The sequence below is a fragment of the Paenibacillus enshidis genome, assembly GCF_042136365.1.
Lineage (GTDB): Bacteria > Bacillota > Bacilli > Paenibacillales > Paenibacillaceae > Paenibacillus > Paenibacillus enshidis.
On record NZ_JBHHMI010000012.1, the window covers coordinates 1 to 115,343 of the forward strand.

At 51.4% G+C, this 115,343-nt stretch carries 92 protein-coding genes, 1 tRNA gene, 1 pseudogene and 2 riboswitches (1 of these 96 running past the window's edge); of the genes and pseudogenes, 80 read left to right on the forward strand and 14 right to left on the reverse strand.

Annotation, left to right across the window (positions count from 1 at the left end):
* The 10 genes and pseudogenes from ACE41H_RS14675 (at position 1) to yajC (ending at position 8,258) form a co-directional block, all read left to right on the forward strand.
* A tRNA-Pro gene (locus ACE41H_RS14675) sits at positions 1–73 on the forward strand.
* 191 nt (positions 74–264) lie between these two features.
* Positions 265–435, forward strand: a pseudogene (locus ACE41H_RS25290) (zinc ribbon domain-containing protein); the annotation flags it as partial.
* Between the two features lie 61 nt (positions 436–496).
* Positions 497–1,192 (forward strand): BofC C-terminal domain-containing protein, encoded by a 696-nt coding sequence (locus ACE41H_RS14685; protein WP_375356081.1) that lies wholly within the window; start codon positions 497–499, stop codon positions 1,190–1,192.
* A 148-nt stretch (positions 1,193–1,340) separates the two neighbouring features.
* Positions 1,341–1,844, forward strand: coding sequence for a crossover junction endodeoxyribonuclease RuvC (ruvC, locus tag ACE41H_RS14690; protein WP_375356082.1), 504 nt, complete (start codon positions 1,341–1,343; stop codon positions 1,842–1,844).
* Positions 1,841–2,458 carry a Holliday junction branch migration protein RuvA gene (gene ruvA, locus ACE41H_RS14695; RefSeq protein ID WP_375356083.1) on the forward strand — a complete coding sequence of 206 codons (618 nt, stop codon included), beginning with the start codon at positions 1,841–1,843 and terminating at the stop codon, positions 2,456–2,458. Before ruvC ends, ruvA begins: the two co-directional genes overlap by 4 nt.
* Before the next feature lie 36 nt (positions 2,459–2,494).
* Complete coding sequence (gene ruvB, locus ACE41H_RS14700; protein WP_375356085.1) at positions 2,495–3,499, forward strand: Holliday junction branch migration DNA helicase RuvB; 1,005 nt, start codon at positions 2,495–2,497, stop codon at positions 3,497–3,499.
* A 98-nt stretch (positions 3,500–3,597) separates the two neighbouring features.
* The gene (locus ACE41H_RS14705) at positions 3,598–5,682 is read left to right on the forward strand and encodes a SpoIID/LytB domain-containing protein (protein ID WP_375356219.1); all 2,085 of its coding nucleotides are present in this window, start codon (positions 3,598–3,600) and stop codon (positions 5,680–5,682) included.
* 8 nt (positions 5,683–5,690) lie between these two features.
* On the forward strand, positions 5,691–6,719 hold the full coding sequence (queA, locus tag ACE41H_RS14710) for a tRNA preQ1(34) S-adenosylmethionine ribosyltransferase-isomerase QueA (RefSeq protein ID WP_375356086.1): 1,029 nt from the start codon (positions 5,691–5,693) through the stop codon (positions 6,717–6,719).
* Positions 6,720–6,743: 24 nt separating this feature from the next.
* Positions 6,744–7,883: a tRNA guanosine(34) transglycosylase Tgt gene (gene tgt, locus ACE41H_RS14715; protein ID WP_375356087.1), complete on the forward strand. Its 1,140-nt coding sequence runs from the start codon at positions 6,744–6,746 to the stop codon at positions 7,881–7,883.
* A gap of 48 nt (positions 7,884–7,931) precedes the next feature.
* Entirely contained in the window at positions 7,932–8,258 is a 327-nt protein-coding gene (gene yajC / locus ACE41H_RS14720; protein WP_375356088.1) for a preprotein translocase subunit YajC, read from the forward strand.
* 69 nt (positions 8,259–8,327) lie between these two features.
* Here the strand turns inward: yajC and ACE41H_RS14725 are convergent, their stop codons facing one another.
* Positions 8,328–8,720, reverse strand: coding sequence for a TIGR04086 family membrane protein (locus ACE41H_RS14725; RefSeq protein WP_375356089.1), 393 nt, complete (start codon positions 8,718–8,720; stop codon positions 8,328–8,330).
* A 200-nt stretch (positions 8,721–8,920) separates the two neighbouring features.
* On the opposite strand from ACE41H_RS14725, the gene ACE41H_RS14730 reads away from it, so the two are divergent.
* Entirely contained in the window at positions 8,921–9,667 is a 747-nt protein-coding gene (locus ACE41H_RS14730) for a YetF domain-containing protein (protein ID WP_375356090.1), read from the forward strand.
* Between the two features lie 23 nt (positions 9,668–9,690).
* Here the strand turns inward: ACE41H_RS14730 and spoVB are convergent, their stop codons facing one another.
* Positions 9,691–11,250, reverse strand: coding sequence for a stage V sporulation protein B (gene spoVB / locus ACE41H_RS14735; RefSeq protein WP_375356092.1), 1,560 nt, complete (start codon positions 11,248–11,250; stop codon positions 9,691–9,693).
* A gap of 246 nt (positions 11,251–11,496) precedes the next feature.
* Between spoVB and ACE41H_RS14740 the strand changes: the two genes are divergently transcribed.
* The 6 genes from ACE41H_RS14740 (at position 11,497) to ACE41H_RS14765 (ending at position 18,087) form a co-directional block, all read left to right on the forward strand.
* The gene (locus ACE41H_RS14740; protein WP_375356094.1) at positions 11,497–11,754 is read left to right on the forward strand and encodes a post-transcriptional regulator; all 258 of its coding nucleotides are present in this window, start codon (positions 11,497–11,499) and stop codon (positions 11,752–11,754) included.
* Positions 11,755–11,844: 90 nt separating this feature from the next.
* A complete protein-coding gene (secD, locus tag ACE41H_RS14745; RefSeq protein WP_375356096.1) occupies positions 11,845–13,095 on the forward strand; it encodes a protein translocase subunit SecD in 1,251 nt (416 codons plus the stop codon).
* A complete protein-coding gene (secF, locus tag ACE41H_RS14750; protein WP_375356098.1) occupies positions 13,085–13,996 on the forward strand; it encodes a protein translocase subunit SecF in 912 nt (303 codons plus the stop codon). The genes secD and secF overlap by 11 nt, the downstream gene beginning before the upstream one ends.
* Positions 13,997–14,090: 94 nt before the next feature.
* Positions 14,091–15,044 (forward strand): cation diffusion facilitator family transporter, encoded by a 954-nt coding sequence (locus ACE41H_RS14755; protein WP_375356100.1) that lies wholly within the window; start codon positions 14,091–14,093, stop codon positions 15,042–15,044.
* A 36-nt stretch (positions 15,045–15,080) separates the two neighbouring features.
* Positions 15,081–17,480: a single-stranded-DNA-specific exonuclease RecJ gene (gene recJ / locus ACE41H_RS14760; RefSeq protein ID WP_375356102.1), complete on the forward strand. Its 2,400-nt coding sequence runs from the start codon at positions 15,081–15,083 to the stop codon at positions 17,478–17,480.
* Between the two features lie 94 nt (positions 17,481–17,574).
* On the forward strand, positions 17,575–18,087 hold the full coding sequence (locus ACE41H_RS14765) for an adenine phosphoribosyltransferase (protein ID WP_375356104.1): 513 nt from the start codon (positions 17,575–17,577) through the stop codon (positions 18,085–18,087).
* Between the two features lie 141 nt (positions 18,088–18,228).
* Here ACE41H_RS14765 and uraA read toward each other — a convergent pair whose 3' ends face one another.
* Positions 18,229–19,536, reverse strand: a complete 1,308-nt coding sequence (uraA, locus tag ACE41H_RS14770; RefSeq protein ID WP_375356106.1) for a uracil permease — start codon at positions 19,534–19,536, stop codon at positions 18,229–18,231.
* Between the two features lie 289 nt (positions 19,537–19,825).
* On the opposite strand from uraA, the gene ACE41H_RS14775 reads away from it, so the two are divergent.
* The 14 genes from ACE41H_RS14775 (at position 19,826) to crcB (ACE41H_RS14840) (ending at position 36,435) form a co-directional block, all read left to right on the forward strand.
* A complete protein-coding gene (locus tag ACE41H_RS14775) occupies positions 19,826–22,009 on the forward strand; it encodes a RelA/SpoT family protein (RefSeq protein WP_375356108.1) in 2,184 nt (727 codons plus the stop codon).
* 33 nt (positions 22,010–22,042) lie between these two features.
* The gene (gene dtd, locus ACE41H_RS14780) at positions 22,043–22,489 is read left to right on the forward strand and encodes a D-aminoacyl-tRNA deacylase (protein ID WP_375356110.1); all 447 of its coding nucleotides are present in this window, start codon (positions 22,043–22,045) and stop codon (positions 22,487–22,489) included.
* Positions 22,490–22,636: 147 nt separating this feature from the next.
* Positions 22,637–22,813 carry a hypothetical protein gene (locus tag ACE41H_RS14785; protein WP_375356112.1) on the forward strand — a complete coding sequence of 59 codons (177 nt, stop codon included), beginning with the start codon at positions 22,637–22,639 and terminating at the stop codon, positions 22,811–22,813.
* An 85-nt stretch (positions 22,814–22,898) separates the two neighbouring features.
* Entirely contained in the window at positions 22,899–23,417 is a 519-nt protein-coding gene (locus tag ACE41H_RS14790; RefSeq protein ID WP_375356114.1) for a type 1 glutamine amidotransferase domain-containing protein, read from the forward strand.
* Between the two features lie 41 nt (positions 23,418–23,458).
* Positions 23,459–23,824 (forward strand): hypothetical protein, encoded by a 366-nt coding sequence (locus ACE41H_RS14795; RefSeq protein ID WP_375356116.1) that lies wholly within the window; start codon positions 23,459–23,461, stop codon positions 23,822–23,824.
* Positions 23,825–24,468: 644 nt separating this feature from the next.
* The gene (gene hisS, locus ACE41H_RS14800; protein WP_375356221.1) at positions 24,469–25,722 is read left to right on the forward strand and encodes a histidine--tRNA ligase; all 1,254 of its coding nucleotides are present in this window, start codon (positions 24,469–24,471) and stop codon (positions 25,720–25,722) included.
* A gap of 45 nt (positions 25,723–25,767) precedes the next feature.
* A complete protein-coding gene (gene aspS, locus ACE41H_RS14805; protein WP_375356118.1) occupies positions 25,768–27,546 on the forward strand; it encodes an aspartate--tRNA ligase in 1,779 nt (592 codons plus the stop codon).
* 39 nt (positions 27,547–27,585) lie between these two features.
* On the forward strand, positions 27,586–28,332 hold the full coding sequence (locus tag ACE41H_RS14810; protein WP_375356120.1) for a tRNA threonylcarbamoyladenosine dehydratase: 747 nt from the start codon (positions 27,586–27,588) through the stop codon (positions 28,330–28,332).
* A gap of 195 nt (positions 28,333–28,527) precedes the next feature.
* Positions 28,528–29,826: an NCS2 family permease gene (locus tag ACE41H_RS14815; RefSeq protein WP_375356122.1), complete on the forward strand. Its 1,299-nt coding sequence runs from the start codon at positions 28,528–28,530 to the stop codon at positions 29,824–29,826.
* A 57-nt stretch (positions 29,827–29,883) separates the two neighbouring features.
* Entirely contained in the window at positions 29,884–31,653 is a 1,770-nt protein-coding gene (locus tag ACE41H_RS14820; protein WP_375356124.1) for an ABC transporter ATP-binding protein, read from the forward strand.
* 144 nt (positions 31,654–31,797) lie between these two features.
* The gene (locus ACE41H_RS14825; protein WP_375356126.1) at positions 31,798–33,924 is read left to right on the forward strand and encodes a HelD family protein; all 2,127 of its coding nucleotides are present in this window, start codon (positions 31,798–31,800) and stop codon (positions 33,922–33,924) included.
* A gap of 368 nt (positions 33,925–34,292) precedes the next feature.
* A complete protein-coding gene (locus tag ACE41H_RS14830; RefSeq protein WP_375356128.1) occupies positions 34,293–35,603 on the forward strand; it encodes a replication-associated recombination protein A in 1,311 nt (436 codons plus the stop codon).
* 62 nt (positions 35,604–35,665) lie between these two features.
* A complete protein-coding gene (gene crcB / locus ACE41H_RS14835) occupies positions 35,666–36,067 on the forward strand; it encodes a fluoride efflux transporter CrcB (RefSeq protein WP_375356223.1) in 402 nt (133 codons plus the stop codon).
* Complete coding sequence (crcB, locus tag ACE41H_RS14840; RefSeq protein WP_375356130.1) at positions 36,064–36,435, forward strand: fluoride efflux transporter CrcB; 372 nt, start codon at positions 36,064–36,066, stop codon at positions 36,433–36,435. Before crcB (ACE41H_RS14835) ends, crcB (ACE41H_RS14840) begins: the two co-directional genes overlap by 4 nt.
* Positions 36,436–36,587: 152 nt before the next feature.
* Here the strand turns inward: crcB (ACE41H_RS14840) and mnmA are convergent, their stop codons facing one another.
* Complete coding sequence (gene mnmA, locus ACE41H_RS14845) at positions 36,588–37,712, reverse strand: tRNA 2-thiouridine(34) synthase MnmA (protein WP_375356132.1); 1,125 nt, start codon at positions 37,710–37,712, stop codon at positions 36,588–36,590.
* Between the two features lie 260 nt (positions 37,713–37,972).
* Between mnmA and cymR the strand changes: the two genes are divergently transcribed.
* The 15 genes from cymR (at position 37,973) to ACE41H_RS14920 (ending at position 53,956) form a co-directional block, all read left to right on the forward strand.
* Complete coding sequence (gene cymR / locus ACE41H_RS14850) at positions 37,973–38,392, forward strand: cysteine metabolism transcriptional regulator CymR (protein ID WP_375356134.1); 420 nt, start codon at positions 37,973–37,975, stop codon at positions 38,390–38,392.
* A gap of 15 nt (positions 38,393–38,407) precedes the next feature.
* A complete protein-coding gene (locus tag ACE41H_RS14855) occupies positions 38,408–39,559 on the forward strand; it encodes a cysteine desulfurase family protein (protein WP_375356136.1) in 1,152 nt (383 codons plus the stop codon).
* A 129-nt stretch (positions 39,560–39,688) separates the two neighbouring features.
* The gene (locus ACE41H_RS14860; RefSeq protein ID WP_375356137.1) at positions 39,689–40,210 is read left to right on the forward strand and encodes a PRC-barrel domain-containing protein; all 522 of its coding nucleotides are present in this window, start codon (positions 39,689–39,691) and stop codon (positions 40,208–40,210) included.
* Between the two features lie 8 nt (positions 40,211–40,218).
* Entirely contained in the window at positions 40,219–40,428 is a 210-nt protein-coding gene (locus ACE41H_RS14865) for a YrzR-like zinc ribbon domain (RefSeq protein WP_355320540.1), read from the forward strand.
* Positions 40,429–40,633: 205 nt separating this feature from the next.
* On the forward strand, positions 40,634–41,701 hold the full coding sequence (locus tag ACE41H_RS14870) for an AI-2E family transporter (protein ID WP_375356139.1): 1,068 nt from the start codon (positions 40,634–40,636) through the stop codon (positions 41,699–41,701).
* 349 nt (positions 41,702–42,050) lie between these two features.
* The gene (alaS, locus tag ACE41H_RS14875; RefSeq protein WP_375356141.1) at positions 42,051–44,684 is read left to right on the forward strand and encodes an alanine--tRNA ligase; all 2,634 of its coding nucleotides are present in this window, start codon (positions 42,051–42,053) and stop codon (positions 44,682–44,684) included.
* 147 nt (positions 44,685–44,831) lie between these two features.
* The gene (locus tag ACE41H_RS14880) at positions 44,832–45,107 is read left to right on the forward strand and encodes an IreB family regulatory phosphoprotein (protein ID WP_355320537.1); all 276 of its coding nucleotides are present in this window, start codon (positions 44,832–44,834) and stop codon (positions 45,105–45,107) included.
* On the forward strand, positions 45,104–45,520 hold the full coding sequence (ruvX, locus tag ACE41H_RS14885) for a Holliday junction resolvase RuvX (RefSeq protein ID WP_375356142.1): 417 nt from the start codon (positions 45,104–45,106) through the stop codon (positions 45,518–45,520). The genes ACE41H_RS14880 and ruvX overlap by 4 nt, the downstream gene beginning before the upstream one ends.
* A gap of 14 nt (positions 45,521–45,534) precedes the next feature.
* Positions 45,535–45,840, forward strand: a complete 306-nt coding sequence (locus ACE41H_RS14890; RefSeq protein ID WP_355320535.1) for a DUF1292 domain-containing protein — start codon at positions 45,535–45,537, stop codon at positions 45,838–45,840.
* Positions 45,837–46,133 carry a DUF1292 domain-containing protein gene (locus ACE41H_RS14895; protein WP_375356143.1) on the forward strand — a complete coding sequence of 99 codons (297 nt, stop codon included), beginning with the start codon at positions 45,837–45,839 and terminating at the stop codon, positions 46,131–46,133. Before ACE41H_RS14890 ends, ACE41H_RS14895 begins: the two co-directional genes overlap by 4 nt.
* An 89-nt stretch (positions 46,134–46,222) precedes the next feature.
* The gene (gene mltG, locus ACE41H_RS14900; RefSeq protein WP_375356144.1) at positions 46,223–47,269 is read left to right on the forward strand and encodes an endolytic transglycosylase MltG; all 1,047 of its coding nucleotides are present in this window, start codon (positions 46,223–46,225) and stop codon (positions 47,267–47,269) included.
* Positions 47,270–47,280: 11 nt separating this feature from the next.
* Positions 47,281–48,210 (forward strand): peptidase U32 family protein, encoded by a 930-nt coding sequence (locus tag ACE41H_RS14905; RefSeq protein ID WP_375356145.1) that lies wholly within the window; start codon positions 47,281–47,283, stop codon positions 48,208–48,210.
* A gap of 23 nt (positions 48,211–48,233) precedes the next feature.
* A complete protein-coding gene (locus ACE41H_RS14910) occupies positions 48,234–49,562 on the forward strand; it encodes a peptidase U32 family protein (RefSeq protein WP_375356147.1) in 1,329 nt (442 codons plus the stop codon).
* A gap of 171 nt (positions 49,563–49,733) precedes the next feature.
* The gene (locus tag ACE41H_RS14915; protein ID WP_375356148.1) at positions 49,734–52,007 is read left to right on the forward strand and encodes a methyl-accepting chemotaxis protein; all 2,274 of its coding nucleotides are present in this window, start codon (positions 49,734–49,736) and stop codon (positions 52,005–52,007) included.
* Between the two features lie 170 nt (positions 52,008–52,177).
* Complete coding sequence (locus ACE41H_RS14920; RefSeq protein ID WP_375356149.1) at positions 52,178–53,956, forward strand: peptidoglycan D,D-transpeptidase FtsI family protein; 1,779 nt, start codon at positions 52,178–52,180, stop codon at positions 53,954–53,956.
* On the opposite strand, the gene ytvI is transcribed toward ACE41H_RS14920, so the two are convergent.
* Positions 53,905–55,065: a sporulation integral membrane protein YtvI gene (ytvI, locus tag ACE41H_RS14925; RefSeq protein ID WP_375356151.1), complete on the reverse strand. Its 1,161-nt coding sequence runs from the start codon at positions 55,063–55,065 to the stop codon at positions 53,905–53,907. The genes ACE41H_RS14920 and ytvI overlap by 52 nt on opposite strands.
* Before the next feature lie 206 nt (positions 55,066–55,271).
* On the opposite strand from ytvI, the gene ACE41H_RS14930 reads away from it, so the two are divergent.
* On the forward strand, positions 55,272–56,684 hold the full coding sequence (locus tag ACE41H_RS14930) for a polysaccharide deacetylase family protein (RefSeq protein ID WP_375356225.1): 1,413 nt from the start codon (positions 55,272–55,274) through the stop codon (positions 56,682–56,684).
* A gap of 72 nt (positions 56,685–56,756) precedes the next feature.
* Here ACE41H_RS14930 and ilvD read toward each other — a convergent pair whose 3' ends face one another.
* Together ilvD and ACE41H_RS14940 are read right to left on the reverse strand one after the other, a co-directional pair.
* On the reverse strand, positions 56,757–58,448 hold the full coding sequence (gene ilvD / locus ACE41H_RS14935; RefSeq protein ID WP_375356153.1) for a dihydroxy-acid dehydratase: 1,692 nt from the start codon (positions 58,446–58,448) through the stop codon (positions 56,757–56,759).
* A 315-nt stretch (positions 58,449–58,763) separates the two neighbouring features.
* Entirely contained in the window at positions 58,764–59,837 is a 1,074-nt protein-coding gene (locus ACE41H_RS14940; protein WP_375356154.1) for an acyltransferase family protein, read from the reverse strand.
* 238 nt (positions 59,838–60,075) lie between these two features.
* Here ACE41H_RS14940 and ACE41H_RS14945 point away from each other — a divergent pair, with 238 nt between their 5' ends.
* From ACE41H_RS14945 to mgrA, 3 genes are all read left to right on the forward strand, one after another.
* Complete coding sequence (locus ACE41H_RS14945) at positions 60,076–60,843, forward strand: HAD family hydrolase (protein WP_375356155.1); 768 nt, start codon at positions 60,076–60,078, stop codon at positions 60,841–60,843.
* Between the two features lie 31 nt (positions 60,844–60,874).
* On the forward strand, positions 60,875–61,627 hold the full coding sequence (locus ACE41H_RS14950; RefSeq protein ID WP_375356156.1) for an NAD-dependent protein deacylase: 753 nt from the start codon (positions 60,875–60,877) through the stop codon (positions 61,625–61,627).
* A gap of 110 nt (positions 61,628–61,737) precedes the next feature.
* Positions 61,738–62,754, forward strand: a complete 1,017-nt coding sequence (gene mgrA / locus ACE41H_RS14955) for an L-glyceraldehyde 3-phosphate reductase (protein WP_375356157.1) — start codon at positions 61,738–61,740, stop codon at positions 62,752–62,754.
* An 80-nt stretch (positions 62,755–62,834) separates the two neighbouring features.
* Here mgrA and ACE41H_RS14960 read toward each other — a convergent pair whose 3' ends face one another.
* Positions 62,835–63,689, reverse strand: coding sequence for an AraC family transcriptional regulator (locus tag ACE41H_RS14960; protein ID WP_375356159.1), 855 nt, complete (start codon positions 63,687–63,689; stop codon positions 62,835–62,837).
* Between the two features lie 244 nt (positions 63,690–63,933).
* Here ACE41H_RS14960 and ACE41H_RS14965 point away from each other — a divergent pair, with 244 nt between their 5' ends.
* The 8 genes from ACE41H_RS14965 (at position 63,934) to ptsP (ending at position 74,514) form a co-directional block, all read left to right on the forward strand.
* The gene (locus ACE41H_RS14965) at positions 63,934–65,112 is read left to right on the forward strand and encodes a galactokinase (protein WP_375356160.1); all 1,179 of its coding nucleotides are present in this window, start codon (positions 63,934–63,936) and stop codon (positions 65,110–65,112) included.
* Positions 65,113–65,114: 2 nt separating this feature from the next.
* The gene (gene galE, locus ACE41H_RS14970; protein WP_375356161.1) at positions 65,115–66,104 is read left to right on the forward strand and encodes a UDP-glucose 4-epimerase GalE; all 990 of its coding nucleotides are present in this window, start codon (positions 65,115–65,117) and stop codon (positions 66,102–66,104) included.
* A 14-nt stretch (positions 66,105–66,118) separates the two neighbouring features.
* A complete protein-coding gene (locus ACE41H_RS14975) occupies positions 66,119–67,720 on the forward strand; it encodes a UDP-glucose--hexose-1-phosphate uridylyltransferase (protein WP_375356162.1) in 1,602 nt (533 codons plus the stop codon).
* 200 nt (positions 67,721–67,920) lie between these two features.
* Positions 67,921–69,084, forward strand: coding sequence for an iron-containing alcohol dehydrogenase (locus ACE41H_RS14980; protein ID WP_375356164.1), 1,164 nt, complete (start codon positions 67,921–67,923; stop codon positions 69,082–69,084).
* 158 nt (positions 69,085–69,242) lie between these two features.
* On the forward strand, positions 69,243–70,091 hold the full coding sequence (gene glcT / locus ACE41H_RS14985; protein ID WP_375356166.1) for a glucose PTS transporter transcription antiterminator GlcT: 849 nt from the start codon (positions 69,243–69,245) through the stop codon (positions 70,089–70,091).
* Positions 70,092–70,352: 261 nt separating this feature from the next.
* On the forward strand, positions 70,353–72,398 hold the full coding sequence (gene ptsG / locus ACE41H_RS14990) for a glucose-specific PTS transporter subunit IIBC (protein WP_375356167.1): 2,046 nt from the start codon (positions 70,353–70,355) through the stop codon (positions 72,396–72,398).
* Positions 72,399–72,533: 135 nt separating this feature from the next.
* Positions 72,534–72,809 carry an HPr family phosphocarrier protein gene (locus ACE41H_RS14995; protein WP_355320510.1) on the forward strand — a complete coding sequence of 92 codons (276 nt, stop codon included), beginning with the start codon at positions 72,534–72,536 and terminating at the stop codon, positions 72,807–72,809.
* Complete coding sequence (gene ptsP / locus ACE41H_RS15000) at positions 72,802–74,514, forward strand: phosphoenolpyruvate--protein phosphotransferase (protein WP_375356168.1); 1,713 nt, start codon at positions 72,802–72,804, stop codon at positions 74,512–74,514. Before ACE41H_RS14995 ends, ptsP begins: the two co-directional genes overlap by 8 nt.
* A gap of 493 nt (positions 74,515–75,007) precedes the next feature.
* Here ptsP and ACE41H_RS15005 read toward each other — a convergent pair whose 3' ends face one another.
* From ACE41H_RS15005 to gcvT, 5 genes are all read right to left on the reverse strand, one after another.
* The gene (locus tag ACE41H_RS15005) at positions 75,008–75,283 is read right to left on the reverse strand and encodes a hypothetical protein (RefSeq protein WP_375356169.1); all 276 of its coding nucleotides are present in this window, start codon (positions 75,281–75,283) and stop codon (positions 75,008–75,010) included.
* Positions 75,264–76,007 carry a hypothetical protein gene (locus ACE41H_RS15010; protein WP_305752890.1) on the reverse strand — a complete coding sequence of 248 codons (744 nt, stop codon included), beginning with the start codon at positions 76,005–76,007 and terminating at the stop codon, positions 75,264–75,266. The genes ACE41H_RS15005 and ACE41H_RS15010 overlap by 20 nt, the downstream gene beginning before the upstream one ends.
* 558 nt (positions 76,008–76,565) lie before the next feature.
* Positions 76,566–78,032, reverse strand: a complete 1,467-nt coding sequence (gene gcvPB, locus ACE41H_RS15015; RefSeq protein WP_375356170.1) for an aminomethyl-transferring glycine dehydrogenase subunit GcvPB — start codon at positions 78,030–78,032, stop codon at positions 76,566–76,568.
* Complete coding sequence (gene gcvPA, locus ACE41H_RS15020) at positions 78,029–79,384, reverse strand: aminomethyl-transferring glycine dehydrogenase subunit GcvPA (RefSeq protein ID WP_375356172.1); 1,356 nt, start codon at positions 79,382–79,384, stop codon at positions 78,029–78,031. The genes gcvPB and gcvPA overlap by 4 nt, the downstream gene beginning before the upstream one ends.
* A 40-nt stretch (positions 79,385–79,424) precedes the next feature.
* On the reverse strand, positions 79,425–80,525 hold the full coding sequence (gcvT, locus tag ACE41H_RS15025) for a glycine cleavage system aminomethyltransferase GcvT (protein ID WP_375356173.1): 1,101 nt from the start codon (positions 80,523–80,525) through the stop codon (positions 79,425–79,427).
* Between the two features lie 92 nt (positions 80,526–80,617).
* A riboswitch (glycine riboswitch) is annotated at positions 80,618–80,711 on the reverse strand.
* A riboswitch (glycine riboswitch) is annotated at positions 80,712–80,831 on the reverse strand. It lies immediately after the preceding riboswitch.
* 352 nt (positions 80,832–81,183) lie between these two features.
* Between gcvT and gcvH the strand changes: the two genes are divergently transcribed.
* From gcvH to pruA, 10 genes are all read left to right on the forward strand, one after another.
* Complete coding sequence (gene gcvH / locus ACE41H_RS15030) at positions 81,184–81,579, forward strand: glycine cleavage system protein GcvH (protein WP_375356175.1); 396 nt, start codon at positions 81,184–81,186, stop codon at positions 81,577–81,579.
* Positions 81,580–82,130: 551 nt separating this feature from the next.
* Positions 82,131–83,588 carry a PTS mannitol transporter subunit IIBC gene (locus ACE41H_RS15035; protein ID WP_375356177.1) on the forward strand — a complete coding sequence of 486 codons (1,458 nt, stop codon included), beginning with the start codon at positions 82,131–82,133 and terminating at the stop codon, positions 83,586–83,588.
* A gap of 79 nt (positions 83,589–83,667) precedes the next feature.
* The gene (locus ACE41H_RS15040) at positions 83,668–85,746 is read left to right on the forward strand and encodes a BglG family transcription antiterminator (protein ID WP_375356178.1); all 2,079 of its coding nucleotides are present in this window, start codon (positions 83,668–83,670) and stop codon (positions 85,744–85,746) included.
* The gene (locus ACE41H_RS15045) at positions 85,743–86,177 is read left to right on the forward strand and encodes a PTS mannitol transporter subunit IIA (protein ID WP_375356180.1); all 435 of its coding nucleotides are present in this window, start codon (positions 85,743–85,745) and stop codon (positions 86,175–86,177) included. The genes ACE41H_RS15040 and ACE41H_RS15045 overlap by 4 nt, the downstream gene beginning before the upstream one ends.
* Entirely contained in the window at positions 86,174–87,319 is a 1,146-nt protein-coding gene (locus ACE41H_RS15050) for a mannitol-1-phosphate 5-dehydrogenase (protein WP_375356182.1), read from the forward strand. Before ACE41H_RS15045 ends, ACE41H_RS15050 begins: the two co-directional genes overlap by 4 nt.
* A 361-nt stretch (positions 87,320–87,680) precedes the next feature.
* Positions 87,681–90,080 (forward strand): type I pullulanase, encoded by a 2,400-nt coding sequence (gene pulA, locus ACE41H_RS15055; protein WP_375356184.1) that lies wholly within the window; start codon positions 87,681–87,683, stop codon positions 90,078–90,080.
* 199 nt (positions 90,081–90,279) lie between these two features.
* Positions 90,280–90,918, forward strand: coding sequence for a 50S ribosomal protein L25 (locus tag ACE41H_RS15060; RefSeq protein WP_375356185.1), 639 nt, complete (start codon positions 90,280–90,282; stop codon positions 90,916–90,918).
* Between the two features lie 163 nt (positions 90,919–91,081).
* Complete coding sequence (gene msrA / locus ACE41H_RS15065) at positions 91,082–91,603, forward strand: peptide-methionine (S)-S-oxide reductase MsrA (RefSeq protein ID WP_375356187.1); 522 nt, start codon at positions 91,082–91,084, stop codon at positions 91,601–91,603.
* A gap of 469 nt (positions 91,604–92,072) precedes the next feature.
* The gene (locus tag ACE41H_RS15070; protein ID WP_375356189.1) at positions 92,073–92,993 is read left to right on the forward strand and encodes a proline dehydrogenase family protein; all 921 of its coding nucleotides are present in this window, start codon (positions 92,073–92,075) and stop codon (positions 92,991–92,993) included.
* Positions 92,994–93,086: 93 nt separating this feature from the next.
* The gene (pruA, locus tag ACE41H_RS15075) at positions 93,087–94,637 is read left to right on the forward strand and encodes an L-glutamate gamma-semialdehyde dehydrogenase (RefSeq protein ID WP_375356226.1); all 1,551 of its coding nucleotides are present in this window, start codon (positions 93,087–93,089) and stop codon (positions 94,635–94,637) included.
* Between the two features lie 342 nt (positions 94,638–94,979).
* Here pruA and ACE41H_RS15080 read toward each other — a convergent pair whose 3' ends face one another.
* Positions 94,980–96,551, reverse strand: a complete 1,572-nt coding sequence (locus ACE41H_RS15080) for a choice-of-anchor I domain-containing protein (RefSeq protein WP_375356191.1) — start codon at positions 96,549–96,551, stop codon at positions 94,980–94,982.
* 346 nt (positions 96,552–96,897) lie between these two features.
* On the opposite strand from ACE41H_RS15080, the gene ACE41H_RS15085 reads away from it, so the two are divergent.
* The 12 genes from ACE41H_RS15085 to ACE41H_RS15140 form a co-directional block, all read left to right on the forward strand.
* Positions 96,898–98,010: an SAF domain-containing protein gene (locus tag ACE41H_RS15085; protein ID WP_375356193.1), complete on the forward strand. Its 1,113-nt coding sequence runs from the start codon at positions 96,898–96,900 to the stop codon at positions 98,008–98,010.
* Positions 98,011–98,022: 12 nt separating this feature from the next.
* Positions 98,023–98,781 carry a hypothetical protein gene (locus ACE41H_RS15090; RefSeq protein WP_375356195.1) on the forward strand — a complete coding sequence of 253 codons (759 nt, stop codon included), beginning with the start codon at positions 98,023–98,025 and terminating at the stop codon, positions 98,779–98,781.
* 3 nt (positions 98,782–98,784) lie between these two features.
* Positions 98,785–99,624, forward strand: a complete 840-nt coding sequence (locus ACE41H_RS15095; RefSeq protein ID WP_375356196.1) for a hypothetical protein — start codon at positions 98,785–98,787, stop codon at positions 99,622–99,624.
* Positions 99,624–101,495: a P-loop NTPase family protein gene (locus ACE41H_RS15100; RefSeq protein WP_375356198.1), complete on the forward strand. Its 1,872-nt coding sequence runs from the start codon at positions 99,624–99,626 to the stop codon at positions 101,493–101,495. Before ACE41H_RS15095 ends, ACE41H_RS15100 begins: the two co-directional genes overlap by 1 nt.
* Positions 101,492–103,561 (forward strand): hypothetical protein, encoded by a 2,070-nt coding sequence (locus tag ACE41H_RS15105; protein ID WP_375356200.1) that lies wholly within the window; start codon positions 101,492–101,494, stop codon positions 103,559–103,561. The genes ACE41H_RS15100 and ACE41H_RS15105 overlap by 4 nt, the downstream gene beginning before the upstream one ends.
* A gap of 44 nt (positions 103,562–103,605) precedes the next feature.
* Positions 103,606–104,022 carry an ABC transporter permease gene (locus tag ACE41H_RS15110; protein ID WP_375356202.1) on the forward strand — a complete coding sequence of 139 codons (417 nt, stop codon included), beginning with the start codon at positions 103,606–103,608 and terminating at the stop codon, positions 104,020–104,022.
* Positions 104,023–104,040: 18 nt separating this feature from the next.
* Entirely contained in the window at positions 104,041–104,427 is a 387-nt protein-coding gene (locus tag ACE41H_RS15115) for a hypothetical protein (protein ID WP_375356204.1), read from the forward strand.
* Positions 104,428–104,443: 16 nt separating this feature from the next.
* On the forward strand, positions 104,444–104,995 hold the full coding sequence (locus ACE41H_RS15120) for a hypothetical protein (RefSeq protein ID WP_375356206.1): 552 nt from the start codon (positions 104,444–104,446) through the stop codon (positions 104,993–104,995).
* Positions 104,982–105,968, forward strand: a complete 987-nt coding sequence (locus ACE41H_RS15125; protein ID WP_375356208.1) for a hypothetical protein — start codon at positions 104,982–104,984, stop codon at positions 105,966–105,968. The genes ACE41H_RS15120 and ACE41H_RS15125 overlap by 14 nt, the downstream gene beginning before the upstream one ends.
* Before the next feature lie 192 nt (positions 105,969–106,160).
* Positions 106,161–107,405, forward strand: coding sequence for an S-layer homology domain-containing protein (locus ACE41H_RS15130; RefSeq protein ID WP_375356210.1), 1,245 nt, complete (start codon positions 106,161–106,163; stop codon positions 107,403–107,405).
* 775 nt (positions 107,406–108,180) lie between these two features.
* Positions 108,181–110,820, forward strand: coding sequence for a DUF5704 domain-containing protein (locus ACE41H_RS15135; protein ID WP_375356212.1), 2,640 nt, complete (start codon positions 108,181–108,183; stop codon positions 110,818–110,820).
* Positions 110,821–110,841: 21 nt separating this feature from the next.
* Positions 110,842–115,343 carry the 5' portion of an OmpL47-type beta-barrel domain-containing protein gene (locus ACE41H_RS15140; RefSeq protein WP_375356213.1) on the forward strand. 2,701 nt of this gene lie beyond the right edge of the window, so 4,502 of the gene's 7,203 nt are visible here — the first part of the coding sequence; the start codon lies at positions 110,842–110,844; the stop codon falls past the right edge of the window.

The window sequence follows — 115,343 nt, forward strand, 5'->3', positions numbered from 1 at the left end:
GGGACGTAGCTCAGCTTGGTAGAGCACCTGGTTTGGGACCAGGGGGTCGCATGTTCAAATCGTGTCGTCCCGATACTAATAAAAAGGAATCCGTTAGATGCTCTAGCGGGTTTCTTTTTATTTCTGGCCACCACCTACGACAGTCAAAGCCGGACGACATTTTATCCTGGACGAACGGTGAAACACAAACGAGGCCAGTATATGGTCTTACGCAAGCAACTTCAGATGAGACAAACCCCATCCGCTCGTAAACGCCTCAAGGAATATACTTCCCAAACCTGCCCAAAGTGTGGGTATATTGAACGAGCCAATCGAAACAAAAAGACGCGTAGCTTTGAATGCCGAACCTGTCACTATCGTTCGAACGATGACCGAATCGGTGCCATGAATCTGTACCGCAAAGACTTGAGTCATGAGTTGTTGACTAGCAATTAAACGTATAAAGTCAGGTTCCCTCGGTCACACTAACACAAAAAGTGGGATAGAAGGGATTCATGTGAACCGACTCAAACTGAAAAAACAGTTCAGACGCCGTTGGAGACAATGGAGAAGGGCATTGTGGTCCTTCTTTATGGCGGGCGCTGCAGCTTTTGCTTTTTATACGGTTATGCTGTCTGATCATCTTGAGGATCTTCTGACAGGTGAGGAGCCTGCGACGATGGAGGCCATGGGACAAGTCGAAGAAGGGAACTTGAAGGATCAGCTTTCGCAGCAGCAGAGGAAGTTTATTGAATCAGTGCGGAATACCGAATTAAGCAGAGAAGTCCATTTGCTTACCAACTATGTCTGCGGGACTGAAACCTCGCTGCTTGGCATCTATCAGGCTGATGACCTGGCTTCTTTGCTGACACAGCATCCGGAGTGGAGCGGCCGCTTGAACCCGAAGGGAGAGGTGTGGCTTGAACGGGAAGTTGCAGATCTTTCCCCGGTATGTAAAAAAAATTCGTATATGGGAATCGGCTCCGAAGGGCAGCTGACTCTGTTTGAAGGTCCACCGCAAAAGAAAAAGGTGATTCGTACCTTTTTTCAGCTTGATATAGGCAGCATGGAAACATCGTTGCCGGAGGGTGTTTTTCAGCAGTTGCGGGATGGAATTCGAATTCAGGATATAGAGGAGTATAACAGTGTGATCTCGACCTTCAGCGATTATGCGGTGGAACAGACACGTAAAGTGATGGGACAGGAATATTAAAAAGATTACAGGCAGGAGGGACGCGCAAAACGCGTCTCTTTTTGTCATGTCATTTAAAAGAAAGTTTTTCGACTCTAGGCATCAAACATTTGTTATAATGGAGTGAACAATACATATGTTCGCTTTTGTACACAGGGGAGAGATGGTTTTGCGCATTTTGGGAATCGATCCGGGGATAGCGATTGTAGGCTTCGGATTTGTCGATAAACAGGGCAGCAAGGTGATCCCGGTTCAGTACGGATGTATCCAGACGGAAGCCCATACACCAGAGGAAGAACGTTTGCTGCATGTCTATGAAGGCATGAAGCAACTGATTGAGAAATACAAACCTGATGCTGTCGCATTGGAAAAGCTTTTTTTCAACCGGAATGTCACCACCGCAATGACTGTCAGCCAAGCACGGGGGGTGCTTGTACTTGCTGCTGTTCAGAGCGGTCTCCCGGTTGCCGAATACACACCAATGCAGGTCAAACAGGCCATCGTAGGTTATGGCAAAGCTGAGAAGCAGCAGGTGCAGGAGATGGTCCGGATGTTCCTGAAGCTGCAAGCTGTGCCCAAGCCGGATGATGTGGCTGATGCTTTGGCTGTGGCAATATGTCACGCCCATTCTTATACTTTAAATTCCAAACTGAATGAGGTATTGCGGAGATGATTGACTTTTTACGGGGACAGGTTGCCCATTTGGAAAATGACTATATTGTACTTGATGTGCAGGGGGTTGGATACCGTGTATTTTGTCCCAACCCCTACGCTTTTGCCAAATCCGAACGAGCTGTAACAGTTTATACCCATCATCACGTGAGGGAAGATGCGATCCTGCTGTTCGGCTTTTCTACCCGCGAAGAACAGCAGCTGTTCCGGAAGCTGATCGAGGTATCGGGGATCGGGCCGAAGGTTGCTTTGGGTATTTTGGGAGGTGGAACGCCTGCACATGTCGTATCCGCCATTTATCAGGAGAATATTACTTTTCTGACGAAACTGCCGGGAATCGGTAAAAAGACGGCCCAGCGCATGATTCTGGATTTGAAGGACAAGCTGGACGGCATCGGTTCGGCTGCGATGGACACGGGATTGTTTGCGCCTCCACAGGCCGTCGAGGAAGGAGAGGTTTCGTATTGGAGCGAGGCCCGCGAGGCCCTGAAAGCGCTAGGTTATACGGATGCCGAATTGGACAAAGCATGGGCCAAGATGAAGAAAGATACTTCGCCGGACGACTCTGTAGATATCCTGATGAAACGGGCGCTGCAGATGCTGTTCGCAGGTTAGTCGGAAGGACTGACAGCAGAATAGGAGCGATGCCATATGGAAGACCGGATTATTTCGGCGAACTTAATGATGGAAGACCAGGCGGTGGAGCTGAGTTTGCGCCCCCGCTTTTTGAATGAATATATCGGACAGAACAAGGTTAAGGAAAATCTGAAAATTTATATCGAAGCGGCCAAAATGCGTAATGAGGCGCTTGATCATGTGCTTTTATATGGTCCGCCGGGACTGGGGAAAACGACGTTGGCCAACATTATTGCCAATGAATTGGGTGTGAATTTGCGGACGACATCAGGACCTGCCATCGAGCGTCCGGGCGACCTGGCTGCCCTGCTCACCAACCTACAGGAAGGGGACGTTCTCTTTATCGACGAAATTCACCGGCTGCATCGTACCGTTGAAGAGGTGATGTACCCGGCGATGGAGGATTTTGCTCTGGATATTATGATCGGCAAAGGCCCCAGCGCACGTTCCGTCAGACTGGATTTGCCTCCTTTCACCCTCATAGGAGCAACGACGAGGGCAGGCCTGTTGTCGGCCCCGCTGCGCGACCGGTTCGGAGTGATCAGCCGTCTGGAGTTTTATACGACAGATGAGCTTGCTTTTATTGTGTCACGTGGAGCCGATATTCTCGGGATCAAAATTGTTGGCAATGCGGCCGAAGAAATCGCGCTGCGGTCGCGCGGAACACCACGGATTGCCAACAGGCTGCTGAAGCGGGTCAGAGATTTTGCCCAGGTGCAGGGAGACGGGATGATTACCCAGGCTGTCGCTGAGGAAGCGCTCCAGCGTCTGCAGATTGATCCGCGCGGGATGGACGAAATTGACCATAAAATGCTGAAAGCGATGATTCAGAATTTTCGAGGGGGGCCAGTCGGGCTGGATACCATTGCAGCGACAATAGGTGAGGAAGGCCAGACGATTGAAGATGTATACGAGCCGTATCTGCTGCAGATCGGCATGCTGCAAAGAACACCTCGAGGAAGGATTGCTACGCCTGCCGCCTACGCTCACTTGGGCCTGCCCATGCCTGAAGGGAACTGAGGGCATTTTTGGACAATAGAGGATAAAAGTATGATGGCTCATAAGGACGAAGCTGATAAAAAAGCGGTATGCACTATGGGGGAAGGAATACAGTGGGAATGAAAAAAGGTTACAAATGGATGCGTTATATTATGCTGGGTGCGGCCTTATTTATATCCACTGGCAGCTTGTATAATCCGGCATATGGTGATGATGCACAGGATTCCATCCGGGTGGTAATGTTCGCTGATCTCGGAAGCACCTATAAATCAACTGTTCCTGCCGTTACATTGAAATCGGATGGCGACTGGAGCGTGGGAGAAGGACCAGACGCCGATCACCGGACCTGGGCTTCCCTTCCGTCCGGACAATCAGTTCGATTCAGCGTTGACGGCTTTCGGGTAAAGGTTATGGAAACAGGGGATTATCAGGCAGCGTCCGCTGCCGCCAAAATCCTGCAGGGTACGAGTGACAAGCCGATTCTGTTTACCGATTCGAAAAACGGAAGAACGGTCTATCAGCTCTACACCGGCATGTATGCCAGTGCCGAGGCGGCTCGGACGGCTGCAACCAGAGTTGCCGCGTCCGCTGCTTCCCAGTTGGGCGGACAGACGCCGGCGGCAGTCGGCAATCTCCACTTGACTGCAGGCACGTTCGCTGGAGAGCAGGAGGCGGGCAGGGTCAGAAACGATATCCAGTCTGCCGGATTTGACGCATATACGGTGCTGCTCTCCAGCGGAGAGTATGCCGTATGGGTCGGTGAGGCTGTATCAAGCAGTCAGTTGGCTGGTATCCGTGAAGCAGTAACCGGAGCGTTACCGGAAATCACCTTGTCGGAGGCGTACTTGTCGGAGCCTGCTCTTATCATCCGGCAGGATGCGGGGACGGCGGGAGGCAGTCCTCAAAATCTGAGGCACTATATGCTAAGTGGTCCGGATAACGGAAATGTCATGATTCATGGGGATGGAGCGGGGATACAGGTTATCGAGAGATCCCAACGTACATACCGCGGCGATTTTGAAATCAGCAAACTGTCCGGTCAACTGGCACTGGTGAATGAGCTGCCTGTAGATCAATATTTGTATTCCGTAGTAGGGGCGGAGGTCTATGCCTCCTGGCCGGTGGAAGCCTTGAAGGCTCAGGCAGTGGCCGCACGCAGCTACGCGCTGTTTCAAAGCAATAAATTTAAAATAGCTGATGTGGTGGATACGACGCTCAGTCAGGCTTATAACGGGCTGGCCAGCGAGAATGGGAAAGTTAGTGACGCTGTGGATGCCACCTCCGGAGAAGTATTAATGAGCGGAGGCGAAGTGATTGAAGCCGTCTTTTCCGCCAACGCCGGCGGCACTACTGCCGATCCGTCGGAAGTATGGAACGGGGGAGGCACGGTGTTTGCAAGTGTGGACAGCCCTGGGGATGCGAGTGCGCAGGAAGGGACCAAGATGTGGTACTATGTGCTGCTGGACAATGGCAAAACAGGTTATGTCAGGGAAGACAACGTGAGGGAGAGTAAGGTTATGACTGGTGCAGGTCTGGCCGAAATGACCGTTACGTCAGACGGCACCAATGTGCGGCCGATCCCGCAAATCCAGTCGGATGTAGCGGTTGTAGCCCAGATGAATCCGGGGGATGAGGCAGTTGTTCTTGCCAAAGTGCCGGAGTCCGGAAGCTACACTTGGGTCAGAGGGCCGTTTACGTCGGACCAGCTTCTCAAATCCATGCAAGGGAAAATTACCGGAACGCTTCCCGAAACGATCCTGCATATGGACGTAACGGATCGGGGGCCATCCGGTAGAGTCGTGGAAGTGGAAGCGAACGGACAGCCTCTGAGTGTAAAATATCCGGATATGTACCGCTCGGTAATGGGCAGTCTGCCAAGCACGAAGTTTGATATTAGCGGAACAGGCAGTTATACTGTATTAGGCGCTGACGGGGAAACGAGCCATATTAGCGGCGCAGCAGGGGCTGAGCTGATTTCCGGCAGCGGAGAGGGCACATGGTCCGGCAGCGGCATGGTTGTAATGAACGGGTCCCATGAAGCTCGTGTGATTGACAAGGAGCAGCGCTTCATCTTTACCGGCCAGGGCAACGGGCATGGTCTCGGCCTGTCCCAATGGGGGGCCAAGGGTATGGCGGATGAAGGGTATGATTATAAGGAAATTTTGCAACACTATTACCAGAATGTTTCTATAGTTAAGGAATGAAGACATAAATGGATGTAAACTTATATGATTTTCATCTGCCGGAGGAGCTGATTGCGCAGACACCGCTTAAGGAGCGGAGCTCCTCCAGGCTGCTGACGTTAAACAAACAAAGCGGTGAAATCGGGCATCATACGTTCAAGGATATCGTGAACTTTCTGAATCCGGGAGATACCCTGGTGTTGAATGATACGAGGGTTATACCTGCCCGCCTTTTTGGAGTCAAGGAGGACACAGGCGCGAAGGCTGAAGTGCTGCTGCTCAAAAATCTGGAGGGCGACCGGTGGGAAGCTCTCGTGAAGCCGGGCAAAAAGCTGAGGAAGGGCACTGTGATCCTTTTTGGTGATGAATTGAAAGCGCGGATCGATGAAGAAGGCGACATGGGCGCGAGAATCATTACTTTTTCTTATCAAGGCGTGTTTCAGGAGATTCTGGACCGGCTTGGGCAAATGCCCCTGCCGCCGTATATCCGCGAGAAGCTGGATGACAAGGAACGCTATCAGACCGTATACGCGAAGCATGAAGGATCTGCCGCCGCACCGACTGCGGGGCTGCATTTTACCGAGGAGCTGCTGGACGAGATTCGTAGCCACGGGGTGTCCATCGCGTTTGTTACGCTTCATGTCGGTTTGGGAACCTTCCGGCCCGTGTCGGTTGAGGTGATCGAAGAGCATGAAATGCATGAGGAATATTATTCCTTGTCCAGGGAGACGGCCGAGCTGTTGAATGATACGAAGGCACGAGGCGGCCGGATCGTAGCGGTCGGAACGACCAGTTGCAGAACGCTTGAGACGGTGGGGAGCGCATGCGCGGGTGGTCCACTTAAAGAAATGAGCGGTTGGACCCAAATTTTCATGTACCCGGGCTATGAATTTAAAGTGGTGGATGCGCTGATCACCAACTTTCATTTGCCCAAGTCAACACTCGTGATGCTGGTCAGCGCCCTTGCCGGCCACGAGCATATCATGACAGCCTACCAGGAGGCGATTGACCGTAAATACCGGTTTTTCAGCTTCGGGGATGCCATGTTTATTTATTAATGATTAACCTAAGGAGTATAGATCATGTCACCTGCAATTACTTATGAACATATCAAAACATGCAAGCAGTCCGGAGCACGGCTTGGAAGAGTGCATACGCCGCACGGTGTGATCGAGACTCCTGCCTTTATGCCGGTAGGGACACAGGCCACTGTCAAAACGATGAGTCCCGAAGAGCTGAAAGAGATGGATGCCCACATTATCCTGAGCAATACGTACCATCTCTTCCTTCGTCCGGGCCATGACATTGTCAGGGAAGCTGGCGGACTGCATAAATTCATGAACTGGGACCGCCCGATCCTGACAGACAGCGGGGGCTTTCAGGTGTTCTCGTTAAGCGAAATGCGCAAAATTACCGAGGAAGGTGTTGAATTCCGTTCCCATCTGAACGGGGATAAGAAGTTTCTCTCCCCCGAAGTGGCCATGGAAATTCAAAATGCGCTCGGGTCGGATATTATGATGGCATTTGATGAATGTCCTCCATATCCTGCGGAGTATGAGTATGTAAAAAAATCGCTGGAACGTACAAGCCGGTGGGCGGAGCGCTGCCTCCAAAGCCATGCCCGTCCACATGATCAAGGGCTGTTTGCGATTGTTCAGGGCGGCATGCATGCAGACCTGAGAAAGCAAAGTGCGGCCGATTTGACTTCCATGGATTTCCCGGGGTATGCTATTGGTGGACTGAGCGTAGGTGAACCGAAGCATATGATGTATGAAATGCTGGAGTCTACTGTGCCACTGCTTCCTTCGGGCAAGCCCCGCTATCTGATGGGGGTGGGTTCGCCTGACGCACTGATTGAAGGCGCTATCCGTGGTGTCGATATGTTCGATTGTGTGCTTCCAACCCGTATTGCGCGTAACGGCACAACAATGACAAGCCAGGGACGTCTGGTTGTCCGCAATGCCCAATATATGCGTGACTTCGGCCCGTTGGATCCCGCTTGCGATTGCTACACATGCAGAAACTATTCGCGCGCTTATTTACGTCATTTGATCAAGGCTGACGAAACATTCGGCCTCCGGCTGACAACTTATCATAACCTGTACTTCCTGCTTAACCTGATGCGCAATGTAAGACAGGCCATCATGGAGGACAGGTTGCTGGACTTCAGGGACGAATTTTTCGAGCAGTACGGTCTTCATGATAATGAAAAAGGATTCTAAACAAGACATGTAATGATGCTTTAAGCCTTGAAAGGGGGGAAATATAATATGTTGAATTTTGCAGCAGCGGCTGCCGGTGGTGGCACCAATAACCTCTTGGGTATGGTATTGCCGTTCATTCTGATGTTTGCTATTTTCTACTTCCTGCTCATCCGACCACAGCAAAAGAAACAGAAGCAGCGCAACTCCATGCTGGGTGCTCTGAAAAAAGGGGATAAGGTCGTCACCATCGGGGGACTTCATGGAACCATTGCAGAGATTACAGATGATATTGTAGTTCTGCGTGTGAACGACGTTACCAAGCTGACGTTTGATCGCAGTGCGATCAGTACCGCTACGGTCGTGAATGAGAAAGCTGGCGAAGCAAGCAAATAACCAGACCATCTAAAAAACCGAGCTCTTTTTGGAGAGTCCGGTTTTTTTCTTGTATCAAGAAAGTTCCATTCAGGATGTTTTACTCAGGTTGATTCCCAGCATTCCTCCAAAAGCGCCAAGAATGAAGGCCGCAGACAAGTGCAAAAGATCCTGCATATTTACACGTGAATCCAAGGCCAAAAAGCCGATCACCAGAACGGCTATCCCGTAAACCACCCCCGTTAGTCCCCCTTGATACCAGCCTTTTTTTTCCGATCTTCTGCCTGATACAAAACCGCCTGCCAGCATGGAAATGCCATGAATAATGTAAGTGAAAAGGGATAAGTCCTGCTCCTGCATGCCTGTGAGCCATAGCAGCAAGGACAGTATAAGCGCCCCGATCATCATCCACACAAAAGCATAGAACAGACCGGATAAAAGGGGGCTGGATACACGATTGGACCAACGGCGGATCAAATCCATCTTACTGACCTCCTCCGAAAATATCATATATCCCATTCTATGGCCGCGCGGCCGCGGATAGTACAAGCTATCCTCTTCCATCGCTACTTTTTCCATTAATTAAAAGTCAATTTTTCCGTATGCGACGACCTGGTCAGGGCGAGAATACCAATACGCGTTCTGATCTCCCGAGTGGGGTACACAGGAGGATGAGATTTGCTATGGTTGACCATATAGGAATGCATATCTTTCGTACGGTGTTGATGTATGTGGTGCTGTATGTGATTATGCGGATCATGGGCAAACGGGAAATTGGCAAGCTGTCTCTCTTTGATCTGATTATTTCTATCATGATGGCCGAAATTGCCGTTTTTTCGCTGGAGGATGTCAAGCGGCCTCTTTATGATGCGTTTGTGCCTCTGGCAACGCTGCTGATTCTTCAGATCAGCATAGCTTATATTAGTCTCAAAAACCGCGGCTTACGGCTTTGGTTTGACGGAAAGCCTGCAGTGATTATTGCCGGAGGCGAACTGGATCGCGAAATCATGGCCAAGCAGCGATACAATCTGGATGACTTGATGCTCCAGTTGAGGGAGCAAAGTATAGCCAGTATATCGGAAGTGGATTATGCGATTCTGGAGACGAGCGGCAAACCTACGGTGATCCCGAAAATAAACGGCCTTGAAAACACGAACAATTCAGAGAATGCAGCCTCTCCATCTGCTGAGGGGGGCGTGTCCTCTCCCATCAGGAAGGAGCTTGAAAAGTTCAAGTATGAAGGGCTGCCCATTCCGCTCATTATGGACGGTAAAGTGCAGGACGCCAATCTTGAGAAGTTAAACAAGACCAGATTCTGGCTGAAAAATCAAATTCAGCTTCAAGGTCATAACGATTTCAAGGATATTTTTCTGTGTACATTGGACCACAACGGCAAGCTGTATGTCAGTGCGGGGGACAGGAGGCAATAAGCACTTTTTTCCGGATATTCCTCTCAAGTTCTGAACCACCTCCGCACAAAGGGAATGCGGTGCAACTGATCCCATACGATCATGCCTGTACAAGTCATAAACACCAGATACAGCACCATTCCGCTCAAAGACGAACTGATAAACTGCAGCCAAAGCGAGTCGCTGAAAGGAAGATGGCGGTAGGCATAAAACACGGCCCCGCCCATCAAAAGCATCCCGGCAACCGTTTTGAACCAATCCCCCGGCTTCATCTGATAGCCAAGCAGTCTGCTTACACTGTATCCGTGCAGCAGGGTCACAGCCATGCTGTTTACACATATGGCGGTTACGCCACCGTAAATGCCATATTCGGGCCGGGATGCCAGGGCGATGATCAGCGTGATTTTAATAATAGCGCCTGCTGCGGTATTCATGAGCGCCTGGCCTGGACGATTTAACGCCTGCAGGGCAGCCTGCAGGGGGGCTTGAATATAAATGAACAGGGCAAATGGAGCCATAAGCTTCAGCATCGCTGCGGCCTCCGTGTTGTTGTACAGCAGCATACATACCGGCTCAGCGAGCACGTACATTAGTACGGCAAACGGAGCGCCGGTAACCAGAGAGAGCCGCAGAGACTGGTTCAGCCTGTTGTGAACAACCGTCCAGTTCCCTCCTGCAGCAGCTTCGGACAGGGAAGGAACGAGCGAGATAGCCAGAGAAGTGGTCAAGGCGCCCGGCAGAAGCAGCACCGGGATGATCATGCCTTGCAGCACTCCGTACTGGGCGGTTGCTACGGCGGTTGCAATTCCTGCAGCTGCAAGGCTGCGCATCAGCACGATTGATTCAAGCAGGTAGGAAATTGAACCGACCAGTCTGCTGGCGGTTACCGGTATGGATAGGGACAGCAGGGGCCCGAGTATTTTCGCTTTCCCGGAAACGCTCCTTTTCGGTTGAATATCCTTAGGAGGATCCTTATGGTGCCTGGCGTACTGCCACAGCAATACGAACATGCCGATCAGTTCGCCAACCATGGCTCCAAGCATAGCGCCAGCGGCAGCAAATTCGATTCCCTTGGGCAGCAGCAGATACGAAAACCAAATGACACAAATAATGCGGATGACGGTTTCGGCTATAGAAGATGCCGCAGACGGAATCATGTTTTGCTTCCCTTGAAAGTAGCCGCGGTACACCGATGATACCGCCACGATAACAATCATGGGCGTCATACTGACAAAAGTGTGGTACACACGGTTGTCTGTAAGAATATGGTTAGTAATCCAGGGAGCAAAGACAAGGCAGAGAATCAGAAATATCATACCCAGGGTAACCGTGAATTCGAGTGAAGCATACAGGATACGCCTGGAACGCTCCGGGCGCCCCTCCGTCTCGGCTTCAGCGACCAGTTTGGCGACAGCTAAAGGGATTCCTCCGGTGATGAGTGTGATGATGACGATGAAAAACGGATACCCCTGCTGGTATAATCCGACGCCTTCAGGGCCGATGATACGGGGAAGCATAATGCGCGGAACGAAGCCTAGCAGCCGGTTGATGATACCTGCGGCAAGCAGTATGATGGCTCCTTGAATAAAGGTTTGTTTTCTCAACCGCAACTCCCTCTTCCGTCAGATTTGGGCTGGACCTGCTTACAGCATGTAGTAAATGGATATGCCTAACCTGTCCCCTTTCATGACAAGCCTGTGAATAACCTGAATGGTAAATTAAGAAAGGCGGGATATTGTAGTTGACGGAAGGACGGATTACATATATTGTTTGCATGTACGGTTTATGTTTGCTGGACGGCTAAGAGCGCGTAGAATCCTTTTAATAGCACGGTTCAGGAGGTTGAAGTCATGGGCATGGAAGAGCTGGATGAACATTATCTGGAAGAGGCTGTTGAGATGCTGTGCCGCAGCAAAGCTGAAGAGCTTAGACTGGTAGGCTATGAGCATGTGACCAGCAAGGATGTCTGGGACTGTGTGAGCAGTCGATATGAGCAAGAAGGAATTCCCCCGCTGCATAAGCTTGTGAACGATATTCTTTCGCTGAAAGCGACCAGCTTCATGAACTTTTTAACAATGTCCGCACTCCGGGGATCCACTTTCGAATAGGGAGGGGATCTTTTTTGTGGTCAAATTGACTGCATTTGCTGAGGTGCTATAATAGGAATATTGAGAATTGAAAGGGGATCATGGGACGGCATGAAGAGAGTGGTAAGTTTCATCCTGGTCGTGCTCATAACCGCTGGAGTTATGATCGGGACCAGCCCGGCCTTATTGCAAAGCTTAAAATTGGGCCTCGACTTAAAGGGAGGCTTTGAAGTTTTATACGAAGCTCAGCCCATGCAGGGAGGACAAGCAGTAACCAGAGAATCGCTGATACAGACTGCCAAAAGCCTTGAGGCGAGAATTAATGCCATGGGGACTAGCGAACCTGAAGTAACCACGGAAGGGAGCAACCGTATCCGTGTACGGATTGCTGGTGTGACGAATGAAGCGGAAATGCGTGCCATGCTGAAGAAACCGGCTCAATTGACCTTCCGCAGTGCGGCTGAGGGAGATAAGCCGGGAACTTACAGCAAAATTGAGCTGCGCGGTGAGGATTTTGTAGAAAATGGAGCTTCAGTTTATAGCAATCAGTTGAACCAGCCTGAAATCAGCATTAAGGTGAAGGACAGCGCCAAATTTGCCGACATTACAAAGCGCTTGATCGGTAAAGAGCTTGCGATTTATCTGGACGAAGAGCGGTTGTCGGCTCCAACCGTGCAACAGCAACTGACAGACGGTACTGCGTCGATTACCGGTAGTTATACCCGCGAAGAAGCAACCCGCATTGCCGATACTATCAATTTGGGCGCCCTGCCGCTTAGCCTTACAGAGAAATATTCGCAGAGCGTCGGCGCCACATTGGGGCAATTATCCTTACATCAGACGATTGTTGCGGGTCTGATCGCATCGGTTATTATTTTGCTGTTCATGATTCTGATGTATCGTGTTCCGGGCCTGATTGCCAGCTTCTGTCTGATTCTGCATACATGGCTGGTGCTTGCCATCTTCTATTTCGGTGATTTCGTGCTGACACTGCCGGGAATCGCGGCCTTCGTGCTCGGGATCGGCATGGCGGTCGACGCGAATATCATTACTTATGAACGGATCAAAGAGGAGATTCTTAGTGGCAAGTCCATCCGCTCTTCTATGGTTGCCGGAGGCAAGAATTCCTTCCGTACCGTAATGGACGCCAATATCACAACAATTATTGCAGGGCTTGTCATGTTTGCACTGGGTACGGGTTCCGTTAAAGGCTTTGCCCTGGTGCTAATCGTGGACATTGTCGTAAGTATTCTTACCAACGTGTTCTTCTCACGTTTCCTGCTCAATCTCCTGATCAAGGCTGATGTGATTAAGAAGCCTAAGTATTTCGGTGTAAAGGAGAGTGAGATTCGTGCGCTTTAATTGGAATTGGAATTATATGAAGGCCAGCAAATATTTTTACGGATTCTCGATTGCGCTGGCTATCGTAGGGATTATATGCGTGTCCATCTTCGGACTTAATTATGGCGTCGATTTCCGTTCAGGGTCCAATATAGACGTGAATTTGACGAAACCGGTTACTCAGGCCCAGATTCAATCCTTGCTGGATTCACAGGGAATTGGAGAAGATGTCGATTACACGCCTGGGAATGACCGCTTCGGCATTCGCTTCTCCAAAGTACTGAACGATCAGCAGGTCAATGAATTGAAATCTGCCTTTAACTCGAAGCTGGATCAAGGAGCTTCCTTCGAAGTCAATACCGTAGATACGGAAATGGCCAAGGAATTGGAGCGCAACGCGATTTACGCGGTTTTGATTGCCTGTGTGGCGATCGCGATTTTCGTATCCATCCGTTTCGAATGGCGCTTTGCCATTGCGGCGATTGTATCGCTGTTGCATGACGCGATTCTGGTCATCGCCATATTTGCCATTTTCCGGCTGGAGATCGACCTGACCTTTATTACCGCGATTTTGACCATCGTCGGTTTCTCGATTAACGATACGATTGTTATATTTGACCGTATCCGTGAAAATCTGCGCTTTGCAAAGAAAAAGTCCAAGACAGATCTGGCGCAGGTAGTTAACCACAGCATTGCCCAAACGATGACTCGCTCGCTGGCCACTGTCTTTACCGTTTTCATTGCATCGGCATGTCTGCTGATCTTCGGCGGTGCTTCCATCCGAATGTTCTCGCTCTCTATGGTTATTGGTCTGCTCTTTGGGGCCTACTCCTCCATCTTTATTGCGGCGCCGCTGTGGCTTGGCTTAAAATCCAAGCAGAAGCCGCCTGCAGCCAAAGCGGCAAAACCGGCCAATCCATAAATGAAACTGAGCACAGGAAGCCGCGTCTGACAGGGCGCGGCTTTCTAGTCCGTTCGTTTGTCCAAGGCATGTACAGGAATGAGGGGGAACTGTTGTGAAAAGCGAACGTAGCCGGTCATCGGAGACGGCGGCGTGGACAGGAATCGCCGGTGACCTGATAATAGCTCTGTTAAAAGGCGGTGCAGGATATATCTCGGGCAGCAAGGCATTGATGGGAGACGGGCTGTACGCCGCGTCGGATGCGGCGGCAGGTCTGGCCCGGCGCCTGACTGCCGGGAAGCCCGGAGACCGGGTGGAAAGACGAAGCCATCACGATAATCCAAAGGCACGTCCTGCTGTCCCTGTACTGTTTGCGATTCTGTTATTAATGACCGGATTGGAGCTGGCAGGCACGGCTATACGATCTCTGGTTGCGGGTGAGCCTTCTGTGCCGGGAATCTATGCTTTGATTACCGCATTTGCCGCATTAGCTCTAAAGGAAGCCTTTTTTCAATTCCAATACAGATTCATCAAGAAAAAAGGTGGAGCGGAAGTAAATACTCACATTAATGAACATCGTTTCTCGCTATATTCATCTTTAACAGCACTTCTCGGGATGAGTGGAGCGATGGCAGGCCAGGCATTCGACCTGAGTTTGCTTCTTTATCTGGATCCGGTTGCGGGCCTGCTCATCGCCTGCCTTGTGCTTCGCAAAGGCTATTTACTGATTGTGCAATCTGTTTACGGTCCCCTTGTCGAGGAGCTTCGGGAAGAGGATGTCCGTTCATATATGGAGACGGTTCAGAGAGTGCGTGGTGTAGTTACCATTGTAAGTCTGAAGGCAGTGGAGTTTAACGATACCGTAACCATTGATACTCTTATCAGCGTAAGTCCCCGCATCACGGTGCAGGAGGCGCAGGAAATTGCGGACCGTGCCAGGACGCTGCTGATGACCCGTTTTGCCAGGGTGACAGATGTCAAAATACAGTTTAGCCCGTATCAGTCTCTTTACCCGTACAAGACGAATCATGAACTGCCAGAGAATGATGTTTCGCCGCTAATCCAATGAGTGAAGCGGACGGCACGGAAAGTAAGGTGAAATCTATTGCTTCAATCGCAGTACCGCTGGAAAATCGCGGAGCCGTACCCTGCTGTCAGAGACGAACTGGCCCGTGAACTGCAAATTTCTCCTCTGCTGGCTTCATTGCTGGCAAACAGGGGGATAGACACGTCCGAGTCGGCACACCGCTTTTTGCATGGACGGGATGAATCGCTGTATGACCCGTATCTGCTGCTGGGCATGGACCGGGCGATCCCGCGTATACGGGTGGCGCTTGAGCGTAATGAACATATATTAATTTACGGGGATTACGATGCTGACGGTGTATCCAGCACAGCGCTTATGATTCATTTGATGAGACGTTTGGGGGCTTCTTATGACATTTATATCCCTCATCGCTCCAATGAAGGCTATGGCCTGCATAATCATGCCATGGATTGGGCTCACCAGCAGGGTGTTAGCTTGGTCATTACGGTAGATACCGGAATCAGCGCGGTGGAGCAAATTGCTTATGCCGCGGCACTCGGGATGGATGTGATCGTGACAGATCACCACGAGCCGCCGGCTGTTCTGCCGGAAGCCTATGCCCTTATTAATCCGAAGATTCCCGGATGTCCCTATCCGTTTAAAGGGCTTGCCGGAGTAGGAGTGGCCCTCAAGCTGGCGCAGGCTCTGCTGGGCGAAGTTCCTGCCCATTGGTTCGAGATTGCCGCGATTGGAACGGTAGCGGATCTGATGCCGCTGCATGATGAGAACAGGGTCATCGTCCGCCGGGGAATCGAAGCGATGAGAGCCTCCGCCTTCCCGGGCATAGAGGCACTGCTGCAGATAAGCGGGGTAGACATGGCCGCTGTAAGCTCTGTCAATATTGCCTTTGCGCTGGCGCCACGCATCAATGCCAGCGGACGGCTGGATCACGCCGGAAGGGCGGTGGCGCTTCTGACCACCGAGGATGCCGATGAAGCGGACAAGCTTGCCCACGAGCTGGATCTGCTGAACAAGGAACGCCAGCAGGTGGTTAACGATATCGTAGGCCAAGCCATTGAAATGCTGGAAGACAAAATTAGCGGCTCCGGTCTGCCTCCGGTCATTGTCATTGCGGGAGAAGGCTGGAATGTAGGGGTTGTCGGCATTGTGGCATCCAAGCTGCTGGAGCGTTATTATCGTCCGACGATTATTTTGGGTATAGACCCGGAAACCGGGAATTGCAAAGGCTCAGCCCGCTCTATCCCTGGTCTTGATATTTATGAAGCTCTGACGGATTGCAAAGAGCTGATGGATCACTTTGGCGGGCATCCTTCAGCCGCAGGGATGAGTTTGCATCGTGACAGGCTGGAGCAGTTTGAGCAAAGGCTTCATCATTTTGCGGATGCCCGTTTGTTGCCTGAGCATTTCGTTCCGGTTGCCGAGGTTGATGCGGAATGCAGATTGGGTGAGCTGAACGTGAATGTTGCTGAGCAACTGGAGCTGCTGCAGCCGTTTGGCATGGCCAATCCGTCTCCGCGTCTGGTGTTGCGTAAGCTGCGGCTTCGTGAGGCCCGGAAAATGGGCAAGGAAAAAACGCATCTGAAGCTGGTCATGGAGCAGGACGGCTCCATGCTGGATGTGGTTGCCTTCGGGCGCGGAGAGCTTGCGGATTTTCTGCAGCCAGGTTCATTAGTGGATGTGCTGGGGGAATTATCCATCAACGAGTGGAACGGCAAGCGTTCACTACAGCTTATGCTGCAGGATATCCAGGTAACGGCGTCACAGGTATTTGATTTCCGTGGAGAAGCGGACCCGGTAGGACTTATGGAACGCTGTACACGCATCTTCCATCAGGACAGTGCAGACCGCGCGCCTGTGGCTGCCGTTGTCGGCCCCCATTCACCTTTTCGAAAGACAAGCTCATTGAATGATGACCGGATTTGGGTATATGATAAGAATACTGGCATCCTGCCGGAGAACGAATCAGCAGATCTGGCGGTTAAGGACACTGTGCGGACTTTGTTTTTGCTTGATCTTCCGGGAACCATAGAACAGTTTAATGCCTTGTGGACGATATTTCCCAAGGTGGAGAATATCGTTGTCATGCATTCCAAGAATGGCTACCATGGCCGGCTGGAAACGCCCGACCGTGAGCAATTCAAGCGCATTTACGTGCTTCTGAGAAAGCTGGGAACGGGCCCGCTTGATGAAAAAACGATTCTTCCCGCATTAAGCCGGCAATGCTCGATTTCTGTAAGAATGATGTCCAGGGTGCTGGAAGTATTTGAAGAGCTCGGTTTTGTACATAGAGAGGACGGGATATTAAGCTGTGTCCCTAATCCACCGAAAAAAGAGCTGACCTCTTCGCACCGGTTTCATGAACTGAATGAAGCCGCCGAGATGGAACGTTATCTGCTTGATGCCGGAACACCCCAGCTGGCCAGCTGGATGATGTCCAGGCTGGAAGGGGTTTCCTGAACCGAAACGCTTCATCTCATCTCATAAATCATGACATTCCTGCATGCTTCAGATTTACTTTATAAGATTTCTATTTCAGGTAGGAGGATCCATTTTGGACTATAAACAGTATATTCGTGTTATTCCTGATTTCCCGCAGCCGGGCATCAGCTTCAAAGACATTACGACATTGTTGAACCGGGGAGATATTTACCGCCAGGCGATTGACGAACTGAGGGTCATGGTATCAGATTTAAAAATCGATTTGATTGCCGGACCTGAAGCGAGAGGTTTTGTGATAGGTGCTCCTTTGGCTTATGCCTTGGGCGTGGGTTTTGTTCCCATTCGTAAAAGTGGCAAGCTGCCAGGCGAAACGGTTGAAGCCGGTTATGACCTGGAATACGGATCAGACAAGCTGGCCATGCATAATGATGCCGTCAAGCCGGGGCAAAATGTGCTGATTGCGGATGATCTGCTGGCTACAGGCGGTACCATCTCCACCTCCGTCAATTTGGTCCGCCAACTCGGCGGCAATGTGGCAGGGGCTGCCTTCCTGATCGAGCTGGCTGAACTGAACGGGCGCGCCAAGCTGCCTGATGTGAATGTATTTTCACTGATGACCTATTAAAAAATGAAATAGCTCTTCATGGTGAGGAGCCATGTACATCTCCCGCTTTTCCCGGGAAATATACAGCTGTGTTAAATAACGAAAAAACCCCCGGTTTTCTCTTCGAGGAAACCGGGGGTTTTTTGCATGTAATGGATCGGATCAATCCGATGTTTTCTCTACAAAGGGTTTAGCGGTTTTGTCGTTGGACAAGCCCATGACGTCAAACAACTTGAACAGCAGGCTGAGCAGGATGCCCACTACTGTTGCCAAAGCCATACCTTTAAGCTCGACAGTTCCCAGCGTCAATTTGACGCCGCTGATGCCGACAACAAGCACTAGTGTGGCGAGAAGCATATTGGTCGCTTTGGAGAAATCGACCTTCTGCTCCACGAAGATACGCAATCCGGACGCGGCAATGACACCGAACAGCAGCAAGGATACGCCGCCCATGACCGGAGTGGGGATGTTGGCGACGACCGCCGAGAACGTCCCGGAGAAAGAGAGCAAAATTGCAATAATGGCCGCACCTCCGATGACCCATACGGAATATACTCTGGTAAGAGCCATGACCCCGATATTTTCCCCATAGGTCGTATTGGGTGTGGAGCCTACAAAGCCGGACAGAATGGTTGAAATTCCGTTGCCAAGCAGGGAGCGGTGCAGGCCGGGATCCTTGGATAAATCCTTGCCAACGATATTACCGGTTACCAGCAGGTGGCCGATATGCTCTACGATGACAACGAGAGACACCGGCAAAATGGTCAAAATAGCTGTCATATTCCAGGTAGGCGTCGTAACGGTCGGGAAATCCAGGAAATGTGCTGCGGCAATGCTGCCTGTATTCACCATCCCCATCGTATAAGCGAGTAAATAACCGACAATAATGCCAAGCAGGATGTGAATGATTTTGGCAAAGCCGCGGAACAGGACGGCTCCCAGTACAGTGACCGCCATAGTTACCAGGGCAAGTGTGATGCTCTTTGGATCGGGCGTCCACGCTTGTGTCGGGTCTGTATTGATAAAACCGGCCATGCCGGCCGCAACCGGAACGAGCTCAAGGCCGATCAATGCCACAATGGCTCCCATGACAGCCGGAGGGAATACAACATCGAGCCATGTAGTGCCGGCAACCTTCACAATGAGGGCAACAATGCAAAACACCATACCGGTAACAATAAATGCACTTAGCGCCATGGAATAGCCCGACTCCGGGTTGGCGGCCAGCACGATTCCCACCGGGGAGAGAAAAGCAAAGCTGGAACCAAGATAGGCCGGGATTTTGCCGCGGCAGAGAAAAATGTAAAACAGGGTGCCGATGCCATTCATGAGCAGAATCATGCCTGGATCGACACCGAATATGTTCGGCACGAGCACGGTGCTGCCGAACATCGCAAAGAGGTGCTGAAGGCTCAAGAGAAATCCGGGGCCCAGCGGAAGTTTTTCTTGTACTTGAATTTCGCGCTGCAAAGCATTCACTCCTTAAGTGAAATGTTGAAAGTGTAAAAAGACGCAGCTTTCATCCCGCCTTTAGTCATTCTTATTTACATTAAAGACTTTCAGCAAATTTTTCAATAACAAATATTCCGTTCATTCATTGTTTTTCGTCATATATTACCTTACTTAATCTTCACGCTCCGACAGTTGACGTTCCGGGCTGCAACCGTCATAATTATAGGAAATCACTTTGGGGAACCTGCACGAGCTTCGCAAACCGTCGGGTTCCATTTTGTATAGAAAGGACACGGATAAGAGCAGAATGGGCATAGAGCAATTACTTGAAAAGGCTGGAGCCTATATCCGGGAACCCGATCTTCTCCGCATCCGGGAAGCCTATGACTTCGCAGAGCAGGCTCATCATGGCCAGACCCGTAAATCGGGTGAGCCTTATATCCTTCACCCGCTGGCTGTAGCTGATATTGTCGTTAACATGCAGATGGATACTCTCTCCGTCATTGCGGCTCTTCTGCATGATGTAGTGGAGGATACGACGGTATCGCTGGAAGAGATCCGCGAACATTTTGGCGATACATGCGCGATGCTGGTGGACGGACTCACGAAGCTCGAACGCATCCAGTTCCGCTCGAAGGAAGAGCAGCAGAATGAAAATTATCGCAAAATGTTTATTGCAATGGCGCAGGATATTCGGGTCATTGTCATTAAGCTTGCGGATCGTCTGCACAATATGCGAACGCTGAAATATCAGTCAGAAGAGAGTCAGCGCCGGATTTCTTATGAAACTTTGGAGATCTTCTGTCCGGTGGCGAACCGCCTGGGTATATCGGCCATTAAATGGGAAATGGAAGACATCGCGCTCCGGTATTTGAACCCGCAGCAGTATTACCGTATTGCCAACCTGATGCACAAAAAGCGGGCGGAACGGGAGCAATTTATAGAGAATGTAATTGCTAAAATAAGGGAAAAACTGGATGAAATGAGTATACATGCTGATTTATCCGGGCGCCCCAAGCATATATACAGTGTTTTTAAGAAAATGACGACCAAGAACAAGCAGTTCAACGAAATCTATGACCTGCTTGCTATTCGTATTATTGTCGACAACATCAAGGACTGCTATGCGACACTGGGCATTATCCATACGCTCTGGAAGCCGATGCCCGGGCGCTTTAAGGACTATATCGCCATGCCGAAGGCGAATATGTACCAGTCGCTGCATACCACCGTGGTAGGGCCGAACGGAGAGCCCACAGAGGTGCAAATACGCACGACGGAGATGCACCGGACGGCAGAGTACGGGATCGCCGCACACTGGGCATATAAAGAAGGCAGTAACGGAAATGTTAATCCAGAGGATACCATCACCTTCTTTCGTGAGATTCTGGAGCTGCAGAATGAAGCCAAGGACGCCTCGGAGTTTGTGGAATCGCTCAAAATGGACTTTTTCTCCGATCTGGTGTTTGTATTTACGCCTAAAGGTGAGGTCATTGAGCTGCCTGCCGGTTCGGTGCCGCTTGATTTTGCTTTTCGTATTCATACGGAGGTTGGCAACCGGACGATTGGCTCCAAGGTCAACGGAAGGATCGTGCCTCTCGATTACCGGCTGAAAACCGGGGATATTGTCGAAATCATGACCTCCAAGCATTCCTATGGTCCAAGTCAGGACTGGCTGAAAATTGTGCAGTCGTCCCATGCCCGCAGCAAGATCAAGCAATGGTTCAAGAAGGAGAAACGGGAAGAGAATGTGGAAAAGGGCCGGGAGAGCCTTGAGCGCGAGCTGAAGCGCCTCGGCATCGACCCGTCCGCCTGGATGACCGACGACAAGCTGCAGGAGGTCGCCAACAAATTCGCGTTCCACGACACGGAGGACATGCTCTCGGCCATCGGCTTTGGCGGCATTACGGCCGCGCAGATATGTACGCGGCTGACGGAAAAGCTGCGTAAAGAAAGAGAATTGGAAGAAGCGAAGCAGCTTGAACTGACGTCCGAGATGAAGGAGATCAAGCCGAACACGGAACGGAGAGGACGCCCCACCAACGGAGTTCGGGTGGAAGGCATCGATAACTTGCTCGTTCGTTTTGCCCGCTGTTGCAACCCCGTGCCCGGAGACGATATCGTCGGATATATAACAAGAGGACGGGGAGTATCCGTGCATCGCAGCGATTGTCCCAACATTCCGGGCAGTAGCGACGGGGAAGAGCAGGCAAGGGTCATCGACGTTGAATGGGAAGAAGCGGTTGAGGCCAATTACAGTGTTGATATCGAAGTTACGGGCCATGACCGCAATGGGCTGATGAATGAAGTGCTGCAGGCCATTTCGGAGAGCAAGACGAATCTTGCCGCGATCACAGGCCGCTCTGACAAGAACAAGATGGCGATGATGCACATTACCATTCTGATACGCAATACTGAGCATTTGCATTCTGTCGTGGAACGGATTAAACGGGTGAAAGACGTGTACACCGTACACCGGATCATGCAGTAACAGACTATTAGTGCAAGGAACGGAGAATAAGGAATGAGAATCGTTATACAACGCTGCAAGCAGGCGGAGGTTACCGTTGGGGGCGCTGTTGCGGGCCGGATTGCTGAAGGTCTAATGATTCTTGTGGGTGTCACGCATGAGGATACGGAGAAGGATGCGGTGTATCTGGCTGATAAGGCAGCTGATCTCCGTATTTTTGAGGACAAAGCGGGGAAAATGAATCACAGTGTGCTGGAGGCCGGGGGTGCTGTGCTTTCTGTGTCCCAATTTACGCTGTACGGGGATAGTCGTAAAGGCAGAAGGCCAAATTTTATGGCTGCTGCCAAGCCGGAGATCGCTGAAGGCCTCTATGAAGCTTTTAACCGCCGTTTGCGGGAGCGGGGGCTGACGGTGGAGACGGGCAGGTTCGGTGCGATGATGGACGTGTCCCTGACCAATTGGGGGCCTGTAACGATGATCGTGGACAGCCGCTCCGAATAACAACTTCCAGCAACAAAATAAGCGGAGAAACGTCTGCGAATCTGATCAAAGGGATCGGGTTTGCGGACGTTTTTGCATTTCATAAGCTTATGCCGTTAGGGAAATGCTAATAGCTGTCAATGATCAGCAGGCAGGAGGGTGAAATCCATGCGGCAAGCTCCCAAGGAAGCGGGCGCTGTAACCACCACAGTTTGTTTTCCCGGAAGCAGGAGAGAGGCGGTGGCTATCACGGCGGCTGATGAGAGGTCGTCAGAATTCTGCGCTTTGGGCAAAGGGAGAGGGCTTGAAGGGAATCTGCCGCCAAGGCAGGCACAGATGTATTAAGTAACTCAGGGCGCGTGTTAGATATAAGGAAATTTCGGGTAATAACAGAATGTGAATATCTTACCGGAAAGGAGTTCTGAGCAATATGAGTAAAGTAGCTTTTCTGCTGGCAAATGGATTTGAGGATTCGGAAATGCAGGTGCCTTATGATGAGGTGAAGAAGGCGGGACATGAAGCGGACATTATCGGGCTTCAGCAGGGAGAGACACTCTCCGGCAAAAAAGGAAAGGAGCAATATACAGCCGACAAGGCGATAGCTGACATTAAGGCCAGCGACTATGACGCTGTTGTCATACCGGGAGGCTCCTCCCCGGAAAACCTGCGGCTTGATGCCAATATTCTGAAATTTGTGACCGAGATGAACGCGGCCAAGAAGCCTGTCGCTGCGATCTGCCATGGTCCGCAAATTCTGATCAGCGCCAAGCTGCTCCAGGGCCGCAAGATCACCTCTTACCCTCCGCTCAAGGATGATATGATCAACGCGGGCGCAAATTTTGAGGATAAAGAGGTCGTGGTGGACGGGAATTTCATCACTTCACGCACACCCAAGGATGAGCCTGCATTTGTGCGTGAAATTCTCAATTCGCTCCTGGTGAAGCGTTGAGTCTGCCGAGCCGGACAAAATCCTGAGGGAGGGTTTTGGACATGCCTACGCAAATTCAAGCTTATTTCAAGACTGAGGACGAGGCGGAGGGCGCAAGAACCTCTCTGCAAGCCTATCGGACAGAGCATCTGGAAGTCGGGCAACTGGGTGGAACGCTGGGACGGGACAAACGTTTATTGATTCCATTTGTTCCATATAATACAGTCGGTTCTATGAATACGGGAGGCGCCCGCAGACAAGATTTGCAGGATACACCCGGTTTGCTGGATGCAATGGGTGTGTTCTCATCTGAGGACAACGACAAGCTCCGATATGTCTTGTCTGCGCAGGTGAACAATGCGGATTATGAGGAAATTGTGCGTAAGCTGCGCGCCAACCATGCTTATGTCGACCGCTTCGACGAATAAGGTCAGCTTCCGCCCAGCCTGCACAAATATCGTCAAAAACCTACTGTAATGTAATTGTAACATTCGCAAAACAATCCCTTAATATTGCTTGTATATAATAACAGCATGACCCCCTTTAATATATCCTTTATGAACCCTGCGGACCGTTTTCGCAGGTTTTTTTTTGCCCAAATTATGCTTTTTTCTTACATCAGATGATACATCATCTTGACTTTGCCACGCTAGTTCATTAAAATCAGGAAATAATAATCTGCATAATGATTTGATGACGGGACCGAGTACTCCGACCCCACATGCACAGAGAGGAGCTTCCAGGCTGTAAAAGCTCCCTTGATGAGCGGACGAATGACTTCCCCGAGAACAGACGGCGAACCTCCACGGCAGTTTGATGAATTATGGTGGTCAGTAGCTGTGCTGCGCGGCACGGGCGTTATACGTTGAGCGGATATGAGCGTGAACTTTTTAAGTCAGGCGGCATATTCCGGAATGTGGGTGGTACCACGGGTGATTTTATAAATGGCAATCTCTCGTCCCTGTTTTGTGAACAGGGCGGGAGATTTTTTGTTTTGTTCACGGATTGCCAAGAAGACGGGCTGCTGCCTAAGGACAGGCAGATTGGCACAATAGACGGAGGGATGATGGACATGGCTTTTCAAAAACCGACCGGCACGCAGGATCTGCTGCCAGGTGTTGTGGAAAAGTGGCAGTTTGTCGAAGAAAAAGCGCGGGAACTATGCCGCCGTTTTAACTACCGTGAAATCCGCACCCCGCTGTTCGAGCAGACTGAGCTGTTCGTTCGCGGCGTAGGCGAGACGACGGATGTTGTGGAGAAGGAAATGTACACGTTCAGGGACAAGGGTGACCGCAGCATGACGCTGCGCCCGGAAGGAACAGCCGGTGTTGTGCGGTCTTTTGTGGAAAATAAGCTGTATGGCGAGCCTGACGTAACCAAACTGTATTATATCGGGCCGATGTTCCGTTATGAGCGGCCTCAGGCCGGGCGCCAGCGCCAGTTTCACCAATTCGGTGTGGAGGCGTTTGGAGCTACTGATCCGGCCATTGATGCGGAGGTTATCGCGCTAGGCTATCAGTTCTGCCTGGATCTGGGACTGAAGGGGGTACAGGTGGAGCTGAATTCCGTCGGCAATCCGGCCAGCCGGGCGGCCTACCGCCAGCGCCTGCTGGATTTCCTGAATCCGCTGCGTGATACGCTGTGTAAGGACTGCCAGTCCCGGATGGATCGCAACCCGCTGCGCGTGCTGGACTGCAAGGTGGATCAGGACAAGTTTATAGACGCACCGTCCATTCTCGACAGTCTGGATGAGGAGTGCACCGTGCATTTTCAGAAGGTGCAGCAGTATTTGACGGATATGGGTGTCGAGTACAAGCTGAACCACCGGCTCGTGCGCGGTCTTGATTACTACACGATGACAGCCTTCGAGCTTAAAGCCGAAGGGATTGGCGCCATTGACACCATTGGCGGCGGTGGCAGATACAACGGGCTTGTGGGTGAACTCGGAGGGCCGGATCAGCCGGGTATCGGCTTTGGCATCGGGCTGGAGCGTATTCAGCTGATTCTGGAACACCAATCGATCGGGCTTGATGCTGTCAAACCGCTGGATGTATATCTGGTGGCTCTTGGCGAAGCTGCCAGCCGTGAAGTGACGAAGCAGCTGTTCAAGCTCCGCCGAGCGGGCTATTCCGCCGAGCGCGACTATCTGGGCCGTAAGATGAAGGCACAGATGAAATCGGCCGACCGGTTCCATGCCCGTTATACCGCGATCCTCGGTGATGATGAGCTGGAACGCGGCGAGATTGCGCTCAAGGCGATGGACAGCGGAGAGCAGCGGACAGTCCGTCTCGATGATCTTGTTAATGAGTTAAAACCACAGGCTTAACCTTCCTAACAATTTAAAATTCAAAATGATAAAGGGGATGCAAGCATGAAAAGGACTCACCATTGTGGAGAGCTAACTACAGCCAACATCGGAGAAACCGTCGTCCTGAACGGATGGGTGCAGACGCGCCGCGACCTTGGGGGCGTGCTGTTTATCGATCTTCGCGACCGTAGCGGGATCGTGCAAATCGTATTTAATCCTGCTTATTCGGGAGATGCGCTGCAAATTGCAGACCGTGTCCGCACGGAATATGTGCTTGAGGTCAAAGGGGAAGTTGTGCAGCGTGACGCTGAAACGGTAAACCCGAATTTGCCTACAGGTCAGATTGAGGTCCGCATTACCGAGATCGAGGTGCTGAACGCGGCCAAAACACCTCCGTTCTTCATTGAGGACGGTATTGAAGTCGACGAATCGCTCCGTCTGAAATATCGTTATCTGGACTTGCGCCGTCCTGAGATGCACCAGACACTGAAGTTGCGTTCCAAAGCAGCCAAGGTATTCCGTGATTTCCTGGACGGTGAGGATTTTATCGAGGTAGAGACACCCATATTAACGAAAAGCAGCCCGGAAGGGGCACGGGACTATCTGGTGCCAAGCCGTGTGCATGATGGCGAGTTTTTCGCGCTGCCGCAGTCGCCGCAAATTTACAAACAACTGCTGATGGTGGGCGGGCTTGAGCGCTACTATCAGATTGCCCGCTGCTTCCGCGACGAGGATCTGCGCGCAGACCGTCAGCCGGAATTTACACAGGTCGACATCGAAACCTCCTTTATGCAGCAGGACGATCTGTTGGGAATGATGGAGCAGCTGATGGTAAAGCTGTTCCGTGAGACGATCGGCGTCGAGCTGGAGACACCGTTCCAGCGTATCACCCATGCGGAAGCGATGAGCAAGTATGGTTCTGACAAGCCGGATCTGCGCTTCGGTCTGGAGCTGATCGAGATGAACGATCTGCTGGCGAACAGCGGTGTGAAGGTATTCTCCTCCGTCATCGAGAAAGGCGGAGAAGTGAAGGTGCTGAACGCCAAAGGCTGCGGCACCTGGACACGCAAGGAGATTGACGATCTCGGACCTTATGCCGCACGTTACGGCGCGAAGGGTCTGGCCTGGATTCAGGTGAAAGACGGTGAGTTCAAGGGACCGATCGTGAAGTTCTTTACTCCTGAAGAGATTGAAGCGGTAAGAGAACGCACGGGAGCGGAGGAGGGAGATCTGCTGCTCTTCTCGGCGGATAATAAAAAAGTCGTCGCAGACGTTCTTGGCGCGCTTCGCCTCAAGATCGGCCGCCAGCTCGGTCTCATCGATGACAGCAAGTTCAAGTTTGTGTGGGTGGTGGACTTCCCGCTGCTTGGATATGATGAAGAGCAAAAACGCTATGTAGCGGAGCATCATCCGTTCACACGTCCGAAGGATGAAGACCTTGCCTTGTTCGACACCGATCCTGGCAAAATCCGCGCACAGGCTTATGATATCGTCCTGAACGGGTATGAAGTAGGCGGCGGCTCTATGCGGATCTATAAGCGGGACGTGCAAGAGAAAATGTTCAACGCGATCGGTTTGTCTGCTGAAGAAGCCAAGGATAAATTCGGCTACCTGCTGGATGCCTTTGAATACGGTACACCACCACATGGCGGCATTGCCTTCGGCTTCGACCGTCTGGTCATGCTGCTCTCGGGACGCACGAATCTGCGTGAGACAATTGCATTCCCGAAAACGGCAAGCGCAACCGACTTGCTGATGAACGCGCCCTCTGCGGTCGATGCCAGTCAACTGGAGCAGCTGCATATTCGTCTCGCACCGAAGCCTGCAAGCGCGAAGGCTTAATGCTCATTTCCTGAATATGGTTAAAAGGAGGTATCCGGTATGCTGCACCAATTTTCCCGTACCGAATTGGCGATCGGCCCTGAAGGTCTCGAAAAGATGAAAAACAGCACGGTGGCTGTGCTCGGCATCGGCGGTGTCGGTTCCATTGCCGTTGAGGCCTTGGCGCGTACGGGCATCGGCCGCATCATTCTGATTGACAAGGATGTTGTGGATATCACGAATATTAACCGGCAGATTCACGCTCTGACGACAACCATTGGACAGAAGAAAGCGGATCTGATGGTGGAACGGGTGAAGCTGATCAATCCGGAGTGTGAAGCGATTGCGCTAAATATGTTTTACACGGAAGAGACATACGAAGAGCTGTTCAAATACGAGCTTGATTATGTCATCGACGCTTCCGATACAATCATATACAAGATTCATTTGATCAAGGAATGCCTGAAACGTAATATCCCGATCATTTCAAGCATGGGGGCGGCCAATAAAATGGACCCGACCAAATTCCAGGTTGCGGACATATCCAAAACGTCCATGGACCCGATTGCAAGAGTGATTCGCACCAAGCTGCGCAAAGACGGAATCAAAAAGGGCGTGAAAGTCGTATTCTCCACCGAGGAGCCGATGAAGCCGCGCCAGGATGTAACCCAGCGGATTGTGCCGGACAATGCGCCCGAGATCCGCAAAGCCAAGCAGCCGCCTGCCAGCAATGCCTTTGTTCCGCCAGTGGCCGGACTGATCATGGTGAGCGTTGTGGTTAAAGAGATGCTTGCTGTGGAAAAATAGGACTCCAGGCAGCGGAGTCATTATGAACATGACGAAAGGCCTGCGAAGCCTCCGAATAGGCTCGCAGGTCTTTTGCCCATGTTTGCGGCATGGGATAGAGCTTACATCGCTTGTAAAAGAGAAGCCGGGCGATGTATGATGAGAATGTTTGCTTGTCCAACAAGATTACCCAGAAGATGTGGAGGCAGTACGTTTATGAATAAGGGTTTTCTATCCCGCAGCCTCGGGCTGAGGCCCGGGGATTTATGGAAAAAGGAAATCGCGGCAGGACTGATTTCTTATTTTTCGGTTGTATATATTGTGCTTGTGAATGCGGCGATCCTTTCCGATGCGGGGATGCCGCTGCAGGGAGCCATGCTGGCCACGCTGCTTACTTCCGCTGCCGGCTGCCTGCTGATGGCATTTGGCGGCAAGTCGCCGATTGTCGTTGTGCCTGGCATGGGAATCAATGCGTTTTTCACCTATACGTTGGTGCATTCCATGAAACTGAGCTGGCAGGAAGCGCTGACTGTAGTTTCGATTACCGGCGTTCTCTTTGCCTTCGTCGCGTTTACGTCCCTGTACCGGACGATCAGTGAGGCGATTCCACACAACCTGCAGCATGGCATTACCGTAGGGATCGGACTGTTCCTGACCTTTATTGGTCTGCAAAAGAGCGGCATTGTGATCGCTCACCAGACTACATTCGTTGCAATTGGGCATTTTAATGATCCGGGAGTGATCACAGCCTGCGTGACGCTGATGCTGGCGCTTGTCCTTTTTATCCGCAAAGTGCAGGGGGGACTGCTGATCAGCATGTTGGCAGGAACGGCGCTCGGTTATGTATTGGGAGCGGTGCACCCGGACGGCATGACGAAGAGCGAGGACACGGTGCAGCAGTTCGGGGAGCTATTCGCACATCTTACGCTGTCCGGCTTTGCCACGCTTGCCTTCTGGATTGCCGTGTTCCTGCTGCTGCTGATTGTGGTATTTGAAAACATTGGGCTCATCGCCGGCCAGACGGGAATGATCGGCAGACCTGAGACCTTCAAAGGCAGCCTGCGGGCATTGGCAGTCAGCAACATTCTGGCCGGCCTGTTCGGTAGCAGTCCGACTGTAGCCGCAGCGGAGTCTACCGCAGGCATTGCCGCCGGCGGCAGGACCGGCATGACCCCGTTGGTTACCGCGCTAATGTTCGGGCTGACCTTTTTCTTCATCCCCATGCTGACGTATATCCCTGACAGTGCGATCGCGCCAGTGCTCATTATCATCGGCGGGCTTATGGTGCAAAATGTGCGCGAAATGGATTTTTCAGGCTTTACGGACGCGTTCCCGGCTTTTCTGATCATGGTGATGATCCCATTTACCTATAGCATCGTGGACGGGATGGCCTTTGGTTTTATCGCTTATCCCCTTGCCAAGCTGGCTGCGGGAAAAGGCAGGGAAGTTCCGCGTGTATTGTATGTGATATCCCTGCTGTTCATTGCCAATTTTGTGCTGAACGCCAATTTGTAAGAGAGATGAAATACGATCAGCAGTTCCCGAGATCCTATACAAAAGGAGGGAGCTATAATGGAAACGACCACTTCAAGCGCCCCGAGACCGGATACGGCCGGACTGCGCCGATTTGCGCGGCTCATCAGGGACTCCAATCCGCCTCGTGTCGTATTGGCAGTGGCGCTGCTGCTTACACTCATCCAGACTGCAGCGGGGCTGATTGTCCCTTTGATGACCAAAGGACTGATTGACGGACTTACCGCTGATTCACTCAGCAGAAATGTGATGATCGGGCTTGCCGCTGCATTTATATTGCAGGCAGCCGCTTCGGCGGTGTCGATCTATATGCTGAACTATGCGGGACAGCGGATTATGGCCAATCTGCGCACCCGCCTCTGGAATAAGGTGCTGGCGCTGCCGATCCCGTTTTTCGACCGCAACCGTACCGGAGACACGATGAGCAGGGTAACCAATGATACGAGCCTGATCATGAACCTGATTACCGAATATCTGGTCAGCTTTGTATCCAATATTATCGCTGTTGTCGGCGGTATTGCGCTGCTGTTTTATCTGGACTGGGTGATGACGCTGATCATCCTGGCCGTGGTGCCAGTAACAGCTCTGATATTAATGCCGGTAGGGCGAAAAATGTACCGCATTTCCAAAAAGCAGCAGGATGAAATGGCTGATCTGACCTCAGTGCTGGGGCAGGTGATCGGAGAGATTCGGCTTGTTAAGGCTTACGGCACAGAGAAGAGAGAAGCCCGTTCCGGAGAGGACCGAATCCGCCGCATGTTCAAATTCGGATTGCAGGAGGCGAGAATTCTGGCCCTGATCGGACCGCTTTCCACGTTTGCCATGACGGCTGTGCTCGTCCTTATTCTTGGCGTCGGCGGAATTCGTGTAGCATCGGGGCTGTTAACAGCAGGGGATCTGGTTGCATTTATTTTATTGCTTTTTCAGGTCATTACACCTATGGCACAGTTCACAACCCTGTATTCCAGAATCCAGAAGGTGCTGGGGGCGACAGAGCGGATTCAATCCATCCTTGCTCACGAAGAGGAGCCGCAGGATAGCCGCAAGGAGGCGTCTCCCGAAGGTGAAAGCATCGAATTAAGAAATGTAAGCTTTGCCTATAACACAGGGGAAGAGGTGCTGCGGAATATCAATCTGGTGATTCCCGCACGTCAGACGACCGCTATCGTTGGTCCGAGCGGAAGCGGCAAGTCGACGTTATTCTCCCTGCTGGAAAGGTTTTATGTGCCTGCGGAAGGGGAAATCAGGTACGGGCAGGACCGGATAGATGACTATACACTCTCAAGCTGGCGGGCCAAGATCGGTTATGTGTCCCAGGAAAGCCCTATGATGGCCGGAACGATTCTTGAAAATATTACGTACGGAATTTCACATGAGGTAACCATGGATGAAATTCAGCGGGCGGCAGAGCTGGCGTATGCGGCTCCTTTTATCGACAAATTGCCGCAGCAATACAAAACCGAGGTGGGTGAACGGGGCATCAAACTGTCAGGGGGACAAAGGCAGCGCATCGCCATTGCCCGCGCATTTCTGCGCAGCCCGGATATTCTGATGCTGGACGAGGCGACCTCGGCGCTGGATAGCTCCTCCGAGCATGAGGTGCAAAAGGCGCTCGCCAACTTGATGGAAGGCCGCACCACAATCGTCATCGCTCACCGTTTATCAACGGTCGTTCATTCGGACCAGATCGTAGTGCTTGAAAACGGAAAGGTAACCGGATCGGGAACCCACGCGGAACTGATCCAGTCTCATGAGGTGTACCGTAAGCTGGCGGAAAAACAGTTTGTTGAGGCAGGATTGTTCCTGTGAGTTTTAAAAGCCATAAGTTATGCAGGTCATTAGGCCAGTGATAATTTATGGCTTTTTTTTGTTCGGTATGATATGATTTAGCTTCCTTTTTTTGAAAAAGTGGATAGGGCTCACAAAAAAATCTCTCTTAGGAGGTAACTGAAAGTGGAACAAGATTTTCAAAGTGCCTATCAAGAAGAACAGCAAAGGCTGACGCAGGTGATGGAGGAAATCGACCGCAGACTGCAAAAGCTGCAATCGGTTCCGGTGTATACTGGCCATGACTTTACGGAGCAGGTGCTCGAGGCGGGTCGGGAAGAAAGGCGTATGGCTTTGGGCAAAAGTCTGCAGGAGCCTTATTTCGGAAGACTGGATTTTGAGGAGAAGGGGAAGGGAGAGCGAAAGCCCCTTTATATCGGCAAAATTGGCGTGGATCGTGAAGAGGTGAGGGAGTATCCGCTTGTGATCGATTGGCGCGCCCCTGTGGCCAGCCTGTTCTACTCCTTTACAGGTGGGGAGGACCTTGCTTCCTATGAAGCGCCGGAAGGCCTGATTGAAGGGCTGGTCTATTTGAAGCGAAATGTCGTGATCCGGAAGCAAATCCTGGAAAGGGTTGCCGATACCTTCAACCGGGAGAGCGATGATCCCGCCGTATCAGATGAATTTCTCGTCTATCGGCTCGGAGAGAATAAAGATAACCGCCTGCGTGATATCGTTTCGACCATCCAGGCGGAGCAGGACCAGATTATCCGTGCCGAACGCGGCAAAGCGCTGGTCATCCAGGGCGTAGCGGGGAGCGGAAAGACTACCGTGGCGCTGCATCGTCTTGCGTTTCTGCTATACCAGTACAAGGAGCAGGTATCGGCCGAAAAAATGATCATTTTTGCGCCAAACCATATGTTCCTCGATTATATATCCGACGTGCTTCCCGAGCTTGGCGTCGGCAGTATACAACAGCGCACCTTCAATGATTGGGCTCTCGGCATGCTGGATACGGACCTCCAGCTCGCACCGGCAGAGGATGCGCTGCAGACCTGGTTTGAGTCCGGGGCAGCCAGACCGGAGGTAAATGAGGCCACCCCTGGCCGATTTAAGGGATCACTTGTTTTTATGCGGTTGCTTGAAAAGGTTGTGCAGCAGCTTGAGCCCCTGTCGGTGCCCGAAGGCGACTTCAGTCCGTGGGACGGAGCGGTCCTGTCCAGAAATGAAATCCTGCATTGGTTCAATGAAGAGTACAAGCCTTATCCCCTTGCCAAGCGTACCGAGCGTGTGCTGGCGAGAATCCACCGTTGGGTTGAAATGGAGCTGAAAAAAACGGCATCTGCCGCTGTATTGAAGGAACGGAAGAAGAAAGCGGCACAGCGGGAAAAGGCCTATGCCAAGAAATGGCCGCAGTATGAAGCGGTAAAGATGTACAAACAGCTTTTTCAGGCGGTTAAAGGTCCTGCTCTCCCTTCATCCATCTTGGAAGAAATTCCTGTCCAAGTGCTGAAGGGGACGGCGGCGGATTTGAAAAAAAATGTGCTGCGCGAGGAGGATCTTCCTGCGCTTGTATATCTGCACATTTTGACGCATGACATCGATTCGGGCAGCCGGTTCGATCATGTGGTGATCGATGAAGCCCAGGATTTTTCACCATTTCATATGGCGCTGCTGGATCTGTTTGTGAAAGGACATTCGTTTACGATTCTGGGGGACCTGTCCCAGGGCATTCACGCCTATAAAGGTGTTCAAAGCTGGGATGAGGTCAGCTCCCTGTTTGATAGCGGGGACACGGGGTATTTTGCGTTGACGCGGAGCTACCGGTCGACCCTGGAGATCATTGAGTTTGCCAATGTCATTCTGAAAAAGGGCGTGCGCAGCGGCATCACAGCCGTACCGGTATTCCGCAGCGGTGATCCGGTTCGTGTGCTCCCTTACGGCCCGCAGGGGCGAAAGCAGCATCTGCTGTCCGCGCTGCGGGAGCTGTCTGCTAAAGAATACCGCACCGTATCTGTGCTTACCCGCACTTTGAAGGAGGCTAAGGAGCTTCATGCCTACTTCACTGAGAAGGGGATCGATATTCACCTGATTGACGGCTCCATGAAGCAGTATGAGGGCGGGCTGTCGGTGCTGCCTGTCTACCTTTCCAAAGGGCTGGAGTTTGATGGTGTTATCGTGGCTGATGCGGACGAACAGCACTATGCTGCGGATGCCATGGACGCGAGGCTGCTGTATGTTGGGTGTACGCGTGCACTGCATGAGCTGTGGCTTATGTATGCGGAGCAGTTGCCGGAGTATGTCGAAGGATAGATGAAGGGGCGGGGCTGTTCTGAGGCGCTCCAAGAACGAAGCATTCCTCCAATCGCTGTTGACCCTCTGGGCCAAAGGCGAACGCTCCGCTTTTTCGGAATTGCTTCGTCCTTTCCGCTGCTGCGTGCGTCCTTCTACCATCAATACCAGACATAAATCGCCAATCTCCGGCGATTTATGGGTGGTAATAAAGTCGAGAACAGGAACGAGTTTCTCCCTGTTCTCGGCTTTTTGTGCTTTATGCGACGTTCGGTATGTATGTGCCCCAACCACTTACTACTCGTTTAACTGCAGTGTGACCGGCGGTATGTTAAAATAGAAGACGGTGTTAACGAACGGGTTATGCAAACTTTCAAGGATGTGAACATATGGATTTGTTTTCTTTTTCCCAGGAATCGACCCCGGGCAGCCGTCTGCTTGCGGACCGGATGAGGCCGGTAAGCCTGGATGAATATATTGGACAGGAGCATATTGTAGGCCCGGGAAAGCTGCTGCGGCGGGCAATTGAAGCCGACCAGGTGAGTTCCATTCTGCTGTATGGCCCGCCGGGATGCGGCAAGACGACGTTGGCTCATATTATTTCGAATCATACGCAGGGGAACTTTGTGCGTCTGAACGCGGTCGATGCCTCGGTAAAGGATGTCCGTGAGGTGATCGACCAGGCGCAGAGTAATAAGGCGATGTACGGCACAAAAACGATCCTGTTCCTTGATGAGGTGCATCGTTTCAACAGCTCCAGACAGGACGCCTTGCTGCCAGCAGTAGAGAAGGGGACGATCATCTTCATTGGGGCCACGACGGAAAATCCGTTTCACTACGTTAACGGGGCCCTGCTGAGCCGGTCCACTCTGTTTCAGCTGGAGGCCCTTACAAGGGAGCACTCGCTGGCCGCCATGCGCCGTGCCCTCGGTGATGAGGAAAAAGGACTTGGTTTCATGCAGCTGAAGGTCGATGAAGAGGCGCTGGATCATATCGCTACTATGGCGAACGGGGATATCCGGCGAGCTCTGAACGCCCTTGAGCTGGCTGCGCTGACGACCTCTCCGCAGGCGGACGGTACGGTCCATATCACGCTTGAGGTGGCGGAAGAGTCCATCCGCAGGCCGATTGTTAAAGCGGATGAATCCACACAGTATGATGTTCTGTCTGCCTTTCACAAGAGCATTCGCGGCTCCAGTGATGCGGCCCTGTTCTGGTTTCTGTATGCGGTGGAAAAGCTGGGCATGGACCCGATGACGTTCATTCGCCGCCTGATCGCTGCCAGCAGCGAGGATATCGGGCTGGCGAATCCGCAGGCGATGGTGCAGGCCGTCAGCGCGCTGGAGGCGTACCGCAATAACGGCTGGCCGGAAGCCAAGCTGAATATTGCCCAGGCGATTCTGTTTGCAGTGGAAAGTCCGAAATCCAACGCGGTAATTATGGCGATCTCAAATGCGATGTCCACAATGGAGGAGATCAAGTCGGCCGAGGTTCCCCTGCATCTGCGGGACGCCCATTATAAAGGTGCAGAGAAGCTGGGGCATGTCGGCTACAAGTATCCGCATAATTTCCCCAATCATTTTGTCAGACAGCAGTATTTGCCGGATGAGATTGCAGATCTGACCTTTTACAAGGCGACAGATCAGGGCAATGAGAGCAAGATCCGGCAGAATCAGCAATGGCGGGAATCTCAGAAATAAAAAGAACATAACTTTGTGCCACCAAAGTTTGGTTCGTCGCCATAGGAGAGTTGGAACCGATGATAAAAGATTTAATCTATGTAGGCGCTGGCGGGCTGCTTGGGACGCTTTGCAGGTATGGTGTACAGAAGTGGGTTCCGACGGCGGCCGGTGGGTTTCCGCTGGCGGTGCTGCTCATTAACCTGTCCGGCTGCCTGTTCCTGGGCTGGTTTTTTACGGTCACTCCCGGAGCATGGCGGATTCCGCCGCGCTTGCGCCTCGCCATTGGCACAGGTTTTACCGGGGGATTTACTACGTTCTCGACTTTTACCGTTGACGCGCTGCGGTTATGGAGCGAAGGCAAGGCTGCAGTATCCTTGCTGTATATTCTGGCGAGTCTTCTCGGAGGGCTTCTAATGTCCCTGGCCGGAATAAGACTGGGCCAATATATGGCTTCCCGCTCCGGAGGAGGCACAGCCGTATGATCTGGTTGATTGGCATCGGCGGTATTGCTGGCACGGTGCTGCGCTTCGGATTGGGCAAGGCGGTGTCTGCCCGCTTGGGTACTGCTTACCCGTGGGGGACATGGCTCATTAACATTTCAGGCTCATTGCTGCTTGGGGCTCTTTATCAGCTGTATTTAGCTGGGAGCCTGTCTCCCGCCCTGTGGGGGATGCTTGGCGTCGGCTTTTGTGGGGCTTATACGACCTTTTCGACCTTCGGTTATGAGACGCTTCAACTGATCGACAGCGGCCGCAGCGGCCGGGCAGCACTCTATGTGCTGTCTTCTGCGCTGCTCGGCATAGCGGGAGCAGCGCTCGGAATGGCGATTGCCTCCTGGTTCATAGCTTAAACTTCACAAAAAGATCCGGAAGCCCTGTAGCTTCCCTTCATCGTGGAAATGTCATGAAGCAGCGGAACGGGGGATATCATCCATACAACGAAATAGCCATCCTTCCCGGGGGGAAGAATGGCTATTTGCAGTATTGCCGTTTCATGCTTTTATCAGGCTTGAGGCTGCAGCTGCAGCTTCTCGATCTTGTCGATAGTGCCGCCGCCAAGGCAGACGTCACCGTTATAGAACACAACCGCCTGCCCGGGAGTGATCGCCTTCTGATGCTGGTCGAAAGCGACATGTACGGAGCCGTCTTCGCGCCAGGTCATTGTCACGCCCTGGTCGGGCTGGCGGTAACGGAACTTGGCTGTACAGCGCAGCGGCTGTGACGGAATCGCGTCTGCACCGGCAATCCAGTTCACACCCTCGGCAATAAGGCTTGTGGAATACAGGCTCGGATGCTTGTCCCCTTGCACAACGTACAAAATGTTGCGTTCCAGATCCTTGTCGGCTACAAACCAAGGCTCGCCGGTTCCTGATCCACCGATGCCCAGCCCCTGGCGCTGCCCGAGCGTATAATACATCAGGCCGTCGTGGCGGCCTTTGACCTCGCCGGTCACGATATCGACCATATCGCCGCCTTTGGCAGGCAGGTAGTTGCTGAGGAACTCCTTGAAGTTGCGCTCGCCGATGAAGCATACGCCTGTGCTGTCTTTTTTCTTGGCTGTGTACAGTCCCGCTTCTTCAGCAATCCGCCGCACCTCCGGCTTGGGGATATGCCCGATGGGGAACATCGCCTTTGACAGCTGCTTCTGGCTGAGCGCGTTCAGAAAGTAGGTTTGATCCTTGTTGCTGTCCACGCCGCGCAAAAGTGTATAGACACCGTCATTTTCCACAACCCTTGCATAATGGCCTGTAGCCACATAGTCGGCCCCCAAATCCAGCGCTTTATTCAGAAATTCGCCGAATTTGATCTCACGGTTGCACAAGACATCCGGATTTGGTGTACGGCCGGACTTATATTCATCAAGAAAATAGGAGAATACTTTATCATAATATTCTTTTTCGAAATTGACGGTATAGTAAGGAATATCGATTTGCTCACAGACACGGCGCACATCTTCCGCATCCTCTTCGGCCGTACAACGGCCGAACTCATCCGTGTCATCCCAGTTTTTCATGAAGATGCCGATTACGTCATAGCCTTGCTGCTTCAGCAGAAGGGCCGTTACGGAGGAATCGACGCCTCCCGACATCCCGACGACGACACGGGTATCTTTATTGGCTTTTGCCATCGTCATCACCGAACTTTCGTTGGATTGGTCAAGGATATGAATCCTTAACCCTCATATTGTAACACAATTTGTTGCAAGTAAAAACATGCAAGTAAAAACAGTTTGACAATCGGGAAAGGAAAGGTTACCATAAACGGTCTGGATATGATACCATAAGAGCTATGATCGGAATAGAATGTTTTTTTAACTTGCATTATGCAGCTTTGTCTTAACATAGATTTTGCATCATGCAGCAATTTATTTATGAAGAGGTGGCACCTTTGAAAATATCGACTAAAGGACGTTACGGATTGACGATCATGATGGAGCTTGCTGCAAAATACGGAGAAGGGCCGACTTCTTTAAAAAGTATTGCCGAGAGAAACCAGCTGTCCGAGCACTATCTGGAGCAGCTGATTGCGCCGCTCCGCAATGCGGGACTGGTCAAAAGCATCCGTGGGGCATACGGCGGATACATCCTGTCGAACGATCCGGCCGGAGTCACTGCAGGAGATATTATCCGCGTGCTTGAGGGGCCGATTTCCCCCGTCGATTTTACGGAAGAAGACGATCCGGCGAAGCGGGATTTGTGGCTCCGCATTCGGGACAGCATTGCCGGCGTGCTGGATTCGACAACCCTTAAGGACTTGATCACTTATCAGGAAAAGGATCAGACAGACAACTACATGTTTTACATTTAAACGAGGTGGCTTGCGATGAAACGGATTTATCTGGACCATGCCGCCTCGACTCCTGTACATCCTGAGGTTGCGCAGACCATGATGAACATCATGACTGGTCAATTTGGCAACGCTTCAAGCGTGCACGCTTTTGGCCGTGCCTCCAAACGCACGGTCAGCGAAGCACGCGACATCGTTGCGGCTTCTTTAGGATGCCTGCCGGAGGAAGTGATTTTTACGTCAGGCGGTACGGAAAGCGACAACCTGGCCCTCTTCGGAGCAGCGTTCGCCAAAGGGCGCAGGACCGGTCATATCATTACAACAGCAATAGAGCATCATGCGGTTCTTCACAGCTGTGCCGAGCTGGAACGACTAGGATATGAAGTAACTTATGTGCCTGTGGATCACACTGGGCGTGTGCTTCCGGAGGAGGTAGAGGCCGCTATTCGGCCGGATACGTTCCTGATCAGCATGATGTATGCCAACAATGAAGTCGGAACAGTTCAGCCTGTCATTGAAGTGGGGGAGCTGGCGCGCACCCGGGGCATTCTGTTTCATGTCGATGCTGTACAAGCCTTCGGAGCGCTGCCGATTTCATGCCGCGATCTGCCGGTAGACCTGCTGAGCGTGTCTGCCCATAAAATCAACGGGCCGCAGGGGATTGGAGCATTGTATGTGCGCCGCGGCACAGCCCTTCAGCCCCGGCAGTACGGCGGATTGCAGGAGAAGCAACGGCGGGCAGGTACGGAAAATATAGCAGGCATCACCGGCTTTGCGAAGGCTGCTGCCATTGCAACCGCTGTGGTTCATGAACGGAGAGAGCATGATCTTTCGCTCCGCGAAAAGCTGTTGAGCAGTCTGGAGAAGCGGCTCGGTAGCGATGGATTTACGTTGAACGGCAGCAGTGAGCATTTCCTGCCTCACATTGTGAATCTCAGCTTTCCCGGCTGCGGCACGGAGACGATGCTTATGAATCTGGATATGGAAGGAATTGCGGCGGCAAGCGGCTCTGCATGCACCTCCGGCTCCATTGAGCTGTCTCATGTTCTGCAAGCCATGAATCTTCCCGAAGATATTCTGCGTTCCGCGATTCGTTTTAGCTTCGGTTTGGGTAATACTACGAAAGAAATGGAATACACGGCTGAAAAAATTGCAACCATATCGCAAAGGCTGCGTAATAGGCATTAGGGGAAGCTCCGTACATTGAAAGGAGGGTAGCGCTGTTTTCCATTTCATCAGCCGAACGGCAAGACTGCTGCGTGCAAGAGCAAGACTTTACCGCATGTTCGGAATATGAATGATGAGGAGGCACCCGACATGAAGCTTCAGGAAATGATCGGTCTTGCTGTGTTTGATGTGGAAGACGGCAAGCAGATTGGCAAAATACACGATTTTATACTTACGGCGGACTGGACCATTAAAGGGATTGAACTGGAAGGGAAAAGTCTCTTTTCCTCCCACGTCAAGACCATTGATTGGGAAGACATCGTAGCGTACGGGGAAGATGCCGTAATGATTCGCAATCAGCAGGCTGTCCGCAAGACGGAAGCCGACGACATACATTATACTTATCTTCTTGGCGGCAGCAAGCTCAAGGATCTGTCCGTTCTGACGGAGGAGGGACTTATGCTTGGACATGTCACCGATGTTTATTTTGAGCAGGAATTGGGAAACAAGGTAAAAGGGATTGAAATCAGCGAGGGTTTCGTTTCGGACTTGATCGAAGGTCGGAAATGGCTGCCCTGCACCAACGGCATGTCCATCGGGGAGAATGCGATTATGGTTCCCCCGCTGAGCGAGCAGCGATTGGAGAAGGCTATACATTCTGTTAACGGATAGGTGAATTTATGAAATGTCCAAATTGTAATTCCAAAGATATAGGCAAAATCGGTTCTCACCAGTTTTACTGCTGGGGCTGTTACATTGAACTGCAGGTTATCGGAGATAAAATGTCCGTCTACCAGGTCGAAGAAGACGGAACGCTCAGTTCACTGGACGATCTGTTCTTCGGAGAGGAATATACTCAGGAATTCCCGCAGGCGCACGCATCCTCTTGAGAGGTAGTTCAAAAAGTCATTGAACACGCACTTAAATGATTTCGGTTGCCTGTTTTTTATTGCTGTAGTTTAACACGCGCTTGTTCTTCCGGATAACGGAAGATCAGGCGCGTTTTTTTTGGAAAGGGGAATGCGGGTTAATCCGGTCTGCTTCGGCATATACTGAATCGGAAGGCAAGTCCCAGAAAAGAAGGTGAAGCAGAAGATGGAGCATTTATCCAAAAACAGGTTTTTCCGTAATGGTGTGCTGCTGCTGCTCGGTCTGATGATTTTATACTTCCTGTGGCTCCTGCGTCCGCTGTTTTTCACTACATACGGTTTTTTAAAAACGATCATCGCGCCCTTCGCCGTGGCCATGATTATTTCCTATGTTCTTAACCCTGTCGTGAATATGCTTAGCAGCAGGAAGATGCCAAGGGGAGTGGCGGTGCTGCTCATTTATGCCTTTTTCCTGACCTGCCTTGGCGTCGTGTTGATGAACATCATCCCTATGCTGATTGAGCAACTGGAAGAATTAAATGAGCATTTGCCTGAAATTACAATGCATGCGCAGGGACTTCTGTCCGATTTGGACAATCAAATGATGCCTGGTGGCGTCCGCAGCGGAATGAATCAATGGGTTTTTCAGCTGGAAAACCGTATTTCCACGGCTATTACGGGCATTATGGATAACATCGGCGGCATGATTAATACGCTGCTCAATATTTTCATTGTGCCGTTTCTGATCTTCTATATTCTCAAGGATTTTGACGTGTTTGAGCGGGCGGTGGTATCAATTCTTCCTGGCGCTCACCGCAAGGGCATTGTTGTCATGCTGAAGGAAATCGATACGGCGCTCGGGCACTATATCCGGGGACAATTTCTCGTATGCGTCATTATCGGGGCGCTGTCTTATGCGGGATATATGATTGCGGGAATGCCCTATGCCCTGCTTCTTGCCAGCATCGTGGCGCTCTTTAACATCATTCCGTATCTGGGGCCTTTTCTCGGAGCCGCACCTGCAGTGATTATGGCTTCAACGATCTCAATGAAAATGGTGGTCATGGTCGTTATCGTGAATATTGTGTGTCAGATTCTGGAGACCAATGTGGTGTCACCGCAGGTGGTGGGCCGGACACTGCATCTGCACCCGCTTGCAATTATTTTTGCGCTTCTGGTGGGCGGAGAGATTGCAGGCATTCCGGGCCTGATTTTGGCCGTGCCAGTAATGGCTGTGCTCAAAGTAGTCGTACAGCGGCTTTTCGCCTACTATATCAAACGAAAAACGGTTTAGATTTTATTGACAGGTCCTATACCCGCAAGTATAATCAAGTATGAATGTTTACAGGATAAAACGTTGATGAAATCAAGTACGCCGGGTTCCTTTCCCAGAGAGCGGGCTTCTTCACAGGTTCTCCCGTGAAGGCTGCAAGAGCCTGTGTCAGATAACGGCGGAAAGCTCATTTCGGAGTGCGGCTCATCCCCGCCGGCAGGGACCCCGTTACCGGTCTGTATAAGGAGATCACTTGTTTATGCACGCCAGACAGTGATAACCAGGGTGGTACCGCGATATTTTCGTCCCTGATTTTTTCAGGGGCGTTTTTCTGTTTTTACCTAAATTTAAACCGATGGAGGTATGTGTTATGAAAGCCAGTGAAATCCGCTCCAAATGGCTGGAGTTTTTTAAGGAAAAGGGACATGCGATTGAACCGAGCGCTTCGCTTGTACCGCACAACGACCCGACTTTGCTGTGGATCAATGCCGGGATGGCGCCTTTAAAGCCCTATTTCGACGGACGTGTCAAACCTGAAAATCCGCGTATCGCGAATTCCCAGAAATGTATCCGCACCAATGACATTGAAAATGTCGGCAAAACGCGCAGACATCATACTTTTTTCGAAATGCTGGGCAACTTCTCCATCGGGGATTATTTTAAAGAAGAAGTAATTACCTGGGCCTGGGAGTTCCTGACGAGTCCGAAATGGATCGGCTTTGATCCTGAGCGGCTGTCGGTCACAGTTTACCCGGAGGATGAAGAGGCTTACAGATACTGGAATGAAAAAATCGGCCTGCCTGCGGAACGGATTATCAAGCTGGAAGACAACTTCTGGGACATTGGCGAGGGGCCATGCGGTCCTTGTACCGAGATTTTCTATGATCGCGGCGAAGCTTACGGCAGTGATATGTCGGACCCGGAAATGTATCCGGGCGGCGAGAACGAGCGCTATCTGGAAGTGTGGAACCTCGTGTTCTCCCAGTTCAACCATAACAAGGATGGCAGCTATACGCCGCTTCCGAACAAAAATATCGATACAGGCGCAGGCCTGGAGCGTCTGGCCTCCATCCTCCAGGATGTGAACTCCAATTTTGATACAGACCTGTTCCAGCCGATGATTCAGAAGACGGCTGCCATTGCCGGTGTTAAATACAATGAGGATCCTGAGAAGGATGTAGCCCTCAAGGTTATTGCGGATCATATTCGTACAGTAACTTTCGCTGTGGGCGACGGGGTGCTGCCTTCCAACGAAGGCCGGGGTTACGTTATCCGCCGCCTGCTGCGCCGTGCGGTTCGTTTCGGCAAAAAGCTGGGGCTGGACCGGCCGTTTATGTACCAGCTGGTGGAGACCGTCGGCGACGTCATGGGCGTATACTATCCGGAGGTCGTGGATAAGCGCGATTTCATCATCAAGGTGATTAAAACGGAAGAGGAGCGCTTCCACGAAACGCTGAGCGACGGCCTTGCCATTCTGTCCGAGATCAGCGAGCAGGCAAAAGCGGCGGGGCAGACGGTCATCAGCGGTACTGACGCCTTCAAGCTGTACGATACCTATGGATTTCCCTTTGACCTTACGGAGGATTATGCCAGTGAGCACGGCTTGACTGTTGACCGCGAAGGCTTTGACCAGGCGATGCAGGAGCAGCGTGACCGCGCCCGCGCCGCACGCCAGGACAGCGGCAGCATGAAGGTACAGGGCGGGGCGCTGTCCGAGCTGACGGTTAAAAGTGATTTTGTTGGATATAATGACCTCGTGACCGAATCCAAGGTACTGGCTATTATTTATGAGGATGTATTGGTCGATAATATAAGTGAAGGCCAGGAAGCGCAGATTGTCCTGGATATGACTCCGTTTTATGCGGAAAGCGGCGGACAGGTGAGCGACCGCGGGGTGCTGCATGGCGCAGCGGTAACCGCAAAGGTTCAGGGTATGAGCAAAGCACCGCAGGGCCAGCATGTCCATCAGATTCTGGTGCAGGCGGGCGAGCTGCGCGTGGGCGATACCGTACGGGCGGAAGTAGATGCTGAAGCCCGCCAGGATATTGAGAAAAACCATACTGCCACACACCTTCTTCATAAAGCGCTGAAAGAGGTGCTGGGCGAGCATGTGAATCAGGCCGGCTCCCTGGTGGAAGCTTCGCGCCTGCGTTTCGACTTCTCGCATTTTGGCAGCATTTCGGCCGAAGAGCTCGCGGATATTGAGCGCAGAGTCAACAGCCATATTTGGAGCCAGGACAAGGTCACCATTGATCTGATGCCAATTGATGAAGCCAAGGCGCTGGGAGCGATGGCTCTCTTCGGTGAAAAGTACGGGGACATCGTGCGGGTCGTCAAAGCGGGAGACTACAGCATTGAGTTGTGCGGGGGCTGTCATGTGGGCAACACCTCGCAAATCGGGCTCTTCAAGCTGGTGAGCGAGAGTGGCATCGGGTCCGGCGTACGCAGAATCGAGGCGGTGACTGGGCGCAGCGCGTACGAATATTCGGAAGGCCAGCTTGAGCTGCTGAAGTCGGCAGCCATGCTTCTGAAATCGAACGTTAATGAAGTGCCGAAACGGATTGAGGGGCTGCATCAGCAGATCAAGGAGCTCAGCCGCGAGAACGAATCGCTGCAGGGCAAGCTGAGCGCCATCGAGGCCGGCCAGTTGACCGACAAGGTTGTACAGGCGGGAGCCACGCAGCTGCTGGCCGTTCGCGTACAGGCATCTACAATGGATAATCTCCGTGCAATTGCCGATGAGCTGAAAGGCAAGCTGCCGTCCGCTGTGCTTGTGCTTGGAGCAGCGATGGAGGATAAAGTAAACTTTGTCGTAGCAGTGCCTGCCGAGCAGGTAAAAGCGGGTCTCCATGCCGGCAAGCTGGTGAAAGAAATCGCGGCCGTCTGCGGCGGTGGCGGCGGCGGCCGTCCGGATATGGCACAGGCGGGAGGACGGGACGCCTCCAAGCTTGACGAAGCGCTTGCCCGAGCAGTCGAGCTGGTGACTGCGGCTTCCGGCAGTTGAATAAATCAGCCGTAATTCTGAAAAATATACAGAAATCTGGGAAATTGGGGCCGTTAATTTCCTTGCAGGCACCAGGTTATGATATGATATAGAGGAATAGCTGGCATAAACATGTGTGTCATGTTTTTGTGGAAGCGAGGTGTCTACATGGATTCCATGGATAAGACGGTGAAGTTTAACGTCAAGGCCGACGAGAAGGAAGCGTCGGCGCAGGAAATATTGCTGACGGTATACGATGCTCTGGTCGAGAAGGAATACAATCCGATCAATCAGATCGTCGGTTACCTGCTGTCGGGGGATCCGGCTTATATTCCCCGACACAACAACGCCAGAAGTCTGGTGCGCAAGAAAGAACGTGATGAGCTGATCGAAGAACTGGTCCGTTCTTATTTGGCCAGCCATCGTCAGGGGAAGACGGAATGAAAGTGATGGGTCTGGATTACGGGGACCGCAGGATTGGCGTCGCCATGAGCGATGCCTTCGGCTGGACCGCCCAGGGATTAGAAGTTATCGAACGGCGTAAGGACGAGAGCGAGTATGGCAAGATTGCCGAGCTGGTGCGGGGCAACGAGGTTTCCGAAATTGTTGTCGGTCTGCCCAAGAACATGAACGGAACCGTTGGCCCACGGGGCGAAATTGCAATGGCTTTTGCCGAAAGATTACGCGAGTTACTGAACATCCCCGTTCACCTTTGGGATGAGCGGCTAACAACCGTCGCCGCAGAGCGGACGCTGCTGGAAGCGGACGTCAGCCGGAAGAAGCGCAAGCAGGTTGTCGACAAACTAGCCGCAAGCTTGATTTTGCAAAATTATTTGGATGCTAACATTAAAAGGTGAGGGGGATTTCGCTGATGGCAGATAATCGATTGGACCTGGAAGAAGAGCAGCCGGAAATTATTTATATCGACGACGAAGAGGGTAACGAAGAAGAATTCGAGGTCATCATGAAATTCGAAGTGGATGGCTCTGATGCCAAATATATGATGGTTGCACCGGTCGAACCCGAAGAAGATGAAACCGATGTATACGCCTTCCGGTATGAGGAAGACGGTGACGATATTAAATTGTACCCGATTACGGATGATGCCGAATGGGAAATTGTTGAAGAAACATTCAATACCTTTGTAGAAGCAGATGACGAGGATTTTGAGAAATGACGATGTATTCCCGTGAGGATTTGACCTGGACGACCGGATTGAAGGAAGCCTTCGGTTCACAAGTGGAGCTTGAAGACGGGGAAGGACATTCTGTTCCTTACACGCTGGAGGCCGAATTTGAGGTAGGCGGACAGGCATATGCGGTTCTGTGCGGACAGAAGGCGGCTGCGGGGGAGTATGAGCTTTTCAGGGTGGTATGGAAAGGCGATAAGCCCGAGCTGACGGTCATCGAAGATGATGACGAATGGGAGGATATTGCGGAGCTGTACGATGAGTGCACGTTCCCGGAATAACCTGCAGTTTGGAAACGACTTTAGATTGAATGATATCCCGGAAAGGGCGGACTTGTCCGCTCTTTTTGGTTGTGAAGGGGTTGGATATTTTGAAGCGCAAAGCTAGGACCGGGGTGCTGCTGCTCGTCTTATTACTTGTCGTGGCAGGAGTGGCGCTCTATCTTTGGCAAATGATGCAGCCTGTCCAACAGCAAGCGGGAACCGTTGCGTTTACCGTGGAGCAGGGAATGAGAACATCCCAGATTGCAGATTTGCTTGAGCAGAAAGAACTTATTCGAAATTCTACTGTTTTTAAAACTTACTTAAAGCTAACGGAGCAAGGCAGCAACTTTCAGGCCGGCAATTATGAAGCACAGCCGGGCATCACCTATGAGCAATTGATTGCCAAGCTGTCCAGTGGAGATGTTGTGCCTGAGGAGATGATCCAGTTTACCATTCCCGAAGGATTTACGGTGCTGCAAATCGCCGATAGACTGCAGCAGGAAGGCATTGCTGACAAGGAAGAGTTTCTGAAGCTTGCGAATGACCCGGCACAATTTGACATGCCCCTGCTGGCGCATATTCCGGAGGACAAGCAGCTGAGGTATAAGCTGGAAGGCTATCTGTTTCCGGAAACCTACGAACTGCCCAAGGGCAGCTCGGTGAAAGAAATTATGGCGGCCATGCTGGAGCAGACTCAGAAAGAGCTGGACAGTATTCCGAATCTGGAGCAAGAGCTTGAGGAGCGCCACGAAACGCTTCATGAACTGCTTTCTGTCGCTTCTCTGGTGGAGCGTGAGGTGGTTGTGGATCAGGAGCGCCCAATTGTCGCCGGGATTATCTATAACCGGCTGGAGAAAGGGCAAAAGCTTGAAATTGACGCAACTGTTCAATATATGCTGAATAAGCAGAAGGAACGGCTGCTGTTTAAAGATCTGGAAGTAGATTCGCCTTATAATACGTATACGAATGAGGGTCTGCCGGCAGGCCCGATTGCCAGCCCGAGCTTAAGCTCCATTCAAGCGGCGCTTGAGCCGGCCAAGACGGATTATTTTTTCTATGTTACCAAAAAAGATGGCTCACAGGAGCACTTATTCGCCAAGACATATCAGGAACATTTAAACAATATCCAACAAAGTCAAAGTGTGACACAATAGGAGGTAACCCAGTGGCTGATAAACCCGAACTGCTCGTAACGGCAGCTTCACCGGGGGAAGCTGTACAGATGCTGGATGCAGGCGCGGATGCGCTGCTGATCGGAGAAGACCGGTTCGGCATGCGTCTGGCGGGCAGCTTTACACCCGACGAAATCAAAGATACGGTAGAGATTGCGCATGCGCGCGGCGCCAAAGTATATGTTTCCATGAATAACCTGATGACCAATGATCTGCTCCGCGAAATTCCGGATTATGTGCAGATGCTCGGTTCCATAGGGGTGGATGCGGTCGAGTTCAATGATCCGTCCGTGCTTGCAGCCGTGAAGGAGTATGCTCCCCATATCGCGCTGTTCTGGAATGCGGAAATGACCTCAACCAACTATTCCACCGCCAATTATTGGGGAGAAAAGGGAGCATCCCGTGTTGTGCTGGCACGGGAGCTCAATATGGATGAGATAACGGGAATGATCCCCGATCTGAAGATTGAAGCCCAGGTACAGGTGCACGGGATGACGAATATTTACCACTCCAAGCGGCGTCTGGTGGCCAGCTACATGCAGCATCAGGGCAGACCGGTGGAGGGTGATCTCGGGAAGGACCGTCATTTATTCCTGATCGAGGCTGAGCGCAGGGAAGAGAAGTTTCCGATCTATGAAGATATCAACGGAACTCATATTATGAGCTCAGATGATATATGCATTATCGAAGACCTCCATTTACTGATGGCAGCAGGAGTGCACAGCTTCAAAATCGAGGGCCTTCTCAAGCCGACAGCCTATAACGAGGCGGTGGTTAAAGCTTACCGTACGGCTATCGACAGCTTCTTTAATAATTCGGAAGACTATGCCTATGATGAAGCATGGCTGGATGAAGTGCGCAGACTGCAGGACCCGGAAAGGGAGCTTTCCTTCGGGTTTTTCTATAAAGAACAGGTTTATTAAAAAATATAGGGGTGAACGAAACGGTGGGGACTTTAACCAAGCGTAAATATACGGGCACACGTTACCGTCTGGATAAACCGGAACTGCTCGCTCCGGCCGGCAATCTGGAAAAACTGAAATTTGCCATTCATTATGGCGCTGATGCCGTTTACATTGGCGGCCAGCATTATGGCCTGCGCTCCAACGCCGACAATTTCAGTTTTGAGGAGATGAAGGAAGGCGTCGAGTTTGCCAAAAAGTATGGCGCCAAGGTGTTCGTGGCTACGAATATTTATGCCCACAATGAAGATGTTGAAGGCATTGAAGCGTATTTGCGCAAGCTGCATGAGGCGGGGATTTCTGCTATCATTGCGGCCGATCCGGCCATTATCCAAGTGGCTCGCAAAGCCGTGCCTGAGCTGGAGGTGCATCTGAGCACACAGCAATCGACGCTGAACTGGCAAGCTGTGAAGTTTTGGAAAGAGGAAGGTCTGCCGCGTGTCGTACTGGGCCGGGAGACGAGCATGGATGAAATCGCGGAAATTAAGGAGCATGTGGATATCGAGATTGAAGCGTTCATTCACGGTGCGATGTGCTCTTCCTTCTCCGGCCGCTGCGTGCTGTCCAATCACTTTACAGACCGGGACTCCAATCGTGGGGGCTGCTGCCAGTCCTGCCGCTGGAAGTATGATTTATTTGAAGACGCTCGTTCATCCGCGGTTTGGGTATCTGAGGAAGAAGCCAGAGATAACCGGGTACTGGAACAGTTTCGTCTTGGAGTGAACCAGCTCCCGCTTTATGATGAGCAGGATAACCCGTTCAGTATGGGCTCCAAGGACCTGTGCATGATCGAGCATATTCCTGATCTGATTGATGCCGGTGTGGACAGCTTCAAAGTGGAAGGACGGATGAAATCCATCCATTATGTAGCGACGGTGATCAATGTATACCGCCAGGCGATTGATTCGTACATGGCTGATCCGGACAACTACGTGCTGAAGCCGGAGTGGATCGAGGAAATGAATAAAGCGGCCAACCGTCCGCTGAACACCGGCTTTTTCTATGATACGCCGGATCATGAGGATCATATTTACGAGCCGGAAGAAAAGGCCGTACCGTATGACTTCGCTGGACTGGTGCTTAATTACGATCCGGAGACACGCATGGCGACAATTCAGCAGCGCAACCATTTCAAACCGGGGCAGCAGGTTGAATTTTTCGGGCCTGGAGGAACGTTCTTCAAGCAAACGGTAGGCAAGCTATGGGATGAAGATGGCAACGAACTAGACGCTGCCCGTCATCCGCTGCAGCCGGTGAAGATGATTGTAGACCAGCCAGTTTCCTATTTTGATATGATGCGCAAGCGGAAATAAAAGAAGCATTTTCTGGAAATATGTGTTTGAGGTTCTCCTATATCGGTCGGGAGGCCTCTTTTTTTTATAGTTTTATAGGAAAAAAGTTTCAGTTTATTTTGGCAATTAAGGCTGACAAGACCAACTTTTGTCGTATAATATCGTTAAATACATAAAGAGAAGGTTAGGGTAATGTGGGGGATGAATAACTTCCGGCAGGTGAGAAAAATGGGCGTGAAGCCAACAAGAGAGAAAAAAACTGAAAAGAAAGAGGGACAAGTGCCAAGCCTGAAGAACAAGCTGAAATTGCCTTCATTGAAGATGAACTGGAAGGTTCGCGAGCGGGTAAAAGGCTTGGTCAATGGTGGGGAGAAAGACCCGGGAAAAAGAAAAGGAAGCAGCACGGATTACGAAAAATCACCCAAGGATTACATATCCTTGATCAAACAAGCAAATCCTGTGAAGTCTGTGGGGATGAAGCTATTCCTGATTTTCTTTATTACGATTATGATCGCAGTGGTCAGCCTGGGGACGATATCTTATGCAACCGCTCGCAATACAATCGAGCAGAATGCTGCACTGGCTTATCAGCAGACCGTAAATCAGACATCCGAAAAGCTGGACATCATTTTGGAGCGTTTTCTGGATACTTCAACCCAAATCTTCTTCGATACGGAAATTGCCGATCTGCTGCGGACGATAAGCAATCCGGATATCTCTTCTTATGATGCATTCATGGCGATCGATTCGGTGACCAAGAAGCTGACCAACGTGGCGTTTAACAATAAAGCGATCGAGTCCATTTATTTGTATCCGGAAGACCCGAATGGGGTCATCATGGGAACCGGCAATAAAAAGGATGTAAGATCAGAGCCATGGTTCGCAGAAATGCTGCAAAATACGGGGGTCCGCTGGCTGCCGACGGAAGTCAGCAGCTCCGGCATCAAGACCTACCGTCTGGTCCGTTCGATGAATGATCTGTCCGTGCTCGGCGCCAAGTATGTGCTGGTGATGGACCTCAAGCTGAGCTCTCTTGAAGAGCAGCTGGAGGGGCTGAATCTGGGAGATGGCGGAGCCATTCACCTGGTAACCAAGGATGGCATCCCGGTGGCGTCAAACCAGCAGGATATGGTGGGAAGCGGAAAGACTCTGGATTATGTGAAAGAGTTGAAAGAACCTCAGGGCAGCGATACGGTTAGTGTGGATTTGAATGGCAAGGGCCAGGAAGTGCTGTCCGTTCATACGACGCTTGGCACATCCCAATGGATTCTGAACGGAATCGTGCCCGTATCCGCACTGCTGCAAAGCACCAAAGGCATTCTGATTCTTACCTGGGTGTTTGTGATTGCGGCTGCAATCGTAGCTGTACTGCTTGGCTGGTTGATGATGCGCATGATCGGCCGTCCGCTGAAGCGGATGAAGGATCTCATGAACGAAGGCGCCAAAGGCAACCTGGGCGTCCGCACTGATTACCGGTCCAGGGACGAAATCGGTCAGCTCTCCACAAGCTTTAATGAAATGATGGAGCAAATTACGGAACTGGTGCAGCAGACCAATTCAACGGCCAAGGACGTTCTGCTGACAGCCTCCGAACTGAGCGATGCTTCCAAAAAGACAGCCATCTCAGCAAGGGAAATTGCCGTAGCGACCGAGGAAATTGCGAACGGCGCCTCCAGTCTCGCTACGGAGGCGGAGCGTGGCAATACACTGACCGACAATATTACGCGCCAGATGGAGAGTGTTATCGCTTCCAATTTGCAAATGGGAGAAGCAGCGCGGGAGGTGGGTCGCTCCAGTGAAACAGGCAGCGAGCAGCTCAAGCAATTGATGGGTAAGACCAAGGTAACGGAAGAAACGACACGCTCGCTTGTCGCCAAAATGGACAAGCTGAAGGGAACCACTTCCACAGTGTTCAAGATGCTGGATGCGATGCAGAACATTACGAAGCAGACGAATATCCTGTCCTTGAATGCGACCATCGAAGCGGCACGGGCGGGCGCAGCCGGACGCGGGTTCATGGTGGTGGCGGATGAAATCCGGCAGCTGGCCGATCAATCCCGGCAGGCCATTATTATGGCTAGCGGCATCATTAATAACATCGTTACCGAAATGAATGAGACGGTGAAGGCGTTAACAGACGCGTATCCTTTGTTCAGACAGCAAATTGAAGCGGTTGAAGAGACCTCGGAAATATTCCAGTCTGTACAGCAGCAGATGGAGGACTTCATCAGCAGTCTGACTGCGGTGACCGGGTCGATTGAAGAACTTAACCAATCTCAGGAGGTATTGTCCGATGCCATGGGCAATGTCAGCGCTGTAGCAGAGCAATCCTCCGCCACCTCGGAGGAGGTCGCCTCGCTCAGCAGTGAGCAGGAAAATGTCGCCAGCCAGCTCGTAAAGCTATCCGAGAAGCTTGAAAACGTATCTGGCAGCCTGCAGCAAACGTTGTCCAACTTCAGAATATAAGCAAAGCAACGCATTCGTATGATGTGTATAAGGGAGCAGCCTGCAAGCAGATTTTCTGTTGCAGGCTGCTCCTTTCCGTGTTCAGTGACCTTTCGGGAAGGCGGGTGTTTGACAGCAACGGCACGGGGACATACTATTCCCAAGATCAGCATACAGGAGGCGGACCGAGATTGCAGCACCAGACGAACAGGAACGAACGGCATCAGCGAATCCAATATGTAACGGTTGTGCTTTCTGTGCTCATAGTTATCCTTATCATCCGTTTAGGATGGATTCAGACCTTTTTTGTGCGCAGTATTGTCCCTAACGGAAACAGAACCGTAAGGGAGCAGGCCGTTATTCAGCGGCAGGAGGGGATTGTGGTGGATACTGGCCGGGGAGACTTTACGGACAGATCCGGGCGCAGCATAACAGGCACCTGGGTCCGGGTGCCTGTGCTGTTTCCCGGAGGGCCTGTGAAGCAGGATGGCAGGCTCAGACAACTGGCCCGGATTCTGAATACCGATCCTGCCGAGCTTCTCCGCCGCTGGAAAGGTCTCGGTTCGCCCCTGATCTGGAAAGACAGTAGCGGCAAGCCTCTGGAGTTGACGGACCAGGAAGCCGCCTACATTGCCCGGTTTGCTCCCGGGGCGGCAGAAGCGCTGCCATACAGGAGAAGATACGAGAGGGCGCAGAACGGCATGCAGTGGCTTGGTTTTCTATACGAGCGTCCTGAGGATTCATACCGTACATCGTCAGGAGCAGCCGGTCTGGAGAAAACACTGCAGCCGCTGCTGAAGGGAGAAGGAGAGACCTTTATATCCCATTTGGTAGATGCTGAGCGTCATACGCTTCCCGATACGGGGCTGCACATGAACAAGCCTTCCAACAGCTATTATCCGCTGCAGGTGCAAACGACGATCGATCTTGCCCTGCAGCGCAAGATCGAAAGCTTGACAGAGCACAGCTTGATGAAGGAAGGAGCAGTGGTTGTGCTAGACGCTGGCAACGCCGATGTGCTTGCGATGGTATCGCGTCCTTTTTACGACCCCCGTCATGTCAATCCGCAGGGCTCCGACTGGTCCAACCGCGCTGTGAAGGCGGTCGTACCTGGCTCCATTTTCAAAATTGTTACGGCTGCAGCCGCCTTGGAGGCCGGAGCTGCCAAGGAGGGGGAAACCTTTCACTGCCACGGAGACTATGGTGCCTACGGCTTGGCCTGCTGGAAGGAAAAGGGCCACGGGACACTATCCCTTGAGCAAGGTTTTGCCGAGTCCTGCAACACCGTATTTGCCAAGCTGGCGGAACGATTGAGCTCCAGGCAGCTTGTACAAATGGCCGAGGCTCTTGGACTGGGGCGGCAGGTTGGCTGGGAGGGAGTGAATCTGGCCGGAATGAAGCAGTTTCGCCTGTTCGATGGCGAGGAGGCTGGCCGCGTATTCGACAGCCGGACCCAGGCGGAGGATACAGGAGCACGCGTACAGACGGCCATCGGGCAAAGGGATGTGAGAATGACTCCATTACAGGCGGCGAATCTTGTTGTCACCCTGCTGCATAACGGAGAAGTGCGTTCGCCGCGGCTGGTGCGCCGCATTCAATATGCGAACGGAGGAACCCTTCTTGAGCTGCCCGCTCATGCTCTGCCTGCGGCTACAGGAAAAATACACCCGCACACAGCGCATACCCTGCTGCACTGGATGGAGAAGGTCGTACAGGAGGGGACCGGCAAAGGCTTGGCCTCCGCCAAGTGGAAGCTTGCCGGGAAATCAGGAACCGCCCAAACCGGACAGGCCGGCAGGGCGGTTAACAATCAATGGTTTATCGGATATGGTCCGGTGGAAAAGCCGCGCTATGCGGTGGCTGTCCTTGTACAGAATGCTCCGGCGAATACGCCGAACCAGGCTACAAAGCTGTTTGGTCAAGTCATGGACTTTCTTGCTTCTTCGGAAGGAGGCGTTTCCTCCTCCTGAAGCTTGGCCAGAAATGGCGGTTCTTCGAATTCTTCTTTCGGGAAACGAATCCATTTCTGCAGATAGCCCTGCTGCCACAGCTCCTTGATCAGTATGAGCAGAATCGGGGAGAGGATCAGACCGGCCACCCCAAAAATCGAAAGCGAGATAAACATGAACGACAGCATCAGATAGGCCGAGGTAACGCCTATGGAATTGCCTGCAATCTTCGGCTCGGCCAGCTGGCGAACGAGCATGGCAACCGCCAAAAGCACCAACAGTCCGATGGCAAGACCGGTATTGCCGATGATGAACAGATAGACGGCCCACGGGATCAGGATGACCGGCACGCCCAGCAACGGGAGAATATCAAAAACGGCTGCTATGAGTGCAATTGCAAAGGCATTGCCTGTGCCGAGAATCAGCAGTCCGAGAAAAATAATAACAAACGTGATCGATACAAGAATAGCCTGGGCTTTTATATACGATCCGATCGCTTTCAAAACATGGTTTCTGAAAAAGCTAAATGCGGTTTTCAGCGTATGTGGTGTCTTTTTACGCACAATGACCTTCCACAGATCAATCTCCATGCTGAGAAAAAAAGCCAGGATGATGGCAATCCCAAAGTTGGTCATGAAGGTAGAGAACGTGCCGAGAAAGGCAACGACGTGCTGCAGGGCACTGGTGCCCCAGTTTGTGGCCAGCTTCGTGGCTGTTGTAAAATAATCGTTGATGTTTTGCGTGATCGACGGCGGCAAACTGGCGGCTTTACCCTGTAAAAAAGCGGTCAGATTCACAAACGCCTGCTGCACAATGGAGGTATATTGCGGAAGATCGTCGGCAAGCCGCATGAGCTGTGTCACCACGATCAGTCCCAGCCCGAAAAATAAAGCAAGCAGGATGACAATAAACAGCAGCACGGAAATAGCGGAAGCAAACGGCTTGCGCATCCCCTTTTTGTGAAGGTAACGGGCCAGCGGTTCAATGCACAAGAATACGACGAAAGAAAGAAACACCGGCGCTGCGATATGGTATAAGCGGCTGGATACGAATAAAATCAGATAGACGGTCAGCGCAATCAGTGCTATATCAAAAGCGGTGCGCCAATACTTTTTATAAAGAGGCAGCATAAAATACAACGACTCCTTTTTTCGGGTAAGATCAATTTTGTTATATTGTACACTATTTATATAAAGTCAGCCTTATTTTCTAACCTTTTATGTTAAAATAAAGTTAGTGAGTCTTCCTCAGGTCGCCCCTTACACAGGAGCGTGGATTGAAAAAAATAGGCAAACGGCACGCTATGTCAAAATAGAGAAGTGGGGAATAAGACGTGCTGCAGAATGTACTGCTATGGCTTTTTTACATTACATCATTTTACGCTTTTATCCCCGGGATTATAAGCCGCTTGTTCGGCTTCCGGGTATTCCGGCGGGGAAAGAAGGAGGAGCAAGCCTTCGCCCTTACTTTTGACGACGGGCCTGACCCCGTCTATACCCCTCAGTTGCTGGATTTGCTGCAGCGTTTCAATGCCAAAGCGACGTTTTTTGTCGTGGGCGCAAATGCAGAGCAGCACCCGGCTATATTGCGGAGAATCCATGAAGAGGGTCATTTGATCGGTATTCACAATTATGTGCATAAATCCAACTGGTTCATGCGTCCGGCAACCGTGCGCAAGCAGATTTTATGCACAGAGCAAATCATCCATGAAGTCACCGGCGAACGTACGGCCTATTACCGGCCCCCTTGGGGCATTGTGAATCTGTTCGACTTCGCCAAATCGAATGGACGCCGCATCGTTCTCTGGTCTTCCATGTTCGGGGATTGGCGCATCAAGACGGGGGCGGACCGGTTGACCCGAAGAATGTTGCAAAAGCTGCGTGGAGGGGAAGTTATGCTGCTGCACGATTGTGGCAGAACGCTCGGCGCCAATGCTGACGCTCCCCAAAATATGCTGATTGCGCTGGAGCGTGTGCTGATTGAGGCTGGCCGCAGGGGCCTGCGCAGTGTACGGATAGACGAGTTGGCAGGAGGTGCAGTGGAAATGAGCACAAAGCATTCTGCAGGCTGGTTCAGAAAAGTCATAGTCCGTGGCTGGCTGCTGTATGAACGTGCGTTTCACGCCCTGTTCCGGCTTGAGCCTGCAAACCCGCAGGAGCCATTTCTGCATTTCAGACAGCGCAAATACAAGGGAAGTCCTGTAGATTTTGCCGATGGTTCCTCACTTGTTCAAGGTGATGAGGTGCTTGAGCTGCATTTTGATAATGAAAGGCTGTACCAGATCGGCTCTACTGCCAAGACACCAATGCATGTAGCGATCCAAATGATCCGTTCCGTAGAGAAGCAGCTTCCATATCTGGCGGCAAAAGTTGCTAATGATCCAAGGCTTGCAGGAGTCAAAGCCATTTACGGTGTCAGCATGATCAACCGTGGTGCGGAGAAGCTCGGTTTTATCATCCGGGACCTTCCAGCAGGCTTGTTCGCGGCTTCATCCACGCTGTATCTGCGGCTGCTGTTGAGCGTCATCCATCCATCCGGGCAGGAAAGGCTGAAGCATCGCTCAGATCTGCTCGTGCCGAAGCTCATCGTCATGCCGGCCTCTGTGTTAATGGGCCGTTTCTTGAAGAATGATTCTGCAAGGACCGGTATGACCCTGAAAGATCATCCGCTATCCGAGCCTGCGGAAGAGATGGGCATGGGTGCCGCTTCCGCCCAGACGGTGAACAGCACGACAAGCACGATTGCATGAAAAAGGGTGTTATATCCAGAAAAAATTCCTGCTCCCCATGAAGGATGGGGGCAGGAATTTTGTGTTTTACGGTTAGATTTTCATGATACCGCCGTTGCTGGCATTCGTAACAAGCTTGGAATATCTGGCCAGATAGCCTGTTTTTACTTTCGGCTCGAAACCTTTCCAATTGGCACGGCGGTGGTCAAATTCCTCGTCGCTGATCTCAAGCTGAATCGTGCGGTTGTTAAGATCCAACTCGATGAAGTCGCCGTCTTGCACGAAAGCGATTGGTCCGCCTTCAGCCGCCTCCGGAGAGATATGGCCGATGGAGATGCCGCGGGAAGCGCCGGAGAAGCGTCCGTCTGTGATCAGGCCAACCTTGGCGCCAAGGCCCATGCCAACGATCTGGGAGGTAGGAGCGAGCATTTCCGGCATGCCTGGTCCGCCTTTCGGCCCCTCATAGCGGATAACAACCACATGCCCTTCCTTGACTTTACCGTTGGCGATGCCAGCCAGAGCATCTTCCTGAGAATCAAAGCAGATGGCAGGGCCTCTATGGTATCCGCCAACGGATGGATCCACGGCACCGACCTTGATAATGGAGCCTTCCGGAGCGAGATTGCCGAACAGTACGGCAAGTCCGCCGCGCTCGGAATAAGGGTTGTCAAGACGGTGGATAACATTCTCATCCAGTATTGGCTGATCCTGCACGTTCTCGCGCAGCGTTTTACCGGTAACGGTAATACAGTCCGCATGAAGAGCGCCGGGCTTTTTCAACAGCTCATTCAGCACGGCGCTCACGCCGCCGGCATTGTGAACGTCCTCGATGTGATAATCGGAAGCAGGAGCCAGCTTGGACAGATGCGGTACACGGTTGGCAACTTCATTAATGCGTTCGATTGGATAGTCGACCTCCGCCTCATTAGCCAGCGCAAGAGTATGCAGCACCGTATTCGTGGAGCCACCCATGGCCATATCGAGCGCGAAGGCGTTGTCGATCGCTTCTTTAGTCACGATGTCACGCGGCTTCAGATCCATTTTGATCAGTTCCATGAGCTGCTCTGCAGAGCGCTTAACAAATTCTTTGCGTTCAGGAGCAACAGCCAGAATGGTTCCGTTGCCCGGAAGCGCGAGACCCAATGCTTCAGCAAGACAGTTCATGGAGTTGGCCGTGAACATGCCCGAGCAGGAGCCGCAGGTCGGACAGCCGTATTGTTCAAGCTCTAGCAGACTTTGATCATCAATTTTGCCAGCCTGATAAGCGCCTACGCCTTCAAATACGGAAGTCAGGGAGATGGAGCGGCCATTCTTGTCTTTACCGGCTTTCATCGGTCCGCCGCTGACGAAGATGGTTGGAATGTTGACGCGCAGGGCGCCCATCATCATGCCGGGCGTGATTTTGTCACAGTTGGGAATACAGACCATGCCATCGAACCAGTGGGCAGAGACAACCGTTTCGAGGGAGTCGGCAATAATTTCACGGCTTGGCAGGGAATAACGCATGCCGATATGTCCCATCGCAATGCCATCGTCCACACCGATGGTATTGAATTCGAAAGGCACACCACCTGCCTCGCGAATGGCTTCTTTAACGATTTTGCCGAATTCCTGCAAATGAACATGTCCGGGAACAATATCGATGTATGAGTTGCACACGGCGATGAACGGCTTGTCAAAATCTTCTTCCTTTACTCCCGCCGCCCGCAGCAGGCTGCGGTGAGGCGCACGGTCAAAGCCTTTTTTGATCATATCTGATCGCATTTTCTTCTTGTTAGCTGTCATGAAGTCTGTCCTCCCAGGTTCCTATATTGATTTAGCGCTGCAAATCAACGCTTGAAAGCAGTGAATGGTTTCTAGAAAGTCTACCATAACTGTGGCCTTTTTTCTATATATATTACAGAAGATGAAAGAGCTTTGCACAAAAAAAGGAGCCTGTCACCGCTGCTGCGGGACAAGCTTCCGGGGATAAACGGGCGCGGTCAGTTTTGACCGCCCTTGCGTCCGATTTTTTATAAAACTCTTTATCATGGGATTCGGCTGTCGCTTCTCTTAGAAGAATGACTGAGCAATTCCGGAAAGGAAGGCGTATGGCTAATTTCAGGATTTCGACTGCATGCGGTTTGGCACGCCTCGGCTTTTTGGGAAATGCTCAGCAATTCTGTTTGCGTATATGAACAACCAACCCACATTCGGCTCAATTAACGGATGCACAGCACGCTTGACGGCAGGCAGGGCGAGCAGGACGGTCAGCAGGCAGGCTACGATCATGACGCATAGGGTGCCAAAGGTTGTATGGATATAAGCATATATTCCCGATGAGGCCGCCCCGCGAATAATAAATCCGTGCAGCAGGAACACATACAAAGTCCGGCTTCCCATCCGGGACAGCCAGCCGGCAGCAAAAGGCACGAATCCAAGGAAGGCAGCCGACGCTGCGAGCTGCAGCAGGTAGATGCCGATCCGGATTAAACCCGCGTACCATTCTCCGTGTCCCAGCCCGGTGTAAGTCATGCTTCCGTACAGCCAGCCTGTTTGCAGATGGGCAGATGTCCAGACCGCTGCAGCGAGCATCAGCAGGGACCCCGCAATAGCGGCAGCTCTGAAGCGTGGGGTCAGGAGAAATGATATTTTTTCATAAGTCATATGATAACCAAGCACAAAAAAAGGCAGAAACACAAAGGTTCTGGATATGCTCAGCCACGTCCCTTCAAAGGGCAGGTATCCGGCAAGCGTCCCCAGCAAAATGGAAGTAGTCAGTTGTACGGCCAGCGACACCCGCCGCATAGCCAGCATGAGTAATCTCCAGCAGAAATGGCTGGCGAGGAACCATAGCAGCAGATAAGGGGCAAAAAAGGAATGATGTACCCCCTGAACGTGGAAGAAAGCGGTATCGAGCAGGGAGTACAGGCTCTGAAAAATAATGTATTGAACCATAATCTGCAGCAGCGCTTTAGCGCCCGCTTCACCCTTCAGGTTCTTACGCGCAAAATAACCGGTTACCCACACAAACAGCGGCATATGAAACATAAAGATCCAGGTATACCAACGGTTTGCCAGGCTGCTGGCATCTATTAAAGGTTCAAGCGCATTGGCAGCAAACACACACACGATCAATAAAAATCTTAAATTCAGAAAAAAAGAATCTCTGCTTTGGTCCGACCTTCCGCTCATATCTACCCCTCCATACGGTCGGCACAACCGCCGTATTTTCTGAAAATCTTATATTCAAAACATACGATATTTCGGCAGTATTTATTGTGATAAAATTCACAATAGCAAACGCTCACATTTTCCTGATTTGTGTCGGTTGTTATGAAGGATGCGGGCAAGTGTTCCATAAGTTATAATTGGAAAGAATCGTCCAGAGTGGGAATCGTGAACAGGGATACCGCCGCAAGGGAGGAAGAGCATGCCAGAGTTGCAGATGGGGACACGTCTTGAGCCCTGCCGGGCGATCCTGTTTGATAAAGACGGGACACTGTTGCATTTCCTGCAGATGTGGGGACCATGGGCGGGCTCTGTCCTGAATATGATGGAACAGCAGCTGGCTGTCATCGGGGCCGAAATTATCGGTGGCAAGGAGCGGCTTCTGGGAACCGTGCTTGACCGTCAGGGGTGTGTTACCGGCTACGACCTGCGCGGACCGCTTGCTATGGGCACGGTTGAAGAAACGACCGGTCTGCTGGCATGGCAGCTTTACGCAGCCGGGGTGCCATGGGATGAGGCGGTGATGCAGGTCAGGCATTTCAGCAAAACAGCCATGGCCGATCTTCGCGACCGCCGTCCCGCTCAGGCTTTTCCGGGACTGTCCGCATTTCTTGAACAATGCCGGGCAGCCGGACTGAAACTGGGGGTCGTCACTTCGGACGCCGGGAAGGAAGCGGAGGAACATCTGCGCTGGCTCGGTTTCCGACGACATTTTGGTGCGGTGGTCGGTTATGATGATGTCAGGGAAGGGAAACCTTCACCGGATATGGTGCTGAGAGCCTGTGAAGAACTGGATGTAGCCCCGGCCGATACGGTGATCATCGGGGACAGCAACGGGGATATGAAGATGGGAAAGCATGCCGGTGTGAGGCTGAAGCTGGGCTTTGCCCCCGACCCGAAGCTGACGGAGCATCTGGCGGATGCGGATATCATTTTTCACAGCTACGAGGATTTGCAGGTCAGGTTTTGAACGAGTTCAACGTCATGGAGGCGGATAAAGGATGAAGCCGGAGGAAAGGCTGGCACAATGGATCGGCGAAAGCCGCAATATTGTATTTTTCGGAGGAGCGGGAACATCGACGGAAAGCGGTATCCCTGATTTCAGGTCTGCCGCAGGGCTTTACCGGCAGGAAGAGCAGCTGCCCTATCCGCCGGAAGTGATGCTGAGCAGAACATTTTTTATGGAGCATCCGGACGTTTTTTTCGATTTTTACCGCAGTAAAATGCTGCACCCTGACGCTGAGCCGAACGGCTGTCACCGACTGTTGGCCGGCCTTGAAAAGGAGGGCAGGCTGCAGGCGGTCATCACACAGAACATTGACGGGCTCCACCAGAAGGCGGGCAGCAGCCGGGTGCTGGAGCTTCATGGCTCCGTGCACCGGAATTACTGCATGAAATGCGCACGCTTTTACAGTCTGGAGGAAGTTATGACGGCAGAGGATGCGGTTCCACGCTGTCAGCATGACGGTGCGATCATCAAGCCGGATGTCGTTTTATATGAGGAGGAGCTGAACCAGGAGACGCTTTACGATTCCGTCGAAGCCATTTCCCGGGCGGATCTGCTGATCATCGGGGGAACCTCGTTGACGGTTCAGCCGGCAGCGTCGCTGGTTACTTATTTTAGAGGGGCGAGAACCGTGCTTATGAATGCCGATCCGACTCCTTACGATGCAAAGGCGAATCTGCTGATTACCGATCCGATCGGACAGGTGATGGAGCGGGTCGCGGTAATATTGTCCGCAGGCCAAGCTTGATGCAGGAAGACTGTAATCGGTTTCTTGTCAAAGGCCGGCTAAAAGAGCTATGATGAATTCTGGAAGCATTTATCAGTTACTATTTCAGAGTCAGAGAGGCAGGGATGGGTATGGTTTACTTGGCTAGCGATGACCGCTATGAAGGCATGAAATACAACCGTACCGGAAAATCCGGGCTGAAGCTGCCGGTCATTTCATTGGGATTATGGCATAATTTCGGCAGGATCAACAATGCCGAGAACGGACGCAACATGATTACCCGGGCGTTTGACTTAGGCATTACCCACTTTGACCTGGCGAATAACTACGGACCTCCGCCCGGCTCGGCGGAGCAATTCTTCGGACAGGTGATTGCCGGCGATCTGAAGCCTTACCGTGACGAGCTGGTTATCTCCACAAAGGCCGGTTATTATATGTGGCCTGGCCCTTACGGCGAGTGGGGATCACGCAAATATTTGATCTCCAGCCTGGATCAGAGCCTGAAACGAATGGGACTGGACTATGTGGACATCTTCTATTCCCACCGTTTTGACCCCGAGACTCCGCTGGAGGAGACGATGATGGCGCTGGACCATATCGTCCGGTCAGGCAAGGCGCTGTATGTGGGTGTGTCGAATTACAATGCCGAACAGACCGCAGAAGCGAGCCGCATTCTGAAGGAATTGGGCACGCCCCTGCTGATCCATCAGCCGAAGTATTCGCTGCTGGACCGCTGGGTTGAAAACGGGCTGCAGGATGTGCTGGATGAAAACGGCATTGGAAGCATCGCCTTTTGCCCTCTTGCCCAGGGAATGCTGACGAACAAATATTTGAATGGGATACCAGAGGATTCGCGGGCGGCAGGCACGTCGGTCTTTTTGAATAAAGAGCAAATTACCCCGGAAGCGATCCGTAAAGTGCGGGCCCTGAATCAGATGGCCGTTGCGCGCGGGCAGAGCCTTGCGCAGTTTGCCCTGGCCTGGGTGCTGCGCGGCGGGCGTGTGACCTCGGCTCTGATCGGCGCAAGCCGGGTGTCGCAGATTGAAGAGAACGTTGCGGCTCTTTCGAACCTGGAATTTACGCATGACGAACTGGAAAGAATTGATTCCATCCTTCAGCCCGCCGGGGGCCAGGAAGGCCATAAATAAACGGTATAATAGGACGGCGCGTCGGAAGCCGTTCGCAAAGCAGCCCGCCAATAAGAGCGGGCTGCTGCCTTATCCGGGCTTTATTTGCCGACCGTTATCCGGTATTCTGTCGGGGACTGCCCGTAGAAGCGCCGGAATTGGCGGGAAAAATAAAGTGCGTCCGGCAGCCCCACCGAGGCGGCGACCTGCTCAATGGACAGCTCCGGCCGTTCGCGCAGCAGCAGCCGCGACTTATCGATCCGCAGTTTGAGCAGATAGGTCACCGGTGACAGGCCGGTTTCCTTTTTAAAAATACGGGACAAGTAGGCCCGGTTATAACCGAGGCTGACGGCCATCTGTTCGATGGACACCGGGTGGGCATACTGTGTAGACATGTACTGAATCATTTGTTTGACCGTGATTCTGACTTGCGAGTCAGGCCCTGGCAGTTTGGCAGCTTCCGTCAGATGCTCTCCCGCCTCGGCGAGGATCAGGTACAGATAGCCGACGGAAGCAGGATGGGAGCTTGCTTTTCTGCCGTAAAAGGTCTGTTGCATGGCGTGAATCCTTTGCGGAATCCGGCTGTCTCCGAAAGCTTTGAATACCGGTGCATCCGTTCCGAAACCGGCTTCCTCGATAAGGCGGCCAGCTTCGCTGCCGGTAAAGGCGGACCATCTGTACCGCCAGGGGTCATCGGTATCGGATACATAGCTGACCAGTTGGCCCGGATGGATCAGAAAGCAGTCTCCTGCGCTCAGGTGATATGTCCGCTGCTCCGTCCGGAACCAGCCGTGACCGGATTCCACGAAATGGAGCAGATAATAATCATACAGCTTGGGACCAAGCGCATGCCCCGGTTTCGTCTGGCTTTCTCCGGCGAACAGCACATGAAGCGGGCTGTGCTCGTAATACACCGGATTGGAAGCTACGGAATAAGTGTGTGCCGAATGATCCATAATGCCTTCTCCTTTCCAAAGCAGAGTCTGGGACTCCGGTCGCGTTTATCTTCATTTTACTGTCCAAGGTCACATTTATCCATATGTATAACACATGGCTGCATTACATCGGGAGCGTTTTTCAATTATACTGTCTACATAAAGCAGGATCATCAAATGCTGCTGTAACGGCACAGTCGGCTGCCTGGTTATGCCGAAGCCGCATATGATCAAGAACTGACTATTGCAGTGGGGTGGATAATAAGTGAATACACATGAGCTGACAGAACAATTTAAGCAAAAATACGGGGACGGAGCCCAGCCTGTGCGCCTGTTTCAGGCGCCGGGCAGGGTCAACCTGATTGGGGAGCATATCGACTATAACGGCGGATATGTGCTGCCTGCGGCACTAGAATTCGGAACGACACTGGTGGTACGGGCAAGGGATGATGACGAGTTGCATTTTGCTTCCACCAATTTTGAATATGAGATGGTCATACCCGTCAAAGACGCCGGCAAACAGAAAACAGGCGAATGGGTGGATTACCCGGTCGGCGTGATCGTTGAACTGAAGGAAAAAGGCATTGAGCTCTCCAGCGGATACGATTTGCTGTTCCACGGAGAGATTCCAAACGGTGCGGGATTGTCTTCTTCGGCATCGATTGAGGTGGTTACGGGTTACACGCTGCTGTCCCTTGAGGGACAGGCAACGGACACCGTTGAAATCGCCCTGCTCTCCCAGCGGGCCGAGAACCGTTATGTCGGCGTGAACTGCGGCATCATGGACCAGTTTGCTGTGGCCAACGGCGCCAAGGATCATGCGATCCTGCTGATGTGTGACACTCTGGAATATAAGAAGGTACCGTTTAAGACGGGCAATTATAAATTGATCATCGGCAATACGAACAAACGGCGGGGGTTGGTGGACTCCGCTTATAATGAGCGCCGCACCCAATGCGTCGAAGCGCTGGATATTTTGCGCAAGGAGATGCCCTCGCTGGAATATCTGGCACAGCTCACTGAGGAGCAGTTCAAGGTGCTGGAGAACCGGATCGAAGATGAGACGGTCAGAAGACGGGCCCGGCACGTGGTTGAAGAAAACGCCCGTGTGCTGGCCTCGGTCGAGGCACTGGGCAAAAACGACCTGGTCACATTCGGACAGCTAATGAATGCGTCCCATGATTCCCTGCGCGACCTCTATGAGGTCAGTTGCACGGAGCTGGATGTGATGGTGGAGGAAGCACGGCGCATTCCTGGAACGCTCGGGGCACGTATGACAGGCGCGGGTTTTGGAGGCTGTACAGTTTCCCTGGTGCATGAAGGGGATGTGGATCAGTTTGTAAAGCAGGTCGGTGAGGCGTATAAGACGCGTACCGGACTTGAAGGCAGCTTTTACGTTTGCGGAGTAGGCGACGGAGTTAAAGAACTGAAAGGAGACATGTGACGATGACGATTTTGGTGACAGGTGGAGCCGGGTATATTGGTTCTCATACAGTTGCGGCTCTGCTGGACAGAGGCGAAAATGTTGTAGTTGTGGATAACTTGCAGACTGGTCATCGAGGTTCGCTGCTTGGCGGCAAGCTGTATGAGGGAGATCTGCGCGACAAGGAACTGCTTGCCAAAGTGTTCAAGGAAAATGAGATTGATGCAGTCATTCACTTTGCGGCAAATTCACTCGTTGGAGAAAGCATGCAGAACCCGGGTAAGTACTATGACAACAACGTATTCGGGACGCTCTGCCTGCTTGAGGCGATGAAGGAGGCGGGTGTTTCCAAAATCGTATTCTCTTCCACGGCTGCGACCTACGGCGAGCCTGAGAAGGTGCCGATTGAAGAAGGGGACCGGACAGAGCCTACCAACGTCTATGGTGAAACCAAGCTCATGATGGAGCGCATGATGGCCTGGTTTGATAAAGTGCTGGGCATCAAGTACGTGTCTCTCCGTTATTTCAACGCGGCCGGGGCGCATGAGAGTGGTAAAATCGGTGAGGATCACCGTCCGGAGAGCCATCTGATTCCGCTTGTGCTGCAGGCGGCCCTGAAGCAGCGGCCACATATCTCGGTGTTCGGGGAAGACTATGATACCCCTGATGGCACCTGCATCCGTGACTATATTCATGTCAGCGATCTGGCTGACGCCCATCTGCGTGCTGTAGATTACCTGCGTAAAGGCAATAACAGCGATATTTTCAACCTGGGCAACGGTCAGGGCTTCTCGGTCAAACAGGTCATTGAAACGGCCAAACAGGTGACAGGATTGGATATACCGGTCGTTATGGAAGCGCGGCGTGCCGGTGATCCGGCGGTGCTGGTGGCTTCCTCGGATAAAGCCCGCAGCGTGCTGGGCTGGACACCAAGCCGTACGAAGCTTGAGGACATCATCCAGGGCGCGTGGAACTGGCATCAGTCCCGCCCAAATGGATATGGTGACAACTAGGGAGGAGCTACACCATGACTGACGAAGTGAAGACTTCTGTGTCTGAGGAGCAGTCCGGATTGCGGGAGGCGGCACTTGAGGCCATCGAGCGCCTGACCGCCTTTGCGACATCCCGCGGATTGATTGAAGAGGCTGATATCGATTACAGTCGTAATTTGCTGCTTGAACGGTTCGGCTTTGACGAGCCCTTTGCCGGGGAGGCGGGTGCCGCCGTGCTTGACAGTCCGCAGTCGGCGCTGGACGTTTTGATTGATTATGGCTATGAGATCGGTCTGATTCCAGAAAACACCGATACGTACCGGGATCTGCTGGATGCCAAAATTATGGGCATGCTGATGGCCAGACCGTCGGAAGTGGTACGGTCATTTCGGGAGAAGGCGGCGGAAGCAGGTATTGAAGCGGCGACGGATTGGTTTTACCGCTTGTCCATTGATTCCAACTACATCCGGATGGATCGTGTGAACAAAAATGTATACTGGAAGCAGCCGACGTCATATGGGGATATGGAAATTACGATCAACCTGTCCAAGCCGGAGAAGAGCCCGGAGGAAATTGCCATGGCCAAGCTGCTGCCGCCGCCTGTATACCCAAAATGCCAGCTTTGCAGGGAAAATGTCGGTTATGCGGGACGGCTGAACCATCCAGCACGGCAAAATCTGCGCATTATTCCGCTGGATATGAATGGAGAGCCGTGGTTCTTCCAATACTCACCGTATGTATACTACAACGAGCACTGCATCGTATTTCATCATGATCATGTACCTATGAAATTGACACGTGATACGCTGCGGCGTCTGCTGTCGTTCACCGATGCTTTCCCGCACTATTTTATCGGCTCGAATGCGGACCTGCCTATCGTGGGCGGATCGATACTGACCCATGATCACTTCCAGGGAGGACGGCATACGTTTGCGATTCAAAATGCGGAAAAAGAACAGGTATTCACGCATCCTTCCTATCCGGCTGTGCAGGCGGCTGTTGTGAAATGGCCGATGTCGGTGGTGCGCTTCACGTCTGCCGATCCGGAGCAATTGCTGGAAGCAGGCGATGCTTTGTATGAAGCGTGGAAACAGTACAGCGATCCGTCGGTAGATGTGCTGGCTTTCTCCGCAGCCGATGGGGAACAGGTGCCGCATAATACGGTGACACCAATTGTACGACGTGGGCTGGACGGCAGCTATGAAATGGATCTTGTGTTGCGGAACAACCGGACCAGCGAACAACATCCGGAAGGGATATTTCATCCACACCGGGAGATGCATCATCTGAAGAAAGAAAACATCGGTCTGATCGAGGTCATGGGCCTTGCCATTCTCCCGGGCCGGTTGAAGGAAGAGCTGGACGCAATCGCGGATATTCTGTCCGGAGATGTGGCGCTTGCGGAGGCGGCAGCACAGGATGACCATCTGCTGCACAAGCATGCTGGCTGGATCGACGAATTAATCGGCAGATTTGGACGGAGTATGGAGAAGGAAGAAGCCGTGCGTCTGCTGCAAAATGAGGTCGGATTGAAATTTAGCACGATTCTGGAGCATGCTGGTGTATTCAAAAGAAACGATGAAGGACAGGCTGCCTTCCACCGTTTTCTCACCAGTCTTGGTTATCTTCCGGTCTGACAATAAAAAGAAAAAAACGGAAAGTCGCAGTTGTATGGGGAAATCCCATGTACAATACGGCTTTCTTTTTTTGGTAGAAACATTTGTAGATATTAAATTGTCGGAAATATAACGTTGTACTTTGTTTATTGTGCCTGAGAGGAATATAATAATAAAGTGGAGATAGAAACTATACTAAATATTGGAGGCGAACTTTTACGATGAAAGCTTTTGATTTTCGCAATCCGACCCGTTTAATCTTCGGCAAGGGCCAGCTTGAACTGCTCAAACGTGAGGTTCCGAAATACGGCAAACGTGTGCTTCTTGTATACGGAGGCGGCAGCATTAAACGCAGCGGCCTGTATGATCAGGTGATTGGTTTGCTTCGTGAAAGCGATGCAGAAGTAACGGAACTTGCAGGCGTTGAGCCAAATCCGCGTCTTTCGACGGTACATAAAGGTGTGGAATTGTGCAAGACCAATCACATCGAGCTGATTTTGGCGGTTGGCGGGGGCAGTGTGCTTGACTGTGCGAAGGCGATTGCCGTCGGTGCCAAATATGACGGGGATATGTGGGATTTTGTGGAGCGTAAAGCTGTTCCCCAGGATGCGCTTCCGCTTGGTACGGTGCTGACGATGGCGGCGACCGGCTCAGAGATGAACGGCGGCTCGGTAATTACGAATGAAGCCACCCAGGAAAAAATGGGCTGGGGCAGTCCGCTCGCTTACCCGGCGTTTTCCATTCTTGATCCTGCGTTTACTTTCACGCTGCCTAAGGATCAAACGATATACGGTATGGTTGATATGATGACCCATGTGTTGGAGCATTATTTCCATCTGGAAACCAATACTCATGTACAGTTGGGCTGGTGTGAAACCGTTTTGCGGACTGTCATTGAAACGGCACCGAAGCTTGTGGAGGATCTCGAAAACTACGAGCTGCGCGAGACGATTATGTACTGCGGCACCATGGCGCTGAACGGATTCCTGAACATGGGGCTGGCGGGTGATTGGGCAACCCATAATATTGAGCACGCCGTATCGGCTGTATACGATATTCCGCACGGCGGAGGACTCGCGATTATCTTCCCGAACTGGATGACATATAGCCTGCATGTGAAGCCGGAACGCTTCAAGCGGCTTGCGGTCAATGTGTTCAATGTGAATCCGGAAGGCAAGAGCGATGAGCAAGTTGGCGAAGAAGGCATTCAGGCGTTGCGTGACTTCTGGACCTCCATTGGTGCCCCAAGCCGTCTGGCTGACTACGATATCGGCGATAAGGATATCGAACTGATGGCAGATAAAGCGGTGCGTTTCGGGCCTTTCGGCGGCTTCAACAAGCTGCAGCGTGAGGATGTTGTAGCTATTTATAAGGCATCTCTGTAGTTTTCAGATGTGCAGGAAAGGCTGCTCTCAGTCATTTATTGGCTGAGGTCGGCCTTTTTTTGTCACTAAAGGCATTGCTAAAGCACTTCTATTTGACCTGCAGCGTATTATTTGTTACTTTTAGCTGACAGAAGTGGGTATAAAAATGAGGTGCGAATGTGAGCAGCCTACAAGTGTCCAAAGTACTCAATAATAACGTCATCATAGGCATACATCCGGATTATCAGGAAGTTGTCGTCATTGGAAAAGGAATCGGCTTCAACCGTAAATCCAGAGATCAGATTTCACTGGACGCTGTTGAGAAAATGTTTATCCTGACCAATCAGGATGAGCAGGAGCAGTACAAGCAGCTCCTTCCGCAGGTGGATGAGAAGCTGATCGAAATTATCGGCGAAGTCATTCATGATATTGAAGGCCAGGTTAACGCTCCTTTGAACCAGCATATCCATATTGCTTTAACGGACCATATTGCCTTCGCCATGAAACGTAAAGAGCAGGGAATTACGATTCATAATCCGTTCTTGTACGAGACGAAGGAAATCTACCCGGAGGAATATAAACTGGCTGAATCTGCGGTCCGAAAAATCCGTGACAAGCTGAACATTGATTTGGGTAGTGACGAAATCGGTTTCATCGCGCTCCATATTTACAGCGCTTTGACCAACCAGCATATTTCCCAGGTCAAGGAGCATTCACAGCTTATTTCGGATCTGGTACAGGTCGTGGAGCAGACGCTTGATTATAAAATCCCTACAGATTCCTTGGATTATTCCCGGCTGTTGACCCATCTGAGATTTGCACTGGAGAGAATCCGGCGCGGGGAGAAGGTTCAGGAAATGCATAAGCTCGACAAGTTACTGAACGCAGAGTACCCGGAAATGTATATGCTGGCATGGAAGCTGACGAAAATTATGGAAAACCGGCTTCATCAGCCTGTCTACCCGGCGGAGGTCAGCTATTTGACGATGCACCTTCAGCGGCTGCAGCAGCGGAAGGAAGAAAGCTGAAAAATTTGTGATGAAAAGGGTTGCATATTTCGACAAGTGGTGCTACAATGACTCTCGTCAATAAGCAAAACAACAATTGAAGATGAAAACGTGTTACTGATTCGATCAGGCATGAGTTGATTAAAGTATGATTGGAGACAGCCTTTCAGGGGAAAGCTACATCCCAAGGTTGTAAACTTTATGCTTTTATTAGCTCATGCTTTTTTTGCGTTCTTTTCGGTTGTTGTTTTGAGATGAATATTATCGAAGGATGTGGGTTTTATGTTTAAAAAGCTTTTCGGCGTTTTGCAGCGTGTCGGTAAAGCTTTGATGCTTCCCGTGGCCATCCTGCCTGCGGCGGGTTTGCTGCTGGGGATCGGCAACGCGCTGATTAACCCGGATTTGGTTCAGTACATGCCTTTCCTGGGTGCTGGCTGGGTCGAATCCGTTGCGACCATCATGATGAATGCCGGACAAATTGTCTTTGACAATCTGGCGCTGTTGTTCGCGGTTGGTGTTGCCGTCGGTTTGGCCAACGGCGAGGGTGTTGCGGGTCTTGCCGCCATCATCGGTTATCTGATCATGAACGTGACGCTGGGTACTGCGGTGGGCGTAACGCCAGGGCTTGTCGCACAGCAGATTCCCGGATATGCAACGGTGCTCGGGATTCCGACACTATCAACGGGTGTTTTCGGGGGTATTATTATCGGTATCCTGGCGGCAGCGATGTACAATCGTTTCTTCAAAATCGAGCTTCCGTCCTATCTCGGCTTTTTTGCCGGCAAACGGTTTGTTCCGATTGCAACATCGCTTGGCGCACTGATCATCGGCTTGCTGCTGGTGGTCATCTGGCCGCCGGTTCAAGGTTTCCTGAACGCGGTGTCCCACTTTATGGTGGATACGAATCCTGTACTGGCAACCTTTATTTTCGGTGTGATCGAACGCGCTCTGATTCCTTTCGGGCTGCACCACATTTTCTATTCTCCGTTCTGGTTTGAGTTCGGTGAATATGTCAACAAAGCAGGTCAGGTTATCCGCGGTGATCAGCACATTTTCATGGCTCAGCTGAGAGATGGCGTGCCATTCACCGCAGGCGCATTCCAGGTTGGTAAGTTCCCGTTTATGATGTTCGGGCTTCCTGCCGCAGCTTTGGCCATGTATCACGAAGCAAGACCGGAGCACAAAAAATATGTGGCAGGCATCATGGGTTCCGCTGCATTGACTTCGTTCCTGACAGGTATTACGGAGCCGCTTGAATTCTCCTTCCTGTTCGTAGCTCCGCTGCTGTTCGCAGTGCATACGATCTTTGCGGGCTTGTCCTTCATGACGATGTATCTGCTGAACGTAAAAATCGGAATGACGTTCTCCGGCGGATTTATCGACTTCCTGATCTTTGGGGTCCTGCCGAACCGAACCCCTTGGTGGAATGTCATTATCGTTGGTCTTGTGCTGGCTGTGATCTACTACTTCGGCTTCCGCTTCATCATCCGCAAGTTTAATCTCAAGACGCCGGGACGCGAAGAGCAGACCGAAGAAAATGAGAGTACTGGCGGCGGCGGAGGCAATGACGATCTTCCACACAATATTTTGGCGGCATTTGGTGGTTCGTCCAATATCAAGCATCTGGATGCATGTATTACACGTTTGCGGATTGAAGTCAATGAGAAAGCCAATGTTGACAAAAACCGCCTGAAACAGCTCGGCGCCTCCGGCGTGCTGGAAGTCGGCAATAACGTGCAGGCGATTTTCGGTACACGTTCCGATACGATCAAATCGCAGATGCAGGATATTATGGCAGGACGCACACCTGCACCCGCTGCCGCTCCTGAGCCTGCAGCTGAAAAAGCGGCCGGTGAAGCAGGGCAAGCCATTATCGCCGAGGATATCGTTATGCCGGTAAACGGTGAACTGCTTTCGATTACCGAAGTGCCGGATCCAGTATTTTCCGAGCGAATGACCGGTGACGGATTTGCGGTGCTGCCGCATGACGGCAACATTGTTTCTCCGGTGTATGGTAAGGTGTTCAACGTGTTCCCGAGCAAGCATGCGGTGGGCATTATGTCCGATGGCGGCAAGGAAGTTCTCGTGCATATCGGTGTCAATACCGTGAAGCTGAAAGGGCAGGGCTTTGAGGTGCTCGTGAACGAGGGAGACCTTGTATCTGCAGGACAGCCGATCATGAAAGTCGATCTGGAGTACGTGAAGGAGAATGCCAAATCGATCATCTCTGCGATCATTTTCTCCAACCTGCCACAGGGTGCCGGAGTCACGCTGGACAAGAACGGAACACTCAAAGCTGGCGAAGATAATATTATTACGATAAAATAGTAACGATCTGCTTCTATAGTGAACGTTCCGCAGCGGTCCCAGGACCGCGGGAGCGTTCTATGGGCATAAGCGGTTGATAGTATATCAGCAAGCGGCAGATTTACAATAATATATTCAGAAAGTGGGAGAATCATCATGCAAAAAACATTTACAATCACTGACGAAGACGGTATCCATGCACGTCCGGCAACAGCTCTGGTGAACACGGCGACAAAATTCAGCGGTGTAGAATCCTTTGCTGAAGCCAACGGCAAAAAAGTTACCTTGAAATCCATCCTGGGCGTACTGTCCCTGGGTCTGGAAAAAGGCGATACGATCAATATCATCTGTGAAGGCGGAAACGAAGCAGAAGCTCTGCAAGCGCTGGAAGATGTTATGGTTAAAGAAGGGCTGGGCGAAGTAAATGCTTAAAATCTCCGGGATTGCTGCCTCGGCAGGCATCGCTATCGCCAAGGCGTTTATCTTGGAGCACCCTGATTACTCTGTAGAAAAACGCACAGTAACAGATGTCGAAGCGGAAATTGCGAAGCTGGACGCAGCATTGGCACAGTCGCAGTCCGAGCTGGAGAAAATCAAGGAACGGACTCTTCAGGAATTGGGAGAGAAGAAAGCGGAAATTTTCGCTTCCCACCTCCTCATTCTGAACGATCCGGAGCTGATTGATCCGGTTAAGGATAAAATCAAAAACGAACAAGTGAATGCGGAATTTGCACTGAATGAAACGGCGTCGCAGTTCATTACCATGTTCGAAAACATGAAGAGCGAATATCTGCAGGAACGGGCAGCTGATATGCGTGACGTTACCAAACGTGTGCTGAATCACCTGCTTGGGCTGAAGTTTATGAGCCCTGCTGAAATCAGCGAAGAAACGATTGTGCTCGCAGAAGATTTGACACCTTCCGACACAGCGCAATTGAACCGTAAATATGTCAAAGGTTTTGCCACAAATATCGGCGGCCGTACTTCCCACTCGGCTATTATGGCACGTTCGCTCGAAATTCCGGCTGTCGTCGGAACGAAGGACGTTCTGTCCCAAGCGAAAAGCGGTGATCTGATCATCGTGGACGGTTTGGATGGAGAGGTGTTTGTGAATCCGAGCGACGAAGTGGTCGCCGAATATCGTCAGAAGCAGCAGGCTTACGACAAGCAGCGCGAAGAATGGCGCAAGCTGCGCGACGAAGCGACCGTTTCGACAGACGGTGTTCACGTCGAGCTGGCCGCCAATATCGGTACACCCAACGACGTTGCAGGTGTGCTTGAGAACGGTGGGGAAGGCGTAGGTCTGTACCGTACGGAGTTCCTTTACATGGGACGCGACAAGCTTCCTTCGGAAGACGTACAGTACAATGCTTACAAAACGGTTCTGGAGAAAATGGAAGGCAAACCTGTCGTAGTCCGCACACTTGATATCGGCGGCGACAAGGAGCTTCCTTATCTGGATCTGCCAAAGGAAATGAACCCGTTCCTGGGCTTCCGGGCGATTCGTCTTTGCCTGGACCGCCAGGATATTTTCCGGACACAGCTGCGTGCTCTGCTGAGAGCCAGCGTGCACGGCAATCTGCGCATCATGTTCCCTATGATCGCTACACTGGGTGAATTCCGTGAAGCTAAAGCAGTTCTGCTGGAGGAGAAAGCGAAGCTTGCTTCCGAAGGTGTGCAGGTGTCTGAGGACATTCAGCTCGGTATCATGGTGGAAATTCCGTCAACGGCGGTGCTGGCGGACCAATTTGCGAAGGAAGTCGATTTCTTCAGTATTGGCACCAACGACCTGATTCAATATACGATGGCGGCCGACCGCATGAACGAGCGGGTGTCTTACTTGTATCAACCGTACAACCCGGCGATTCTGCGTCTGGTTAAAATGGTTATTGACGCAGCTCATGCAAATGGCCGTTGGGCCGGCATGTGCGGTGAGATGGCAGGGGATGCTACAGCTATTCCTCTGTTGCTAGGCCTGGGACTGGATGAGTTCAGTATGAGTGCGACATCCATTCTGCCTGCACGCAGCCAGATTTCCAAGCTGTCCCGTGCGGACATGGAGAAGCTGGCGGCTCAAGCATTGGATATGCAGACCGCCGAAGAGGTTGTTGCATTGGTTCAGAGCATTGAAGGGTAAAATTTTATCCGTTTTTTACTAGGTTTATCTTTTTCCAAAACATACTCATGCTGAGTTTACAGCAGCCGGTACCTTAAGGGGTGCCGGCTTTTTTTAGGGGCGCACCCGGGATTCGGGCGTACCCGGATTCTTCTTCCGATCGCTGTTATCCCCGGATTTCCCTGATTAGATTGGACAGTGGAAGAAATCCGGGGATAAAGGCGAACGCTCCGCTTCTCCAGAAGAATTCCGGGCACTTGGCAGGGGAGTATGTCTTGAACGCTTTGCCTGTTCAAGGGATGCTTTGAGGTTTGGGCTGGGCTGGGTTCGAGGAGAATCAACACAATGTTGGATATCTGGGTAAGTAAGAAACGATTAAACGGACATAAGAAATGGAGGGGCGGACTCCCCTCCATAGTATTCGGCAACTGGCTGGTATCCTGGCATTAATTTAACCAGCGCAGTCTCTGTGGTTTTGCGCACCTAGCGGCTTGTTTTATTACCGGATTAAACATTATCCGTTTTCAGCGATATTGAGCAGATCTGCGGCAACTTCTTTTTGGCTCTCTGGAATGGTATTCACCCATTCGCGGAGAGCCGATTTCATGCTGCTCTCCGTTAGCTTCTTTGTTTCCATTATCACCTTGAGCTGTGGCGACAGATCCAGACCTTCCTGTTCACTGATATCAGCCGCCATGCCGACAACAGTGGAAAACTGGCACTGGCGATGGTCTTCGAGGCTGCATGCCGTGCCCAAGTCATACACTTTCTCATTGTCTGGTTGACTCATACGATTGGCCTCCCCAGGCTTTCAGTACATCCATGCGAAATCTTGAGTTCAGTTCCGTCGCTTCCTTCCGGGCAAGTTCTAATGTCTCCGGATCCGGTTCTTCGTTGACTTTACGCGAGATTTGAGCATAACGGGCTGCCACCCATTCAAGGTCATCCGGTGTGACAATACCATTCAAAAGTTTATGGCGCGCTTCACGGATTTCAGGCAGCACCTGTTTAATTTCTTCGCGCATCTTCGCGTCCAGCAGCTGCAGATTCTCAGGCGCGAAACGAATCCTTTCCAAGCCATTCGCATGTTCTTCTGATCGTTCAAGCCGTATTTGAACTTCGGGATGCTCTAAACCGTCTGCTCTGGCGAAGCGGAGCGCTTCTTTGAGTGATGCAGCGATCGCAGTCAACTCCGGTACAGGTTCGGCTAACTTTTTCTGAATAGAGGAAATACTTGCCGCATATTTGGCTAAAACCTCACGGTCTTTCTCCGGTGTGGCGGCCAGCTTCTCCGGTGTTAAATCGTACTCCAACAAAGCGGCGATCTCTTCACGGGCGGTCTCTGCATCTCCGGCTTTGAGCGCAGCGGAAACCGCCGACAAGTGGGCTCTGGTACACGGGATACAGCCGACCGAAACATGCATGTCCGGCGCATATTGGCTGTACGGCCTCGCTGGTTCAGACAGGCTTACCGTTTCCGTTAAGTCGATGTAATTTCCTCTTTGATTACTCATAGTTAGCCTCCTTCATAGTTGTCGGTCTCATAATAAAAGTTTTTGTAAGGCTGTCTGCTCAACATTCACCACTAGTAATCAATCAAGTGCCGCCTTTATTTGCACGCAACCCCCCTAATCTTTCGTGGAATAATATGAATAAGACGGAGGTTTCCGTCGTATTCCGAAACTAGGCGGCTTACTGGCGTAACAATGGCCAACATTGCTCTTGCAGTTTCGTCCGCACTTTTTAATGAGTTTACTATTGTCGTAAGATGTCAAAATTTTAATTAATTTTTTTATATGAGAACAATTTACCAGGGTTTTTTTACCTCGTGAATAGGGGAAAAGAACCATTTTAGGAATAATTGTATATTCGTAACATGCAATGTTACTTAATGAGATCTTGTCGATGTTAATGAGATTTACGGCGAAAACGAGGAAATACACATCATTTACCATAAATTGGGAGGTAATAGCGATTGGAGGAATACTTCGTTATTGGAGCGTCTCAAACGTTCAAAAAGGTGTCCCAAAAGGTCCATGGACCTTTTGGGACACCCAGAAATGGGGAATGGATTAACTGCAGGCGCAGTTCAAAACAGGCTTGCGCGCCGCGGTCGTTTCATCCAGGCGTGTGACCGTTGTGGTATAAGGGGCGTTCAGCACCAGCTCGGGGTTCTCCTCCGCCTCCTTGGCAATGCGGATCATCGTATCGATAAAGCCGTCCAGCGTTTCCTTGCTTTCCGTTTCGGTCGGCTCAATCATGATGCATTCCTCCACGTTCAGCGGGAAGTATACGGTCGGCGGGTGGTAGCCGAAATCGAGCAGTCGTTTGGCGACATCGAGGGTGCGGACGCCGTATTTTTTCAGGCCACGGCCGGACATGACAAATTCATGCTTGCAGACACCCGGATACGGAATCTCGTAGTAAGGTGCCAGCCGGTGCATCATATAATTGGCATTCAGCACAGCGTCTTCTGATACGGCACGCAGGCCTTCTGGCCCGTAGGTGCGGATATACGCATAAGCGCGGACGAGAATGCCGAAGTTGCCGTAGTATGCTTTGACACGGCCGATGGAATCAGCCTGCTCTGTATCCCAGTTGTATGTTCCGTCCTCGTTTTTGACGACAAGCGGTTTTGGCAGAAACGGAATGAGCAGCTTTTTGACGCCGACCGGGCCGGCTCCCGGGCCGCCACCACCGTGCGGGGTGCTCATCGTTTTGTGCAGATTCAAATGCACGACATCAAAGCCCATGTCCCCCGGACGGGTAATGCCCATAATGGCGTTGGAGTTGGCTCCGTCGTAATAGAGCAGTCCGCCGGCTTCATGCACAATCTCCGCAATCTCCGTGATTTGCTCTTCGAACAGTCCAAGAGTATTCGGATTTGTCAGCATAAGAGCGGCGGTGTCGCTGCCAACGGCGGCGCGCAGAGCGTCCAGGTCAACAAGTCCCTTGGCGGTTGATGGAATCGTGACCGTCTCGAATCCGGCAACCGTGGCGCTCGCCGGATTCGTTCCGTGCGAGGAATCGGGCACAATCACTTTGCTGCGGCGCTCGCCGCGACTTTCATGATAAGCGCGGATCATCATCAGGCCGGTCCACTCTCCGTGAGCTCCGGCAGCAGGCTGCAGCGTGACGGCATCCATGCCTGTAAGCCCGGCTAAATCGTTTTGCAATGTGTGCAACAGCTCAAGTGCGCCCTGAATGCTTTCTTCCGGCTGGTAAGGATGGATTTTCGCCAGTCCGGAATAACGGGCAACATCTTCGTTTACCTTCGGGTTGTATTTCATCGTACAGGAGCCAAGCGGATAAAAACCGTTATCCACCCCGAAGTTGCGGCGGGACAGCTCGGTATAATGACGGATGACGTCAACCTCATAGACTTCCGGCAGCGCCGCAGGTTCGCTGCGCAGCAGCTCGGAAGGAATGAGCTCGTCAGCAGGACGGCGCGGTACGTCGCATGCGGGCAGTGAATACGCAACCCGGCCCGGACGGCTCAGTTCAAAAATCAGCGGCATATCTTGTTCGGATTGAGTCATAGCAATTCCTCCAGCACCGATGCGAATTGGTCAATCTCTTCTTTGGTTCTTTGCTCCGTTACGGCGATCAGCATGTGGTTTTTGTATTCTTCGTAATCTCTGCCCAGATCGTAGCCGCCGATAAAACCGGCATCCAGCAGACGTGATTGCAAGGTCTGCATATCTGTATCCCCCGGCAGGATGAGCACGAACTCATTAAATGTCGGGGAAGTAAACGCCGTCTTTATTCCAGGCAGGGATGTGAGACGTTCAAGGGCGTACCGGCTTTTATGCAGATTCAACTCAGCCACCTCGACCATGCCGCTTCTGCCCATGACGGACATATAGACGGACGCGGAGAGTGCAAGCAGCGCCTGGTTGGAGCAAATATTTGACGTCGCTTTTTCGCGGCGGATATGCTGCTCGCGTGCCTGCAGGGTAAGGACAAAGCCGCGTTTGCCGTTGCGGTCCTTCGTTTGGCCGACGATTCTTCCCGGAATGCGGCGCATATGTTCCTGGGATACGGCGAAATAACCGCAGGTTGGTCCGCCGAGCGAAGAGGAGATGCCAAGCGGCTGCGCGTCACCGACGACGATATCGGCCCCCAGCTTGCCCGGCGCTTCAAGCAGCCCGAGCGAGAGCGGATTGGAACTGACCACTAGCAGACCCTTCTGTGCATGAATTAAATCGGCCATTGGCCTAATATTTTCAATAGAACCGAAGAAATTGGGGTTCTGCACGAGCACGGCGGCGGTGTCCTCTGTTACCGCTGCCGTGAGCGCTTCAAGATCGGTCACGCCGTTTTTGCAGCCCACTTCCACAATTTCCAGGTTAAGGCCATGTGCGTAAGTATTCAGCACTTGACGCGCCTCCGGATGAACGGAGCGGGATACGACGATTCGTTTGCGGCGCGTGGCGGCTGCCGCCAGATTGCCTGCTTCGGCCAGCGCGGTTGCGCCGTCATACATACTGGCATTGGCTACTGCCATGCCGGTAAGCTCACATATATAAGATTGAAATTCAAAAATGGCCTGCAGCTCGCCCTGGCTGACTTCCGGCTGATAAGGGGTGTAGGCGGTGTAAAATTCCGAGCGGGAAATGACATGATTGATCACGGACGGAATATGGTGATCATAGATGCCTGCGCCCAAAAAGCTGGCGTGGGTCTCGCTGCTGGCATTTCTGCCGGCCAGTGCCGACATATGACGGGTCAGAGCCCGCTCATCCAGCCTGGAAGAAACGGGAAGCTCACCTTGGAAACGAATTTTTTCGGGAATATCCTTGAACAGGTCCTCCATGCTGTCGGCGCCGACGGTACGAAGCATCTCGGCGCGATCCTGCTCGGTCATCGGTAAGTATCTGTGCTGATTCATGACTGCGCTCCTCTCAATATCCGGTCTGTTCCGATTATCTCTATTTTGTGCGTTTGTAGAATGGTGCCTTGACTACCTCAGCTTTGAGGCGTTTGCCCCGGATTTCCACCTCAACCTGTGTGCCAAGCTGGGCAAAACGGCTGTCAATCAGCGCAAGCCCCAGATTCCGCTTCAGAGTAGGGGACTGTGTGCCTGTCGTCACTTCGCCAATCTGCTCTGATTCTAAGAATACCGGGTAATGTGAACGTGGAATGCCGCGGTCCAGCATTTCCAGACCGACGAGCTTGCGAGGAGTCCCTTGCTCCTTTTGCGCAAGCAGCGCTTCCTGTCCGATAAACGGCCCTTTATCCAGCTTGACGAAAAAGCTGAGTCCCGCCTCCAGCGGGGAAATCGTCGCAGACAGCTCCTGACCGTACAGCGGCAGTTTTGCTTCAAAGCGCAGCGTATCCCGTGCACCCAGCCCGGTGGGCACCAGCGCGTGAGCTTCTCCCGCTTTCATCAGCCCCTGCCAAATCAGCGGGGCATCCTCAGCACGGCAGTAGATCTCGAAGCCGTCTTCACCTGTATATCCTGTGCGGGATACAAGCGCGGATGCGCCGAATAAGCCGGCGTGTTCAATAAAGCGGAAGGAGCCGAGCGAAGCGACATTGCTATCTACGGCTACGGAAAGGATCTCTGCTGCTGCAGGACCTTGAAGGGCGAGCAGCGCAGTTTGATCCGATATATTCTCCATTTGCGCATCATCCGGTTTATGCTGCTGAAGCCACTCCCAATCCTTTGCGATATTAGAGGCATTCACGACGAGCATATAGGAATCAACACTGCGTTTGTAAACAAGCAGGTCGTCCACGACTCCTCCATCCGGATAACACATCAGCGTATACTGGGCCTGCCCGTCTTCAAGTTTGGAAACATCGTTGGTCGTTACGCGCTGCAAAAAGCTTTCGGCTCCCGTGCCTGTAACGTTGAATTCTCCCATATGGGAGACATCGAACAGTCCGGCACGTTCCCGTACGGCCTCGTGCTCCTTTTGGATGCCGCTGAACTGGACAGGCAGCTCCCAGCCGCCAAAATCAATGCAGCGCACGCCGGAATATCCGGCATACAGCGGGTACAGCGGTGTTCTTTTCAATGCAGTCAATACAATTCACCTCGCAAAAGAGTTGGCATAGCTTATGAAAAAGCAAAAAAAGGACAGGCCAAAGAACGGTGCATGGCTGCCCAGCCCTGCCATTCTTCAGCTCTGTCCTTGATACCTGAGAGTTGCCCTGCATGATTACAGGTTTCCCCTTGGGTGACCCGCTGCCGCGGATTCTCTCCAGAGTCGCGTCCGGTAAAGGTCCTTTTGCCTGAGAGATTCACCGCTCGTCGGCTTACTCCTTCGGCGTTACCTGCTGATTCCGCGGGTGCAAAGCAAGCACGGGTCTGGCTCACCCTCCATGCTGCCGCCCCGCTCGGGCCTGTTCAGATGCCGCCTTGGCGCATCATTTTTCCCGGAATGTCGGTAATCTCTCCCTATACGTTCATCCGCTATTCAATCTATAACCATTAATACGCGATCACCGGACATATGTCAATAAATTTGTCATATTTTTAGGACTGATTACAAAATGTAAGCCATTACCCTTCCTAAAGTGCTTCTATCCGGAAAAAAATACGCGGTTTTCTGTAAGCTATATTGACATTTAAATCTTGCTTGGCTTAATCTTACGTTGAAAACGAGAAGTTGCAAAGAACAGTTTAAGGGAACAATGAAATGTTTTATGGTGTGAAATTCCAGTGGAAATGGAGCGGTATACATGAGCGAAGTTAAAGAAAACTATTTGTACAGCGAAGAGCATGAGTGGGTAAAAATTACGGATGAAGGTACCCTGCTTGTCGGCATATCCGATTTCGCGCAGCATCAGCTTGGCGACATTGTCTTTGTCGAGCTGCCAGGGGAGGGAACATCTCTGGAAGCCGGTGCAAGCGTAGGCACGATCGAGTCGGTAAAAACCGTATCTGACCTGTATGCGCCGTTAAGCGGCACCGTAATTAAAGTGAACGAGTCGCTGCAGGACTCGCCGGAACTGGTCAACAGCTCTCCGTACGAGGATGGCTGGATGCTTGAAATCCGGGTGAATGGCGATGTTAATGACGCGGTGAGCAAGCTGCTGAGCGCAGAGGCGTACAGTCGTCTTGTGGAAGAAGCTTAATGAAACATTCACTCAAAAATAGGGCATTTGTCCTATTTATTACTTTTTTCAAGAAAATCGCATAAAGTATATACAAGCGTATATTCGTTTTTGCAAGCATGTTTTATAAGCATGGCAGCCTGATACCTACATGAGGGATACAGCAGTCATGCTTTTTTGTCGTTTATCCGAAAAATTTGGAGCAAAGACATTATGTTCAGGGGAATTACGGTTAATACAGGGGAACTTAGTTTATATTAAGGTTAGGCTATATTCATAACCGCGCAGGAGACATGCGACTTTGGTCGTGTGAGGAATTGCGATTGGCATAAGGGTCAAATTCCCCTGAAAATCTTAAATTTAAATTCTGTCATCAACGTTGATGACGAAACTGCATTTTCATTTTATTGATGGAGATACCGTTTTCAATTAGGATGAAGGTAAGCAAAAGGATATGAGGCCTTTTACCTAAGGGTTTGACAAAATCGCAAAAAGCGACAAATTACTTCGTTTTAGTAGCAAATTTTGACGAATCCTTGTTAAGGTTTCAATACATTGAGGAGGTTTTTAACATGAGTTCAGTGGACGCTAAGTCCGGAAGCGGCGGAGGCTTGCGCGTTGGAGTGCAAAAATTCGGACGCTTCCTGAGCGGCATGGTTATGCCAAACATGGGCGCATTTATCGCCTGGGGGTTAATCACGGCCCTCTTTATTCCAACAGGCTGGTTCCCGAATGAAACATTTGGAGCGTTGGTCGGTCCAATGATTACGTACCTGCTGCCGCTGCTTATTGGTTACACGGGTGGTACTATGGTACATGGTCAGCGTGGTGGCGTGGTCGGCGCGATCATGACCATCGGTGTCATTGTCGGTGCAGACATTCCGATGTTCCTCGGCGCAATGGCTGCAGGCCCCTTTGGTGCCTGGGTAATCAAACAGTTTGACAAAGCGGTTGAAGGTAAAATAAAGTCCGGTTTTGAGATGCTGGTCAACAACTTCTCCGCTGGTATTATCGGTGGGGCGCTTGCACTGCTTGCGCATACAATTATAGGTCCAGTTATTCAAGCGATCAGCAGTGTGTTATCTGCTGGTGTACAGTTTTTGATGGATGCAGGACTTCTGCCGCTCGTTAACCTGCTCATTGAGCCGGGTAAAGTATTGTTCCTGAACAATGCTATTAATCACGGCATTTTGACGCCACTTGCAACCGAGCAGGCCTCACAGATGGGCAAATCGATTTTGTTCATGCTGGAGTCCAATCCTGGTCCAGGTCTTGGCATTCTGCTTGCTTATTGCTTCCTGGGTCGCGGAACGGCTAAAGCTTCCGCTCCAGGTGCAGCGATCATCCACTTTTTTGGCGGTATTCATGAGATCTACTTCCCGTACATTCTGATGAGACCGATTTTGATCCTGGCCGCAATGGCAGGCGGTGTTGCAGGTACGTTTACATTTATGATTACAGGCGCCGGTCTGGTAGCAGCTCCTTCGCCAGGAAGTATTTTCGCTTACTTCCTTATGACGCCAAAAGGCGGTTATCTGCCGATGCTGGCAGGTGTCGTTGTAGCAGCTGTTGTATCCTTCGTCATTGCTGCGATTCTGCTGAAAACAGGCAAGCAAACAGATGATAACCTGGAAGATGCGTCTGAACGCATGAAAGATATGAAGAACCAAGGCAAAACAGGTAATGCAGCCGTGGCTGCCGATAACCGTGAAGCGGATCGTGCGGCAGCAATAGCTTCCAGCAATGTGAAAACAAATGTCAACAAAATCGTATTCTCCTGTGATGCGGGTATGGGATCAAGCGCAATGGGCGCATCCATCCTCCGCAAGAAAATGAAGGAGGCCGGCGTGGATGTGGTCGTAACGAACACGGCAATCAGCGAAATTCCGCAGGACGCCGACATCGTTATTACACAGAAAACGCTGACTGACCGTGCCAAAACGGTTGCGCCGAAGGCGGAGCATATTTCCATCGACAACTTCCTGAAGAGCCCTGAATATGAGGAATTGGTTGAACGTCTGAAAAAATAAATCTTAATTGCCTTTTGGCAAAGCTTTTTCAGGTCAATGGCACAGGCAGTTCAAGGGCGAATCGGGAGGGACGGGTATCATGAATATTACCAAACGACAAAGCGAAATTCTTGAATTCCTGCTGCAGCAGACGAAAGAGGTGACTGCGGGCGACATTGCCGCCCGCATCAATGTCAGCACGAGAACCGTTCTGCGCGAGCTGAGCGCGGTGGAGAAATGGCTGGAGCCCAATGGGGTCAAGCTGGAGAAAAAATCCGGGATCGGAATCCATTTGGATGCCGATCCCTCTCGGCTTTTCCAGCTTCGCCAGCAGCTTTTCCGTTCGGAATCGGTAGAGTATTCAGCAGAAGAAAGAAAAATTTACAGCTTATGTATACTGCTGGATGACAGAGAGCCGATCAAGCTGCTGTCGCTGGCGGCTGATTTAAAGGTAACGGTCGCGACTGTCAGCCATGATCTTGACGAGCTGCAGTCCTGGATCGAGAAGCACGGGCTTACCCTTGTGCGAAGGCGCGGTTACGGTGTGCGGATCACAGGCAGGGAATCCGACATCAGGCGGGCTATTTCCGAGTTGGGGCTGGAGCATCTGGATGAATCCGATTTGTTCGGAAGGGATTTGTCCAGACATTCATCCCATGCCATGGATAAACTGATGGAACTGATCGGCAGGGATGTGATGCTGACGGTGGAGAACGCCTTGTGGCAGCCGAATGAAAAATGGCTGGAAAACATGGTGGAGAGCAAATACATGGAGCTGCTGATTCAGCTTTCCGTAGCCATCGCCCGCATCCGGCGGGGGTTTGTGGCCAAGCAGCCGGAATCGGAGCTGATCCTGGGGACCCATGAAGAGGAGGATAAGGTCCGTGCCGCGATGGTGGAGCGCATTTGCGCCGAACTGTCGGTTGCGCTGTCCCTTCACTTTACGGAGCAGGAGAAAAAATATTTCAGACATCTGTTCCGCTCCGCCGAGGACCGCTCGACAAGGCTGCTGCCGCTGGATGATCTGGTGCTGTTGGAAATTGTGAATGAGCTGATCCGCCGGGTGGAGGAAAACGCAGGTGTGCATTTTGGAGAGGATCGCCTCCTGCGTGAAGGTCTGATTGCCCATGTCGAGCCAGTCATGAAACGGCTGAAAGAAGGAAATGATATCCGCAATCCGTTGTTGCAGCAGATCCGCAAGGATTATGCCGAACTGTTCGAAGCGGTCAAGGAGGCCGTATCGGGTATGATTGAGCTGAATGTGCCTGATGAAGAAGTGGGTTTTCTGGTCATGCACTTCGGCGCTTCCATTGAGCGGCTGCGCCAGCTGCAGCGGGAGGTGCGTGCCATTGTGGTATGCACCAGCGGAATCGGATCTTCCAGACTGCTGGCCACCCGGCTGGCGAAGGAGCTTCCGCAAATCAGGATTGTGGACCGGGCCTCGTGGTTCGAGGCGGCCCGTATTCCCAAGGAGGATTACGACCTGGTCATTTCGACCGTCGATCTGCCGCTTGAGAGGGACCGTTATCTGAAAATCAGTCCACTGCTGACGCAGGAGGAGAGTGACCGCCTGCGTCATTTTATCCAGAACATAACACTCAAGAAAGTCAGCGGCAGGCAAAGGCAGACCGTGGAGCCGAACCAGGGATTGGGGTGGCTGGTCGGGTTGAAGGACAGTCTGCAGGAGATTGTGCGGATCGTGCAGAATTTTCATGTTTATCCGCTGGATAACCATGGAATGGATATGAATGAAGTTTTGTATGCCATGTGCATTTCCGAGGTCGGACGGGGAACCGTGAATGATCCGGAAGCGGTGGCTGAGCTTCTGGCCGAAAGAGAGCAGCAAGGCAGCCAGGTGATTCCAGATACACCGCTTGCCTTGTTCCATACACGCAGCAGACACATCCGCACGCCTTCGCTATCGCTCTACAGGCTGAACGAGCCGCTGCAGTTGGAAGGAGCACAAGAAGCAGTAAAGCAGGTGCTGTTAATGCTGGGTCCGCGCGAGCTGTCCAAGGAAAGCCTGGAGGTGCTCAGTGAAATCAGCGCATTGCTGCTTCAGGGAGAGATGATTACGCTGCTGGAGAACGGAAGCCGGGATGAGATCACCAGCTATATGGCGGATGAACTGGCCGATTTTTTTCGCAGTAAATTAGAGACAGGGAGGACCATACAATGAGCATCATGTCCACAGACAAAGTAAAATTGAACGCAACAGCGAATGACAAATACGAGGCGATCCGCATGGCGGGCCAGATCCTGCTGGATGCCGGTCACATTACGGAAGCATACATCGACAAAATGATCGAGCGTGAGGAAATCGTGTCCACCTATGTAGGCAACGGACTGGCGATTCCGCACGGAACGAAAGAATCCAAGGAATTCATCAACTCTACAGGCATCTCCATTATCCAGTTCCCGCAGGGTGTGGATTTTAATGGGGAGAACGCATATATGGTGATCGGCATCGCGGCACAGGGAGGAGAACACATGGAGATTCTGACCGGAATCGCTGTGGTATGCTCCGAGGAAGAGAATATGGACAAACTGCGTAATGCCAGCAGCGCACAGGAAATTATCGACCTGTTTGAAAGCGAGATGGAACTATGAGAGCGGTCCATTTCGGAGCAGGCAACATCGGACGCGGATTTATCGGATTGCTGCTGTCACGCGCCGGCTATGAAGTGATTTTCTCTGATGTCAACGATACACTCGTGTCCGAGCTGCGCAGCCGCAAGCAGTATACCGTGGAATTGGCCAATGATGCCAAGGACACGGAAATCGTAACTAATGTAACCGCCATTGACGGAAAAAATGTGGATGAGGTAGCCAGCGCCGTGGCCTCTGCGGATTTGGTGACGACAGCGGTTGGCGTTAATATTCTGAAGCATATCGCGCCGGGAATTGCCAAAGGCATCACACAGCGGATTGCAGACGGGGCATCCCCGCTTCATGTGATCGCATGTGAAAATGCCATCGGTGGCAGCGCGCAGCTGAAGGAGCATGTATTTGCCCTGCTGGAAGAGGATGTTCGTGCGAAAGCGGAGGCTTCCGTATATTTCCCGAACGCGGCGGTAGACCGGATCGTGCCGATCCAGCACCACGAGGATCCGCTGCATGTGCAGGTGGAGCCTTTTTACGAATGGGTGGTTGACCGTTCCCAAATGGCTCCGGACCATGCGGAAATCGAAGGTGTGCTGTATGTGGACAATTTGGAGCCCTACATTGAGCGCAAGCTGTTTACCGTAAACACAGGGCATTGTGTTGCAGCTTATCTTGGCTATATGGCAGGCTTTGAGACGATCCAGACGGCCATTGCCGACGAGAACGTGGTCGCTTCTGTGCGCGGAGCGCTGGAAGAGACCGGAGCTGTGCTGGTCAAACGTTTCGGATTTGATCAGGCAGAGCATGACAAATATATCAGCAAAATTTTGGACCGTTTCCGCAATCCGAACCTGACCGATGAAGTTACCCGTGTAGGCCGCTCACCGCTGCGGAAGCTGTCGCCGAACGACCGTCTCGTTCGTCCGGCCCTGCAAGCCCATGAATACGGCATCAACCCGGATCATCTGGCCCTTGGCATGGCGGCTGCCTGCAAGTTCAACGTTAGCGAGGACCCTGAAGCCGTAGAGCTGCAGGAAGCGATCCGCACTGAAGGATTAGCTGCTGCAATCACCCATTATACGTCGATTCCACAGGACCATCCTGTTCATCGCCAAATTTTGGAGCAGTATGAGAAATTAAACGCTTAATCTTATATTAACTGAGCAGAAAGCATTCAGGCCCTTCATACGCCTGGGTGCTTTTTGTTCTATGTACATATGTGACTGTAAGCTTGGCGCCGGTACTCTAAGCCGGACTATAGCAGCAATGCCTGCTGTGGCATAGAATATAAGGAAGAGTATAATCCCCTCTTCGATATTCGGCTGACTAATAGCGGCAGGAAATAAGTCCGTTATATCTGATATATTTATTGGCGTGAAGGTATACAAAAGAGGTTCAGGAAGCATAAATGGTAGTATTGGTCAATGGACAGATTCGGCTTATCGGAGTAATATGTGATTCCAAAGCGAGTATGATAGCGCTGTATTGAAAATGATGGTGGTGATGCAGATGGAAAATGAAGCATCTCTCATTCCGGTCTACAACGGCCGGGACCTTGGTTTGACCTACACGAAGGATGATTGTCTTTTTAATATATGGGCTCCCACAGCGGAGCATGTCGTTCTGTCTTTGTATGAAGATGCAGGCGAATATGATGAGTATGGGAATGTGACGGATCATTGCGGTGGCCGCGAATTTCCGCTGGCTCGGAATGAATATGGCGTGTGGTCGTTGAAGCTGCAGGGGGATTGGAACGGTTATTTTTATATGTACCTTGTCACTTTGCCGGGCAGAGAGCCACATTATGCTGCTGATCCATACAGCATCGCCGTTTCCGCTAACGGACAGCGGTCCGCCATTGTCGATCTGGCTGAGACCGACCCCGCAGGCTGGGAAAATGACGTTCGGCCCCACCATGGGGAACCGGTGGATGCCGTCATTTATGAGCTGCATGTGCGGGATTTTTCCTCCGATCCGGAAGCTCCCTATGAGGGCGGGCGCGGAGGCTTTCGGGCCTTCTTGCAAACCGGGCTGAAGGACACGCAGGGCAACAGCATCGGCATTGATCATTTGCAGGAGCTGGGTGTTACGCATGTGCATTTGATGCCTGTGCCAGATTACAAGACGGTGAATGAGCTGGCCGTGGCCGCAGGGGACCGCTCAGTCTATAACTGGGGTTATGATCCGCAGCATTACAACGTGCCTGAAGGCTCTTATGCCAGCGATCCTGCGGACCCGGCCGCAAGAATCCGCGAATTCAAGCAGGTAGTACAGACACTTCATGCCGCAGGTATGGGCGTCATTATGGATGTGGTGTACAATCATACATTTTCTGTTGATGACGGGCCATTTGAACCGATTGTTCCCGGTTATTTTTACCGCACCGACGAGCAGGGCAGGCTGACGAACGGTTCAGGGGTAGGCAACGAGCTGGCGACCGAGCGGCCGATGGTCCGCAAGTTCATCAAGGATTCGCTGCGGTTTTGGGCCGAGGAGTATCATGTGGATGGCTTCCGTTTTGACCTGCTCGGTCTGATCGATACGCCTACTGTTGAGGAGCTCACGAAAGAGCTGCGCAGCGAGGTATTTCCTGGCATGATGATTTACGGGGAGCCGTGGACCGGCGGAGATTCACCTCTGCAGCACAAAACGCTTAAAGGAGCGCAGCGCGGCAAAGGCTTTGCTGTGTTCAACGATAATTTCCGCAATGCGATTAAAGGCGACAGCGACGGCTGGGGCACTGGCTTTGCCACCGGCGCCTGGGGCAAGGAAGATGATGTGGTGCAGGGTATCCGCGGGGCTATTTACGATTTTACCGAGGTGCCCTCTGAAACGATCAACTATGTGACTGCCCACGATAATCTGAATTTGTGGGATAAAATCATTACAACCCGCCATCTGCGCCATGCCTGTTCTTTTCCCGAGTGGAACCAGGGGATGCCTGCAGACGGGCGGAGTGCGGCAGAGGCGGTGGAATCCGCGGATCCATACCACCGGGTTAACGGGGATGATTTGCTGAAGGAAGAGTCGGTGCGCCGCTCTTTGCTGGCCAACAGCATGGTCCTCACCTCCCAGGGCATTCCGTTTATCCATGCCGGCGATGAATTGCTGCGCTCCAAGTATGGGGATCATAACAGCTACCGCAGCGGCGATGAAGTCAATGCGCTCCGCTGGGGCAATAAAGCCCGCTTTTTGCCGGTGTTCCGCTATTATCAAGGGCTGATTGCGCTGCGGCGCAGCCATCCCGCTTTCCGTATGAGGACCCGAGAGCAGGTGGAACGGCATCTCGAAATTTTACGCGCCTCTGATCATGTGGTCGCTTTTCGGCTGCATGGATATGCCAATGGGGACGACTGGAGAAATATAGTGGTGATTTATAACGGGTCAGACCGGGATGAAACGATGTTTTTGCCTGACGATTCGGAACGGTGGCATATTGTCGTTAATGATTGCCAGGCAGGCACGGAGACGCTTTCCATCGCGGAGGGTGATAGGGTAACAATCCCACGTTGGTCCATGATGGTACTGCATGATGATACGGATGATGCGTTTTCCGATGAGGGTGGAAATACGGGCAGCAAAATGCCGGGGGCGGAAGAGCAAACCGGGCATTTCCGTACAGTCGAGATGTACTACCAGCGTACGGATGGACAGTACGAAGGGTGGAATGTCTGGGTTTGGGGAACCAGCGTACAGGACGGGCATGTACCGCTCACGATGATTGGGGAGGGACTGGCTGTAGCTCGTATCCGGGTGGCGCCGCATGTGCGAAAAATCGGGTATATTTTCAGACTGAACCAGTGGGAGGACAAGGATATCGATATGGACCGCTATCTGGAGCTTGGTGGCGGGAACGAGACGGTCCAGGTCATCATTCGCAGCGGAACGGTGGCGGTACAGGCGGTATGATAGGGTTCGGAACAGTGAAGACGCTTTTGTCTCTTTCAGGAGAAAAGGCGTCTTTTTTTGCATAAAATGTGTCAATGCTCTGTAAAATGGTTAAGGTATATTTATGGGCTTTTTTTTGCTTGCAGTCTTGCCGCTGTTGCAGTCGGCCCGAATATAAGGCACAGTCACTTGTGAAGAGAACCTGAGGAGGTTATGTACTATGGCTAACGGCAATAAAAGCAATCAACTGACGGCGGAGCCGAGAACGGAGACGAGGCGCTCGGAACTGCGCAAGCTGAGATTGAATGGCCGTATTCCAGCGGTCGTGTATGGCTCCGATATGGAGGGGACTCCGGTAAGTGTGGATGCCAAGGAATTCAAGAAATTGATCCGGACGGGACGTACGGAAATGCTGGATTTGGTATTGGAAGGCGGCCGCAGGGTGCCGGTGCTGATTAAGGATTATCAGGAGCGTGACGGCAAATGGCTGCATGCTGATTTCCTGAAAGTTTCCAAAAACAAACCGATCCGTGTTCGTGTGGCTATCGACTATCAGGGCACTGCGGCAGGCACCAAGACAGGCGGCATGCTGCAGGTGCAGGCAACAGAGCTTGAGATCGAGGCGCTGCCGGATGATCTCCCATCTGTGATCGAGGCCGACATTTCAGGTATGGAAGTCGGGGACAAGCTGACAGCGGGAGACATCAGGCTGCCTGACAAAGTAGAGTTGATTTCCTCTGCAGAAGAATTGCTTGCTTCCATTGTGATTCCGCGTGCGGTTGAAGCAGAGAATGAGACAGCTGAGAAGGCAGAGGAAGATGCAACAGCAGGAGATGCAGCAGCAGACGACGAATCGTAAAAGTGAGCAGAATATACAGGTTGTTGACCTGAGCAATGATGCCCTTGAGCTGGTTGGCTCCGGGGCATCTTTTTTTCGGAGGAAGTGCGTCCGGTATGACCTGTTTGCTTAATAGGGTACAAGCCCTATAATAAGAGAAACGCTTAAGAGGAGAAATGGACTTATGACACAAAAAGCCACCTTTGCCGGCGGATGCTTCTGGTGTATGGTTACTCCGTTTGAGGAGCTGCCTGGCATTCACGGCATCGTATCCGGATATATGGGCGGAACGACGGAGAATCCCGTCTATGAGGAAGTAAAAAAGGGCACAACAGGGCATTACGAGGTGGTGCAGATCACGTTTGATCCGGAGCTGTTCCCGTATGAGAAGCTGTTGGAGCTCTACTGGGTGCAGGTCGACCCGACGGACCCGGACGGTCAGTTCCATGACAGGGGCTCGCAGTACCGGACGGCTATTTTCTATCATCATGAGCAGCAGCGGGAAGCGGCCGAACGTTCCAGGAAGGAGTTGGCGGCCAGCGGCAGATTTGACAAGCCGATTGTCACGGAAATTTTGCCGGCGGCTGTATTCTATCCTGCGGAGGATTATCATCAGGATTACCATAAGAAGAATACGAAGCATTACAAGGAAGACCGTGAAAAATCGGGACGGGACGAGCATATTCAGAAGCATTGGCAGGCTTAAGCTCGGGGCGTTTTCCATAGAAATGAAATATAGCAATTTGCTGAAGTAGGATGAGTCACATTAACAGGATTGCACACAAGCCTCCGTGCTTGCAGGTGCAATCCTGTTTCTTTTTAACTCAACGCTGGATCAAAATCAATTTTTGTTGACAATGAAAAGAATGAAAATTAACATCTTCAATAAGAAAGTATGTCGATATACGTTTTTTTACCCTCTCATGATTGCTTTCAGTAGTGATCTACACTCCCGGAAAATGACGCCACCCCATCCAAGAACAATTTCACATTCTGATTTAACATACATATATTTCCTACACCATAAGCATAAAGAGAGCTAAATGAATGCATTTTTTTCGCCGCCGCGACTTATGTTAACAACCGCTAAACACAGTTTGTCTTCCGTGAAATTACGTCGATGCACGTTTGTAATCCCCATCGCTCTATGTATCAGAGGTAAGGAGGATACCGAAATGGAGATCATGAGAAGCACCCTGCTCTATCTGTCGAAGAACCGTACGGCCAATCGGATGGCGAAATTACACGGACTTCGATTGGGGGCGGAACGTTTTGTGGCGGGTGAGACGCTAACAGCAGCCGTCGGGAAGGTGCAAGAACTGAAGGCGGCAGGCATTGAGGCAACCCTGGACCATCTGGGCGAATTCGTCGCGAGCAGGGAAGAAGCGGAAGAGGCAGCCCAGGAGGTTGTAAACGCGGTGACGGCCATCGCCGCCTCTGGCATACGCTCCAATGTGTCGGTCAAGCTGACTCAGCTTGGGCTCGATCTGTCCGAGACCGAGTGTCTGGCCAATATGCGGAGCATTGTCGGGGAGGCGAAGCTTCATGGCGGATTTGTGCGCATCGACATGGAGGACTATACCCATAATGAGCCCGCCATCCGCATATTCGAGCAGCTTCATGGCGAATTCGGCGGCCAGCATGTAGGACTTGTGCTGCAGGCCTATCTGCGGAAGACGGAGGATGACATGAAGCGGCTGGAGCATCTGGCCCCCAATTACAGGCTGGTCAAGGGAGCCTACAAGGAGCCGCCGGAAGTCGCCTTTCCGGAAAAAAGCGAGGTGGATGAAAACTTTATCCGTCTTATTCACATGCAGCTGGAACACGGTCACTATGCTGCTGTAGCGACTCATGACGACCGCATTATAGAACACGTTAAAACCTACACTGCTGAAAAGGGAATCCCGCGTGATGCTTTTGAGTTTCAGATGCTCTACGGCATCCGCCCTCAGTTACAACGTGATCTCGCGCGGGAAGGCTACAGGATGAGAGTGTATGTGCCGTACGGAACTGATTGGTACGGATATTTTATGAGAAGGCTGGCGGAGCGTCCGGAAAATGTAAGCTTTGTGCTGAAATCGATGTTTAAACGATGATCCTCATCCGGCATGACAGTCAACCCTTGGATTGGGCGGATGAGAGGATCGAGCGGGTATTCCAAAATTAAATAAAGGAAAGGTGAGATGAGCATGGTGCCATACCGTCCCGAACCGTTTACGGATTTTAGCAATGAAACGAACCGCAAGGCGATTGAAGCGGCCCTGGATAAGGTGCAGGCGGAGCTCGGTCAGGAGTATCCCCTGATTATAGGCGGAAAACGGGTAAAAACAGATGCAAGCTTCAACTCGATCAATCCTTCTCGCAAAGCCGAAGTTATCGGTCGCGTCTCCAAGGCTGATGCAGAACTGGCTGAGCAAGCGATTCAGTCTGCGCATGAAACCTTCGCTGCATGGGCACGGGTGCCAGTCGAGCAGCGGGTGAGGCTGCTGTTCAAGACAGCGGCGCTGCTGCGCAGACGCAAGCATGAGTTCAGCGCCTGGCTCATGCTGGAGGCCGGCAAGACAGCTGCCGAAGCGGATGCGGATACGGCGGAGGCTATTGATTTCATGGAATATTATGCTCGCCAAATGATTGAGCTGGATACAACGGCTGCTTCACGCTTAATCACCCTTGAAGGGGAAGACAATGATCTGCGCTATATCCCGCTTGGCGTCGGAGTCATCATTCCGCCCTGGAATTTTCCGCTGGCGATCATGGCGGGCATGACAACGGCCGCTGTCGTAGCAGGCAATACAGTGGTGCTGAAGCCGGCGAGCGCGACACCGGTCATTGCGGCCCGTTTTGTCTCCCTGCTGGAGGAAGCCGGCATGCCGCCGGGAGTTGTCCAGTTCCTGCCAGGCAGCGGGGGAGAGATCGGCGATCTGCTGGTCAGCCATCCGCTTACACGCTTCATTTCCTTTACAGGCTCCAAGGAAGTCGGATTGCGCATCTTCGAATTGTCGGCCAAAACTGCGCCCGGGCAAAAGTGGCTGAAGCGTTTTGTCGGGGAGCTTGGCGGCAAGGATGCCATCATCGTGGACAGCGAAGCCGATCTGGAGGCGGCTGCCCAGGCGATTGTGGCTGCGGCCTTCGGCTTCTCGGGGCAGAAATGCTCGGCCTGCTCGCGCGCAATCGTGCATGCAGATGTGTATGATGAGATACTCCAGCGCTGCACGGAGCTTACCCGGGAGCTTAAGGTTGGCGCAGCCAGTGATTTCTCCAGTTCAACCGGACCAGTCATCGATGAGGCGGCTTACCGCAAAATTTCGAGCTATATCGAACAGGGAAAGAAGGAATGCCGTCTCGTGGCAGGCGGAGGCACTGCAGGAGAGAAAGGCTATTTTATTGAGCCGACGATCTTCGCGGATGCTGCGCCGGATGCGGTCATCATGCAGGAGGAAATTTTCGGGCCAGTCGTGGTATTTTGCAAGGCTGAATCGTTTGAGCAGGCGCTGGACATTGCCAATAACACGGAATACGGATTGACCGGCTCGGTATTTTCCATGAGCCGCAGCCGGTTGGAGCAGGCCAGGGAGCAGTTCCATGTCGGCAACCTCTACTTTAACCGCAAATGTACGGGGGCGCTTGTCGGCGTGCATCCGTTCGGAGGCTTCAACATGTCCGGCACGGATTCCAAAGCCGGCGGGCCTGACTATCTGCTGCAGTTTACGCAGCTCAAGCTTATTTCCGAGAAATTATGAAGCTTATTTCAGAAGCAGACGGCCGGTACGCTGAGTGCCGTTCGTCCCGTTTCCCCCGCAGAGGCTCAATGGGGGCAATACAACAGGAATGTGCGTCGTTGTCGAAGTGGAGGAATGTTTCTTGCATTGTCCGCGTGCATTCATGCAGTCGAAAATATGGAGTCCGGACACTTGGCCTGAGAGAGAAAATCTTCCGTCCATCATGGAAATGTTCCGTGCGCATGTGGAGCTGAACAAAAACGCACAGAAGGTAGCGGATTGACGATTCTGGAGCTTATTGAATATGTTGTTAAAAAAGCAGCCGGGCGGAATGGGGAACACTCCACTCGGCTGCCTTTGTTTTTACTGCTGCCGTTTATAGAAGCTGATCGTGCCTGTGCCTTCATCAGCGCTGATGAACGTATCACTTGTGTTCACATAGTGGATTCCTTCCGGTGATTCGCCGGCCGTTGGAATCAGTCCAAGCAAGGCCGGAGCCTCCGGATTCGACAGGTCGAAAAACAGGATGGCGTCCGCACGCTCGGAGGCAACTGCCGCAATATCACGTCCATTCACCTTCGCGATCGTCAGATTTTCCACTTCGCTGCCCTTCTTCTCACTGCGTCCATCCGGATACGAACCGACCCGGGCGGCAGCCTTGTCAATCACATCGGCGCTGTCGTAAATTTTATCGCCTTCAAGGCTCCATACCGCGATGTTGCGTCCGCCGGCCTTCACGCCGTCTTTGAATTCATCCCCGCCAAGGTCCCCTTCATTCGCAGTCAGAAGGTAGCGGCCGTCCGTGGTGAAGGCGATGCCGTCCGGTTCATAGCGGGCTGTAATTTCGTCCGTAAATGATACCCGGTCGTCATCCTTCGCATCCGCAGCATGGCTGGTCGTGCCGAGGGCGAATATCCGCACAAGCTTCCGTGTCTTCAGATCGACAACCGCAATGACGTTATTCTCTTGCAGAGTTACTGCCGCGGTCGTGCTGTCCGGACTGATGGCCACATATTCCGGCTGCGGTTCATGTGGATAGATGGCCCCTTTAACGCCGCTCAAATCTACTGGCACCTGAACCAGCTCACCTGCCAGCACGTTGCCCTCCGGGAAGTGAAGCACGGCGATGCTGCCCGGGCGCTTGTTGGCCGCATAATCAAATTCCTCTGTCTTTGAATCAAATTCCTCGTCTTCAATCGCAATCACGGCATAGTTGCCGTCGCGGGAGATAGCGATGGAGTCCGGGCCAATGCCGGTCTCGTATACCTTGGCAATCTCGTAGGTATCCAAATTGATGACGGCAGCCATCCCCGGATTCGGATCATTGAAGTTGTCATCGGTGCGGATGACGGCGATAGCATGCTTGCCGTCAGGCATAACCGCGACACTGGTGACCTCCGCCTTGTCGGAGAGGCTCTGGAAGCTGATATTTTTTATTTCACTAACCTGGTCTGTATAGGTGATATCCAGAACGCTTACACTGCCCTTATCCGCCTCAGTCACGAGCAGGCGGCTGCCGTCCGGAGTGGAAGCGGCGATCTCGGCCTTGCCGCTCGGCATCTGAAACGAACCGGCAAGCTTATAGCCGGTCCCGTTTTGTGCGGCGATCACGCGGTCACGTAGCTGCTTGGCAGCTTGTTCAGAAATGTATAACTTGCCGTTTTCTATATATGGCGCCTGATCGAGTGTAACCTCTGCACTATCCAGAGCGGCCTTCGCCGATCCGGTCCGGAAAACAGCGGTCGTATCGCCGAGGCTGATATTCGCGCTTTTATCCCGGGTGTTCCATTTCAAAGTCCCCTGCATGTCCGATACCATGGCACGGACCGCTGCGCCTTCAGCCTCGGCGGCATGTGCAGCCGGCAGGGCGGCAGCGGTATGTACGGTAATGGAAGCTGCCGCCATGGTGAGCAGCCATTTGTTCGTCTTTTTCAAGTCATATTCCCCTTTTTAGTCAATATTTTGGGCGGGCTTTAACAGAAAACGCTGTCCGCCCTTTGTTTGTAAAAATTATATTTTCTTTATGTTAAGACAGACTGGGATGTACGTAAAATTTGTCCGAGTTATGTAAAAATGCCGTGTAGAGCACTGCTGTTCACAGTACCATAGGCGCAAAATTCAATAAATCACCCTTTCCTTGAAAATGATAGTTGACGGGATGAGCATTTATTTTTATAATGGGAATAATTTGAATAGCGGAACCTATCGGAAGCACCGATCATCTCCTCCGGGAGAATGGTCGGTGCTTTTTTGTTTTCCGTTCCGGCAAAGGAGAGAAGATATGTCCAGATTACGTGTGCGGCACAGACAATTGGTGCTGGCTTGTGCGGTGGGTGCGGTCGTCATGCTGATCATATGCCTGACCATCGGTGTACTGCTGTTCAGAAGTTTTGAGACAGATTATTCGCAGGAAACAGCGGAACTGGAGCAGGAGCTTGCGGATACGAAGCAAATTTTGCAGCAGGAGATGAGGCAGGTCCCTGTAGTTGTAAGTGATCACAAAGCCGGGGATGCGCTCGCAGAGACGGATATTGCTCTTGTAAATATCCCTGCGGCGTCCGTGCCTGAAAATGTGTTGAACAAGGAGGACATCGTCGGCAAATACACCAGGATTGATCTTCCCAAAAATACGGCGGTCACGGGATCCATGCTGTTTGAGAATGGTGTCACCCCGGATGACTTGCGGAATCAGGAATTCAGGCTCATTCAACTGCCTGCCAAGCTGGGTCCGGATCATTATGTCGATGTCCGGATCAAATTCCCGACCGGTGAAGACTACATCGTCCTGTCCAAGAAGAAAGTAAAGGATCTGTCAGGGGGGCTGATTTCCTACGAAATGGATGAGCAGGAGATTCTGATGATGTCCAGCGCCATTGTGGATGCCTATATCAATGAGGCAACGATCTACGCGTTGAGCTACGTCGATCCTTACATGCAGGACAAAGCCATCGTAACCTATCCGCCCAAGGACGAGGTCAAGAAGCTGATCCAGTCCGATCCGAACATTGTAAAGGTGGCGACAGAGCAGCTTGAATCAAGGAAAAGAAGCGTCCTTGAAATGAATCTGGCGGCCATGCCCGAAGCAGAACGTGGCAGATACAGTACTGGTGCAACAGACGCAGGAAGCTACAATGAAAATGCCCCAGCTTCAAATATGCTGACAGACAGCAGCAGTTCAGGCTACGCTTCGCAACTGCCTCCCGTTAAAGATGCGCTGCCTGTAGAAAGTAACGACTATGCTGAGAGCCAGCATACGACGGCTTCCGATTCCCCCACCCCTCCGGCAAACGGGAAAGCACAAAACCCGAAGCTGTTAGAGGAAACGGAGGGAACCACTGCGGCAAGCGATGATGACATCTACGGACAGATGCCCAAGAGCAATGTTCAACCTTAAGGAGGTGCAGGTTTGCAAAATATTTTGTTTTTAGGAGCTTGTGATAAGGGAGGGCTGCTGCTCTGGCTAGGCAAAATTATGGCGTCTGCCGGCAAAAAAGTACTGATTATCGACGGCACCGTGCTGCAGAAGTATCAGTTTGCGGTCCCGGAGCTGTCAGGGGACGGTCTGAAGGGAGGCAGCAGAGTCATTGAATTTGATGGTTTTGATGTGGCGTCAGGCTTCGAACACAGCTTTAAAAACGGGACAGCCATTCATGAGTCGCTGGAGAGCTTTTTCCAAAGAAACAACGAGCAGTACACAAGCTATGATTTTGTGCTCCTGGATATCGATCATACGGATACGCTGGAAGCTTCGCTGCTGACGGCATGGGGAGGCATCAGCAGCTATGCGTTGGTCACCAACAGCGAGCGGTATACGATTCAGCGTAATGCCGAGCTGCTGCGGAAGCTTCTGCAGGAACAGCAGGGGGATGACCTGCAAATGGTTCGCATCAGGTACATGGCGGCAGAAAGCCCGGTTAGTGAAGCTTTTATGGAGACTGCCGCAGGCCATCTGAACACAGTATTTTCTGACGAGCAGGATGTGGAATTTTATTACGATGAAATGGACTACATAGCCGGTGTACGCATGCAGTATGAGAACAGGCTGAAGCTGAAAGGACTATCCAGAAGCACAAAAAAGACGCTGCTCAGCATTCTTGCGGCTGTAACTGATGTGGAGAGAAACGCATTGCGGCTGGCCTTGAAGGTGGCAGAAAGGGGAAGGTAAGACATGTCGATCATTACATTCTGGAGCCCGGATCACGGGCGGGGGAATACGGCGAACTGTGCCGCCGCCGGGGCCATGATTGGGCTGGATTATGATGTCCGGACACTGATCGCCCGGACCCAATTCGGGAATTCGAGTCTGGAGGACGCTTTTCTTAAATCCAAGGAACTGCAAATCAAAAATTTCGTGACCTCGGCAGCGACCGGCATGGATGCGCTCGAGCGGCTATTTAAAACGAAGCGGCTGAGCGCGTCCGGCATCAGCAACCATACCTTATCGCTTGAGCCTGGGCGACTGGATCTTTTGACAGGAACCAGCAAGCCGGATGAATCCGGCCATGAAGGGAGTGAGCATGTTATGGCCGCCATATTTGATGAGGCAAGGCGATATTATCAGGCCATCATTTTGGATATTGAAAGCGGCAACGCAAATAAGGTAACCAATCAGCTTATTCAAAGCTCGGACCTTGTCGTAGTCAATCTGATCCAGGATCTGAACTCGCTGGAGCGTTATGCCAGTCAGGAGCAGTGGCCGTCCGCACTGCAGGAGAAGAACAAAATGATTTTGCTTGGACAGTATGATCCCCATTCCAAATATAACGCGACGAATATCAGGCGGAAATTCGGAATCAAGGACCCGCTCTTTGCCATTCCGTACTGCTCGGAATATCGGGATGCATTCAATGACAAGGATGTGCTCGGCTGGTTCCGGCGTACCCGCAATGCCGGGCGGCGGCATGGCAGCTATCCTTTCTTGCAGGAGGTCAGGAAGGCTGCCAAGGAGATACTGTCACAGATCGGGATTAACACAGAGATCAAGCGCATTGAGAGGGGAGTATCCTGATGCTTGTCATTTGGAATGGCATCGGTATTGGAATCCTGTTGACCGCCCTTCTGTCATACCTGATTTACAAGCTGAGACATCCGCAGGCTATACGGAAAGAAAAGAAAACACCGGAGGATATGGAGCGGTACAGCATCAAGCAGATGACCCAGTATATTAAAGACAAATTCAATGAAATGACAGGTGCGAATCTATATGATTTGGCTCTGGACCTTGAGGATTTCAACCGCCAAAAGCATATGCGCACCGAGTTGAAGGCTGCGCTCAAGGGCTGCAACAGCGGTGACTTGTACGACAAAATATATGTCAAGGACCTAATTTATGATCTGTTGATCAGGGATTATGGCATGAATGAGCGGAATGCAGACTATGTCCTGCCCTTTGAAGAGCCGGACAAGCTTGCAGCTAAGGATAAATTCGATATTTTAATACAGCTGTACAAGAAAAAGCACCATTACAAGGCGCTTCCCAGAATGATCGAAGAATACCGCCTGGATGAGCTTAAATCCGTGATTGAGGAAGGACAGACGGAATCCTATATCATCACAGAGGAGGAGATAAGCAGAATTTACCGCGAAAAGTGCACAGGCCTGCTGTCTTTCGAGGATAAGATGCAGGTCATTGTGCAGCGGATTTATCAGGGCTTCAAAGGATTTGGCGTCATAGACGAGATTCGGTATATGGAAATCGACGGTGTATCGGGAGGGGTGTCCGGCATTCCCGCCTCCATGCAGGATATTGAAGATGAAGAACAACTGCTGCAGGCGATGAAAGCAAGCAAGGGGCATGATAATACCCATTCGGTATGGATTATGTACCGGGGCAAAACAATGCATTTGTCCTTCCTGTCCTTTGGCAGCGAACTGGAGCTGAAGCGGATTTGTCAAACGATTTACAAATGGAACAATCCGGGCCAGCTTACGGAGCAGAACGGCTTTATCGTCAACGATATGAAGGACAATTCGCGGATTGTTGTGATGCGTCCCCCGTTTGCGGAGTCATGGGTGTTTTTCAACCGGAAATTCAATCTCACATACACCGATCTGGAGCATTTCCTGAATCCCAGGGACCGGGGGTACACATTTGGAAACACCGAACTGCCCATTCGTCTGATCCCGTTCCTTATGAAAGGGGCCAGAGTGACTACGGTCACAGGCGATCAGGGAACGGGAAAATCGACCTTGATGATGGCCATGACACGTTATATAGCCGGATATTTGACGCTTCGGGTACAGGAAATGGCCTTTGAGCTGCATCTGCGGAACCTGTTTCCACAGCGGAACATCGTGTCCGTTCGGGAAACTGCGGATATTACAGGCCAAAAAGGGATGGATATTCAGAAAAAGACAGATGGAGCGGTCAACATTATCGGGGAGGCTGCGACCGCAGAGCAGGTTGCCTGGTTTCTGCAGGCCGGTACCGTTGCCAGCTTGTTCACCATTTTATCGCACCATGCGAAGACGTTCCGCGATCTCGTATTTTCCCTGCGGAATTCAACGCTGCAGACCGGGCTGTTTCGCAATGAGTCCATTGCCGAGCAGCAGGTGGTCAGTGTACTGGATTTTGACATTCATCTGTTTAAGGATGCTGAAGGGCGGAGATATATTGAACGGATTACGGAATGTGTGCCCTTGCTGGAGCAGGACATCTATCCCGAAGATCCCGGGCGGGCAGCCATCGAGTTTTATAGACGCATGACGGATCGCAAAACGTTCGAAGGCAGAGATATCGTCGTATTCCAGGACGGCGCGTATATCGCCAAGCATCCGATTTCAGAGCGGCAGCAAACGGAAATGATTCGTCATATGAATGCCAGAGACCGGGCGGAATTTACAGAGCTGCTTGCAGCCTACTGGAAGGTGCCCGCATGAGCAGCTGGCTGCTTACTGGCTTCTCCTTCGGTATGTTTCTGCTGTTTTTGATCGCCTTTGCCTTGATCGCCTTCGTAAAAAACGCGGAAGGGAGAAGGAAGAGCGACGTTTTTGAAAGACTGTTCGGGAAGAGAGCGAGCCGTCATCGCCTGAATCTGATTTATCAGAAATCCTATGTTCAGTTTCAGCGATTGCCGTTGCTGCGAAAATACATCTGGAAGATCCGCAAACGGCTGGAGGTGCTGGATTCCTTCGATGAGTACGCGATTCGCCGGCAGACGATGCATATTGCTTTTATTACATTAAGCTCGACCGCAGTTCTGGTGCTGCTGTTCTGCCTGATTAGCCGTGATCTGTTCACCATTTTCTTTATTCTTTTTGGCGCTGTCGTTCTGAACGGAGTGATGATCACCACCTTTGTGAACCGTGTGGAGGACCGGATGCTGAAGCAGTCCATCACACTGTTTGAGGATACGAGGCATCAATTTCAGCGGACCCGGAATGTGGAAGAGGCGATCTATGAAGCAAGCCTTACTGCCCCTCATGAAGCGGCCCGGCATGGTGAGCGAATTTATGAAATTTTGACCGCAGATGATCAGCACAAGGCACTCGACATTTATTACGAGGTTGCGCCAAACAAGTATTATAAAATGTTTACCGGCTTTTCCTTTCTCGTATCCGAATTCGGGGACCGGATTGTCAGAAATTCGTCCATGTACCTCAGTGCGATCGCCAAGCTGATCCAGGACGTGAACTATGAAATTTTACGAAGAGAGCGGCTGAACTATTTGCTTAAAGGATTATCGACGATTGCCGTGCTGTCGGTGCTGTTTGTAAAACCGATTGAGCTGTGGGCGAAAACCTACTTTCCTGTCATGAGTGATTTTTATGCGAGCAAGCTCGGGTTCTTCATCAAAGTCTTTTTCTTCCTTGTCGTGCTGCTGTGTTACGCGTTGATCAAGAAGCTGCTGGCGAATGACGAGGCCAGGTACGTAGCCAAGAGCGAGCGCCTGCTTTGGGAGAAGCTCTTGTACACGAAGATCCCCTTGCTGCGCTGGATCGTAGACCGCTTTGTACCTGTGCCGCACAAAAAGGCTCATTTTCAGCTCACGGTATTGATCAAGGAGGCCAACTCTTATCTCACACTGGAGTGGCTGTACGTTCAGCGCCTGCTGCTTAGCGGGATTATTTTGATAGGCACTGTCCTCATGTTTTTCTATATGCACTCGCTGTCTATCCAGCATGTACTGCACGATCCTTTGCGGGGAACGGGGATTTTCGGGAAGCTTGGCCCGGATGAGCTGGCGGCTGCACAAAAGAATACCGATTTTGACCGCTCCGTGCTTGTCATGCTAAGGGGAACGGCAGAGGTATCGCCATCATCGCTGATCCACCTGGTAAGCACGTTAACAGAGACCAGCAGCAATGATGCAACGACTATATTTACGGCCAACCGGATCTATCAAAAATATGTGGACATTCAGAATGAGTACTTCAAGTGGTGGGAGCTGCTGTTATGTCTGCTGCTCGCCTGTACAGCTTATCATACACCTCTTTGGCTGCTGTATTTCCAGAAAAAGATTCGTTATATGGAGATGCAGGATGAGGTGGATCAGTTTCATACAATTATATCCATTCTGGCCCAGTTTGAAAGAATGGATGTCGAAACGGTGCTTGAGTGGATGGAAAGATATAGCGTTATTTTTAAGGACCCGATCAAAAACTGTCTGAACAACTACAGTAGCGGTCAGGAGGAAGCGCTGGAAATACTGGGTGAAGATGTGGCTTTTGAGCCTTTTGTCAGGATTGTTGAAAAGCTGAGGTTGTCGGTTGAAAAGATTCCGCTGCTGCAGGCCTTTGACGATCTGGAATTGACGAAGGAGTATTATGCCGAAAAGCGCAAGGAGCACTTCAGCAGGCTGATTGAGCGGAAAGCGTTCTGGGGCAGAATCTTTGGATTGGCGCCCTCCATGTACTTAATCTTTCTTTATTTGGTAGTCCCGATGATTTACCTGAGCATGACACAGGCCGGGGCGTCCTTTGAGCAAATACAGAATGTGCAGTGAGTTGATATTTTATTTATTACATTTAGAAAAGGGGAGTATGAAATATGGGTACTGCGGCAAAAGCATTAATCGGAGCAGCGGGTCTGTTCCTCGCTATCGCCTTGATTACGTTGAGTGTAACCCTGTTCGGCACAGCTCAGGAGGGGGCCAAGCAAGCGCAGACAGAGTTTTCCGGCATTCAGACCGAGCTGTCTGGACAGGCATATGCGGGTTATGACAATACGATTTTGACCGGCAGCCAGGTGGTCAACACCATCCGCAAATTCGGCAATAAAGAAAATTTTACGGTCAAGGTGTCCACGAACAAGAACAAAAGCGGCACCGTCTATACCAAAGGCAGTATCGGCAGCGCCACTGATATTACCTCCAGTGAATACGTCAATCCGTCAGGACAATTCAAAGGTGTGATCATTCGTGACGAGAACAATGTGGTTACAGGCATTGAATTTACGCAAAGCTGATGGACAGGATCTGCCAAAATGAATAGTATATCCGTCAAAATGCTGTTTACTGCGCTAGGTTTTCTGTTGTTCATCAGCGCGGCCGCGGTCGGAACCGGATTGTTTATTCAAAATCACGTTGCGCTGGATGAAGTGGATGCCGCGCTGAGCAGCCGGGATCGGGACATCGTCGTCATTCCGGTGATGGAAGAAGAAGAGAAGGTTAGCGGGGCCGGAGTCATGCAGTCCATTTTCCAAATTGCAGAGCTCGGAGCGGATATTCAGGTGGACGGTTATCTTTTTTCCAAAGACGCCGGTATAGAAGATACGGATGTTTCCATCATTGATTTACGGGCTGTCTACAGTTCGTCGTATCAAAGGAATGGGGATGGTAGGCTCGAACGTTTAATATTCAGAAAACAATGAGGAATGGAGATCGTAAATGGCCAGGTACGTGCTTTATCCGTTTGCCATTATACTTGCTTGTCTGCTGCTCTATTTCTATCCTATGCAAACGGCCTATCAACAGCAGGATCAAATAGCGTATAACATAGCTTATCAAGCGACCACCAATTTTGTGGATGCTGTGCGCAGCAAAGGCTACATTACACCGACCATGTATAAAGATTTTACGAGGGAGCTTGGTGTTTCAAATCTATATGATATTCAAATGGAGCATAAGGCAAAGCAGTATAATCCGGTCTATTTGGACCCGCTTGATGCCGCTACCTTTACCGGGAAAACAGATGTTTATTTTGAGGCCCGATACACGGAAAGTATTTTGGCCGTTCTATTTCCTGTGGGAGGCGGTTCAGATATTGCGGATAACCGGAAGTATTACATGCGGGAGGGGGATTTTTTCACCGTTACAGTGAGGAATACGAATACAACCAAGGCTGTCCTGATGCATAACTTCCTGACCAATGATCATTCAGGAGACTCGACACGGATCTATATCCCTTATGGAGGGATGATAGTGAATGAAGATTATTAGCTGGTCGCTTGTGCTGGTGGTGATCGTGTTTCCGCTTTTCTTTAAAAATAATTTGCGGGTGCTGGAGCAGGAAAGGACTCAGGAAAAGATTGTGCTCTATGATGGAGCTGTGCGGACAGCGGTGCAGGATGCGGCTTTTGCACTGCAGATGAATGAAGATCAGGACCTTGGGAGCGGCTATGCTTCTTTTAAACGGATTCGTGCTAATAAAGAACTGGCAGTAGAGGCTTTTTACGAGACGCTTTTTAATAATGTAGGGATTCGTGATGATGAAACAGCTCAAGGTGTGCTCAAAACGTACATTCCCCTCATTGCGGTTGTCGATTACGACGGGTTGTGGGTGTATACCAACGAAACCTTTCGGAATGGAAGAGGAGAAAACGTCAACAAGCAGGTATGGAAATCCAAAAAGCCGTTTGCTTATGCAGATGAGCAGGGAAACAGCCTTTCTTTTACGCTGGACGATTATGTGTATGCTTATGACGCCGAGACGAAAACGTGGTTTGAGGGGACGAGAGCGGACGTCGCTGTTCTTACCGGCCACAGCATAGCTCTGCTTGACGATCCGGAGCTTTTTGAACAGGTGCGGCGGACGACGATTATATCGGTGCTGCAGGACAATTTGGCATATTACATTAATTCCTATAACGAGTATGTACAGAAACTGGGCATAACCTACACATTTACGCTGCCGCGTGTGGAACAGGAGGAATGGAACAACACGATAAACGATATCGGGGTCATTTCTTTTATTCAAGGCATGCCAGTTGGGATGAATCGCTATAACAGCTATGCGCTCGGCGGCAGCAGGCTGATTAAAAATACGGAAATATTCGGATATGTGGAAGACGGCATCAAAGTCTACTATCGGGCATCTGATAACCATGCGGGTGAAATCATAGAAAAATTCACAAGTGAGAAGGAGGCGGCTTTGGCCGGTTATTTTCCGGGGAGTGCTATAAACGTACATTGAATACATTGATAGAAGACAGGCCGTGATTAAGGGAAGTTTTTCATGAAATTATAGAATTGTTCAGCTCCGCTTGTATATAAATCTATAATCCTAAAATAATTTTACAAATTTTAGTGAAACTTTTTGGAGAAATTGGAAGGGGAGGTTACACTGAAAGAGTATATGGCAAGAGATTAATGGGGGGGTTAGAACATGGTAATGAAAAAAGTTATGGTATCGGTTTTTACAGGTATGCTTGCTATGGCTACGGTATGGGGATCAGTAGGAGTAGAGGAAGCTTCCGCGGCTTCGGCATTCAAGGATATACCGGCAGGACACTGGGCCAAAGCCTCTATCGATGCTGCTGTTAACAACGGATATTTAAAGGGATATTCGGACGGAACATTTCGCCCCAATGCCTCGGTTACGCGCGCGGAATTTGCCGCCATTTTGTCCCGCGTCTCCAGCAATGAGGTGGAGGGAGGAAAAGGAAGTTTTCCAGACTTGTCTGGTAGCTGGAGTGAAGAGGAAGTTAATAAGGCGATTGGGATGGGCTTTATCTCCACGGGTGATTACCCTAATGGGTTTAAGCCCTCTACGTCGCTGACTCGCCGGGAAATGTCGAAATGGATGGCGTCCGGATTGGCTGCGGCGCAGGAAGATTTTCAGACCGCATTGTCAGATACAAAGGAGACGCTGGTTCCTGTTGCTGAGTATTACAAGGGCGGGCTGAACAAGGCGGATTATCCTTATGTGTCGGTTACTTTGGGAACAGGACTGATGACTGGGTATGAGGATGGAGCGTTCGGCCCGGCCAAGACGACGACGCGTGCTGAGGTAGCGGCTATTTTGGGGCGGTATGAATCTGTTCAGAAGAAAAAGGCTGCTGATTTCCGTGATCTCAACGAAATGAGAGAGGTGGGGCTGACGGGAACGAATTTGACTTCGCTGACGCCGTATAAGTTTGCAAACAATGACGATGGCACGCCAGCAGACTTTACCCAAATCAAAGATAGAGAATTTAAAATACGCAATAATTTGGGAACACAGGCTATTCATCGATTGATCGTTGTTGAATCTGATAGCGATAAGAAGTCAAAGAATCTATATGGAAAAATGTTTATTGATAAAGATTTTGATTGGCCTATAGACGGCAAAGAATACTATGTCTTTACAGAGGCAACTCTTGTACCTAATGGGGATAACCTTTCGAACCTGGCATTTGCAAATGCTACAGGAAACCGTTTTTTAAGTGGGTCAAATTTTGAATCAGGTACTGTTAAATCATTTGGAATATCAAATCTGCCTCATACGAACTACCTATCTTCCGGTTTTTTTAAGAAAGGTGTAAAAAGACAATTTTGGATGTATACATCTATGCCAAAAAATAGCTTTAACGGAAGTGTCACAGAAGCAATTGCGGTGAACGGAAAATATACTGTGATGCATTTAGATTAAAGTGAGTGAGAGGACGGGGTTCTTGTTGGAGCGGACATTACTACTTAAATTTGTCCTACTTATTCTATTAGGTGTCTTCCCGGTACTATTCTATAGCACGACAACTGCTATCGCTGCAGGACAGGTGACAGCTGTAAGCAGTAATATTGAGGATCAATTAGAGCTTAAAGATCCTTATGTTACACCAGAGGGTCCTGTTCAAGAGCAAAAATATGTAATCCCTGTAAAAGGGATAAAAGATGCAAATCCTGGAGTGTATTGGGTGCAGCGAGATGATGGGGAGTGGTCAGCCACTTCCTATCGGTCACTGGGAGGTAAAATGATTGTACCCAATGTGGGGTCCGAACAAAATCCTTGGCCTGGAGTAGGGGAAGTCTCGGATAAGATAGACATGAAGAAGCCAGCCTATCAACCAGATGTATATACAAAAAAAGACGGTATGCCACAGAATCCTAAACTTGTAACTAATAATCATATAGCAAAAGCTGAAACTATTGTTAGTTATCAAGGAAGAAATTCAGACATCACTGAACTTGAAGTTAAGGATTTATATTTTATTTCCATCACTTCAGACACAGGTGAAGTGACCCCTGGAGAAAGTGGCACTGGACTATACAGAGAAGAGTATAACGATCAGCAAGAAGTTAACGGTAGGTTATCTACTCGCCCTAATGGATATCCCAAAAAGACAGCGATGTATCTTACTCCATTAAATTTAGAATGGCGCGGTACGATTGTCGAGAAGAAGAAGATTCAGGCAACGGGCGTCCAACAAATGGAAGTCGGACAGGAAGCCCAGTTCAAAGGAGAGGTTGCTACCCAAGATCCGGGTGAGACGAAATATGGGGACATGGTAAATGTTACTCAACGCCCAGGACAAACTGAATGGTCTTCGGATAACAATGCAGTAGCAATTGTAAATTCAGAGACGGGTCTTGTCAAAGCGATAAGCCCAGGGGTGGCCAAGATCACAGTGCAATGGAAAAACGGAACATACTGGCTTACGGATACCGTTGCCGTAGCTGTAGGCGGAGTTCCACTTCCAGAGGAGCCAGAAGAACCAGCCGTGGTTTGTACTCCTCCACAATCTGCAGGAGTCAAAGCCGGCAGCCAGATGAACAGCAGCGCGGTCGGAAAGATCAAGGCGGATGTGCGGGGATCTGAAAAGTTTGAAGTGGCCAAGGGTATTCCGACCTCGGAAAGCCTATACGGCAACGTCTTGGCGAAGGAATATTTGTACAATAACAAATTCGAGAAGTTCACTGGCACGTGTACGTTTACGGTTCCCGTGAGCAAGACTTACAAACTGAAATGGGAGGAGAAAGAGGAGTACGAAAACAGCAAGGGCGAAACGAAGACGCGTAACGTTAAAAAGTCGCGCAGCGTCACCGTGAACCCATCCTATGACATTGTACGGCACTATTCCTACTGGACGATTCCTGGCCTGCAGGTGTTTAAAATCGACAATGCCAAGCTATATAATTACGCCTTCCAGGGCAATGGCATCGTCATTGATCCAGGCAGCTCCTACAAAGTGCCGACGATGGATGTAGAAACGGAAGTGGAGAATCTGCTGGAGCCGTCACCGGTATCGGCTTCCGCTCCAAGTCAGACGATTGATGGCGGCAGCAGCGAGCCGGATGTTCCGGATGAAAACCTGCAGAGCTATGCAGAGGAAGAGACGCCGGAGCTGGATGTGCGTAACGATAAGCTCATCTTCAACGGAGAAACCGTGATGGACGGTTCCATGGTCAAAACCAAAACCAAGGATCCTGGAGCGATCAAAACGCCGCTGAGTATTGACGAAAACGCTCTGTACCGTCCGGAGAACGTTATTCCGGTCAGCAAGACCAACAAAGCAGATAACGAAAGCAATGGCACGATTGAGTATTCTCCGCTCGACGGCAGCTTGGGCAATCCGGAAAACGTGCGGCAGCCTGTCGATGATTTGAACAGCGTTACGGTTCATACGCCGGTGGTCATGTATCCAAGCGTGAGTAATGATAAGGAGCATAACCAGAAGGTATACCCGACCGCAGGCACCGCCGCCCTGGTGCTGGACCGGCCATTCACCGTTACCATTCCGACAAACGGGCCGCACCGGGATATTAAAGGGTACGGCAACCGGGACTATGCGAAGTACACGGCATACAAGCAAGTGCTGTTTGAGTTCGATGTCTACAACGAAGATATGGGCAAATACATTCCGGCCAAAACCTGGATCGATATTCCGGTGACTCAACTGCAGACCACGTTCCGGATGCCGGTATGGGTCGATGAAGGAAAATATACGGTCCACTTCCGTTCGATAGCCGAGAATGCGCCTGAAAATTTCACGTGGGAGAAGATGGCCAATTTCGACTTGGCCAACCATGTGGCGATCAACACGGTGCCGGTGGAAGTGATCGGGCGCCTGTACGACTTCAAAGTCACGGACATCATGGATTATGATTGGGAGACGGTCTTCCGCACGAAGAAGGGCAGCTCGGAGCCAACCGGTGCGGCGTATTGGGTCGGTCCAAACTCCATTGACGGCGCGGCCCGTGGCAACAAGTTCCCGTATCTCCTGCCGATCCGGCCAGGAAGCCACCCGAACAGCGGGTATAAGAATGTGGCCGTGAAAACCGGCTACGCGTTCAAATTCGACTTTAAGACCAAAGGGAATAATTTCGGTCAGAAAGACCATGTAAGGATCGTGCCGACATTCTACTTCGTGAATAAAGACGGAACTCAGCGTCAGAAAGTCGATCTGTATTATCACAATCAGACCACAGGGCAAAAATTCGTGAAGATTGGTTCCAGCCAGGACACGTTGACCCGAAGCATTGTTCTGAATACCCCGTTGCGAAACATCTCTTCAACGGAGCTGAACAACACGGACAAATACGTGGCCACCTATGGTTTCACCGACTTCCTGAAGCAGTCCCGCAATAAAAGCACCATTGGCGGGTACAGCTTGCTTGATTTAACGCAGCGGGTACGGACTCTGATCGGACCGACGTCCAATGTCCCGAAAACGGTAGATCCGGGCCGGGCCGTGGCATCCATTCAAAAATGGTATGGCGAGTACAGTTTGCCGGCAGCTCCGTATGTAGTGTCAGTCGGCTTCAACATTGCAGAGTACGGCAGAACCAACAAGCTGACGGATCATTCACCGATTTTCCTGAAGGACGGATATATTGTGGTGAACTTTAACATTGAAACCTATCAGGATGGATCAGACACACCGCATCTGCGGTATTACAGACTGCCGGGGGACAGCACGCCGCTGGATAACCAATGGCAGCTCGAAGGGTACAGCAATGTAGTCCAGGATAAGTATGGCCATGAATTTGCAGCTCCGGATGGAGATGTTGTTTATTATCATGCGAACTTGTCCAGTTATGACGACTTCAAGTCTTCTGTAACCCATTAACATGAAGAGGGGGGAAACCATTTGCGAAGATGCGTTAGCATTCTTCTCCTGATCATATTGGTATCCGGGATCTTTAATCCGTATTTCGGCTCAGCTGTTTACGGTTCGACCGATATGCCGGAGGCAGCCGATCAATCGAAGAATGCGGAATTACCTATACGAGACTCATCAGATTCACTCTCGGAGCCAGATAAACAAGCTGCAGATCCGGAGCGAGAAGAAGCTGTTCAAAATAACGAATATTCGGATAACAACGAAATAAATACATCGGAAGATGATACCATTGCACCCGATATGCCGAACATTTTGGTGAATAACGTGAGCTGGGACAGTAATGAAAAGCAGCTCGCCCTTCAGGATGGGTCGGATGCAGGCGGTAGCGGTGTGCTGAAAAGCCAGTACAAGCTGGGTGAGGGTGAATGGCAGGATTATCGTTTACCTGTTCGCCTTCCGGATCAAGATACGATCATCTATGCTCGTACGCTGGATCATGCTGGGAATATCAGTGCAGTAGCCGAAGCCACGACAGACATTGCCAAAACACGGCCGGCTACGCCAAGTATTCAGTTGAGCAGTTCTGAATACACGGAGCAATCTGTTCTCGTCACCATTACCGGTAGTCGTGCAGGGACAGTGAAGACCCAGTACAAATTGGGGGAGTTTGGTTCTTGGATTGATTACACGGAGCCTTTTACCATCACCAAGGAGGGCAGAACCACGGTTTATGCTCGTACTGTGGGTGTCTCCATGGTAGCAAGTAATATTGCTGCTGCGGATGCCAAGATCCAATCGGCGGCTTCATCCGGTCCAGTTATGCATACTGCTGCGGAATGGGCAGCTTTGGAGTCGGGCAAAGAAGTTGCCGTTTGGGATCAAGTAATGAACCAAATGAAGAATTGGGCATCGGCAATTGAGAAAGCATTTGCTCAACAGACATCTGTCAAGTTGATGGAGAATGTTGTGATTTTCCGCCATCATAAGCTTCGGATTAAACAGCCTGGAGAGCAGCAACGAGCTGGTAAGCATAAGGTGATCCCTTCGGGAAGAAGGATCTTTACTCCTCAGAAACGAAGAAGAGCGAATGGGATTGCCGTATTCATTCTTGTGTTGGTGTTGCTTGGCCAAACACTGAGTTTATTTGTTTCTGCTGCGAAAACATACGCAGGTTCAGACGTTTACGTTTCCAACAATGATGGGAATTACACCAGCTTTTCCGGGAATTATGGGGGGACTGGTGGGGGCAACTATGCTGAAGGTGGTACTTATCAATCCAATGGCCATTATTTTTTTGCTGAGGCAAGGTACATTGATATCGGATATGATGTGACTCCATCCAGATACACGATTAATTTCATGGCTAGCGGTTGGAGAGGGGGTATGAAGATATATGCTTCCCAGACGGGGGATAAGTACTATAGTGGTGCCTGGACTGAAATTTCTGATTATTACATCAGCGGAAGTCAATCTCAGACGCCCTATGCTGGAAGTTGGAGGGTGCTGGATTTAAACAAATTTCCAAAGCCATTCAGATACTTGAAAGTGGAAAGGGCAGTCGTCGACGGTCTATCAGGAACAGGAGCTGTTGATGGGATTAACTTCAACATGGTGTACCAGCCGGATACATCCGGTCCGCCTGCCCCATCAGTTACGGTGAGTCCGACGAACTGGACTAATGGTAACGTTGCTGTGTCACTGAATGGAGCCGTTGATCCGGATACAGGGCCGGTTACGGTTCAGTATCGGATGGACGGGGCAACCAATATTGGCTGGACAAATGCCAGCACTGCAGTCATTTCCAATGAAGGGATCACAAATGTATATGGCCGCTCTTTGAATGTTGACGGCTATGCCAGCGCAGAGAACAGGGGGACGGCATATATAGACCGGACCGCTCCCAGTCAGCCAGTAATTTCTACGGATAAAACCGGAAAAGTAAATACAGATGTGACGGTCAACATAACGGGAGGAGGCGACAGTCTTTCGGGCGTTTCGAGAACAGAGTATTCGCTTGTCGGCGCACAGACTGCGGGCTGGAGTGCCGTAACCGGTTCTTTCAGGGTGACTGCAGAAGGACAGACTACTGTGAGCGCGAGAACGATCGATAACGCCGGGAATATCAGCTCAACAGCGACGACCGTCGTAACCATTGACCGAACTGGACCAGGCAAACCAACAATAACTCCATCCTCTACGCTGAGTAATCAAACGGTCACAGTGCAGATTGCACCTGCAGGTGATGCGGATATGAATTATACAGAGTACAGGTTGAGCGGAGCAATTACACAAACCTGGCAGCGGTACAGTGGAAGTTTTAGCCTGCCAAGTGTCGAGGGAGAGACAGTCATTGTTGCTCGCTCCATTGATATGGCTGGGAACGTGAGCGGCGAGAACACAGCTAAGGTTTTGCTCGATATGACCAAGCCAACCAGTCCAATGATTTCGCTGAATCCAAGCGGGAAGGTGACGAGTGACGTAACAGCAAACATTACACCTGGAACGGATACTTTGTCAGGGGTAAAAATCACGGAATATGCCCTTGCCGGTGCCACCGTTGCCGATTGGAAGGCCTACTCGGGTCCCATCAAGGTGACCAGCGAAGGACAGACGACGGTCAGCGCCAGAACTGTGGACAACGCAGGCAATATCAGCAGCGTAAGGACAGCGGTCATCCATATCGACAAAACCGGTCCCGCAAAACCTGCGATCGTACCGTCGAAAATACTCTCGAATGCAGCCATACCTGTAGAGATTGTGCCTGCTGCAGATAGCGATCTAAGGGGGACGGAATATAAGCTGGATGGTGCGGTGACACAGAACTGGCAGACCTACAGCGGACGGTTTTCCGTTCCTGCAGTTGAAGGAGAAACGACCATCACTGCCCGCTCCTTTGACGACGTAGGTAATCTGAGCGCTGTAAGCACAGCGTCTGTCCAAATCGATACAACCAAGCCGACTAATCCAGTCATCACGACGGATCCAATCGGCAAAGCAGCAAGTGACGTTTCAGTCAGTATCACACCTGGGACGGATGCATTTTCGGGGGTAGCGAAAACAGAATACGCTTTGAGCGGCGCGGAAAATGCTGACTGGAAAGAAGTGAAAAGTCCATTCACGATCACTGCCGAAGGTGAGACGGTTGTCAGGGCTCGGACCATCGACAAAGCAGGGAATTTTAGCGACGTGATCGAGGAAATCATCCGAATCGACCGGACCAGCCCCGGCCTGCCGGAGATTCAGCCTTCCAAAATGGTATCCAATCGCGATATCCGGGTGACCATTGAACCTCCGGCCGACCAGGATACCCGACTGACAGAGTACAAGCTGGAGGGCGCCATAACCCAAGACTGGCAGCCGTACAGCAATGAGTTTGTTATTACCGCCGCCACAGAAGGGGAGACGGTAATTACCGCGCGTTCTACAGATGACGTAGGCAACGTGGGGGAAGAAACAAGCGTTACGGTTCTCGTTGATACCACCAGTCCAACGGCTCCAGCAATTGAAGTAAGCAAAGCGTCTCCAAGCCCGGAAGATGTAAGTGTCCATATCCGTCCAGGAACGGATGCCGGATCGGGCATGCACCGGACGGAGTATATTCTGTCTGGCGCAACACAATTTAAGTGGCCGGTGGATGCGACAGACGACTTTATTGTATCCGCTGAAGGAACGACCGTGATCACAGCCCGCTCCTACGATCAGGCTGGGAATGTCAGCGAGGAAGCGATCTATGAACTGACGATTGATAAATCGAAACCGGAAGTCACAGTCACTGCTGATGCCGAATACGCTCAAGATGCTATCCAGTTAAAATTTAAATTTGCAGATTCGCTTTCTGGCATCGACAAACGATATATTCAGGTTTCCGGTTCGCTTGATACACCACAGATCTGGATACCGGTCGATAGTGATACGGAGACCACAATCACAGATGAGGGCATCTGGTATGTACATGCTAGAGCAATCGATAAGGGCGGTAATGTGACAGATGCGGACCCGCTACGTGTAGTGGTAGACCGGACGGCGCCGAGCGCACCGGTGATTACGGCAACAGAGGACGATTATACTGCCGGCAATGTGGATTTCACGGTAGATGGCAGCGCGGACTCGCTCAGTTCGCTCTACTATGAGTATCAAATGGGCAATGGAGAATTTGAGAAGGGAAGCAGCGGCAGCATCACGGAAAATGGTACGGTGGTGATCTCTGCACGCGCCATTGATGCAGCAGGGAACGTGAGCGCCGTAACCAGCAAGACAGTTTACATCGATAAGCAGGGTCCTGAAATAGACATCGATCCCGATGGCCGCAGCTGGTCGGATGATGACATCCAAGCTTCCGTTTCCTTTTCAGATGCAGGATCGGGCGTCAAAGAGAGGTTTTACAAAATTACGAGTTCCCTGGACGAGCCAGCCACCTGGGATATAGCAGCCGATAATCGGGTGGGAATAACAATCCAGGATGAAGGCATTTGGTACATCCATGCCAAAGCGGTGGATCAGGTGGGGAATGAGGAGATCACCGTTTCGAA

Coding starts and splice junctions, on each gene's coding strand:
- ACE41H_RS15110 (WP_375356202.1), top strand. CDS start 103,606: ATGGGTACTGCGGCAAAAGCATTAATCGGAGCAGCGGGTCTGTTCCTC.
- tgt (WP_375356087.1), top strand. CDS start 6,744: ATGTCACCTGCAATTACTTATGAACATATCAAAACATGCAAGCAGTCC.
- ACE41H_RS14855 (WP_375356136.1), top strand. CDS start 38,408: ATGAAACGGATTTATCTGGACCATGCCGCCTCGACTCCTGTACATCCT.
- ACE41H_RS14975 (WP_375356162.1), top strand. CDS start 66,119: ATGACTGACGAAGTGAAGACTTCTGTGTCTGAGGAGCAGTCCGGATTG.
- ACE41H_RS14740 (WP_375356094.1), top strand. CDS start 11,497: ATGGGCATGGAAGAGCTGGATGAACATTATCTGGAAGAGGCTGTTGAG.
- ACE41H_RS14995 (WP_355320510.1), top strand. CDS start 72,534: ATGCAAAAAACATTTACAATCACTGACGAAGACGGTATCCATGCACGT.
- ACE41H_RS14820 (WP_375356124.1), top strand. CDS start 29,884: ATGGAAACGACCACTTCAAGCGCCCCGAGACCGGATACGGCCGGACTG.
- ruvA (WP_375356083.1), top strand. CDS start 1,841: ATGATTGACTTTTTACGGGGACAGGTTGCCCATTTGGAAAATGACTAT.
- ACE41H_RS15005 (WP_375356169.1), bottom strand. CDS start 75,283: ATGAGTCAACCAGACAATGAGAAAGTGTATGACTTGGGCACGGCATGC.
- ACE41H_RS14730 (WP_375356090.1), top strand. CDS start 8,921: ATGGTTGACCATATAGGAATGCATATCTTTCGTACGGTGTTGATGTAT.
- ACE41H_RS15125 (WP_375356208.1), top strand. CDS start 104,982: ATGAAGATTATTAGCTGGTCGCTTGTGCTGGTGGTGATCGTGTTTCCG.
- ACE41H_RS14785 (WP_375356112.1), top strand. CDS start 22,637: ATGCGGCAAGCTCCCAAGGAAGCGGGCGCTGTAACCACCACAGTTTGT.
- ACE41H_RS15050 (WP_375356182.1), top strand. CDS start 86,174: ATGAGAGCGGTCCATTTCGGAGCAGGCAACATCGGACGCGGATTTATC.
- ACE41H_RS14980 (WP_375356164.1), top strand. CDS start 67,921: ATGAAAGCTTTTGATTTTCGCAATCCGACCCGTTTAATCTTCGGCAAG.
- ACE41H_RS15130 (WP_375356210.1), top strand. CDS start 106,161: ATGGTAATGAAAAAAGTTATGGTATCGGTTTTTACAGGTATGCTTGCT.
- ytvI (WP_375356151.1), bottom strand. CDS start 55,065: ATGCTGCCTCTTTATAAAAAGTATTGGCGCACCGCTTTTGATATAGCA.
- ACE41H_RS14775 (WP_375356108.1), top strand. CDS start 19,826: ATGGGCATAGAGCAATTACTTGAAAAGGCTGGAGCCTATATCCGGGAA.
- crcB (WP_375356130.1), top strand. CDS start 36,064: ATGATCTGGTTGATTGGCATCGGCGGTATTGCTGGCACGGTGCTGCGC.
- ACE41H_RS14945 (WP_375356155.1), top strand. CDS start 60,076: ATGCCAGAGTTGCAGATGGGGACACGTCTTGAGCCCTGCCGGGCGATC.
- dtd (WP_375356110.1), top strand. CDS start 22,043: ATGAGAATCGTTATACAACGCTGCAAGCAGGCGGAGGTTACCGTTGGG.
- ilvD (WP_375356153.1), bottom strand. CDS start 58,448: ATGACAGCTAACAAGAAGAAAATGCGATCAGATATGATCAAAAAAGGC.
- mgrA (WP_375356157.1), top strand. CDS start 61,738: ATGGTTTACTTGGCTAGCGATGACCGCTATGAAGGCATGAAATACAAC.
- galE (WP_375356161.1), top strand. CDS start 65,115: ATGACGATTTTGGTGACAGGTGGAGCCGGGTATATTGGTTCTCATACA.
- msrA (WP_375356187.1), top strand. CDS start 91,082: ATGACACAAAAAGCCACCTTTGCCGGCGGATGCTTCTGGTGTATGGTT.
- ACE41H_RS14940 (WP_375356154.1), bottom strand. CDS start 59,837: ATGAGCGGAAGGTCGGACCAAAGCAGAGATTCTTTTTTTCTGAATTTA.
- ACE41H_RS15115 (WP_375356204.1), top strand. CDS start 104,041: ATGAATAGTATATCCGTCAAAATGCTGTTTACTGCGCTAGGTTTTCTG.
- ACE41H_RS14830 (WP_375356128.1), top strand. CDS start 34,293: ATGGATTTGTTTTCTTTTTCCCAGGAATCGACCCCGGGCAGCCGTCTG.
- ACE41H_RS15010 (WP_305752890.1), bottom strand. CDS start 76,007: ATGAGTAATCAAAGAGGAAATTACATCGACTTAACGGAAACGGTAAGC.
- ACE41H_RS14950 (WP_375356156.1), top strand. CDS start 60,875: ATGAAGCCGGAGGAAAGGCTGGCACAATGGATCGGCGAAAGCCGCAAT.
- ACE41H_RS15135 (WP_375356212.1), top strand. CDS start 108,181: ATGGAAGTCGGACAGGAAGCCCAGTTCAAAGGAGAGGTTGCTACCCAA.
- yajC (WP_375356088.1), top strand. CDS start 7,932: ATGTTGAATTTTGCAGCAGCGGCTGCCGGTGGTGGCACCAATAACCTC.
- aspS (WP_375356118.1), top strand. CDS start 25,768: ATGAAAAGGACTCACCATTGTGGAGAGCTAACTACAGCCAACATCGGA.
- ACE41H_RS15120 (WP_375356206.1), top strand. CDS start 104,444: ATGGCCAGGTACGTGCTTTATCCGTTTGCCATTATACTTGCTTGTCTG.
- ACE41H_RS14725 (WP_375356089.1), bottom strand. CDS start 8,720: ATGGATTTGATCCGCCGTTGGTCCAATCGTGTATCCAGCCCCCTTTTA.
- pruA (WP_375356226.1), top strand. CDS start 93,087: ATGGTGCCATACCGTCCCGAACCGTTTACGGATTTTAGCAATGAAACG.
- mnmA (WP_375356132.1), bottom strand. CDS start 37,712: ATGGCAAAAGCCAATAAAGATACCCGTGTCGTCGTCGGGATGTCGGGA.
- ACE41H_RS15100 (WP_375356198.1), top strand. CDS start 99,624: ATGCTTGTCATTTGGAATGGCATCGGTATTGGAATCCTGTTGACCGCC.
- gcvH (WP_375356175.1), top strand. CDS start 81,184: ATGAGCGAAGTTAAAGAAAACTATTTGTACAGCGAAGAGCATGAGTGG.
- ACE41H_RS15045 (WP_375356180.1), top strand. CDS start 85,743: ATGAGCATCATGTCCACAGACAAAGTAAAATTGAACGCAACAGCGAAT.
- ptsG (WP_375356167.1), top strand. CDS start 70,353: ATGTTTAAAAAGCTTTTCGGCGTTTTGCAGCGTGTCGGTAAAGCTTTG.
- ACE41H_RS14810 (WP_375356120.1), top strand. CDS start 27,586: ATGCTGCACCAATTTTCCCGTACCGAATTGGCGATCGGCCCTGAAGGT.
- alaS (WP_375356141.1), top strand. CDS start 42,051: ATGAAAGCCAGTGAAATCCGCTCCAAATGGCTGGAGTTTTTTAAGGAA.
- queA (WP_375356086.1), top strand. CDS start 5,691: ATGGATGTAAACTTATATGATTTTCATCTGCCGGAGGAGCTGATTGCG.
- secD (WP_375356096.1), top strand. CDS start 11,845: ATGAAGAGAGTGGTAAGTTTCATCCTGGTCGTGCTCATAACCGCTGGA.
- ACE41H_RS14895 (WP_375356143.1), top strand. CDS start 45,837: ATGACGATGTATTCCCGTGAGGATTTGACCTGGACGACCGGATTGAAG.
- ACE41H_RS15070 (WP_375356189.1), top strand. CDS start 92,073: ATGGAGATCATGAGAAGCACCCTGCTCTATCTGTCGAAGAACCGTACG.
- ACE41H_RS14815 (WP_375356122.1), top strand. CDS start 28,528: ATGAATAAGGGTTTTCTATCCCGCAGCCTCGGGCTGAGGCCCGGGGAT.
- ACE41H_RS15105 (WP_375356200.1), top strand. CDS start 101,492: ATGAGCAGCTGGCTGCTTACTGGCTTCTCCTTCGGTATGTTTCTGCTG.
- ACE41H_RS15085 (WP_375356193.1), top strand. CDS start 96,898: ATGTCCAGATTACGTGTGCGGCACAGACAATTGGTGCTGGCTTGTGCG.
- ACE41H_RS14790 (WP_375356114.1), top strand. CDS start 22,899: ATGAGTAAAGTAGCTTTTCTGCTGGCAAATGGATTTGAGGATTCGGAA.
- ACE41H_RS14870 (WP_375356139.1), top strand. CDS start 40,634: ATGGAGCATTTATCCAAAAACAGGTTTTTCCGTAATGGTGTGCTGCTG.
- ACE41H_RS14865 (WP_355320540.1), top strand. CDS start 40,219: ATGAAATGTCCAAATTGTAATTCCAAAGATATAGGCAAAATCGGTTCT.
- ruvB (WP_375356085.1), top strand. CDS start 2,495: ATGGAAGACCGGATTATTTCGGCGAACTTAATGATGGAAGACCAGGCG.
- ACE41H_RS14795 (WP_375356116.1), top strand. CDS start 23,459: ATGCCTACGCAAATTCAAGCTTATTTCAAGACTGAGGACGAGGCGGAG.
- ACE41H_RS14915 (WP_375356148.1), top strand. CDS start 49,734: ATGTGGGGGATGAATAACTTCCGGCAGGTGAGAAAAATGGGCGTGAAG.
- pulA (WP_375356184.1), top strand. CDS start 87,681: ATGGAAAATGAAGCATCTCTCATTCCGGTCTACAACGGCCGGGACCTT.
- gcvPB (WP_375356170.1), bottom strand. CDS start 78,032: ATGACTCAATCCGAACAAGATATGCCGCTGATTTTTGAACTGAGCCGT.
- ACE41H_RS14880 (WP_355320537.1), top strand. CDS start 44,832: ATGGATTCCATGGATAAGACGGTGAAGTTTAACGTCAAGGCCGACGAG.
- ACE41H_RS15040 (WP_375356178.1), top strand. CDS start 83,668: ATGAATATTACCAAACGACAAAGCGAAATTCTTGAATTCCTGCTGCAG.
- gcvPA (WP_375356172.1), bottom strand. CDS start 79,384: ATGAATCAGCACAGATACTTACCGATGACCGAGCAGGATCGCGCCGAG.
- ACE41H_RS14890 (WP_355320535.1), top strand. CDS start 45,535: ATGGCAGATAATCGATTGGACCTGGAAGAAGAGCAGCCGGAAATTATT.
- ACE41H_RS14960 (WP_375356159.1), bottom strand. CDS start 63,689: ATGGATCATTCGGCACACACTTATTCCGTAGCTTCCAATCCGGTGTAT.
- ACE41H_RS15060 (WP_375356185.1), top strand. CDS start 90,280: ATGGCTAACGGCAATAAAAGCAATCAACTGACGGCGGAGCCGAGAACG.
- ptsP (WP_375356168.1), top strand. CDS start 72,802: ATGCTTAAAATCTCCGGGATTGCTGCCTCGGCAGGCATCGCTATCGCC.
- ACE41H_RS14705 (WP_375356219.1), top strand. CDS start 3,598: ATGAAAAAAGGTTACAAATGGATGCGTTATATTATGCTGGGTGCGGCC.
- ACE41H_RS14860 (WP_375356137.1), top strand. CDS start 39,689: ATGAAGCTTCAGGAAATGATCGGTCTTGCTGTGTTTGATGTGGAAGAC.
- hisS (WP_375356221.1), top strand. CDS start 24,469: ATGGCTTTTCAAAAACCGACCGGCACGCAGGATCTGCTGCCAGGTGTT.
- ACE41H_RS15095 (WP_375356196.1), top strand. CDS start 98,785: ATGTCGATCATTACATTCTGGAGCCCGGATCACGGGCGGGGGAATACG.
- ruvX (WP_375356142.1), top strand. CDS start 45,104: ATGAAAGTGATGGGTCTGGATTACGGGGACCGCAGGATTGGCGTCGCC.
- ACE41H_RS15035 (WP_375356177.1), top strand. CDS start 82,131: ATGAGTTCAGTGGACGCTAAGTCCGGAAGCGGCGGAGGCTTGCGCGTT.